This is a genomic window from Bacillus pretiosus, assembly GCF_051294775.1.
GTDB classification, from domain to species: domain Bacteria; phylum Bacillota; class Bacilli; order Bacillales; family Bacillaceae_G; genus Bacillus_A; species Bacillus_A wiedmannii.
The window spans coordinates 114,026-229,368 of the sequence record NZ_JBPPHF010000003.1 but is presented as its reverse complement, the minus strand read 5'-3'; the positions used below and the strand labels follow the sequence as shown (position 1 = coordinate 229,368).

General features: G+C 35.1%; 102 protein-coding genes and 6 pseudogenes (2 of these 108 running past the window's edge). 45 read left to right on the top strand and 63 right to left on the bottom strand.

Going from position 1 to position 115,343, the window contains the following annotated elements; genetic code table 11:
* Window positions 1-853, top strand: partial view of a DhaKLM operon coactivator DhaQ gene (dhaQ, locus tag ACSG5Z_RS17680; protein ID WP_435711863.1) — the 3' portion only. Its footprint begins 146 nt before the window's first position; only the last 853 of its 999 coding nucleotides appear in the window; its start codon lies off the left edge, out of view; it ends in the stop codon at window positions 851-853.
* Between the two features lie 107 nt (window positions 854-960).
* On the opposite strand, the gene ACSG5Z_RS17675 is transcribed toward dhaQ, so the two are convergent.
* From ACSG5Z_RS17675 to ACSG5Z_RS17665, 3 genes and pseudogenes are all read right to left on the bottom strand, one after another.
* Window positions 961-1,614 carry a DUF2306 domain-containing protein gene (locus ACSG5Z_RS17675; protein WP_435711862.1) on the bottom strand — a complete coding sequence of 218 codons (654 nt, stop codon included), beginning with the start codon at window positions 1,612-1,614 and terminating at the stop codon, window positions 961-963.
* Between the two features lie 148 nt (window positions 1,615-1,762).
* Window positions 1,763-2,017, bottom strand: a pseudogene (locus ACSG5Z_RS17670) (hypothetical protein); the annotation flags it as partial.
* A gap of 47 nt (window positions 2,018-2,064) precedes the next feature.
* Window positions 2,065-2,709, bottom strand: a complete 645-nt coding sequence (locus ACSG5Z_RS17665) for a VanZ family protein (protein WP_097890606.1) — start codon at window positions 2,707-2,709, stop codon at window positions 2,065-2,067.
* Between the two features lie 244 nt (window positions 2,710-2,953).
* On the opposite strand from ACSG5Z_RS17665, the pseudogene ACSG5Z_RS17660 reads away from it, so the two are divergent.
* The 4 genes and pseudogenes from ACSG5Z_RS17660 to ACSG5Z_RS17645 all read left to right on the top strand — a co-directional run.
* A pseudogene (locus ACSG5Z_RS17660) lies at window positions 2,954-3,055 on the top strand (TetR family transcriptional regulator); the annotation flags it as partial.
* A 194-nt stretch (window positions 3,056-3,249) separates the two neighbouring features.
* Complete coding sequence (locus ACSG5Z_RS17655) at window positions 3,250-3,561, top strand: ArsR/SmtB family transcription factor (protein ID WP_000433539.1); 312 nt, start codon at window positions 3,250-3,252, stop codon at window positions 3,559-3,561.
* Between the two features lie 288 nt (window positions 3,562-3,849).
* Window positions 3,850-5,025: an MFS transporter gene (locus ACSG5Z_RS17650; RefSeq protein ID WP_435711860.1), complete on the top strand. Its 1,176-nt coding sequence runs from the start codon at window positions 3,850-3,852 to the stop codon at window positions 5,023-5,025.
* Between the two features lie 594 nt (window positions 5,026-5,619).
* A complete protein-coding gene (locus ACSG5Z_RS17645) occupies window positions 5,620-5,724 on the top strand; it encodes a YjcZ family sporulation protein (protein ID WP_080492803.1) in 105 nt (34 codons plus the stop codon).
* Between the two features lie 105 nt (window positions 5,725-5,829).
* Here ACSG5Z_RS17645 and ACSG5Z_RS17640 read toward each other — a convergent pair whose 3' ends face one another.
* The 3 genes from ACSG5Z_RS17640 to ACSG5Z_RS17630 are packed head-to-tail and all read right to left on the bottom strand — an operon-like array spanning window position 5,830 to window position 7,259.
* Window positions 5,830-6,201, bottom strand: a complete 372-nt coding sequence (locus ACSG5Z_RS17640; protein ID WP_435711858.1) for an ATP synthase subunit I — start codon at window positions 6,199-6,201, stop codon at window positions 5,830-5,832.
* A 22-nt stretch (window positions 6,202-6,223) separates the two neighbouring features.
* Complete coding sequence (gene pssA / locus ACSG5Z_RS17635; RefSeq protein WP_435711857.1) at window positions 6,224-6,808, bottom strand: CDP-diacylglycerol--serine O-phosphatidyltransferase; 585 nt, start codon at window positions 6,806-6,808, stop codon at window positions 6,224-6,226.
* Window positions 6,801-7,259 carry a MarR family winged helix-turn-helix transcriptional regulator gene (locus ACSG5Z_RS17630; protein WP_098082430.1) on the bottom strand — a complete coding sequence of 153 codons (459 nt, stop codon included), beginning with the start codon at window positions 7,257-7,259 and terminating at the stop codon, window positions 6,801-6,803. The genes pssA and ACSG5Z_RS17630 overlap by 8 nt, the downstream gene beginning before the upstream one ends.
* 442 nt (window positions 7,260-7,701) lie before the next feature.
* On the opposite strand from ACSG5Z_RS17630, the gene ACSG5Z_RS17625 reads away from it, so the two are divergent.
* A complete protein-coding gene (locus ACSG5Z_RS17625; protein WP_435711856.1) occupies window positions 7,702-7,968 on the top strand; it encodes a YmzC family protein in 267 nt (88 codons plus the stop codon).
* A 143-nt stretch (window positions 7,969-8,111) separates the two neighbouring features.
* Window positions 8,112-8,222 carry a YjcZ family sporulation protein gene (locus ACSG5Z_RS17620; RefSeq protein WP_000505686.1) on the top strand — a complete coding sequence of 37 codons (111 nt, stop codon included), beginning with the start codon at window positions 8,112-8,114 and terminating at the stop codon, window positions 8,220-8,222.
* A gap of 119 nt (window positions 8,223-8,341) precedes the next feature.
* Here the strand turns inward: ACSG5Z_RS17620 and ACSG5Z_RS17615 are convergent, their stop codons facing one another.
* From ACSG5Z_RS17615 to ACSG5Z_RS17605, 3 genes are all read right to left on the bottom strand, one after another.
* A complete protein-coding gene (locus tag ACSG5Z_RS17615) occupies window positions 8,342-8,896 on the bottom strand; it encodes an HPP family protein (protein ID WP_435711854.1) in 555 nt (184 codons plus the stop codon).
* Window positions 8,897-9,014: 118 nt separating this feature from the next.
* Window positions 9,015-9,599, bottom strand: coding sequence for a CGNR zinc finger domain-containing protein (locus ACSG5Z_RS17610; RefSeq protein ID WP_087985704.1), 585 nt, complete (start codon window positions 9,597-9,599; stop codon window positions 9,015-9,017).
* Window positions 9,600-10,199: 600 nt separating this feature from the next.
* Window positions 10,200-11,027: a class I SAM-dependent methyltransferase gene (locus ACSG5Z_RS17605; RefSeq protein ID WP_435711853.1), complete on the bottom strand. Its 828-nt coding sequence runs from the start codon at window positions 11,025-11,027 to the stop codon at window positions 10,200-10,202.
* Window positions 11,028-11,877: 850 nt separating this feature from the next.
* Here ACSG5Z_RS17605 and ACSG5Z_RS17600 point away from each other — a divergent pair.
* Genes ACSG5Z_RS17600 through ACSG5Z_RS17590 form a run of 3 tightly spaced genes read left to right on the top strand, consistent with a single transcriptional unit; the run spans window position 11,878 to window position 13,262 of the window.
* Window positions 11,878-12,753 carry a WXG100 family type VII secretion target gene (locus ACSG5Z_RS17600; RefSeq protein ID WP_435711852.1) on the top strand — a complete coding sequence of 292 codons (876 nt, stop codon included), beginning with the start codon at window positions 11,878-11,880 and terminating at the stop codon, window positions 12,751-12,753.
* A gap of 23 nt (window positions 12,754-12,776) precedes the next feature.
* Window positions 12,777-12,992, top strand: coding sequence for a hypothetical protein (locus ACSG5Z_RS17595; protein WP_435711851.1), 216 nt, complete (start codon window positions 12,777-12,779; stop codon window positions 12,990-12,992).
* 12 nt (window positions 12,993-13,004) lie between these two features.
* On the top strand, window positions 13,005-13,262 hold the full coding sequence (locus tag ACSG5Z_RS17590; protein WP_199696117.1) for a DUF4176 domain-containing protein: 258 nt from the start codon (window positions 13,005-13,007) through the stop codon (window positions 13,260-13,262).
* A gap of 32 nt (window positions 13,263-13,294) precedes the next feature.
* On the opposite strand, the gene ACSG5Z_RS17585 is transcribed toward ACSG5Z_RS17590, so the two are convergent.
* Together ACSG5Z_RS17585 and ACSG5Z_RS17580 are read right to left on the bottom strand one after the other, a co-directional pair.
* On the bottom strand, window positions 13,295-14,077 hold the full coding sequence (locus ACSG5Z_RS17585) for a hypothetical protein (RefSeq protein WP_435711850.1): 783 nt from the start codon (window positions 14,075-14,077) through the stop codon (window positions 13,295-13,297).
* Between the two features lie 433 nt (window positions 14,078-14,510).
* The gene (locus ACSG5Z_RS17580; RefSeq protein WP_046957167.1) at window positions 14,511-14,756 is read right to left on the bottom strand and encodes a hypothetical protein; all 246 of its coding nucleotides are present in this window, start codon (window positions 14,754-14,756) and stop codon (window positions 14,511-14,513) included.
* 199 nt (window positions 14,757-14,955) lie between these two features.
* On the opposite strand from ACSG5Z_RS17580, the gene ACSG5Z_RS17575 reads away from it, so the two are divergent.
* From ACSG5Z_RS17575 to ACSG5Z_RS17555, 5 genes are all read left to right on the top strand, one after another.
* Window positions 14,956-15,081, top strand: coding sequence for a YjcZ family sporulation protein (locus tag ACSG5Z_RS17575; RefSeq protein WP_000540377.1), 126 nt, complete (start codon window positions 14,956-14,958; stop codon window positions 15,079-15,081).
* A gap of 165 nt (window positions 15,082-15,246) precedes the next feature.
* Entirely contained in the window at window positions 15,247-15,588 is a 342-nt protein-coding gene (locus ACSG5Z_RS17570; RefSeq protein ID WP_435711849.1) for a PadR family transcriptional regulator, read from the top strand.
* Window positions 15,581-16,063, top strand: coding sequence for a hypothetical protein (locus tag ACSG5Z_RS17565; protein WP_435711848.1), 483 nt, complete (start codon window positions 15,581-15,583; stop codon window positions 16,061-16,063). Before ACSG5Z_RS17570 ends, ACSG5Z_RS17565 begins: the two co-directional genes overlap by 8 nt.
* Entirely contained in the window at window positions 16,060-16,587 is a 528-nt protein-coding gene (locus ACSG5Z_RS17560; RefSeq protein WP_435711847.1) for a permease, read from the top strand. The genes ACSG5Z_RS17565 and ACSG5Z_RS17560 overlap by 4 nt, the downstream gene beginning before the upstream one ends.
* 226 nt (window positions 16,588-16,813) lie before the next feature.
* A complete protein-coding gene (locus ACSG5Z_RS17555) occupies window positions 16,814-17,014 on the top strand; it encodes a hypothetical protein (protein WP_157349494.1) in 201 nt (66 codons plus the stop codon).
* A gap of 187 nt (window positions 17,015-17,201) precedes the next feature.
* On the opposite strand, the gene ACSG5Z_RS17550 is transcribed toward ACSG5Z_RS17555, so the two are convergent.
* A complete protein-coding gene (locus tag ACSG5Z_RS17550) occupies window positions 17,202-18,677 on the bottom strand; it encodes an MDR family MFS transporter (protein ID WP_262751434.1) in 1,476 nt (491 codons plus the stop codon).
* Window positions 18,678-18,819: 142 nt separating this feature from the next.
* On the opposite strand from ACSG5Z_RS17550, the gene ACSG5Z_RS17545 reads away from it, so the two are divergent.
* On the top strand, window positions 18,820-19,395 hold the full coding sequence (locus tag ACSG5Z_RS17545; RefSeq protein ID WP_098587219.1) for a TetR/AcrR family transcriptional regulator: 576 nt from the start codon (window positions 18,820-18,822) through the stop codon (window positions 19,393-19,395).
* A gap of 176 nt (window positions 19,396-19,571) precedes the next feature.
* On the opposite strand, the gene ACSG5Z_RS17540 is transcribed toward ACSG5Z_RS17545, so the two are convergent.
* The 3 genes from ACSG5Z_RS17540 to ACSG5Z_RS17530 form a co-directional block, all read right to left on the bottom strand.
* Window positions 19,572-19,724 (bottom strand): hypothetical protein, encoded by a 153-nt coding sequence (locus tag ACSG5Z_RS17540; protein WP_000394757.1) that lies wholly within the window; start codon window positions 19,722-19,724, stop codon window positions 19,572-19,574.
* A gap of 226 nt (window positions 19,725-19,950) precedes the next feature.
* On the bottom strand, window positions 19,951-21,381 hold the full coding sequence (locus ACSG5Z_RS17535; protein WP_435711846.1) for a YfcC family protein: 1,431 nt from the start codon (window positions 21,379-21,381) through the stop codon (window positions 19,951-19,953).
* A 152-nt stretch (window positions 21,382-21,533) separates the two neighbouring features.
* The gene (locus ACSG5Z_RS17530; RefSeq protein ID WP_137013735.1) at window positions 21,534-22,292 is read right to left on the bottom strand and encodes a gamma-glutamyl-gamma-aminobutyrate hydrolase family protein; all 759 of its coding nucleotides are present in this window, start codon (window positions 22,290-22,292) and stop codon (window positions 21,534-21,536) included.
* A gap of 327 nt (window positions 22,293-22,619) precedes the next feature.
* Between ACSG5Z_RS17530 and ACSG5Z_RS17525 the strand changes: the two genes are divergently transcribed.
* A complete protein-coding gene (locus ACSG5Z_RS17525) occupies window positions 22,620-24,653 on the top strand; it encodes a sigma 54-interacting transcriptional regulator (RefSeq protein ID WP_435711845.1) in 2,034 nt (677 codons plus the stop codon).
* Window positions 24,654-24,944: 291 nt separating this feature from the next.
* Complete coding sequence (locus tag ACSG5Z_RS17520; protein WP_435711844.1) at window positions 24,945-25,832, top strand: DMT family transporter; 888 nt, start codon at window positions 24,945-24,947, stop codon at window positions 25,830-25,832.
* Between the two features lie 171 nt (window positions 25,833-26,003).
* On the opposite strand, the gene ACSG5Z_RS17515 is transcribed toward ACSG5Z_RS17520, so the two are convergent.
* On the bottom strand, window positions 26,004-26,771 hold the full coding sequence (locus ACSG5Z_RS17515) for a TSUP family transporter (protein WP_435711843.1): 768 nt from the start codon (window positions 26,769-26,771) through the stop codon (window positions 26,004-26,006).
* Window positions 26,772-26,880: 109 nt separating this feature from the next.
* Here ACSG5Z_RS17515 and ACSG5Z_RS17510 point away from each other — a divergent pair, with 109 nt between their 5' ends.
* The gene (locus ACSG5Z_RS17510) at window positions 26,881-27,666 is read left to right on the top strand and encodes a TrmB family transcriptional regulator (protein ID WP_435711842.1); all 786 of its coding nucleotides are present in this window, start codon (window positions 26,881-26,883) and stop codon (window positions 27,664-27,666) included.
* A gap of 91 nt (window positions 27,667-27,757) precedes the next feature.
* Here ACSG5Z_RS17510 and dnaB read toward each other — a convergent pair whose 3' ends face one another.
* From dnaB to ACSG5Z_RS17480, 6 genes and pseudogenes are all read right to left on the bottom strand, one after another.
* Window positions 27,758-29,044, bottom strand: a complete 1,287-nt coding sequence (gene dnaB, locus ACSG5Z_RS17505) for a replicative DNA helicase (protein WP_435711841.1) — start codon at window positions 29,042-29,044, stop codon at window positions 27,758-27,760.
* On the bottom strand, window positions 29,041-29,901 hold the full coding sequence (locus tag ACSG5Z_RS17500) for a DnaD domain-containing protein (RefSeq protein WP_029437667.1): 861 nt from the start codon (window positions 29,899-29,901) through the stop codon (window positions 29,041-29,043). Before ACSG5Z_RS17500 ends, dnaB begins: the two co-directional genes overlap by 4 nt.
* A gap of 197 nt (window positions 29,902-30,098) precedes the next feature.
* The gene (locus ACSG5Z_RS17495; RefSeq protein WP_435711840.1) at window positions 30,099-30,425 is read right to left on the bottom strand and encodes a nucleoside triphosphate pyrophosphohydrolase; all 327 of its coding nucleotides are present in this window, start codon (window positions 30,423-30,425) and stop codon (window positions 30,099-30,101) included.
* Window positions 30,426-30,478: 53 nt separating this feature from the next.
* A complete protein-coding gene (locus ACSG5Z_RS17490) occupies window positions 30,479-31,222 on the bottom strand; it encodes a MerR family transcriptional regulator (protein WP_435711839.1) in 744 nt (247 codons plus the stop codon).
* Window positions 31,223-31,230: 8 nt separating this feature from the next.
* A pseudogene (locus tag ACSG5Z_RS17485) lies at window positions 31,231-31,480 on the bottom strand (hypothetical protein).
* 3 nt (window positions 31,481-31,483) lie between these two features.
* Window positions 31,484-31,822, bottom strand: a complete 339-nt coding sequence (locus tag ACSG5Z_RS17480; protein WP_098189557.1) for a magnetosome magnetite crystal formation protein family — start codon at window positions 31,820-31,822, stop codon at window positions 31,484-31,486.
* Between the two features lie 190 nt (window positions 31,823-32,012).
* On the opposite strand from ACSG5Z_RS17480, the gene dndB reads away from it, so the two are divergent.
* The 8 genes from dndB (at window position 32,013) to ACSG5Z_RS17440 (ending at window position 40,975) form a co-directional block, all read left to right on the top strand.
* Window positions 32,013-33,107 carry a DNA sulfur modification protein DndB gene (gene dndB / locus ACSG5Z_RS17475; protein ID WP_097994018.1) on the top strand — a complete coding sequence of 365 codons (1,095 nt, stop codon included), beginning with the start codon at window positions 32,013-32,015 and terminating at the stop codon, window positions 33,105-33,107.
* 2 nt (window positions 33,108-33,109) lie between these two features.
* Window positions 33,110-34,678, top strand: a complete 1,569-nt coding sequence (gene dndC, locus ACSG5Z_RS17470) for a DNA phosphorothioation system sulfurtransferase DndC (protein WP_098048620.1) — start codon at window positions 33,110-33,112, stop codon at window positions 34,676-34,678.
* 15 nt (window positions 34,679-34,693) lie between these two features.
* The gene (dndD, locus tag ACSG5Z_RS17465; protein ID WP_098048621.1) at window positions 34,694-36,685 is read left to right on the top strand and encodes a DNA sulfur modification protein DndD; all 1,992 of its coding nucleotides are present in this window, start codon (window positions 34,694-34,696) and stop codon (window positions 36,683-36,685) included.
* Window positions 36,682-37,062, top strand: coding sequence for a DNA sulfur modification protein DndE (dndE, locus tag ACSG5Z_RS17460; protein ID WP_435711838.1), 381 nt, complete (start codon window positions 36,682-36,684; stop codon window positions 37,060-37,062). The genes dndD (ACSG5Z_RS17465) and dndE overlap by 4 nt, the downstream gene beginning before the upstream one ends.
* 5 nt (window positions 37,063-37,067) lie before the next feature.
* Window positions 37,068-38,189 (top strand): cysteine desulfurase DndA, encoded by a 1,122-nt coding sequence (gene dndA, locus ACSG5Z_RS17455; RefSeq protein ID WP_435711837.1) that lies wholly within the window; start codon window positions 37,068-37,070, stop codon window positions 38,187-38,189.
* Between the two features lie 196 nt (window positions 38,190-38,385).
* Window positions 38,386-38,565, top strand: a complete 180-nt coding sequence (locus tag ACSG5Z_RS17450) for a DNA modification system-associated small protein (RefSeq protein ID WP_001037503.1) — start codon at window positions 38,386-38,388, stop codon at window positions 38,563-38,565.
* Window positions 38,566-38,583: 18 nt separating this feature from the next.
* Window positions 38,584-40,599, top strand: coding sequence for a DNA sulfur modification protein DndD (gene dndD, locus ACSG5Z_RS17445; RefSeq protein WP_435711836.1), 2,016 nt, complete (start codon window positions 38,584-38,586; stop codon window positions 40,597-40,599).
* Window positions 40,600-40,603: 4 nt separating this feature from the next.
* Window positions 40,604-40,975 (top strand): hypothetical protein, encoded by a 372-nt coding sequence (locus ACSG5Z_RS17440; RefSeq protein ID WP_098048625.1) that lies wholly within the window; start codon window positions 40,604-40,606, stop codon window positions 40,973-40,975.
* A gap of 26 nt (window positions 40,976-41,001) precedes the next feature.
* Here the strand turns inward: ACSG5Z_RS17440 and dptH are convergent, their stop codons facing one another.
* The 8 genes and pseudogenes from dptH to ACSG5Z_RS17400 all read right to left on the bottom strand — a co-directional run bounded on the left by dptH (window position 41,002) and on the right by ACSG5Z_RS17400 (window position 55,016).
* Window positions 41,002-46,176 carry a DNA phosphorothioation-dependent restriction protein DptH gene (gene dptH, locus ACSG5Z_RS17435; RefSeq protein ID WP_435711835.1) on the bottom strand — a complete coding sequence of 1,725 codons (5,175 nt, stop codon included), beginning with the start codon at window positions 46,174-46,176 and terminating at the stop codon, window positions 41,002-41,004.
* Complete coding sequence (gene dptG, locus ACSG5Z_RS17430) at window positions 46,157-47,551, bottom strand: DNA phosphorothioation-dependent restriction protein DptG (RefSeq protein WP_435711834.1); 1,395 nt, start codon at window positions 47,549-47,551, stop codon at window positions 46,157-46,159. The genes dptH and dptG overlap by 20 nt, the downstream gene beginning before the upstream one ends.
* 6 nt (window positions 47,552-47,557) lie before the next feature.
* The gene (gene dptF / locus ACSG5Z_RS17425) at window positions 47,558-49,831 is read right to left on the bottom strand and encodes a DNA phosphorothioation-dependent restriction protein DptF (RefSeq protein WP_435711833.1); all 2,274 of its coding nucleotides are present in this window, start codon (window positions 49,829-49,831) and stop codon (window positions 47,558-47,560) included.
* 234 nt (window positions 49,832-50,065) lie between these two features.
* Complete coding sequence (locus ACSG5Z_RS17420; RefSeq protein ID WP_435711832.1) at window positions 50,066-51,013, bottom strand: helix-turn-helix transcriptional regulator; 948 nt, start codon at window positions 51,011-51,013, stop codon at window positions 50,066-50,068.
* A gap of 90 nt (window positions 51,014-51,103) precedes the next feature.
* Window positions 51,104-51,520, bottom strand: a pseudogene (locus tag ACSG5Z_RS17415) (hypothetical protein).
* Between the two features lie 241 nt (window positions 51,521-51,761).
* Window positions 51,762-52,733 (bottom strand): tripartite tricarboxylate transporter substrate binding protein, encoded by a 972-nt coding sequence (locus ACSG5Z_RS17410; RefSeq protein ID WP_435711831.1) that lies wholly within the window; start codon window positions 52,731-52,733, stop codon window positions 51,762-51,764.
* Window positions 52,730-53,407 (bottom strand): response regulator, encoded by a 678-nt coding sequence (locus tag ACSG5Z_RS17405; RefSeq protein WP_087965756.1) that lies wholly within the window; start codon window positions 53,405-53,407, stop codon window positions 52,730-52,732. The genes ACSG5Z_RS17410 and ACSG5Z_RS17405 overlap by 4 nt, the downstream gene beginning before the upstream one ends.
* 19 nt (window positions 53,408-53,426) lie before the next feature.
* A complete protein-coding gene (locus ACSG5Z_RS17400; protein WP_435711830.1) occupies window positions 53,427-55,016 on the bottom strand; it encodes an ATP-binding protein in 1,590 nt (529 codons plus the stop codon).
* A 226-nt stretch (window positions 55,017-55,242) separates the two neighbouring features.
* Here ACSG5Z_RS17400 and ACSG5Z_RS17395 point away from each other — a divergent pair, with 226 nt between their 5' ends.
* Both ACSG5Z_RS17395 and blaIII read left to right on the top strand, forming a co-directional pair.
* On the top strand, window positions 55,243-56,565 hold the full coding sequence (locus ACSG5Z_RS17395; RefSeq protein WP_435711829.1) for an MFS transporter: 1,323 nt from the start codon (window positions 55,243-55,245) through the stop codon (window positions 56,563-56,565).
* 536 nt (window positions 56,566-57,101) lie between these two features.
* The gene (gene blaIII / locus ACSG5Z_RS17390; protein WP_435711828.1) at window positions 57,102-58,049 is read left to right on the top strand and encodes a class A beta-lactamase BlaIII; all 948 of its coding nucleotides are present in this window, start codon (window positions 57,102-57,104) and stop codon (window positions 58,047-58,049) included.
* A 217-nt stretch (window positions 58,050-58,266) separates the two neighbouring features.
* Here blaIII and ACSG5Z_RS17385 read toward each other — a convergent pair whose 3' ends face one another.
* The 7 genes and pseudogenes from ACSG5Z_RS17385 to ACSG5Z_RS17355 all read right to left on the bottom strand — a co-directional run bounded on the left by ACSG5Z_RS17385 (window position 58,267) and on the right by ACSG5Z_RS17355 (window position 64,351).
* Window positions 58,267-58,425, bottom strand: coding sequence for a hypothetical protein (locus ACSG5Z_RS17385; RefSeq protein WP_000548948.1), 159 nt, complete (start codon window positions 58,423-58,425; stop codon window positions 58,267-58,269).
* 598 nt (window positions 58,426-59,023) lie between these two features.
* The gene (locus ACSG5Z_RS17380) at window positions 59,024-59,428 is read right to left on the bottom strand and encodes an alpha-ketoglutarate permease (RefSeq protein WP_435711827.1); all 405 of its coding nucleotides are present in this window, start codon (window positions 59,426-59,428) and stop codon (window positions 59,024-59,026) included.
* 634 nt (window positions 59,429-60,062) lie between these two features.
* Window positions 60,063-61,034, bottom strand: a complete 972-nt coding sequence (locus ACSG5Z_RS17375; RefSeq protein ID WP_435711826.1) for an ABC transporter ATP-binding protein — start codon at window positions 61,032-61,034, stop codon at window positions 60,063-60,065.
* Window positions 61,027-61,311: pseudogene (locus tag ACSG5Z_RS17370) on the bottom strand (oligopeptide/dipeptide ABC transporter ATP-binding protein); the annotation flags it as partial. The gene ACSG5Z_RS17375 and the pseudogene ACSG5Z_RS17370, both read right to left, overlap by 8 nt.
* Before the next feature lie 352 nt (window positions 61,312-61,663).
* On the bottom strand, window positions 61,664-62,641 hold the full coding sequence (locus tag ACSG5Z_RS17365; protein ID WP_435711825.1) for an ornithine cyclodeaminase family protein: 978 nt from the start codon (window positions 62,639-62,641) through the stop codon (window positions 61,664-61,666).
* 19 nt (window positions 62,642-62,660) lie between these two features.
* Entirely contained in the window at window positions 62,661-63,713 is a 1,053-nt protein-coding gene (locus ACSG5Z_RS17360; protein WP_435711824.1) for a proline racemase family protein, read from the bottom strand.
* A 176-nt stretch (window positions 63,714-63,889) separates the two neighbouring features.
* Entirely contained in the window at window positions 63,890-64,351 is a 462-nt protein-coding gene (locus ACSG5Z_RS17355) for a VOC family protein (protein WP_137013312.1), read from the bottom strand.
* A gap of 147 nt (window positions 64,352-64,498) precedes the next feature.
* Here ACSG5Z_RS17355 and ACSG5Z_RS17350 point away from each other — a divergent pair.
* Window positions 64,499-64,684 (top strand): annotated as a pseudogene (locus ACSG5Z_RS17350) (YflJ family protein); the annotation flags it as partial.
* Between the two features lie 142 nt (window positions 64,685-64,826).
* On the opposite strand, the gene ACSG5Z_RS17345 reads toward ACSG5Z_RS17350, so the two are convergent.
* The 3 genes from ACSG5Z_RS17345 to ACSG5Z_RS17335 form a co-directional block, all read right to left on the bottom strand.
* Window positions 64,827-65,780, bottom strand: a complete 954-nt coding sequence (locus tag ACSG5Z_RS17345) for a TRM11 family SAM-dependent methyltransferase (protein ID WP_157349468.1) — start codon at window positions 65,778-65,780, stop codon at window positions 64,827-64,829.
* A gap of 150 nt (window positions 65,781-65,930) precedes the next feature.
* The gene (locus ACSG5Z_RS17340; protein ID WP_435711823.1) at window positions 65,931-67,520 is read right to left on the bottom strand and encodes an N-acetylmuramoyl-L-alanine amidase; all 1,590 of its coding nucleotides are present in this window, start codon (window positions 67,518-67,520) and stop codon (window positions 65,931-65,933) included.
* A 240-nt stretch (window positions 67,521-67,760) separates the two neighbouring features.
* Window positions 67,761-68,810: a M42 family metallopeptidase gene (locus tag ACSG5Z_RS17335; RefSeq protein ID WP_137013316.1), complete on the bottom strand. Its 1,050-nt coding sequence runs from the start codon at window positions 68,808-68,810 to the stop codon at window positions 67,761-67,763.
* 126 nt (window positions 68,811-68,936) lie between these two features.
* On the opposite strand from ACSG5Z_RS17335, the gene ACSG5Z_RS17330 reads away from it, so the two are divergent.
* A complete protein-coding gene (locus ACSG5Z_RS17330; protein WP_435711822.1) occupies window positions 68,937-69,116 on the top strand; it encodes a hypothetical protein in 180 nt (59 codons plus the stop codon).
* A 21-nt stretch (window positions 69,117-69,137) separates the two neighbouring features.
* On the opposite strand, the gene ACSG5Z_RS17325 is transcribed toward ACSG5Z_RS17330, so the two are convergent.
* The 3 genes from ACSG5Z_RS17325 to ACSG5Z_RS17315 all read right to left on the bottom strand — a co-directional run bounded on the left by ACSG5Z_RS17325 (window position 69,138) and on the right by ACSG5Z_RS17315 (window position 70,701).
* Complete coding sequence (locus ACSG5Z_RS17325) at window positions 69,138-69,464, bottom strand: nucleoside triphosphate pyrophosphohydrolase (RefSeq protein WP_087985736.1); 327 nt, start codon at window positions 69,462-69,464, stop codon at window positions 69,138-69,140.
* 17 nt (window positions 69,465-69,481) lie between these two features.
* Complete coding sequence (locus ACSG5Z_RS17320) at window positions 69,482-69,799, bottom strand: YjcN family protein (protein ID WP_435711821.1); 318 nt, start codon at window positions 69,797-69,799, stop codon at window positions 69,482-69,484.
* 113 nt (window positions 69,800-69,912) lie between these two features.
* Window positions 69,913-70,701, bottom strand: coding sequence for an enoyl-CoA hydratase (locus tag ACSG5Z_RS17315; protein WP_088608471.1), 789 nt, complete (start codon window positions 70,699-70,701; stop codon window positions 69,913-69,915).
* 308 nt (window positions 70,702-71,009) lie between these two features.
* On the opposite strand from ACSG5Z_RS17315, the gene ACSG5Z_RS17310 reads away from it, so the two are divergent.
* On the top strand, window positions 71,010-72,389 hold the full coding sequence (locus ACSG5Z_RS17310) for an O-antigen ligase family protein (protein WP_435711820.1): 1,380 nt from the start codon (window positions 71,010-71,012) through the stop codon (window positions 72,387-72,389).
* A 36-nt stretch (window positions 72,390-72,425) separates the two neighbouring features.
* Here the strand turns inward: ACSG5Z_RS17310 and ACSG5Z_RS17305 are convergent, their stop codons facing one another.
* Window positions 72,426-72,734, bottom strand: a complete 309-nt coding sequence (locus tag ACSG5Z_RS17305) for a putative quinol monooxygenase (RefSeq protein WP_435711819.1) — start codon at window positions 72,732-72,734, stop codon at window positions 72,426-72,428.
* 240 nt (window positions 72,735-72,974) lie between these two features.
* Here ACSG5Z_RS17305 and ACSG5Z_RS17300 point away from each other — a divergent pair, with 240 nt between their 5' ends.
* Together ACSG5Z_RS17300 and patB1 are read left to right on the top strand one after the other, a co-directional pair.
* Entirely contained in the window at window positions 72,975-74,390 is a 1,416-nt protein-coding gene (locus ACSG5Z_RS17300) for an MBOAT family O-acyltransferase (protein ID WP_435711818.1), read from the top strand.
* Window positions 74,391-74,414: 24 nt separating this feature from the next.
* Window positions 74,415-75,605: a secondary cell wall polysaccharide O-acetyltransferase PatB1 gene (gene patB1, locus ACSG5Z_RS17295; RefSeq protein WP_435711817.1), complete on the top strand. Its 1,191-nt coding sequence runs from the start codon at window positions 74,415-74,417 to the stop codon at window positions 75,603-75,605.
* A 95-nt stretch (window positions 75,606-75,700) separates the two neighbouring features.
* Here the strand turns inward: patB1 and ACSG5Z_RS17290 are convergent, their stop codons facing one another.
* The 4 genes from ACSG5Z_RS17290 to ACSG5Z_RS17275 form a co-directional block, all read right to left on the bottom strand.
* Window positions 75,701-78,292, bottom strand: a complete 2,592-nt coding sequence (locus ACSG5Z_RS17290; RefSeq protein ID WP_435711816.1) for an S-layer homology domain-containing protein — start codon at window positions 78,290-78,292, stop codon at window positions 75,701-75,703.
* A gap of 726 nt (window positions 78,293-79,018) precedes the next feature.
* On the bottom strand, window positions 79,019-81,454 hold the full coding sequence (locus ACSG5Z_RS17285) for an S-layer homology domain-containing protein (protein WP_435711815.1): 2,436 nt from the start codon (window positions 81,452-81,454) through the stop codon (window positions 79,019-79,021).
* A 684-nt stretch (window positions 81,455-82,138) separates the two neighbouring features.
* Entirely contained in the window at window positions 82,139-83,236 is a 1,098-nt protein-coding gene (gene csaB, locus ACSG5Z_RS17280) for a polysaccharide pyruvyl transferase CsaB (RefSeq protein ID WP_088062132.1), read from the bottom strand.
* Between the two features lie 141 nt (window positions 83,237-83,377).
* Window positions 83,378-84,898: a putative polysaccharide biosynthesis protein gene (locus ACSG5Z_RS17275; protein ID WP_087985744.1), complete on the bottom strand. Its 1,521-nt coding sequence runs from the start codon at window positions 84,896-84,898 to the stop codon at window positions 83,378-83,380.
* A 282-nt stretch (window positions 84,899-85,180) separates the two neighbouring features.
* Here ACSG5Z_RS17275 and secA2 point away from each other — a divergent pair, with 282 nt between their 5' ends.
* Complete coding sequence (gene secA2, locus ACSG5Z_RS17270) at window positions 85,181-87,547, top strand: accessory Sec system translocase SecA2 (RefSeq protein ID WP_087985745.1); 2,367 nt, start codon at window positions 85,181-85,183, stop codon at window positions 87,545-87,547.
* A 14-nt stretch (window positions 87,548-87,561) separates the two neighbouring features.
* Window positions 87,562-88,443, top strand: a complete 882-nt coding sequence (locus ACSG5Z_RS17265; protein ID WP_087985746.1) for an accessory Sec system S-layer assembly protein — start codon at window positions 87,562-87,564, stop codon at window positions 88,441-88,443.
* A 115-nt stretch (window positions 88,444-88,558) separates the two neighbouring features.
* Here the strand turns inward: ACSG5Z_RS17265 and ACSG5Z_RS17260 are convergent, their stop codons facing one another.
* Together ACSG5Z_RS17260 and ACSG5Z_RS17255 are read right to left on the bottom strand one after the other, a co-directional pair.
* Entirely contained in the window at window positions 88,559-88,930 is a 372-nt protein-coding gene (locus ACSG5Z_RS17260; RefSeq protein ID WP_435711814.1) for a hypothetical protein, read from the bottom strand.
* 197 nt (window positions 88,931-89,127) lie between these two features.
* Entirely contained in the window at window positions 89,128-90,606 is a 1,479-nt protein-coding gene (locus ACSG5Z_RS17255) for a SulP family inorganic anion transporter (RefSeq protein WP_435711813.1), read from the bottom strand.
* Between the two features lie 187 nt (window positions 90,607-90,793).
* On the opposite strand from ACSG5Z_RS17255, the gene ACSG5Z_RS17250 reads away from it, so the two are divergent.
* Complete coding sequence (locus tag ACSG5Z_RS17250) at window positions 90,794-91,258, top strand: hypothetical protein (protein WP_000955011.1); 465 nt, start codon at window positions 90,794-90,796, stop codon at window positions 91,256-91,258.
* 149 nt (window positions 91,259-91,407) lie between these two features.
* On the opposite strand, the gene ACSG5Z_RS17245 is transcribed toward ACSG5Z_RS17250, so the two are convergent.
* Complete coding sequence (locus tag ACSG5Z_RS17245; protein WP_001177692.1) at window positions 91,408-91,542, bottom strand: hypothetical protein; 135 nt, start codon at window positions 91,540-91,542, stop codon at window positions 91,408-91,410.
* 208 nt (window positions 91,543-91,750) lie between these two features.
* On the opposite strand from ACSG5Z_RS17245, the gene ACSG5Z_RS17240 reads away from it, so the two are divergent.
* Complete coding sequence (locus ACSG5Z_RS17240) at window positions 91,751-91,948, top strand: hypothetical protein (protein ID WP_001098286.1); 198 nt, start codon at window positions 91,751-91,753, stop codon at window positions 91,946-91,948.
* 579 nt (window positions 91,949-92,527) lie between these two features.
* Here ACSG5Z_RS17240 and ACSG5Z_RS17235 read toward each other — a convergent pair.
* The gene (locus ACSG5Z_RS17235) at window positions 92,528-94,084 is read right to left on the bottom strand and encodes a fatty acid--CoA ligase (protein ID WP_435711812.1); all 1,557 of its coding nucleotides are present in this window, start codon (window positions 94,082-94,084) and stop codon (window positions 92,528-92,530) included.
* Window positions 94,085-94,288: 204 nt separating this feature from the next.
* Window positions 94,289-95,779 carry a coproporphyrinogen III oxidase gene (locus ACSG5Z_RS17230; RefSeq protein ID WP_002007015.1) on the bottom strand — a complete coding sequence of 497 codons (1,491 nt, stop codon included), beginning with the start codon at window positions 95,777-95,779 and terminating at the stop codon, window positions 94,289-94,291.
* A 259-nt stretch (window positions 95,780-96,038) separates the two neighbouring features.
* Between ACSG5Z_RS17230 and ACSG5Z_RS17225 the strand changes: the two genes are divergently transcribed.
* Window positions 96,039-97,778: an S-layer homology domain-containing protein gene (locus ACSG5Z_RS17225; RefSeq protein WP_098082470.1), complete on the top strand. Its 1,740-nt coding sequence runs from the start codon at window positions 96,039-96,041 to the stop codon at window positions 97,776-97,778.
* Window positions 97,779-97,834: 56 nt separating this feature from the next.
* On the opposite strand, the gene ACSG5Z_RS17220 is transcribed toward ACSG5Z_RS17225, so the two are convergent.
* On the bottom strand, window positions 97,835-101,734 hold the full coding sequence (locus ACSG5Z_RS17220) for an MSCRAMM family protein (RefSeq protein ID WP_435711811.1): 3,900 nt from the start codon (window positions 101,732-101,734) through the stop codon (window positions 97,835-97,837).
* Between the two features lie 393 nt (window positions 101,735-102,127).
* Window positions 102,128-103,000 (bottom strand): Cof-type HAD-IIB family hydrolase, encoded by an 873-nt coding sequence (locus ACSG5Z_RS17215; protein ID WP_087979580.1) that lies wholly within the window; start codon window positions 102,998-103,000, stop codon window positions 102,128-102,130.
* Window positions 103,001-103,134: 134 nt separating this feature from the next.
* Here ACSG5Z_RS17215 and ACSG5Z_RS17210 point away from each other — a divergent pair, with 134 nt between their 5' ends.
* Window positions 103,135-103,752 (top strand): DNA-3-methyladenine glycosylase, encoded by a 618-nt coding sequence (locus ACSG5Z_RS17210; protein WP_088608462.1) that lies wholly within the window; start codon window positions 103,135-103,137, stop codon window positions 103,750-103,752.
* Between the two features lie 62 nt (window positions 103,753-103,814).
* Here ACSG5Z_RS17210 and alsD read toward each other — a convergent pair whose 3' ends face one another.
* Both alsD and alsS read right to left on the bottom strand, forming a co-directional pair.
* Window positions 103,815-104,573 carry an alpha-acetolactate decarboxylase gene (alsD, locus tag ACSG5Z_RS17205; protein WP_435711810.1) on the bottom strand — a complete coding sequence of 253 codons (759 nt, stop codon included), beginning with the start codon at window positions 104,571-104,573 and terminating at the stop codon, window positions 103,815-103,817.
* A gap of 16 nt (window positions 104,574-104,589) precedes the next feature.
* A complete protein-coding gene (gene alsS / locus ACSG5Z_RS17200) occupies window positions 104,590-106,278 on the bottom strand; it encodes an acetolactate synthase AlsS (protein ID WP_087985754.1) in 1,689 nt (562 codons plus the stop codon).
* Window positions 106,279-106,677: 399 nt separating this feature from the next.
* Here alsS and ACSG5Z_RS17195 point away from each other — a divergent pair, with 399 nt between their 5' ends.
* Together ACSG5Z_RS17195 and ACSG5Z_RS17190 are read left to right on the top strand one after the other, a co-directional pair.
* The gene (locus tag ACSG5Z_RS17195) at window positions 106,678-107,235 is read left to right on the top strand and encodes a DUF1700 domain-containing protein (protein WP_088062111.1); all 558 of its coding nucleotides are present in this window, start codon (window positions 106,678-106,680) and stop codon (window positions 107,233-107,235) included.
* A gap of 24 nt (window positions 107,236-107,259) precedes the next feature.
* Window positions 107,260-107,856 (top strand): NDxxF motif lipoprotein, encoded by a 597-nt coding sequence (locus ACSG5Z_RS17190; RefSeq protein WP_435711809.1) that lies wholly within the window; start codon window positions 107,260-107,262, stop codon window positions 107,854-107,856.
* Between the two features lie 42 nt (window positions 107,857-107,898).
* Here ACSG5Z_RS17190 and ACSG5Z_RS17185 read toward each other — a convergent pair whose 3' ends face one another.
* Together ACSG5Z_RS17185 and ACSG5Z_RS17180 are read right to left on the bottom strand one after the other, a co-directional pair.
* Window positions 107,899-108,255 carry a YlbF/YmcA family competence regulator gene (locus tag ACSG5Z_RS17185; RefSeq protein ID WP_087985757.1) on the bottom strand — a complete coding sequence of 119 codons (357 nt, stop codon included), beginning with the start codon at window positions 108,253-108,255 and terminating at the stop codon, window positions 107,899-107,901.
* 142 nt (window positions 108,256-108,397) lie between these two features.
* A complete protein-coding gene (locus ACSG5Z_RS17180) occupies window positions 108,398-109,534 on the bottom strand; it encodes a DUF445 domain-containing protein (RefSeq protein ID WP_137012803.1) in 1,137 nt (378 codons plus the stop codon).
* A 134-nt stretch (window positions 109,535-109,668) separates the two neighbouring features.
* Here ACSG5Z_RS17180 and ACSG5Z_RS17175 point away from each other — a divergent pair, with 134 nt between their 5' ends.
* Together ACSG5Z_RS17175 and ACSG5Z_RS17170 are read left to right on the top strand one after the other, a co-directional pair.
* A complete protein-coding gene (locus ACSG5Z_RS17175; protein ID WP_087985759.1) occupies window positions 109,669-110,721 on the top strand; it encodes a YheC/YheD family endospore coat-associated protein in 1,053 nt (350 codons plus the stop codon).
* 20 nt (window positions 110,722-110,741) lie between these two features.
* A complete protein-coding gene (locus tag ACSG5Z_RS17170; RefSeq protein ID WP_098150418.1) occupies window positions 110,742-112,202 on the top strand; it encodes a YheC/YheD family endospore coat-associated protein in 1,461 nt (486 codons plus the stop codon).
* A 16-nt stretch (window positions 112,203-112,218) separates the two neighbouring features.
* On the opposite strand, the gene ACSG5Z_RS17165 is transcribed toward ACSG5Z_RS17170, so the two are convergent.
* On the bottom strand, window positions 112,219-112,464 hold the full coding sequence (locus tag ACSG5Z_RS17165; protein WP_046956678.1) for a hypothetical protein: 246 nt from the start codon (window positions 112,462-112,464) through the stop codon (window positions 112,219-112,221).
* A gap of 439 nt (window positions 112,465-112,903) precedes the next feature.
* Here ACSG5Z_RS17165 and sasP point away from each other — a divergent pair, with 439 nt between their 5' ends.
* On the top strand, window positions 112,904-113,107 hold the full coding sequence (gene sasP / locus ACSG5Z_RS17160) for a small acid-soluble spore protein, SasP family (RefSeq protein ID WP_000013339.1): 204 nt from the start codon (window positions 112,904-112,906) through the stop codon (window positions 113,105-113,107).
* A 51-nt stretch (window positions 113,108-113,158) separates the two neighbouring features.
* On the opposite strand, the gene ACSG5Z_RS17155 is transcribed toward sasP, so the two are convergent.
* The 3 genes in view from ACSG5Z_RS17155 to ACSG5Z_RS17145 are tightly spaced (at most 28 nt apart) and all read right to left on the bottom strand, a layout consistent with a single transcriptional unit that may run on beyond the window.
* Entirely contained in the window at window positions 113,159-113,893 is a 735-nt protein-coding gene (locus ACSG5Z_RS17155; protein ID WP_000623593.1) for an amino acid ABC transporter ATP-binding protein, read from the bottom strand.
* A 28-nt stretch (window positions 113,894-113,921) separates the two neighbouring features.
* A complete protein-coding gene (locus tag ACSG5Z_RS17150) occupies window positions 113,922-114,620 on the bottom strand; it encodes an amino acid ABC transporter permease (protein WP_033657688.1) in 699 nt (232 codons plus the stop codon).
* Window positions 114,607-115,343: the 3' portion of an amino acid ABC transporter substrate-binding protein gene (locus ACSG5Z_RS17145; protein WP_000732834.1), read on the bottom strand. It continues 61 nt past the right edge of the window; 737 of the gene's 798 nt are visible here — the last part of the coding sequence; the start codon falls outside the window, past its right edge; the stop codon is at window positions 114,607-114,609. Before ACSG5Z_RS17145 ends, ACSG5Z_RS17150 begins: the two co-directional genes overlap by 14 nt.

Sequence of the window (115,343 nt, the reverse complement as noted above, 5' to 3'; positions counted from 1 at the left end):
TATCATAAGCGGCGGTGGTAGCGGACATGAACCTGCTGATATTGGTTATGTAGGAAAAGGTATGCTTACGGCGGCAGTAAACGGCAGTATTTTCACTCCGCCTACAGTGGAACAAATTATTGCGGCAACTCGCCTCATGCCAAAAAATAAAAGTATTTTATTCATCATCAAAAACTTTAAAGATGACGTAGCAAATTTTCTAGCGGCAGAACAAATCGCAAAAGAAGAAGGAAGACAAATTGACCACATTATCGTAAATGATGACGTTTCAATTGAAGATGATGCTTCTTTTAATAAAAGAAGACGCGGCGTCGCTGGTACTGTTTTCGTTCAAAAAATACTTGGTGCGGCCGCTCTTGAAGACCATTCTTTAGAAGAATTAACAATGCTTGGGCAATCTATCATCAAAAACTTACACACATTAGGAGTCGCACTTTCACCTACAAACGATCCAGTGAAAGGAAAAGCTTCATTCACATTAAACGAAGATGAAGTCTTTTATGGCGTTGGTATCCATGGTGAAAAAGGATACCGTAAAGAAGCACTATCCTCTTCTGAAATATTAGCGATCGAACTAATGAATAAATTAAAAAGCATTTACCGCTGGAGAAAAGGCGACAACTTCGCTATTCTCATTAACGGATTAGGCGCAACCCCACTAATGGAGCAATACATTTTCGCAAATGACATTCGCCGTTTATGTGAGCTGGAAGGATTACATGTGAAGTTCGCAAAGGTTGGTACATTGCTGACTTCTTTAGATATGAAAGGTGTTTCGCTGAGTTTGCTTAAGGTGGCGGATTCGGATTGGGTGAAGTGGTTGAAGGAAAATACGGAAACTGCTAGTTGGTAATACAAATAGGATGGCTTCAATGGGCCATCCTATTTTTGTACGTAATTCAGCTATTAAAAAATTCAATTACTGAAGAATTCTGCCCTCAATATTACAGCAAATTTACATTAAAAATGTAAATCCTCATTTCCTTCGTATTTTCCTTTACTAAGTCTTTTTCTTATGAATAATTCTGCAACAATTAAATTGGGTACCCACGCTAACCAAGCAATAATAGCGTAACTAAGTTCAAACCGCTCTATTCCAAATAGAACGATAAACAACGGTAGCCAAATTCTTAATGTAACTGCTCCAAAGGTTAAAGAATAATTTCTAATCATCCAATTCCGATGGTCTTTAATTTTTTTATTCTTAACTCTATGTAACGCTTGATATGCTGATGTTAGCCAAAATACGGATAACAAACCGAAACCTAGCTTCGCTACCAATCCTCCCGTAGCATAAAAGGATAGATATAGTCCAGAAACGCCTCCTAATAATATACCAACCATATAGATTCTCCCAACTATTCGATGACGGTTGATATTCCTTTCTCTAAATTTAGTGGATAATGTAAAAGGACCTATTACTAATGCTACTATACTAGTTGTAATATGTATAAATAGCATCATATACCAGAACGCACTTAATTTAGATCCAAACATAAGCTTCGCTTTTACAAGCCCTGTTTGAAATCCATCCATAATAAAATATTGGACAACAACATAACCAGATACTAAAAGAGCAAAAAAAGTAAATACAAACCAAATTTTCCTGTTCAAATTTTAGTGCCTCCTTATTACATTAAGGAATTAGATTATTCATTACTGTTCATTCTAGGGAAAAATAGAAAAGCCTTCTTCATACATAAAAACCCTCACGTATATCGTTCTATACTTGAGGGTTTACTCATCTATCCCTTCTCATCTCTCATTTTCTTACATCAATAGTCAGCTCATCTGTAATCTGCTCAAGATGGAAAAATCTTTTTATATAATGGGTATCAGACCATTTCTCTTCCCCACCAATAATAAATAATTCTTGCGCATCATACATAAATGAAAAACTTGGATAGAAACTGTCAGCCTTTATTTCAATCTCACCAGTACGATTACTGATCATCTTACAGTCTGCTGAATAGCTTAATAACGTATAGAGAGAATCTTGTGCTGATTGGAAGAAATACTAGAATCATTGTATAAACGTGATAGCACAAGAGCATAATCACCTCACTAAAGGATGACAGGTCTTCCAAATAAAGCTGGATGATAAATTAACATCGCACCTACAAATGAACAAACTAAACAAAAAACAGCCTCGTATTTTATGACTAAAGAAGAGTTCGTATCAAGCTTTTTTCCCTCTCTTTTACATATCATTTTAAACATTTTAAATAAAACTCTATATATTACATACCCAATAATCGCCCCGAGGGTATTCGTAAATAAATCATCAATGTCTGTAATTCTATTATTTAGTAATTGATTTAACTCAATTGCCAATGAAAAAAAGAATCCTGCACATACGGTGTTTTTCATTTTTCTAAACTGTGGCCAAATAGTCGGTAATAAAAAACCGAACGGCATAAACAGTACAATGTTCAAAAGATACGTAGTACTACCTGCCGTATCAAATAGAGTCAAGTTAATTTGACTGACACGAATCCACTTTTCATATCTACTTATATCCCATACAGTCGCGATTTGAGTCACCTTATACACTAGCGAAAGGTAGAACAGAAAAACATATACCCATAAAAAATGCCGAATAGATATATTTCCTTTCGCTTTAAAATAACATCCAATTTGAAACACAATACAAAAAATAATAGTAAAAAAATAAGTATACAAATAACTCATCAAAACTCCTGTATGCATGTAGAATCCCCTAACTTTACATTTTCATCTATAACTTTATCGTTTTTAATATCCTTCTTGATGTAACTCATTTATAGGATAGGAAAAACTTTTAAAATAAAAAGTGGGGTAAACATAAAGTTTTTCTTAAATCTTCAGTTAGGTTTTATTATTACTCTTCTTAGGAATCCGCCATTGATAGCTAGGCAACAACATGCTTAAACCTAACAATATTATCATTTTTGCACGTAATCCTCGTAGTACTTTAACCGATGAAGCATATATAAAATCATGTGAATCGTTTGTTCAGTTAACACATGAAATTAAGAAATATATGACGTACTATAATCACGCTTGCTATCAATAGAATTTAAAGAAGATGACTCCTGTTTGCATACAGAAATCATCTTTTTTAGGTTGCCTAACTTTTTTTAGAATGTCCTTTACAAAGGGTACAGATCAAGAGTACCTTATTCCTATTCAAAGGGATCAACTATGCCTTCTTCCCTTAAAATTACTAAAACCCATTTACAAATCTATAAAAGTAGATATAATATCCTTATGGAACCTTTATTAATTTATAAAGCATTGTCAAATGAAACACGATGTCAAATTTTATCATGGTTGAAAAATCCAGAAAACCATTTCGATGAAAAACCTTATCTAGAACAAGACCTTAACTTTCAAGTTGGAGTATGTGTAGGAGATATCCAGCTTAAAACTGGCTTAGCCCAATCGGTTATTTCTAGTTATTTATTAACTATGAAAAAAGCAGGATTACTAGAGTCTGACCGAATTGGAAAATGGACCTACTATCGTCGAAACGAAAAAACAATACGAGAGTTTTCTGAATACGTCCAAAACGAATTATAAAATGAAAGCTAATAATCAATCAGCATACTAATTGATTATTAGCTTTCACACATTCTGCTTTTTTACAGGTATCCAATTACTTTTTTTATAAATTGCACTGCCTATAAAAGCAAGAAACATCGAAAGGAGAAATTTTTTTGATATATCATATCTAGTTATTTAGATATCTGTTATTGTATTTCAAATTACATACTCCTGATAATATTGGCATCCAATCATGCTTATAATAATGCTTCTTTGTTAATGAATTTACTTTCAAAATACTGATACGAATGGAGAGTTTTATAAATGAAAAAAGTAAATCCTTTACTTATTCTGACACTCGCAATAGGTGTGTTCGGAATTATTACTACCGAGATGGGTATTGTCGGCGTATTACCACAAATCACTGAAAAATTCGGAATTTCAACTACACAAGCTGGATTTTTAGTAAGCATATTTGCACTAGTTGTTGCTATTTCTGGTCCGTTTTTAATTCTGCTCGTCTCTAGTATTAATCGCAAAATAATTTTATTAACAGCAATTTTCATATTTGTTATTTCAAATTTAATCTACGCTTATACAACGCAATTTGAAATCATGCTTATTTTTCGTATTTTACCGGCAGCGCTTCATCCACTCTTCTTTTCAATCGCTCTTGTAACAGCTGCTAAACTTGTCCCTCCAGAAAAGAGCGGTCAAGCAGTTACAAAAGTTTTCATGGGAATTACTGTTGGCTTTGCTTTAGGTGTACCACTAACCTCTTACCTTGCAGACCAATTTTCACTCGAAATTGCTTTCTTATTCGGAGCATTCGTTAACACTGTTGCATTCATTGGAATACTACTCCTACTCCCTTCTATGCCTGTTAAAGAAAAAATGTCTTTCGGCAAACAAATTCGTATACTCGGCAAACCAGGATTATGGTTAAATATTTTAACCGTCACATTCCTTTTTGCAGCCATGTTTTCCGTATACAGCTACTTCGCTGAGTACCTTGCAAAAGTAACTTCCATGAATGGATCTCTCATCAGTATCATGCTATTCATATTTGGCATAGTTATGATTTTAGGTAATCATTTATTTGGTGGTCTCCTACAAAAAAGCATAATAAACACTGTAATATCATTCCCTATTCTATATTCTATTGTTTACATATTGGTTTATTATTTAGGTTCCTACCTTGTTCCCATGATTTTTATAGTATTCGTTTGGGGAATCGTACATGCTGGTGGGTTAATTGTTGGTCAAACATGGTTAATAAGTGAAGCTAAAGAAGCACCTGAATTTGGTAATAGTCTATTCGTTTCGTTCTCAAATCTCGGAATTACTTTAGGAACCACTATTGGAGGCTGGTTCATTTCAAACTTAGGTATTCACCAACTTATTTGGAGCGGATTTATATTCACACTACTCTCATTTCTATTAATTATAATAAAACTAAAATTTTTCAATTCTAATAGCCAGGCTGCATTATCAAGCTAGTACATTTTCAGTTCCAAATTCGATAAAAAACATTATAAATTCTTCTTATAAGATTTTATTAACTAAAAAGTATAATGCTCAGAGCCTTTAGCCATAATTACGACTAAAGGCTTTTTTGTATATAAAAATAATTCTAAAAGGAGCTAATTTTATGGAACATAATCAAAATGGAGTACTTGCTTTAATTGTTTTGTTTTTAGGATTAGTGTTTTTTGTTAGTGGAATGGTTTATCATTTATAGGGTTCTTTTTAATAGTATGATTGTAATCACTCATAAAAACCCTCCAGTATATCGTTCCTTTATTAATTTCAACGTTTAGACAGATACATAATTCCAAAACTAAAACGTTTATTGCAATTATCGATATGGAACATTTCCAAAAACAACTTAACATGGTAAAATAATATTCGGACGGGAGTCCAATATTATTAAAATTAAGATGGTTCAAGTCGGAGGAAGGCACCTTAGGGTGTCTTTTCTTTATTTTCAAAAGGACCTGCTCAATTATTGTGTAAAAAACATAAAGTAAGTTGAATCCATTAAAATACATGAGTGACCCCTTGTTTTCCCCTCTTATTAAAGGAGGAACTATTATGGGATTTGGTGGTAGTTGTAGTAGTGGTTGTGGCAGCGGCTTTGCTTTACTAGTTGTATTGTTTATTTTATTGATCATTGTTGGAGCTTCTTGCTTCTGCTAAAAAACTATCGGAAAAGACACTCTTATATGGGTGTCTTTTCTTTGTAATAAAAAGCTTTCTATAAAGGAAGGTTTTCACATCCAAATTAGTGATTTACACAGCACTTTATTCCTTCTCATCCCTCATACTGTAATACCCCAAATTAATAATAACCAAGAAATACCCACCCATAATTCCAGCAGCAAATGTCCACATGTACTCACGATGTTCAATTTCATACATAATAATCGCGCCGAGTATTGCGGCTGCGAACCGATTTATCATTCCAAGCATCGGTGCTTTTTCTTTTTTTACAATGCTATTTCCGAACTTTTCGATACGCCTTCCTAAAATCCAGGCGCAGTACATACATACTAAAAGGCCAATGCTTATCCCTACAAACTGGGCTCGAAAAGGTGTCATCAGCCATCCCAATAACATCACGCCTAGCAAACAATATATTTGTATGTTGAATGACCTTAATGCCATACGAATCATGTTATGCTCCTTATCTTTCCTATTAATCCCATCTTTCGGACTTCAAGCTTTCCGATATATCCTTTTTAAAATGGGGGAATTTGATTTTGCTCACCATTAAATAAGCGAGTACGCATGTGCCAAATGCCACGGAAACTGGGTTATTTAGGAGGCATAAAATAAGAAGACACATTGCCGCAAATGGAATGGGCATTCCGATAAATGTTGGGAGTTTGCTTTGTTGTGTATTAAATCTAGCAAGCCGCAGCATTCCGCAAATACTATACGCGAGTGCACATATCATCCCAATAGACTGCAAATCTTTTAAAGCGACACTATAGGCAAGAATAGATGGTGCCACACCGAAGGTAACTAAATCCGCAAATGAGTCTAACTCTCCGCCAATTTCCGAAACAGCATCAAGTTTCCGAGCAACCATGCCATCAAACAGATCAAATACCATCCCTGTAATAATGAACATAACTGCACCATACATATCGTGAACGAAAACAGCGTGAATAGCCAAAAGCCCGCATACAAAATTTGCTATCGTAATCATATTTGGTATGTAACTCATCACACTCTTCCCCTCCTTTCTACTAATTGCTTCATCTTCATTCTCACTCATTAGACTGAAGATCCTTCTGTTTTTCTTCCAATATCACTTTATTTATTTTCGTTAACGTATCAGTCATTTGCTGCAAAGCTTCGATATCAATTTTCGAGAAATACTTCTCGATTAATACATCATCTAACTTCGACAATTGCTCCATATACTTACTACCGTTTGGACCGAGTGTAAGGAAATACTCCCTTTTATTATTCGGATTAACTTGCTTTGAAATCATCTGTTGCTTTTCCAATTTCGATAAAACTTGGCTCACAGCACTTTTCGTTATATTAAACGTACTCGCAATGTTATTTGCTGTTGTGTTTTCATTTAAATTGATATGAAATAGCATGCTCTCTTGCTGCCCAGTAAGACCGAACTCATCCTTTAAATCTTGAAATAGTAAAATGTAGAGTTCCGTGTAGGCTCGATTCATTTCATTAATTACTTCTTTATATGATCTCGTCATAGCGTTCTTCCTCCAATTATGCTGCTCTTTCATCTTATCTGATAGTTTAGTTCACTTAACTAAACTATATTATACCTTTATGTTTGTGTAAAGGGAAATGTAGTTCAGTACTTTCCTATAGTACTGAATACAGTATGCTATTTTATCTTTTTTACTGCTTTTAATTGGTCAAATTGCTATCTCTCTGGCACATTACATCCGTAATTTCTAATAAATAAACATATTCATTTCAAAAATTCCATATAGACCCAGTAATGGTTAAAATGTTATAATGAAACTACCCTACATAGTTACTCATATTCAAACTGAGGAACTAGCGTCTTATTAAGCAATGCGCATAACTCAAATAAAAAAGACACTTTACAGTGTCTTTTTTATTTTTTTTCATAAGAATTATCTCTTTTATAAACAAAATCTACTCAACAACAAAGGAGAATATCGAATGGAGAATACTGTATCGAGAGAACTACGTAACATACGTATATGCTTTATCATCTTGATCATTGTCATTGCGTTTTGGGATCGTGAGAAAACTGTGGAAATCACTGACCACGGTAGCGATCCTATCGTAAACACGAGCAATATGACCCCAGTTGGCGATAATACATTTGCCTATAAAGACGAATCTAATCAAATTAAAATATTTAAATTTAACCCAGATACAAATGAAATAAAACTAATAAAAGAGTTTTATGCTAGCGAATATTAATTACATAAAGGCATCTTAAGGTGTCTTTTTTTATTTTCAAAAGGACCTGCTCACGTTTATGCGTCAAAACATAAAGTAAATAGAATCCGTTAAAAAACACGAGTGACCCTTTGTTTTCCCCTCTTATTAAAGGAGGAACTATTATGGGATTTGGTGGTAGTTGCGGCGGAAGCTGCGGTTTTTCTGGAGGATTTGCTTTATTAGTTGTATTGTTTATTTTATTGATCATTGTTGGAGCTTCTTGCTTCTGCTAAACAAACTATCGGAAAAGACACTCTTATACGGGTGTCTTTTCTTTGTAAACTAAAATGTATGTGAAATGAAAACATAGTAAAAATGGGATACTTACTCAAATTGTTTTTCACCTTATAAACTATATCCAGAAAGTTGGATAGCTCCTTTTACTACTCATATTATTAATAAATAAAGCAATAACTACAATAACAAGGGAACCGACTAAAACCGGTGTTACTAAATAACTCCAACTGTATGCTCCTAAAATAACGACAATGGGATCAGCCCCTGCCGGAGGATGCGTTGTTCTTGTTAACATCATAATAGCAATCGACATACCAACTGCTAAAGCAATTGTCCAATATTCATCCCCAAACAAATGATATATTGATAGACCAATGAAAGTTGAAATCAAATGTCCTCCGATAATATTACGCGGCTGAGATAGCGGTGCATTCCAAACTCCAAACGCTAATACACAACTCGCTCCAAATGGAGCCATTAGTAATTCTGTAGAAGTTATACTCGTTAAATATGTTAAGGTGAGAATCGTTAAAAATCCCCCCAATAATCCCGTTAAAGAGTCCTTTATATTTACTTGTAATGGACTTCTTCCTTTCCCTTTCATTTTTGCAAAATATCGTACACTTATTGGTTGATCCTCTTTCTGCTTAGCTGCTGTTATATTACTCATCATTCTCCTCCTTTATTTACCAATAATTATATTCCGAACAAACTAACCAGTCAATATCAATTTTAGAGGTTAGTTTAAAAATGCAGAAAAAAAGAATCAACTGTTATAAGTTGATTCCCTAAACTTCTTCAGACTTTCGAACCTGAAATTTTGCTACCTTTTTTCGGTTCCCACATATTTTCATAGAACACCATTTTCGCTTTCCACTTTTATCTATAAATAATAAAACACAGTCAGGGTTTGAACACCTTTTAAGAGAAATAAGCTCATTTGATGCTATTAACGTTAAAGCATCAAATGCAATTAACGATACAAGTACATCCTCAATTTTTCCAACTGGAATAGGTACTAAACTCTGTTCAATAACTTTATATGTAAATGGTGCCTTCTCAATTTGTTTTTCTAAATACGTAATAAAATCATCAGAAATTTCGTGCTGATCGGCAATTGCCTCAAACTGTTTTCTCAGTAATTCTCTTAGCTCTAGTATGCTAGATGTAACTTGATTCATTCGCTCTTGAATTCCTATAAGTGGTTTTTCGTCCGAAAAAGGAAGATTAACCTTTATTACATGTAGCCATTCTAATACATCTTCATCTGTTATTAATAAATCATAACGTTGTCCACGCCTAACTAACTCTGTATTCACTAAATCTAATGAGAGATTTCCAGATATAAGCGGGAATTGTTTTCTTTCCTGCATGTACTCATCACCTACTCTTTAAACAATCATATTCCAAATTAATACAGAAGTGCAACTTTTTTATAAACTACAAAGTATGAAGACCAAAGCCTTTAGCCATAATTATGACTAAAGGCTTTTTGTATATAACTTAAAAAGGAGCTGACTGTATGGAACATAATAAAAACGGGATGCTTGCTTTAATCGTTCTGTTTGTAGGACTAGCTTTTTTTGTTTTCGGTATGGTTTATCATTTATGGGGCTCCGTTTAAAACAAAAATGAATCGCATCGTTAGAAACGTTCTCAAACAACTCTATCCCCACCTACAATTTGTGAATAGTCCTTGAGATAATCTCCTTACATACTACATGTTGTAAAATGATAATAAAGTTATTAAATTTTAAAGGCTCAAACAAGCATAACCCCGTTCTAAATTTAGGACGAGGTTATGCTTGTTTAATTTTTAAAGTAAAATATTTACTACACTAAAAAATATAATAATAAAGCCATTTAAAAATCTAAGTTTTATCCAACAATAGCTGCCGTTTGTTGAAAAGAAAAAATATTGCTTTTTGAAAAAATTTATAACATATATTTCTTTCTCTTTGTTCAATTTAACCTTATTTTTCTAACAATAAGGCTATGGTTTGACTTCCTCCGTTGCCAGTTTCACCAGAAACATCATCGTAAATTTCTTTTACAGTAAACCCTACAGCAGTTACCTCTTTGATGAATAATTCTTTTGTGAAAAATTGATACCAAATGTTGTAAGTTTCTATTTTATCATCGGTTACCACTGTTGTTTGTTCTAATGTTACTCTATCAGGATATTTGAGATTTCTACCGATAGCTAAATAGCAATCCTTTGACCAGAAACCACCATTTTCATTCATACTCCAATATTGTTCTTCCTTGAACTGATCAAATTTATTTTGAGAGAAAACATCCAATAACAACTTTCCACCATTCTTCAGACTGTTCCAAATGTTAAAAAGTAATTTACTACGATTTTCAGGCGCAAGAGCACCATAATCACAATATATCAATAGGGCCAAGTCATAGATATTTGAATCATTTAATTCCAAATAATTTTTATAGCGATATTCAATATCATAATCTAACTTTTTTGCTTGTTCTTTAGCATAACGAATTGAGTTTTCAGAGAAGTCTATCCCTGTTACTGTATAACCTTTTCTAGCTAATCGCTCACTATAAAGACCTGGACCACAACCTAAGTCTAGTACTTTTTGATAAGATTTTTTGGGAGCTATTTGTTGGATAAAATCAATAGATTTATCAATAAACTGAAAACTCCTACTAGCTCCTTCAGTATCAGGACTTAAATGAGCTTCTAATAATTTTTTAGCAATATAAGGATCTTGCCAAAAAACATTATCAGTTTGTTCAAATCGTGAAGGTACCTGCAATTGGTTTAATAAATTATTCATAAAAACTTCCTCCTAAAAATTTTCAAACACAAAAAACCGCAGAGCTTTACTCTGCGGTTAAAAAAGAGAACAAGTCCGTAGAGTAAAAAAATCAAATGGGCATACCGAATAAACACATAAAAATGCGTATTTCAGTTTGCTTCAAATTGATTTATTTACTCTTTTCCAGTCATAACAAAGTTCACGAAAACCAAACTTCTGCTATGCCGAACTTCTTCACCTATCCTTTTAGTGTTTGTATAAATATAACAGACCATAAACTACGAGGTCAACTACTAGTTTAACCCATTATTCAAGGATATGGCACGATTGTTGAATAGAATGACTTGCATTTTTAAAAAGCTTTTTTCACTTTTTACATGTAGAGTTTTTTATGAATAGATACCTATTAAATAAAGAATGAGAAATGTATATTCAATTCTATAAAAATAGTGTGCTACTCCAATTGGTCTTGTTTCAAAAACAGATGCTACCAGTTCATCGTCTATACTAAATTATCATTTGTAATGGAGAAGCAAAATAAAACTGAGCATGTGAATTGAATTTCTCTGTGATGTTCAGTTTAAAAAATATGTTAGACTGAACAACGGTAGCTTCATTAGATTTTCCTCTTGTTACATTCTTAATGTAACAAGATAAAGATGTATATTAGTGAATAATTTTGATCTTGTAACAAAATTTAATCTCAGTCGGAAGTTCAACTGCTAATTTTGCTGGTTACAAAGCAGACGATTGATAGACGAAACTAGCTTAATTGAATCCTTATTTTATTCAAAAATCAATATCATAACAATATATAGATTCTGAAAATTGATTATGTTATTATTTTTCTATCAAGGGAGGATTAAACATGTTACTAAATGAAATAAAAGTTCCGCCTGAAGAACTTGAAAGAATTTCAAAAAATTTTCACCATGCAGGCATAGAGGCAAAAATGAAACATGAGAATCTCAAAAAAGATATTGATATGCTATATAACAGTTGGTATGGATTATCATCGCAACACTTTTTTATAGCTTTCAACCTTTCAAGAGGCATACTTGATACATACGTAGACAAGCTAGAATATATTGAAAAAAAGCTTGCGCAAATTGCCGAAAAATTTAGGAATACAGATGAAAGTTATATATTTGAAGAGAGTTCTAATCTATTAAAAACTAGTAAAGATTATATAGAAAGTGGATTGTATGGGGATACCTTAACATATGAAGTAACTGGAGAAATCCCCAAAAATTTTGACTCAATACCCTCTAAACTCCTAGCAGGAGAGCAAATTGGTGGTGAAGCCAAAGGAGCTGTAGTAGATTCTGGATATAAGTTTTTGGATGAAAGTACACTTCATGAAAAATTGGTAAGTGGCGAAGCAAAATTAGCTGTGGAACAGGGAAAATTTGAAGCTTCTGCCGATGCATCCCTCATTGATTTTTCATATGATAGCGAGCAAGGGCGTGTAAGTACAGAATTTTTACATGGTGAAGCTAAAGCAGAAATTGGTGCTGGTGGAGGAGAAATAGCAGCAAAAATAGATGGAGCTAAAGTAGAAGGTGAATTCAAAATACCTATATGGGGAAACTGGGAAATCACTGTTGGTGGTGATGCCTCTTACGGTAGTTTAGGTATCGCAGCTGGAGGAAAAGTAAGCAATTCCGGCGGAGAAGCACACGGAAGCCTAGGTGTAGGTCCTTTTGGATTAGGATTTAAGTTAGGCGTAAATAAACACAATTAATGTAAAAAAGGGGTACTTTCACAATGTCATTTGAGACTATAAAAAAAATTTTTATCGGTTTTGGAACATTAATTTGTATAATCAATATCATTTCTATTTCATTTTTATCTAATTTAAATATTGGTTCAAAAATTAAAAATATAGCTTTTGTATTAATTTTATTCCTTATCATTTGGTTTATTCTTTATAAAGTAATTGCATTTATTTATAAAAAATATGAAATTCGTAAAAAATACTAAGGGAGATATGTCATGGAGAATACAAAAGAATTCCTTCCAATTGGAACTGTTATTACAATTTATGGACTAGAACAAAAGGTTATGATTTATGGAAGAAAACAACAACAATCTAACGAAAAAAAAATTTGGGATTATGTTGGTTGCCTTTACCCTTATGGTAACCTTTCAAAAGATTATAATGTTTTTTTTGATTATATACAAATTGAAGAAATTTTATTTACTGGATATGAGAATGAAGAAGAACTTTCCTTACGAAAAGAACTCATATGAATTTTTAAAGAGGATGCAAAGATGCATCCTCTTTAATTTATCTTCCGTCCGAAAAATGTAAAAACAAAAACATCTTTTGTCCATTTTCCTTTCCCATACATATAAAATACAAATCCACTAATACTAGTTAGTATAAGAAGCACAACGAAATATATCCAATTTTTGTTATTACCATTCTTTAAGCTATCTATAATTTGCTCCTTAGTATTTCCCATATAAACAAATTTTCCGTATCTACTAGGTAATTCTTTTATTACCTTTCCCTCTACTGATCCAAGTACAACTACATTTTCTTTATTTTCTACTGCTCTAAATGAATAAAAACTTTTTCTTCCATCTGCTAACTTTGTAGTATTCACCTGAATATCATTTATTCTTGTTGAAATTACATTCTGACTATTTAATTCCATAAATGGAGTTTCAAGAGACACATTTTCTTTATTTATTAATTTTAATTCTTTATTTCCAATATGTATTGGTTCATTATAAAAAGCTGTTACTTGGCCGTTACTCCATAACGAACGATTTGGTGCAGAAGTCTGTGTATAATATGTCGTTTTTTTCTTTTGAATTCGATTCACTACCGCATACCCATCAGCAAGTAGCGTTTCATCCCCTGTTACATGTTCAGAATATACCTCTCCCCTTACAAAGTATATACCGTTTTTAACCTCTTTATCGCTTGAAATCATCTGTACATCACCGAGTTCATTCCAGACTAAAAAACTATTTAAACTCTTATACCCATAAAAAACAAATACCATTAATAAAATTGTAAACAATGCCCCTATTTTAATTGTTGCCTTTTTATTCACTGGTTGTTATACCCCCATATGCTACGAATACTTTTATCTTAATTATAATTAGAGATATTATTGATGTACATATATTAATCTTTTTTCCCTAAGCTAACTTTGTTACCTTCTATTTAAGTAAACGTCAAGTAACGCTGAATCTACACACTTATTTGTATTTTGCTCTTCCATTTCAGCCAATAATAAAGCTGGTGAAGCGTTAAGTTCTGTTTTCCGCACCGGACAACTAAAATATATACAACTTAATATCATATAATTCGTATATATGCAATATTACATAAAAATATTTACTATTACATGCTATACTAAAACAGGAGTCGACAATCGTTATTTTCTTCTTATTTTTAAAGCAATATGGATATACCTTCTTAACTCATTTGGATTGTACAAGTAAAAGAAGACATCTTACTAGATGTCTTCTTTTCTTATATTTTTATGAATTCCTTTGAGCAGATGCTCTCCAAGCACGAAAAGATGTTGGGTGTCCAGAATGAGCTCTTTGCTTTGCAGCAGCAACAGCTGGTTTTTCTTCAATAGTCGTTGGTTTCTCTTCCACAATCGCTGATTTTTCTTCAAGAGTAGTCACAGCAGTTTGTATTTTTTCCAACTGCTCTTTTAAAGCTTGCTGTTCAATCTTTAAATCCGTAAGTAATCGTAAAATCATTTCAGAATTGGCCATAAAGATCCTCCTTCCCCCAATACACAGAATAAAATACAATATGTCATCAGCATAATACCCGTGACAAAATAAGGTCGTCAATTCTTATAAAATCTAAGTATCTTTTATTTTTCAAAAGGACCTGCTCAAGTTTATCCGTAAAAACATAAAGTAAATTAAATCCATTAATTAAATGGTCTTTATGGAAGGAGGAGTTAATATGGGATATGGCGGTAGTTGTGGTGGAGGCTGTGGTTTCGGCGGCGGATTCGCTTTACTTGTTGTGCTCTTTATCTTATTAATCATCGTAGGAGCTAGTTGTTGGGGCGGCGGATTCGGCTGCTAAGGAGAGGCACTCTTGAGAGTGTCTTTTTTTTATGTTTTTAGATGTACAGCCCCTTCGCATTCGCACATTTTAAAATTGACATAGCACTTCACGCACCATATACTGTTAACAACAGTATACTGTCATTAACAGTATTAATCCTAATTCATTCTAGGAGGTCTATTCATGAAACATACAGGAAGACATACAGGTGCATTTCTTTTGCTATTTCTAGCTGAGGGGGATAACTATGGCGGGCAATTATTGCAAAAGTGCGAAGAAGAACTTCCAGTCAATCCAATCGATAGTGCCATTTTATATCGTACGCTAAAAAAATTAGAAAACGAAGGTGCAATTGAATCTTACGTAAGTACAGATCATCAAGACAAACCGAGAAAGATGTACAAAATTACGCCTGCTGGAAAGGAACAATTGGCAGAGTTTCAAATGGATATTGCAGAAAAAATGAAGAACTTATCCTTTTTCATAGACAAATATAAGGAATTAAAGGATTCCGACCATGATTAATGGCGTGATCCTTTACACTTTAGCCATTATTCTTACGGGGATTTCTTTTATGAAGGACCGGACAAAAACGAAAAAAGCTCTATGTAAGTCATGGAAAATGTTTCGCAATCTTCTACCTGCGATGCTCTCCATCATGCTCTTCGTTGGCTTATCGCTTTCTATATTAACACCGTCTTTCATCTCTTCTATTATTGGGGAGCAATCTGGATTGTTAGGTATTATTTATTCAGCAATACTCGGATCCGTTGCACTTATTCCAAGCTTCGTCGTATTCCCACTTGGTAATACGTTAGTACAACACGGTGCAGGCCTTCCTCAAGTTGCGGCACTTATGTCTACACTCATGTCAGTAGGAATTACAACATTACCGATGGAACAAAAAATATTCGGACGAAGCTTTGCTTACGCACGTAATGCATCTGCATTACTCATGTCACTCCTATTCTCCTACATCATTTGGGTGGTGATGGTATGAAGGAACTAAAAAGATATCGCTTCTTTTTCATTTTATTACTGGGACTGATTGTATTAACTTTTATAAATCAATCTTTAGGATGGAGCGCATTACAATTAACAGGAAATAGCATTTTAGATATGTTGTTTCTCCTTCCCCCTGTCCTAATATTTGTAGGATTACTTGATCAATGGGTGAAGAAAGAAACGCTCATGAAATACATGGGCGAAAAATCCGGCATATACGGAATCTTATTCTCTCTATTATTAGGTGGCATTGCAGCTGGTCCTCTCTACGTTGCCTTCCCAATTGCAGCACTCCTATTAAAAAAAGGCGCAAGTATTCGGTACATCGTCTTTTTCTTAGGCGTTTGGACAACTGCGAAATTGCCAATTCTCGTGTATGAATTCTCTTCATTTGGAGCTACTTTTACACTCATTCATATTGGTTTCGGGCTAGTATTCTTTTATGTAATGGGGCTTATTTTTGAGAGGTTTTATGATCAGGGACAGTTGCTTCGGTATGATGTTACGGAGGAGATGTAGGAGTAACAAACATTGGATAACAGACGCTGAAAATCGAACTGTCATTGAAGCATCTTTAATTACTACTACTTAAAAGGAGCTGTCCCACGAGTCATTTTTTGACTATGTGACACCTCCTTTTTATTTTAGAAACATTACCATAACCTTAATTCGACACAGTATAATAAATGTATAATACAAAAATTTCCATGTTCTTGTTTTGTAATATTTTTTGGAGATGATTATCTTGAGTAAAAACGTGAATTTATTTCTTCAAATAGGAATTGGAATTATCATTATGATCGCACCTATTATCATCATAGGATTAATGTATGATGGATCGACAGCTATGGGCAATTTATTAGTTGCCGAATTTATAATGAGAATACTTTCCCTTATTATCGGCCTTTTAGTCATTAGCAAAGCTTTACATCGTTATGCCCAATAGTTATTCATCCTCAAAAAGGATAGCCATTGAACATACCATATTTATACAAATAAACTAACGATTATATTGTGTCCTCCATTGAGATTACACCGACCATTCTTCTGTATTAAAATATCCAAGACAAATGTTACGAAAGAAATATAAAAAAGACACCTTTCCTAGAAAAGATGTCTTTTTTATTTGAACCTTAATTCTCGTTCTGTAAAACCCTCGCTGCCTTGACTCCCTCTTTCTCTTCTTTTAAAAACAGTGATACGATACATGCAACAATGATAAAGACTAACCCTAGTGCAAATGCACCTTGGAATCCAGATGTTAAACCATTTAACTTCTCTACTGGATCCATTGGATTTGCGGAGCTTTCCATATACTGAGTTGTTCCTGAAGACATTTTCGAAATAAAGATAGCCGTACCAATTGCGCCAGCTACTTGTTGCAGTGTATTAAACAACGCTGTTCCGTGCGGGTATAAATCTGGTGTTAACTGATTTAAGCCGTATGTTTGTGCCGTCATAACAAACATGAGTCCAACCATTAATACGCTATGCATAACAATAATTTGTACCATTGATGTATCAGGAGTAATGCCTTTAAATAAGAACATTGCTATCCCTACTAATACAATGCCGGGAACGATAATAACTTTCGGACTAAATTTATCAAATAGTTTACCTGCGATTGGTCCCATGATGGCGCTAATAACACTTCCCGGAAGCATGATGATTCCTGATTTAAAGGCTGTGACAAGTAAAACTGTTTGCAGGAACATCGGTAATAACGTCATCGTTGAAAATAACGACATCATCACAATGACAATTAATCCAACTGATAATGTAAACATCGGAACTTTAAATGCGCGTAATTCTAAAATTGGATTCTCAATTTTCAATTGTCGAAAGACAAAAATACATAATGAGATAAGCCCAACAATTAAAGTGCCATACACTTTTGCATCGGACCATCCTAAGTCACCTGATGCACTAAAGCTATACACAAGTCCGCCAAATCCTAGTGTCGATAAAAGGATTGATGGATAATCTACTTTTGGCCTTGTTAACTCTGAAACATTTTGAATGTACTTCATTCCAATCATAATGGAAATGATCACGACAGGAATAACAATATAGAATAACCAGCGCCAATTTAGTGAGTCTACGATTACTCCAGATAATGTAGGGCCAATTGCTGGAGCTGCCATCATTACAAGTGCGATTAATCCCATTGTTGCACCACGTTTTTCAGGCGGACAAATAATTAAAATCGTATTCATTAATAACGGTGAAATTAACCCTGTCGCTACCGCTTGGACGATACGGCCGACTAATAAAACGGAAAATGTCGGCGCAAATCCCGCAATTAATGTACCAGCTAAAAACGTGACCATAGCGATTAAAAACATTTGCCTCGTTGTGAGCCATTGCTGAAGTAACGCTGTAATCGGGACTAAAACACCAACTACTAACATGTAAGCTGTAGAAAGCCATTGAATCGTTGAAGCTGTTACGCCAAATTCTTTCATTAATACGGTTAACGCATTACCAAGTAACGTTTCGTTTAATAATGCAACCATTGCCCCTAGAAGTAATGCAATTAAAATGGGGGTATGTTTCAAATTAGAAGTATCAACTTTGCCACTTGCAGGGCTCTTAGTTGTCATATTCATGTACAAATTCTCCTCCTGTTTCTTGCTAAAAAAACTTTAAATATACCTAAACACATGTAATATAATATACATATGTAGATTAAAAAGGGAGAATCAATTTTCAGCCACTGTATATTTAATCTACAAAAAAGGAGAATTGTAGATGAACGATAATGAAAAACAACTTGATTTACGCATTAGACGTACACATAAATTACTGTGGGATTCCTTATTTGAATTAATGACGCAATCAAAACAGAAATATAGTACGATCACGATTAACCAAATATGTGACCGCGCGATGGTACACCGAACAACCTTTTATAAACACTTCGAAGATAAAGATGCTTTATTAGCATTTGGATTTAAACGATACAGCAAGATGATTGCGGGAATACCCGTTTCAGATCGATTAAGTAAACCATTTCAAGTGATGGAACAATTTCTACACCATGAAGAAATCGGTAAAATATTAGAGACGCAAATGTCTGATGAACAATTCATTAACCGGACACAGTATTTAAGTCACGAAACGAGAAAACAAGAAATAGAAGCGTTACATCAACTGCGCAAAAATCATACGATGCCAAACGATTTAATCATTGAATTTTATTCAGGGGCAATCACCTCATTAAGCGCATGGTGGTTTAAAAATGAAAGAAGCGTTTCTGCGGCTGAAATGGATAGGTACCTCCACCAACTTATTAACCGGGATATTTTTCAGTTTGAAGAGGAATAAGACTACACCTTTTCAATCATGCAATCAAATTGACCACAAAATAGGAATATGATATATTTTCCGTAGAATACTATATAAGTATGACATCAAATAAAATGGCATATAATAAAAAGAAGAGATGCGCTAACATCTCTTCCTTAACTGCTACCGTATAGGGTGGTGGTTATTACACGTTACTATTTTTTACGAAACCCACCCTTTTGCTTCCTACGGCGCGGAGTGGGTTTTTTGTTGTCCTTACCCAGAAGTTGCTTCCGCAAAAAATACGCTGAAACTTCACGTACAGTCGCTTTTACAAATTCTTTTACAAGGTCAAACAAAAACTCCATATTATCACCCCCTTTCCTTCCAAATGGAAAGAAGGGATAACCACCCACCCTCACAATATGCAGTTACATATATTTTATCAAATGATTGTAAAGATATTATGTAAACCAAACAAATGAAATTTTACATAGAAAAAAAGCCCTTCTAAACCGGGCTTTTCTATCACCATTATTTAGCGATCTTCTTCAAATCCGAACTTTCTATAATTGAAAGCATATCCACCTTTTATTAAGACGGACCATAACCAATAAGATGAGCAATTATAACTGCTATTAAACCGATTGAGTATTCAATTAGAATTAAAGGAAGAATCCACCTTGCCCACCTTGTCCATGAAATTCCTGCAATTGCTAATCCAGCCATTAGCGTACCACCCGTCGGAAAAATAATATTTCCAATACCATCCGCGAATGAAAAGGATAATACGGCTGTTTGGCGTGTAATGTCCAATAAATCTGCAAGTGGCGCCATGATAGGCATTGTCAACATCGCATGACCACTACCTGATGCTAAAATAAAATGAATCGCTACTTGGAAGTTGTACATTCCAACAACACTTAAAAAAGGAGATACATGTTTCATTTCTTCCGATACTTGATACAGTAGCGGGTCTATAATATGCCCTTGATTCAATACAACTAAAATAGCGCGTGATACACCAATGATTAAAGCGCCGCCAATTAAAGATGCCGATCCTTGTGTAAAAGATTCTACAGTATCATCAAGAGATATCTTGCCAAGAATTGCAATGATTATAGTTAAAATAATAAATAAGGCTGCAATTTCTTTTATATACCACTCGTACTTAATAACACCGAATACAAGTATAATATAATTGATTAAAAAGGCCGTTAATATCCATTTATGTCTTTTTGTTAACTCTACTTTCGCTGTTAGTAAGCTGTCTTGCTTGTTTGTATCGAATTTTCCGTAAATTCCAACCGAAGGATCCCTCTTTACTTTCATAGCATGACGATAGACGAATGTAACCGCAATTACATATATGACTACGAATAAAACGAGGCGGAACCCCATCCCCGAATACATAGGAAGACCCGCTATCCCTTGCGCAAGCCCAACTGTAAACGGATTCATAATTGCCGTTGTAAATCCAACAGACGCTCCTACTAGTACCATCGCAGTTCCTGTTATCGTATCAAATCCAACCGCAAGAGCTAGCGGGATGAATAGAGGTACATACACTAAAGCTTCCTCCGCCATTCCCATTAATGACCCGCCAAGCGCAAAGAACAGCATGATAATAGGAATCATTAACTTTTCACGGTTAGCAAGTTTTTTTGCCATCGTTGAAACAAGAGCCTCAACCGTACCGGATGCCTTTAATACACCAAAAAAACCTCCAATAATAAGAATAAAAAAGATAATATTAGCAGCTTCTACCATCCCTGTAGGAATAGATTTTACCGTATCAAAAAATCCAAGTGGCGTTGATTCAATCCATTTAAATGAATTTGGATCTACTGTTGTATACCCATTTTTTTCAATCTGCTCATATTTTCCGGCTGGCAATATATGTGTAATAACCGCCGCAATAACTAACAAGACAAGTAACATTGCAAATACGTTTATTTTCCATTCTTTTTTTTCCTTTTTTTCTTCTGGCTCAAATGAAACTGCCTTTTGTGATACTTGACTCATATACCAATCCCCTTTGCAATAGAGTGAAACTTTAATCATTGGGGGTTTCATTCATCCCCCAATGATTATTACTTTTACAAGCAGCCAGCAGTCTGGTTTCCCCACTACCATGACGTACCAAGCTATCCACCAATTCTTTTATTTATAACACGCTATGATTTAACTACCTTTTTACTAATTTCATTTACAAATTGGTTAAATAAACGTTGCTGTAGAGCATCCTTTTCCGACATCATTTCTGGATGCCATTGAACCGCTGCTACATAACGATGAGCCTTCGATTCAATAGCCTCTATTACACCATCAAAGGACCATGCGCTCGCCTCAAAATCTTTCCCTAATGTTTTCACTGCTTGATGGTGAAAAGAATTAACCATTAAAGATTTTTGGCCAATAGCCTCATAAATTTTCCCCTCTTCCAGAAGATCTACAGAATGAGAGCCTTGCCATTTACGGAACTGTTCTCGAACATGGAAATATTCTGGCCCCATCTCGTGCTCTAAGTCTTGATAAAGAGATCCACCAGCTGCAACATTTAACACCTGTAATCCTCGGCAAATTCCTAAAATAGGAATATCTTTTTCTAAAGCCTGCTTTGCCAGATTTAATTCAAAATTATCTCGTTCTTCCTCTACAGTACCTATATATGATTTTGGAGTATCACCGTAATAAACTGGATTGATGTCCGCGCCACCAGCCAATAACAATCCATCTAATTGATTAAGTGTGAACTCAATTTGATCAACTTCCTCAATTGGAAGTAGAACAACCGTTGCACCTGCCCTTTGAAGGGAACGGATGTAGTCATAAGAAAAGAGAGCCATATCTTGACCTGGTAACCCTCGCAAGCCCTCCTTCCCTATTTCACTATGATCAACATAATACCCAGTAACACCAATTAGTGGTTTCATTTTCTCTCACCTCATAATTTAAATGGTTTCGTTGTCTTTCTCTGCTGAAATTGTATACTCTTAACCTCCCTTTTCTAACAAGTGGTAAAGAATTAAATATGTAAATTACGACTCTACTCATTTCACTATTTCTTTACACACCATTGATATAAGCAAATATCATGCCAACATTAAATTCCGAACGATTATTTGCACATATTTAAATATTTTGTCACTTTATCGGTGTTTGCTGTGTTGAAATGTATTATAATTGGTTATTAATTGGTTACGTAATAACCAATTAATAACCAACTTTAGACCAATTACATTCAACTAATGAGGTGCTCTATGAACAAATTTGAAACCAACCACATTGTATTGATCACCGTTTTAAAAGAAACACGAAAAGCCCTACATCAACAACTAACGGAGATGGTAGGTGATCTCATAGATATCGAAAGTTTTTCTGTAGAAGAAAGCATTCCAAAAGTATTTCATTCTACATTAATTGTGTTACCTAATACATTTACGATAGAAACGGTGAAAGACTTTATTGGGGAAAACTGCGAAGTAATAATAGCAAAACGAACATTAAATTATGAAAACGTGGACCAGCTTTTATTTTTACCAGAAGGCACACAAGCTCTATATGTGAATGATAATCATGAAACAGTATACGAATCAATTGAAACGATGCGTCAATTGGGGCTGAACCACATTGAATATGTCCCATACTATCCTGGAAAAACGAATATACAAATGATCAAGCTTGCAATTACACCTGGCGAACTTGAAATTATCCCTGACTTCGTAGAAAAAGTAATTAATATCGGTCATAGATTAATAGATATTACGACAATCATGTCCATCCTAGATCGATTTCATTTAATGGAGGAATCAGGTAACCACGTTTCTGAAAGATACTATCGAAAAATAGTAGATTTAACAAAGAATCTAGCTAAAGCTCATCGACAACTTCATCAAGTTATTGATGGTGTTGGTGATGGCATACTAGCTATTGATTATGAAGGAAGAATTATTGTCTTTAATGAATTTCTGGAAAACATGCTGAAAATAAAAAGTAAAAACGCTATCGGTCATCCGATTGATGCCATTATTGATAATATTGATTTAGTAAACTTCATCCTTTCAAATAAGCAACAAGAAAGCGGAATATTTGTTGTAAACGGCTTAGATGTAATAGTGGAACGTCTACATATAAATGATCAATCAATTATTGTTACTTTTAGAAATGCCCTTAAGACCATCGGATTTGAACGGAAATTGAGAAAAGAATTTGTCAAAAAAGGTTATGTAGCAAAATACAACTTCCATAATATCGTTGGCATTAGTTCTACGATTCAAGACACGAAACAAATTGCCAAAAGGTTAGCTAAGACGGATTTAACTGTATTAATTGAAGGTGAAAGTGGTACCGGAAAAGAGTTGTTTGCAAGTGCTATTCACAATGCTTCCAAGCGAAATAGCGGCCCTTTTCTTGCTGTTAACTTCAGTGCTTTATCGGATGATTTAGTCGAGAGTGAATTATTTGGTTATGAAGACGGAGCGTTTACCGGAGCAAAAAAGGGCGGGAAAATGGGATTATTTGAGCAAGCAAATGGTGGCACCATTTTTTTAGATGAGATTGGAGATATTAGCCTGAAACTTCAAGCACGACTACTTCGAGTATTGCAGGAAAAAGAAATCATGCGTGTTGGTGGAAGCCAAATTATCCCGATAGACGTAAGGATTATTGCAGCAACCAATAAGGATCTACTGAAAATGATTCAAGAAAATATGTTTAGAGAAGACTTATACCATCGGCTTAAAGTACTCTTTATACACCTTCCCGAATTAAGGGCGCGCCGAAATGACATTGAATTATTAGCTAAACATTTTGTTGCGCTATCGGACCCTAAAGTTAAAATCGAGCAAGAATTAATTGAAGAACTTCAAGGATATCCATGGTACGGAAATGTAAGAGAACTTAAAAATACGATAGATTACATGCTGGCTGTCCGTACCGGAAACCAAATAACAAAAAATGATTTACCTAATCAACATTACTTTCAAAAGCCTCCACATAAGAAAACAAATAGCGACCAAGCCGAGAGTATAACACCCTTTTCTTCAAGTTCAAACGCTCTTGATCAAGAATCACTTTTCATCCTTACCCTTATCATAAATTATGAAGACAAAGGAAAAGCAATCGGAAGAAGAATTATTTCTGAAAAGAGCCAAGAAGTCGAAATAAACTTATCTGAAGCACAAGTGAGACACCGATTGAACTTCCTGAAGATGAAAGGTTATGTGCAAATAAAAAGAGGTAGAGCAGGGATTCATTTAACAAGAAAAGGATTGGAGATTGTACGTAATCTTTAGTCAAGGTTCGGGTTTTTAGATATATAGAGGCTGTTTTATAAACAGCCTCTTTTTTTAATGGAATAAAACGTCGATAAATTTAAGTTACAAATATTCAGAATTAATATTAAAATATAGAATGGGGATAGGGGTATGGGATTATAAAGTGAAACTTTAATCAGCCCTCACCAATCGGGCATTTACGGGCAGTTGATCTCCCACCTAACTTCTTTGCTCCAGCCGAATTTTGAGGTGGGAGTCTTACTGCCCACAAATAGCGGGGTAAAATTTATACATAACGAGGGAATAGAAATGAAACTACAATTAAAAGCGGATTTAGGGCTACTACTAGTTACATTCTTTTGGGGTGCATCCATCTTACTTACAAAGGTTGGACTTGAAGGCATTGAAGAATATAATTTAATCGCATTACGATTTATTATCGCCTTTCTTTTATCAGGTTTAATATTTTACAAACATTTATTCAAAATCGATTTTAAAACTGTAAAATATGCATTTATACTCGCTTCTGTTTTATTTATCGTTTACATTTTCGCGACATTCGGTACAAAGTATACGAGTGTTTCTAATGCTGGTTTCTTACTATGTCTCACAGTCATCTTCATTCCGATATTATCAGCTATATTTTTAAAACACATTCCTGAAAAGAAAGTGATCGTAGGAATCTTTTTAACGATAATAGGAATCAGCTTATTAACATTAACGAGCGAATTCAAGATCGGTAACGGCGATATATTTTGCATACTGTCAGCCTTATTTTATGCGATTCATGTCATCATCACTGGCAGTGTAACAAAACATGTAAACTCCATTGCACTTGGAGTCATACAACTCGGTTTCGTCGGCCTATTTAGTCTTATGTTTTCATTCATTATCGAAACGCCAAGACTGCCTAGCACAACCAACTCATGGCTAATCATCCTAGCCTTAAGCATATTCTGTACCGCAGTCGCTTTCATCGTGCAAGTAATCGCCCAGCAATACACGACGCCTACACATACCGGACTTATCTTTTCATTAGAACCTGTCTTTTCCGCAGGCTTCGCTTTCGTTTTCACAGGTGAAACGCTCACAGGAAAAGGGCACTTAGGCGCGACACTTATATTAATAAGTGTGTTGATTGCTGAGGTGGATTTTAAGGGATTGTTGAGGCTTAATTATAAGAGGAATATAGAGTAAACATTTCACTATAATCAATAAACATACCCCAGAAAAATATGAGTTTATATTATTTTCATCCTCTTACCTTAATTTTTTTAGATGCTACCCTCGAATAAGGTAGCATCTAAAATATGTTACAAAGAATTATTATATTTATGTAACCTGCATAGTTAACCTTTTCTACATTACTTACTGCACATAGTCATACAGATTTTTCGCTAACAATAAACAAGTTACTGTAATGAAAAGGGCGCGAACATACCCGCTTCCTTTTTTTATAGCAAATTTGGAGCCAACAATCCCTCCAGCAATTTGAGCAATCCCCATTATAAAACCATACGCATAGTTTACTTGCCCTACATACATAAATATTAACAATGCACCAACATTACTTCCTAAATTAAGAAACTTCGCATTACCTGCTGCTTTTAAAAAATCATACCCAATAAATAAAAGAGCAAACATTAAAAACGAACCTGTGCCAGGCCCTAGAAATCCATCATAAAAACCAATTGCAAAAATAAAAAAGGTAAAAATAATGACGTGTCGACCAGATAATTTCTTATGAGTAGAAATACTACCCCAATCCTTTTTAAATATTGTATAAATAGCGACTGCACCGAGCATAATCAGCATCAATGGCTTCAGTACTTCTGGGTTCATTAAATGAACGGTCCATGCACCTACTATAGAGCCTATAAAAGTGATTGGAAATAATTTTAAAGCCGATTTCAAATCAAGATTACCAGAACGATAAAACACAATATTACTAGTTGCACTCCCCATTGTTGATGCTAGTTTATTCGTGGCTACTGCACTTGCTGGATTCAGCCCTGTAAATAATAAAGCTGGTAAGGCAATGAGTCCACCACCGCCTACAACTGAATCAATAAATGCAGCCACAAACCCAAAAACAATCAAAATAATTAATATAGATGGGTCTAAATACAAATCCATACTAGTAGCCTCCCCTTTAGTCACTATTGTAATAGTAACTATCAATTTGCTAAATGTAAAGAGTTATTGTAACGTTGAAATATAAAAGCAAACATCGGAGGACGAAAAAGTGGACTACATAGTACAACAGCTTAAAAAAATGGGTTTTAATGAATATGAAGCTAAATCTTATGTATCTCTTGTTAAACAGGGGCCTGCTACAGCCTACCAAGTGAGTAAGGATTCAGGTGTCCCAAGAGCACGAATTTATGAGATTTTAGGTAACCTTGTAGAAAAAGGAATGGTCATGAAAGAAGAAATAAATGACACCACTCGCTATTCACCTCTACCTGTTGAAATCTTTTTACAGAAAGCTCAATCAGAATGGCAGTCTACTTATGAAGGAATCAGTGATTCATTAAAAAAACTCGAAACTTCCGAGGAAAAAACGGATAATCGAGTGATTACTTTAAAAGACAACAAAACAATCATTAGCTATTGTCAGGCACTAATAAAAAAAGCAGAACAACGTATTGTCATTTCAATGTGGGATGAAATGTATGAAGCGTTAAAAGAGGAACTATGTGAGGTAGCTGATAAAGTTTCAGTACAAGGTATTACCTTACATGTTGAAAATCCAATTAAAAATCTAGAAGCTCATCGTATCACACCTTATACAGAAACCCTCTCTACAGAACATTGGTTTATTTTATCGATAGATTCCAAAGAGATGATTTATGGACCATCAATTGAAGAGCGTAATATTGCTTTTTATACAGATGATCCCGTTCATATATACTTACTAGAGGATTATGTGTGGCACGATGTTTTAGTAAATCGACTTGTCCGACGTAGCCAAGATGATTTGCAGCAATGGATCACGGCAGAGAGAAACTCCTTCTTTATGGGGAAATAAGGAGTATATTAAAAGAATCAAAAAATAAAGCATAAGTTAATGAAATGAAAAACTTATGCTTTATTTGCAAAGTCATACTCAAGTCTTTCAACTATTTCCCCTCCACAAACCGCCCAAACTCCTTCAAGAATCTCAATTTAAAACTCCCCACAGGCCCATTCCGATGCTTCGCCACATGAATCTCCGTCATCTCTTTCTGCATCGTTTCCTTATCGTAATAATCTTCGCGATACATAAGCATAATCACATCCGCATCTTGCTCAATTTGTCCCGTCTCTCTTAAATCAGATAAAAGAGGGCGCTTATCTTGACGCGACTCTACTGAACGAGACAATTGTGACAACGCCACTACACAAACATTTAAATCACGTGCTAATAACTTAAGCTTACGAGAAATTTCACTAATCTCTTGAAATCGATTGCCTTTATGCTTCGGATCGCCCGTAATAAGCTGCAAATAATCTACAATAACTAAAAGCTTTTTATCACCATGCTTCCTCTTTAACTTACGAGTTTGCATCCAAATATCTTGCACCGTAACACCTGCATGATCGTAAATTTCAAGTGGTAGTTCACCAATCTCCGCAAATGCCTGACTCACCTTTTCCCAGTCCTCTATCGCAAAACGATGCTTCGGATTCTTCAGCCTACCCCCTGACACTCCGCCTACGCAAGACGCCATCCTTTTTAACAATTGCTTACTACTCATCTCTAACGAAAACAATCCAACCGTTGCTCCAAACTTCGCCGCATGCAGTCCCACATTTAACGCAAACGCAGTCTTCCCCATAGAAGGACGCGCACCAAGAACGACAAAATCACCTTCCTGCAATCCGCACGTCATTTTATTTAGCGATGTATAACCAGTCTCAATACCAGTAATCTCTTTCGCATCTTGATGAAGCTCTTCATATAAATCAACTAACGCATCCTTCAAGTCAAACTCACATACACAGTCCTTTTCCTCTAACTCACAAAGTGCCGTAATCGTCTCACCAATAATTTTCTCATTCTTCTCCGCAATAAGACGCTCCCCCATCTTGTGCCCGAGAACACCCGCCTGATACATTTTCCAGGCACCTCGAACAAGCCCCTCATAATAAGAGAAGTTAGCAGTTGTCGGCACACCATCCATTAACCCTATAAAATACTCCATTCCCCCGATCCCCTCTAAAAACTTCGGATCTACCCTAGAAATGAACGTCACAAGATCAATCGGTTGCCCCTCTTCTTCCATTTTTCGCATTAACTGAAATATAGACTTATGCACCGACAGCGAAAAGTACTGCTCCGTCAAACGGCACTCCTTAATAAGCTCTCCATCAAGTAATAGAGAACCTAACACCGTCTTTTCTGCCTCCACATTTTGAATACTCATGGACGCCACCCGCGCTCCGCTAAAAAGCGCTGCAACTCTTCCTCTGACGGCGCATTCTTCTCCCACTCCTCACATCTCGCCAAAAACTCCTCCGTCTCCCCCGTACTAACAGACGAATCCTTCTTTCTAAAGCTCGCCGTATCCGCCTCAACCTCAGAAACTTTCGTAAATCCTTTCCCGTGCCACCCTCTCAAAATCCCCTTCACATAAGCAACCGTCCGCTTATTATTCTCAAACGCAATTTGAAGAGCCTTTAGCACAAGCTCTTCTGACAAATCTTCCATCCACGCACTCAGTTCCTCCACAGTATGCGGAGACAAACTACCAAAATGTTGCTCATAAAAAGAAAAAACGCGACTCCCCGTCTCTTCCTCTATAACCTCTTCTTCCTCTGTCTCCTCACAAACTGGCTCAACATCATCCACAGCCAAATCACTCGGCATACCGAAATGCGCTAAAAGCATCGGAACATTCAGCTCCTCCTCTACGCACTTCTGAAGAAACATATGTACAAACTCCTTATTCTTCACACCCTTAAGCTCACGAAGAACGCACTTCTCCACATTCGTATTCGTCACAGGATTATAACGAAGCCAATTTAAAACGAATAACTCTCTCGTATCCGCATCATAAAGAATCTTCCCATAATCAATGAAGCGCTGCACAAGCTTATCAACAGTCTCCCGATTATAACCCGTCTCCATCTCAGCTAACCGCTTCGGAAAAGGAAAAATCCCACACTGCGTCGTCTTCGAACAAGTCAGCAAATACACATAAAAATACCGCTCCTCCGGCGTCAAATCCAAAACAAAGTCATCCTGCCAAAAATTCACCTGCACAGTACGATACACCGCCATCCCAATTCCTCCCGTCCTAATTCAAAAATGAAAATTTCCTCTTTGTACTATATATAGGAAGGAGGGGTGGGTTTTTGGCGTGTTATTTCAAAATTTTTTTCGACTCCTACTACGGTGTTTGTTGGTGTTTTTGTTTTGTTATGTTTTTTCTTAGTGATTTATTACTTGGTAGGGGCTTGCAAGGGGCTTATGAGGGGCTAGTTATCGGTTACTTCGATTAGGAAGACTCGATTTGAAAAGTCGCCTCGTTCTTCTACTTTCTTTTTTCGGATGTTGTTTATTTCTTCTAGTGTTGTGCCTTCGTGTTCGGCTAGGGCGTTTATTATTTCTAGTAGGTCGGATAGTTCTTCGAGTTTATGTTCTTTTGTGTCTGCTTCTAGATATTCGGTTAGTTCTTCTTGTGTTTTTTTGCAGAGTTCTTTTATGTATTCTTCTTCGGGTAGGATTCTAGTTGTGGGTGTTTTTCCGTTGGATTTTATTATTTGCGGAATTTTGTTTCGGATTAGTTTGTTGTAGGTTGGCATGTGGGTTTTCCTCCGTTTGTTTTTTCTTCTATTATAATGGAAAAGCAGTTTAACTAGTTGTTAAACTGCTTCATTGCTTCTTTTATATAGTTTTCTTCTTTGGTTGTGAAGAGGGTTGGTAATTCCGATAGTGGGAGATTTGATTGATTAATTATATCCTCTATATCACTTGGAGGTGTATCAAGATAGTTCATTACCTCTTCTATTAAATTGAAAAATCCCTTCACAGTAACTTGAACGTCATGATGACTCGGATCCTTCTCTTCTTCCTTATACTTTTTCAACTTCCCTATCATATCCATAAATCGCCGATCAAACTCTTCTTTTAATTCCTTATTATTATAAAAAGCTTGAACACCATCCTTCGAAAAATGTTCCTCTAACCATTCCTTATTTTCTTTCTCCCATATAAAAGTTTGCAAAAACGAAGAAAACAAAGCGACATCCACTCGTTCTTCCTTTTGAAACCTCTTCTTCATCTCATCCATATGCGAAAGTACCTTCGCAATTCTTTCTTGCTCTGCCAAAAGCACCTCTCTTTGAAAATTCATTTGTCTTAAAAATTCTTTAGTTTCAATATCACGCTGCAATATAATATTTTGAATTTCCCCAAGCGAAAAACCGAGATGCTTAAACGATTGAATTTGCTGCAGCACATACAAATCATCTTTTGTATATAACCGATGCCCGCCCTCAGTATAATCGCTTGGCTTTAATAAATTAATCTTGTCATAATAACGAAGCGTCCGCACCGTAACATCCCCAACACTTGCAAACTCACTAATCATCCACGCCATATCATCACCTACTCCGCTAACTTCTCTTTTACATACTGAAGCATACGAGAAAAACTCATCTCATTCTTTCTACAATATTGAAACAAACCTACAACAAGTAACAAAAAAGGAGCATTCCCTCTATAACGATTTTCATACTCACTAATACCATCATAAAAGTACTCATACTTTCTTTTTTGTAAAACGATATATCGCAATAAACAACACTGCAATCGTAATAAAAATTTGCTTCCCCTTTATCTTCACTTCTTGTTTCATTATCTATTCTCCTTCCACTACATACTTATCTTCTTTAAATAACGGAATTCGAATGAAATAACGATATGGTTCGTCGCGTATTACTTTCCAAGCAACAATGATCACTTGAACGACCTCAAAGGCAAATACGATCCAAAACAAAACATCACTAATACGCGAACTAATATTAAATAGAAGAAAGATTAACAAATGAAAATTGAACGCCTTCCGGCAATGGTATTTGTACACTTCATTTTTACGTGCCAGTGTGATGTACATGAGTAGTGGCGAAAAGATTCCTATTGCGGCTGAGAGTAGTAGCATGATGATGGTGTTTCTTTTTTCTTTTTTGGTGGTTTTCATGAGCGGTTTGCTCCCACCCCCTTTTTGATTTGTCTTCTTTAGGTTAGGGGGTGACGTTGGGTGAGGTGCAAGCACCATTAATGGAAAATATTAAATTCCATATAATCGAGTTACTATTCTTGCCGAACACTTGTATCTATTTTATAATAAAAAATATAAATTACGTACGTAAAGATTGGAGATGTAATGAATGGATTATGGTTTTAGCTATAACTTCCCCGCTTTACGTGGAAAGCAAGGTGGTAAAGAGTACTTTGTTGTCATGTGCCCTTTACGCTTAATCCCTAAAATATTTCTATTTGACGAGGAAGAAATCCCTGCTGAACATCGTGCGCAAAGGATATTAAATAAAATTAGAATCCCAGAAATCACAAATTATATCATTGAGAATCAAAATGATTATGTTTTTTCATCCCTAACAGCATCTATAGATGGTGATATTGAATTCCAGCCATTTAGTTCCGATCAGTCGTTTCAAGATTTAGGACAACTTCGTATCTCTCTGGATTCTAAGTTCCTGATTAATGACGGACAACACCGAAGAGCAGCTATTGAAGAAGCGATTAAACTTTCACCAGAGTTAGGACACGAAACAATTTCAGTTGTGTTCTATCATGATCAAGGTTTAAGAAATTCCCAACAAATTTTCTCAGATCTTAATCGACACGCAGTTAATACAACTTCATCTATCGGTATTTTATATGATCATAGGGATAAGTTAGCATTAGTTACAAAAGAAATTGTAGAGGAAAACAATTTATTAGTTAGGTATACAGATAAAGAAAAAGTAAACCTATCAAAGAATTCACCAAAGATTCTAGCGCTCAATCATATTTTCAATACAAACCTTCGACTGCTAGGAAAAACAAAAGGTGACCTAATTACAGAAAATGAAGAACAATTCTTAAAAGAATTCTGGAACATTCTTTGTGATACAATAGTCGAATGGAATTTAGTTTACAAAAAAGAACTAAGCCCCCGTGAACTCCGAATGAACTATATTGTTGGACATGGAGTATTTATTGAATCTGTCGGCTTAATCGGAAGATATGCTTTTGAAAACTATCCACATGATTGGAAAAAATACATTTCTCTACTATCCAATATCGATTATAGTCGTTCTAATACTTCGGATTGGCTAGGACGAGCTTTCAATACAAATGGTCGCATACAAAAGACAAAAGAAACAGTCACGTTAACCGCAAACAAACTAAAAGAAAAATTAGGTCTTCCTTTGACAGAAGGAGAACAAAAGATAGAAGAGAAATTCCAGTTAGGAGCATGATAATGTTAAATAATCTCATTACTGATTTAATAAATAATAAAAATGATTTTGTCTCTGATGCAAAAGAGCATATAAAAAAAGTTTATCGTGCTGACGACCGCCCTTGGGTTGTTGGTTATAGTGGTGGAAAAGATTCCACAGTTGTCGTTCAGCTTGTTTTTGAAGCTTTAAGCGAATTACCTACAGAACAATTACACAAGAAAGTATACGTAATCTCATCCGATACACTTGTAGAAACACCGCTAATTATTCAGTCTATCAATGTTACTTTACATCGAATCCAAGAAGAAGCTTTAAAACGTGATCTTCCTATCGAAACACATAAAGTAAAACCAAAATATGAACAATCATTTTGGGCTAATATTATCGGAAAAGGCTATCCATCACCAAACCAACAATTCCGCTGGTGTACTGACCGCTTAAAAATTGAGCCTGCAAATGCGTTTGTAATGGACAAAGTTTCTACGTTTGGTGAAGTAATTATGGTCCTTGGCGTACGTGAAAATGAAAGTGCTACTCGTGATAACGTTCTTAAGTCCCATACTGTTGAAGGTAAAGATTTAATGCGCCATTCGACCCTAACAAATGCATATGTTTTTGCACCGATTAGACAGTTTAGTTTAAATAACGTCTGGGACTACTTACTAGAAAACCCGTCTCCTTGGGGGAACGATAACCATGAATTAAATAAGCTTTATCAAGATTCAAGTAGTGGTGAATGTCCTCTTGTTGTAGATAAAACCACTAAAGATAGTGCTGGTTCATGTGGAAACAGTCGCTTTGGTTGTTGGGTATGTACAGTAGTAAATGAAGATAAAGCATTAAACGGCTTCATTCTTAGTGGATCAGATTGGATGAAACCTTTATTAGAATTCAGAAATTGGTTAGCTGGAATTCGTGATGATAGAACATTTCGTATGAAATACCGTAAAGGTGGTCAAATTTACTTTAATCCACTAAAAACTGAAGTAAAAGATGAGACTGAATACGTAATCATTCCGAAAAAATCTAGTCGCCCTAAACAAATGATTAAATTAGAAGAATTTACAATTTTAGAAAGGGATGAACTAAAATCTTATTTAGCAATAAACAAAATTGATTTAAGTTCTCCTGAGGATCCAAAAATTTTAGTAAAGCTTGATGATAATCAAATCGGACAGCTTGGTTTAGGTCCCTTTACACTGAACGCACGAAAAGAGATTTTACGCAGACTTCTTATTGTCCAAAGAGATTTACAACATCCTGAAGAAGAGGATTTTGAATTAATTAAAGAAGAAGAATTACGTGTTATTCGTCGTTACTGGTTAGAAAATGGTGATTGGGAAGATTCTTTGCCTAGCATTTTTAAAGAGGTAATGGGATACGACCTAAATTGGGAGTATGATGATCGTCCTTTATTTGATAATGAACAAATTACAGATTTAGAATCATTATGTAGCAAACACAACGTAGACTTTAAAGCACTAAAAAAACTGATATCACTTGAAAAAGATTTTTCCGGTTATAAAGTTCGTCGTGGATTAATGAACGAAATTGAAAAAGTACTAAAGCAAGACTACTTACATTTGTAGGGTGAGGTTAAATTTATGTTAATTGAACAACTAGAATTAGAAAACATCGGAGCTTATACGGAAAGAAATACCTTCGATCTGTCTATCTCCTCCCCAAAAAAGAAAGTAATTTTAATAGGTGGAGAAAATGGTGCTGGAAAAACAACATTTTTAAATTCCATCAAATTAGGATTATTTGGTTGTTTTGGTTATGGATATAAGACAGAGAATAATGATTACTATAAGCGCGTCCATGGATATTTAAATGCTTCTGCTCGTAAAGATGAGACAAATCCTTTTAGTATTACAATTACCTTTAGTGAAGTAGAAAATTACAAACGCTATGTTTATACATTCAAAAGATCTTGGAACATTTTAAACAGCGCCATAAAAGAAAAATTCACTGTAAAAAAAGATGGTCATTATTTAAATGATGCTGAAAAAGATATTTTCGAATCAAGACTGAGAGAAAATTTCCCGCCTAAATTATTTGATCTATGCTTATTTGATGGCGAAGAAATTTCAAAAATAATAAATGAAAATAAATTATCCTCTTATTTAAAAGAATTATCTACTGTTATATTCAACTTAGATTTATTCCGAAATTTAGAAGGAGATTTAACTAATTATTTACAACAAGAAATTGATCAAAAACATCTTTCTTCTATAGAAAGTGAAATCATTACTCTTCAGCGTCAAGAAAAAGAACAATCTTTAAACATTAAAGTTCTCGAAGGCGCAATCAAAGCCGCTCAACAACAAATAGAAGAATCAAAAGAATCTTATTCTTTACTGAAAAAAGATTTTGAAACACACGGTGGTTTAATTAAAGAAGAACGTGAAACATTAAATAGACAAGTCTTAGAAATTGAGGCACATAGAAAAGCTAATTCTGAAAAGGTCCGAGAATTTATTCAAACTCTTTTACCTTTCTATCTAAACAAAAACTTGTTACTAGCTACTAAAAACCAATTACAAAATGAAGAAAAACTATCATTAGCAAACCAATTAACTTCAGAGCTAACTGAGGAACGTACTCTTGAATTGGCTAAAAGTTTACCTGGAGTCTCATCTCCTAATGATTTAGCAGCGGAATTAAGAAAACAAATTTTCAATATTATTAAACCTAATGATGCAGATGTTGAATATATCCATAGGGTTTCACCAACACAACGCACACAATTTGAAATAGCGGCACAGCAAGTTGAAAAAGAATCTCATGACACATATATTCAATTGCTTCAAGAAAATAGAGAAAGCTTACTTCAAGCACAAGAGTTAAGAAAGAAAATTTCTACTAATGATTCTACAAATGAGTTTACACGAATGTTAGAAAATATGACTCAAACACAAGAGAAGATCTTTAAGTTGGAAAAAGAAGTAGAAGAAAACTTGAATATTTTAGTAACACGCCAAGAAACTTTAACAGCACTAAAAAATACAATTGATTCAAAACATCATATTGTACAACAAAGCAATAAGACGAGAAATACATTCTTAATTGCCCAAAGCATTATGAAATTAAGTACAGAGTTTCAAATGTTACAACATCAAAAGAAACTACAACAAGTACAAATCGAGGCTACAAAAATGCTGAATAAACTAATGCGTAAACATCAATATATTTCTTCTTTACGCATTGATTCTAGCACTTTTGAAGTAACTTTATTTGATAATAATCGCGACCATGTGGCGAAAGAGACATTATCAGCAGGTGAGAAAGAAATTCTCTTACTATCATTAATTTGGGCAATGTTCAAATGTTCTGGTCGTCGTGTTCCATTTATATTCGATACACTTCTAGGCCGTCTGGATCAAACACATAAACATAATATTTTAGTAGATTTCATCCCTGCATGTGGTGAACAAGTCTTAATCTTGTCAACCAACTCTGAAGTTGATGAAAAACATTATAATTTACTGAAAAACTTTGTATCCCATGGATATTTATTAGAATTTGATACAGACCTACGAAAAGTGAATGTTACAGATCAATATTTCAACTTTAATAAGGAGCAAGCAAAATGAACTACCGTTTAAAAATATCCAAAAGAGTATCAGATAAGCTAAAAGAATTACAAGCTCCTACTAATTTAACGCCAAATATTTTAGCTCGTTTAGCAGTTGGATTATCTTTAACTGATCCAACTTCACCTAAGATTTCAATTGATAAAGAAGCAGGCGGATTAGAAATCAATCGCCACACATTAACTGGAGAATATGATTTTATTTATAAATGTTTAATCACTCAACATGCGGGACGTGAAGTGTCTGATACTGAGTACTTCCCTACCCTATTCCACGCTCACTTAGAACGTGGAATTAACTTATTAGACAGCGAATATAAACATGCTGGAAACAACGAGAAATTCACAATTAACTTGCTAAAATACAGTAAGGAGTGATTCCTATGCTTTATCTTGATAATAGTGCCACAACACAACTATTACCTGAAGTTAAAGAAGCAATGTTACCCTATTTACTTGAAGAATTCGGAAATCCTTCAAGTAAATATTATGGATTAGCCCAAAATGCTAAAGAAGCTGTCGAAACAGCAAGAAAACATGTAGCTCAATTATTAGGCTGTGAAACTGATGAAGTAATTTTTACTAGTGGTGCTACTGAAAGTAATAACTTTATTTTGAAAGGCATCACTCATTATCATAAAGATAAAGGCAATCACATTATTACTTCTAAGGTAGAACATCCTTCTATTATAGAAACTTGTAAATTTTTAGAAGAAATTGGCTATACGGTCACATATCTTGATGTAGATCGACACGGCAGAATCAATTTGGAAGAACTAACTAAAGCTATTCAAAAAGAAAAAACTCTTCTCGTTTCAATTATGTGGGGTAACAACGAACTTGGTTCTCTAAACCAAATAAACGAGATCGCAAAAATCTGTAAAGAGAATGAAATATTCTTCCATACAGATGCTACACAAGTAGTTGGAAAAGTGCAATTCTCTCTTTCAGATATAGACGGTATAAACTTTTTATCCTGCTCTTCTCATAAGTTTCATGGTCCAAAAGGTGTTGGGGTAACCATAATAGGTAAAGATAACTTAGGATTACCAATCCAAATTACTCCTCTACTTCACGGTGGCGGACAAGAACGTGATATACGCAGTGGCACACTACCCGTCCATAATATTGTTGGAATGGGAAAAGCTGCAGAAATCGCATATATTAATTTGGAACAAAACATCTATAAATTAGAGCAGCTAGAGAATAAATTAACTAATATTCTAAAAAATAAATTCCAAAATCATATTGAATTTAATAATGATAGCCAAGATAAAATACCTGGAATTTTAAGCATCATATTTAAAGGCGTAAATAACGAAACACTTGTAAGGACTCTTTCTCCAGTCGCTGCTGTTTCTACTGGATCAGCTTGTAGCTCAAGTAAACCAAGTCATGTATTACAAGCTATCGGATTATCTATGGATGATCTACGCTCTACTATTAGATTTTCACTTTCTTCTACTACTAGTTTAGAAGAGTTGGATGTTTTTAATAATCTATAAAGAAAACAGAGAGGAATATTCCTTTCTGTTTTCTTTATTTCCTTACTAACTACTAATTTAGTAATTTTGCACCCCCGTTAATAGCTCCTCTCTACTCAAAATCACAACTTTCTCTATTTTTAAACACCCATTAAAATATGGTAATATTATATATAAGATATCCTTATACTTCACGCTCATATTAAAGGTGGTAAAAATGAATAAATTAAAAGAACAAGAGCTAGAATTACTAGCAAAAATTTGTAAAGAAAATGACCTATCAACAAAACTAGCATATGACTTATTACGTTCTGCTGAAAAATTTTCATATGAAAACACAAGTGAAAATCATAGAAAAAAAGATTACCTAGATTTAATTGATTTTTATGCAAAATAAAGTAAAGGTGACTACATAATGTTATTTAAAAAACTTATTTTTGATAATTATAAAACGTATTATGGGCATCAAGAAGTTGACTTCTATATCCCAAAAGAGGTACGTGAAGAAGGCGAAAAAAACATTATTTTATTAGGCGGCCTAAATGGAGCTGGAAAGACTACAATTTTAAAAGCAATTTTATATGTTTTATTCGGAAAAAGAGGGTTCTCACCTGCCGAACATAAGCGTGTATTTTCTAATGTTATTAACAATACCTTCTTCGATGAAGGTGGAAGAGATTGTTCTGTAACTCTTGCTATTGAAACGGATAAAAATGAAGAATGGACTCTTAAAGTTAAATGGGGATTTGATCACAACAAAAGATTAATTAGTGAAAAACGTGATTTAACTGTGAAAAAGCCTGGTGCAATGATTGGTAAAACTGTACGTATTGATAATATAGATACTTTTAATCGCTTTATGGATAAAATGATTCCATATCATGCTGCACCATTCTTCATTTTTGATGGTGAAGAAATTAAAGACATCATTTTACGACAAAATAGTGAGGAAATGAAAGAAGCTATTCACAAAATTACTGGGATGGAAACCTATAAATTATTACTATCTGACCTCTCTTCTATTAAAACTGGCATAGAGAAGAATTTAGCAAAAGCGGTTGATCAAAACAAACTAAAAAGTTTAGATGCTAATTTAAAAGAATACGAAGAGCAAATCCAACATCTAGAAAAACGAAAAGAATTTATCTCTTCTGAACGAAAGAAATTAGATGATCTAATCAATGAAGTAAAAAAAGAACGTAATGAAAAAATTACAACTAATTCTAAATCAAGAGAGGTTGTTGTAAAAAAACAATCTGCTCTAGAAACTGAATTACGTTTAGCAAAAGAGACATTTGAAAACTATTTTAATAACAATGCTGTGAATATCATTTTAAAGGAAAAAACTAAAAAGCTGCAGGAACAATTAAAATCAGAATATAATATTCGTCAGAAGAAAATAATACAATATGCTTCTTTAATGCCTTATGAAAAATTTATGGATGAATTACTAAACCAACCATTCACTCCTCCCCTTTCAAATGAGCAATTAAATCAACTTAAAGAAATTGGGAGAGAAATTTGGGTTAAAGAAAATAATATTGAAAAAGATATACCTAAAAATCACATAGATATTCACGACATTTCAAATAAAGACTATAACTACCTTGTAAATCTCCCTGCTAGAAATAATAGTTATGTTATAGATTTAATAAATAAAGTTGAAAAACTGAACCTTGAATTAGAGGCATTAGAGATTGAAATTAGAAATGCACCTGAAACAGTTGATATTAGTGAAGAAAATGAAAAGATTGATATCCTAACAAAAAAATTAGGAGAACTTAACTTAAAATATAAATCAATTATTGCTAAGTTAAATAAAATTAAAGAACAAAGAACAACCGCTGTAAACCAGCTAACTCGCCTTTCTGATCAAGGTGCCGATTATGATGCTCTAAACAAACGATTAATTTATGTCAAAAAGTTGATTCATATCATGAATTCATATGTACATGAAATGACTAAATTGAAAGCAAGCTTTATTCGCGAAGAGTTTTCTTCAATGTTAAGTCGATTATTCCGTAAACAAGATGAATTTGGAAAAATTGAATTCGATATTTCAACGTATACAGTGCGATTGTACAACGATCGTAATCAAGAAATTAGTATTCAAGATCGATCTGCTGGTGAAATGCAAATGATTTCCTCGTCACTAATTTGGGCCCTAACAAAAGCCTCTGATTTAGCTCTTCCTATGGTAATCGATACACCACTAGGACGTTTGGATAGTTATCATCGAAATCATTTAATTAATCATTACTACAAAGAGCTTAGCGAGCAAGTAATTATCTTATCTACAGATACAGAAATTACCCAGGACTATATTAATTTCATGCAAGAGCATTCATATAAGCAATATATGCTTGATTATGACCAATCAAAGAAATATACAGTTATTCGCGATGGATATTTTGATTTTATAAAGGTGTGATATTATGGCAAATAGAAGAATGAACCTCTCAGGAACAGGTAAAGAAACGCTTGACCTACTCTGTGAAGTACTTGAGATTGATCGACCACAAGGTATAAAAATAGCATTAGCAAAAGGAATTGCTAACGCTACAGGAAAAATAAATGATGACTTTAAAGATGGAAAAAACAAATGGACAATCCCAGATAATATAATTAAAGATAAAGAGTTTTTACTCTTTAAACATTTAATTATTAATGAAATGCAAGTTGCTTTAAATGAAGATGAACTCACGCAAAGCATGCTCCTTTATATAGAATACGGGCTAAAGATCGTCAAACAAGAAATAGACAATTTATCTTCATTAGAGGACTATCGTATTATTGTATTAAATTAAAAAGGAACCACTAAAGTGGTTCCTTTTTAATTTCGTTCAGATAAAGATATAATATCAACCACCGTTACAGTTGGTTGAGACAATTCACCATTTACTTGTAACACAGGGCCATGTACAATACATTGACCTTTTTTCAATGTTGAAAGTCTATTTTCCCATTCTTTTTTCTCTGAAGAATCGTTAGATAGACTAGTGGCAATTGTAGAAATCTCTTGTTCTGGTGGCGCAAAATAAACCTTCTGTGAGGCATTTTGTAGCCTTGCTAATTCATCAGTAGCCAATTGAGATTTTAAAAATTGAGTTGCATACCATGCAGACCATCCAAATTTACGTCCTTCTTGTAAAATTCGTGCAGAAGGTGACTTTTCCGTATGATCAAGGTTTTGTGCTTCATCCATTATGACAGGCATTGGATTATTTTTATTTCCAAACCTTACAGAATAATTCCAAAGGTCCCATAAAATAAATTCTGTAATCATTAATTGAACATCTCGAGGGTATCCAGTCAACTGAATAATAAAAATCTCACCATTACTATCTACAATATCTTTCCAATTTATTGTGTTTTCATGACTAAATGGATTACGATCGATAAGGGGTCTTATTTGAGATAAAGCCGTCTTAGCATAGCTAGAACCATCTTCTTCTAAACATTCTCTAAGCTTTATTAAGCCCATATCTTCTCCGTATTTATCTAATCCATTAAGAGTACCTTCATAAATTGCATTTAATTGCTGCACACCTAACGTGCTATATACAGCAGAAAATACACTCTTAATTCTTTCAGCAACATCCGTATTAGATTCTGGAAGTGTAATCCCTCCAATATCTCTTTCATTCTTTTGAAATGGATTGATTGGGAGTTGCTCACTATATACAATCTTTTGTTTTAACTTTGTACCCATTGCTTGTACAAATTCATCTTCTAATTGATTTGGTAAAAATCCTTCTGTATAGTCAATAACAATACTTGGAATGCCTTGCTTCGATTTTTCTAATAATAAGCATTGCATGAAATATGTCTTACCTTGTCCGGATTTACCAGATATCAGCAAATGTCTATTGGCCAATCCTTTATTACCATATTCCCAATAAATCTTTCTATTCGAGTTTTCTGCCTTCCCAATTAGAATTCGGGATTCTTCTAATTTTTGGGGCTGTCTTTCTTTTGTTTCTTCAAGGACTTCTATTGTATTTTCGCTTTCTTCTTCAGTAACCTCATTAGAATCGATAGTTTCAGGTTGTTCTTCTACCTCTACATCAATCACTAATTCGTTTTCTTCTGAGCTTGTACTTTCTTCTTTACTATATATACCTTTATATTTATAAGAAAGTAATTCTTTCTTAATCAAATCGCCTTCTGTTTCTTGAATCCAATTCTTCATATCTTCCATTGGTTGTATAAGACCACTATATCCATCAAACTCCGGAAGATTTAACAACGTAATTCCTTCTTCCAATTTAGCACTTCTATGATAAGCGTCTCGCTGGAATGATAATATAGCTCCTTCACCAATTGATGATTCTATTCCATTTGAAATTTCAAATTGATCTTTCAGCAGTTTCTCAACCACTACATTATTCAATTCATAATTTTTCTCTTCCCAAAATCCACTTTTAAATATTTTATTAGCATTAGAAATATAAAGTTGAGCAAAGAAATTACGATAAAAACGACTAGCAAAAGAATCTGTTGTTAATTCATCACTGATTAATTTTTTCGTATGTTTAACTTGTTTTCTTGCCTTTTCTAGTACATCGTTTTTGTTAGCACCGATTTTCACTTCAACAGGATAAAAATGCATCATTACATCATTCTCTACTTGTTCCAAACCTATTAACAGCAAATCATCGCTATGAACGCCTTTTTTTCCTAAGTTTTTAGTTGTAAATATACCGTCTGCTTTCTTTAAATTAACAGTACCGGCTACCCTTAAAACTTCTTCCAAAGAAATCGGCACCCATAAAATATCACGATGTTCGAAGTAAGCTAAAGAGAACTTTATAGCAGAAATGATACTCAACTTTTCTCTAGAGTAATGGCCCTTACTGCCAATAATACGAAGTAACCATTCACCATTAAAAGTGTTAAATGCTTTAATAGTACTTTCTACATTTTCTTTTTTACTTGCCACTTGCTTCTCTTTTAAAAATTCTTCAATAACAAAATGATATTGCTGCGATTTGTCCGTTACAGTAATGGCATCATATCTACTTGAAGATGAATATTGATCGCTATAATGAATAACAACTAGATTTTGCTCATAATCATTGAAGAACTCCAGATCAAAACTCGGATCCACAAACGTTACCCAATAGGAAGATTTAAAAATAGCTTCTAGAGTTTTTTCATCCGCACTCGTTGTTCTAGAGAAAATCGCTTCACCTTTTCGATACGTATTATTTCCACCATTATGAAGGTTTGCGCATAATTCATTAAAATAATACGTTGTTTGTGTTAAAAGATTCCCTTCCTCTACAGCATATGCTTTAACACCGAAACCACTCTTATAGTTTTCATTACTCTTCATTGAAGGTACTGTAGTGTATAACCCATCAATTGCTAAACCTGATAACATTTCATCCATAGATTGTAACGCATATCGCTCTTGCGCTTGCATTTTATAGAAAGAAATATGAGCATATTTATATTCTTCTCCTATTTCTTTTTTATAATAAAATAGCTTTTCACGAATAAACCGCAATATATCCTGAGGTTCATGCTGCTGTTTTGCGCCTAAATTAGTATTAAACTTCGTTTGAAACTCTTCTACTGATTCAATTCTTGAGAAATTATCAAATGCACTGTCCTGTCCTTCTTCTTTATAAAGAGTCACTTCAACAGCTTTTAAACCTTCAGGCCCTTTAGATCTAATTCTTTCAAGCATCCAATTTAAAATACCTCTAAACGTTTCATGATCGTTTTCAATGTTAATTAGATTAATTTGTAACGGTGCTTTAGAGTACTCACTAAATAAATAACCAAAATGCCCTTCAAATTGCTGGATTTTATCCTCAATTACTTTTGCTAAATATTGATTTGCATCCGATACTGACACTTGGTTAACTGGTTTAAAGTCCATCCACTCTAATGCGATATTCTGATTATCTGGTCTATACAATTGATCTTTATCATTATAAATATATGGAACTAATCCATCTGGATTTAATCTTTGTAAAATACTATTATCTACCTCTTCATTTGAAAGTAAATTATTTATTTTTAATTGAAAAGCGACCATAACTGGATGGAATGGTGTAAATTTAATTACATTATTCCCCGTCACTGTCCCTAACTTAAATAAATCTCGTCCGCGTTTGCCAGCCTCATGTCCATCTTCAAAACTTTTAATCTCTTGTATAAAAACATTCAAATATTCTTCTGCTCTTTTAACTAACTCGTCACTGTAATAACATAAGCTTGGTATACCTTTTTTACTTTTAAAGTAAGTTAAAAATCTACTATAAGCTTCTCGTAGTTCATCACTAATAGATACCTCTTCTGGGACTAATGCATCAGATTCTACTACTGCAGACTTAAACCCATTTTCAATCCACTGATACTCCCAGTCGAATAAGTTTTTATATTCCGGGCTTAAATAAAATTCTCTGTTTCCGAAACGCAAACGATTATTTATCCATTCAAAATCTCTTTGCTGCTCACGCTTTAATTTCCAAATTCGCTCTCCATTAATCGGGGTAGATTCTGGCAACTCATTTTTCAATATAATTGGAATGACCACTTCATTCCTAAGTACACGAATATTCATTGTCATTTCTTCTGCATCATTAAAAGCTTCAGATTGAGGTAAAATAACCAGCTGATCATCAAAATCAAAATCAACAATACTATTTTCTTCATATACCTCTATTATTTGTTTGTTATCCCCTTGTCCAAATGTAAGCTCTTCTTCTCCATATTTTAACTCAATCAGACTCTTATTAGGAGCAATTGAATACTTCGTTTTAAATGATTCTAGAATATTTGATTCTACTGGTAATACAACAATAAATAATTCTGCCCCTAAAGTAGACTTTTTATCATGCTTATATGCCACTCTAGCAAATGTTGGCTTATTACTTGCGACTCTAATAGCCACATTAAGATTTATTCTTCCGACAGTCACCTCTACATTTTCTTGAAAAGCCTTAGGGACTACCACAAATTTATTCGATAAGCTTTTAACATCGCCACCCTTAATTAGAAATGCAGCATTGATATTAATTTCCGCTTTGCCTTCCGAATTAAATATAATTATATGCCTTTTTCTTTCACCTGCCGCAGTCTCTTTTTGCGGTTTATCCCAAAATTCTAGTCCTTCCTTAATTGATAAGTTTTTCAAAGAAATTGATACCTGCCGCTGGCGATTTAAGTAATCTTCGTAAAACTTATAAACAGTAGCAAACTTCATCTTCTTCCACTCTTCATGGTTTAGCTGATTAGCACCTTCTGGAGAGAACTTTTTTTCTAATTCTTCTACTCCTAATCCAAAATCATGTATTTTTCTAACATATTCGTAAAGTTCCCTGTTTTTACTTAAACGTTCTTTTTGTTTATTACCTTTGAAAGTAGACAGATCTTCGTCTTTAAACATAGAAAATTTTTGATAGTCATGATCCTCTATCGTACCTTTTGCAAGAACAGAAAAAATCTCTTCAAATTCAAAGAAAGTTACTTGTTGATAAACTAGTTCTCGCTTGATCATATTCATATTTTCAATAAGAATACTGCGAGCAGTCTTATCAAGTGTGCTACTCTCAATCTCTTGCTTTAATCCCTTTACTATAGAATTAGGGTGCAACGGCATTCCATCCTTTTGAAGATCACTGCTTCCTCCCTGAATTGAATCCAATTGCTCTGAAACTATACTCAATAAAGCTGTATCTTTCCATACACCTTTTTGTTCACCAACTTGATTTCGCAAAGTAACTAAGAAATCTGGTTTAACATTTGCATTTGTATAAGCAATAACAAGTTGAACATTTTTTATTTCAACTGAAAATGTTTTATACGGTTCGCCTTTTTCATGCTTATAAACGAATTGTTTAACATTTTCCTGCTTTTTTAATGCTTCTACTAAATTTTCTACATCCTCTACTTTATCCAACTGTAAATAAAATCTATCCCCGGCTTTTACTGAGCGATTTTTAAAATCACCCAATAACAACTCACATATATAATTATAAAATTCGTTTGACATACTGTGCATCACCACTATCACTTTTTTTGTCTAAAATATTATGCGAATCAAATAGTTCAATAATTAACTTACGAGAGTGGTTATCAAAAGCTACACCCCGTTTAGAAAATTCCTCAAATAAACAATTCAACGGCATTCTCTCTTCTTTAACACATACAGCAGTTAAAAGTAATAACATTTCATGGCTCATATTAAAAACAGCCCCGATACTACCTCTATTTTTTAAAAAGACACCTGCACCTAGATCTTCAACATTTGCTCCAAAATCATCACAAATCTTTGTACTCATTCCCTCTTTTAAACACTTAAACAATGTATTAAAAGCCTGTGATAAATTCTGAGGTTCTTCTTTCTGTGTCACATTATCTTTCCACACTTCTATTGCACTATATTTAGCAATCCACTCTTTAATATCTAGTAGAAATTGTTCTGCAATATCTTCTCCTTTTTCATTCATCAATTCTTTAAGTTCGGTATAGGTCATAAATCTTAATTTCTTATCTTGATCAGTATCTTGCAACTCGTGGCAACTAAGTTGAGACATTGTATGTAAATGTACAAATAAATCAGATGCTTTCGTCTTAATTCTTTTATAACCCTCTATTTCATCTGCTGCTTTTCTCCTTTTGTTAATGGATTCCCACTCTAAAGCATAATATAACGGTGTTGCTTCGGAATAGTTAGCTACATCAAACTGACCAAATTTCACAACCAATTGACATAAATACGTGAAAGTATAGAAATGTGTAAGCAACACAAATGACTTCAAGAAGTAATCTTTATATTTACTTAAAAATAATAAATCCTCTTGATATAAAGTTGCTATATCTCCCATTAAAACCTGGTATTCCATAATTTCTTCCTTAGTGGAAACCTCTAAATTACTTAATATTAACTCCGTTAAAATATCCTCCGACTCTTTGTTGTTAAATATAAAACTAACACTATTTCTGTCAGAAATTAGTATATCTTTTATAAATTGAGAGTATTGAGACAAGCCTTTCCCCTCTGATTTTGGCATGTAATTAAATAAATATGGATGAATTGGTCTAATTTTATTGTCATGACCAAATAAATATTGTTTTAAAAAACGCTCTAAATCATATGCAGCCTCTTCTTCATATTCTATCTTTTTCATAACCTGATCAACTAAAGACGAGGAAGAAAACAACATTTCTGACCTAGTATCTTTTTGGTCTATTAATTGCAAACAACAAATATTCCTAACATATTCTCCCATAGTCTCATTAAAATTTCCACGGATTGCGGTTCCTTTTGAATTGAACGGGAATATGTCAACAACATTTCCAACATGATGTCTTTTATACTTATGTAATAACTCTTCCAGAACATTTATCTTTAATATTGTCTTCATTATTAACTACTCCTTTTCAAATACAAAAGCATCAAACTCATCATAATCATCTCGAGTTAGTTTATAAAAACGACCATCGTTTGGAAAATGGATTAATAACTCCGTCTTTTTCTCACCAAATCTCATAATTTTCTCAACAAACTCTGTAAATTTAATTGCGTCTTCTTCATCTTTCTTATTAGGACAATAACCTTGACGAACCTTTACTAACAAGCAATATAACTGATAGTCAATTTCCAATAGAATACTCTCCTGCCTATTCCCATTATGATAAGCCAATAAGATCGATGCCTTAAAGGACTCCAATACATCTTTTGGATTTGACTTCAGGTGATCAGTTAAAGGTTTTAAATTAAGCAATTGGGCTAATCTATACCTGTTATTTGATTTATTCAAATAAATATAACCTTTTTTAGGGCTTCCCTTCCACTTAAATAGAGCATCTTTTATTTCTTCATAAAACAGTTTAATTTCTTTTTTATTTCCTGAGTTAAAATCAAACAATTTTTTCACATATTTATGATACGTATCATCTTCTATTTTTCGAGAGAAATTCTCATCCATTAAATATGCCGTTCGAATAACAGTCTCTGAGAATTCAATAAAAGATGATCCTTCTATTTTTTCCTCAACTATAAAAGGAGAAAACCAAACCCTTGCCCTTTCTGATGGCACGCAACGATTTAATATAGTATCCCATTGATTTAAGGTACTGAAATCAATGATAATTTGATCAATATAAGAAGATCTTCTATGCACCGGATCTAATCCATGTAAAGATTTTAAGATAGGAGATCGCTCTTTTCTTTTGAACATTAGATTAGGAACTGCATGTTCTAACACTTCAAACTCTGGAAGCTCCTGCATTACTTCCAGATTGTCTGGAATAATAATATCAGCAACAAAATTTAAAAAGGCACGCGCAGATATAACTAATTTAAATTTCACTACCGTTTGAATAATTAAATTAATAATTTGCTTTTGTACATGGGCCTCTTGAATAAATTCGTAATTTTCATGAATCATTGTACGAACATTATTTTTCATATCCTCTTGATATGCCAAATAAAAAGGGTTATTTTCTTCCTGACTAAATACTTTATTTAATAGTGTTAAAAAGAAGTTTGATTGTGGTCCTTTTTCTGTTAATTCATATGAGTGATAATCTCCAAAACTAATTAGATCAAAATAGTCCTCACTATAACAAGTCGTAATATTTGTTGAAAACAGTCCACTTTTTCCAACAAATTCATTTAGAGCTGTATAAGTAAACTCCTGATGCTCTAATGTAATAAAGTTATGAAGAACTCCCATATTAATCGCTAAAATAACTTTTTTATTTGACTGACCAATCAATTGATCTGAGAAACCTTGGAGTATTTCTTCTAAAGTCTCCATTGCATTTTTATTAGGAGAAAAACTCTCTGTAGCATCATTAAAAATTTCATAGCCTTCTAGTAATTCTTGCTTATTTTCATTTAAATAAGCCAATAAATGAGATTTACCATCCCCAACACTACCACAAAGAAGAATTAAGCTAGACGAATTAAGTTCCTTATTTTTTATCAAAATACGCTCTAAATCAGTTTGAATTTTTCTCTCTACATGCATATACTTTTTAAATTGACTAAATGCATTTGCGTTTTCAATTGCCTCTTGAGATGAATCTTGTAATCTTTTTAGTTCTCTTAATAAATAACTTTCTCCCTCAGGAAGATCTTTACAAAGGACACTCTCCTCCTCTAAATTTTCATTAGTCATTTCTTCTTGTTTATTCTCTTCCCTATGAGTAGCACCCATTAACTGCATGAATTGCGCTTTCACCATTTCTTGTATGTCTGCTTTATGACTTTGTACCGGTCTTGGATGCTCATATGCAGGTATTTTCAATTGTTCTGGTGAATATACCTCATATAACCAAACAGCAATACTATGCATAACTTTATGCAATTTAAAAGCTGCAGTAATATCATTAAATGAACCATCATGCGCCGCCTTATTTCCTGTTAAACGAACTGTATCAAAATCTCTTTGTACTTCCGCTGTTATATAACCTTCTTTTGCAAGATAGGAAATTTTATCATAAAGAGAAGAAATATATGGTACCTTTATTTCTTCTTGGGTGAACACCTCATTCAATATTGCTTCAGCAAATAACCTACCTTTCACAATTGCACTTGCTGGGTCTTCATATATTAATTCTTCCATCTTTTTTGCATTAACCGCTGCAACTTGATTAATATGCTCTATAAAACTTAAAAAATATTTTTCCTCAGACATATTTACTATCCCTCACGCCATCTCATTAGTATTTTAATAGTATTTTATCATATTCTTTTACAATTAATTAACAATCGTTTGCGAATTACATTAATTATCCAAATATACGACCATACGACCAATTACTATCTATATCTTATAAATGTATATATAAATTTTAATATGCATTCATAGTAACATACAAACTGGCAATCATAACGTCACTTTTAATTTTAATTCGTATATTCTATTCATTTATAATGAACCATACATCTCCAACAACTTCCTACCCTCCTCAACAACCTCTTCCCTCAAGCCCCTAGGTTCCATCACCCTAACCGAAGCACCCATACCTAAAATCCATTTCTTAATCGATTCTTTCCCGCTCATCGTTGCGCGGAAGAGGATGCTGCCATCATCATTATGTTCTATCTTTTGATTCTCTCCCCAAATGGATTCTGGTACGGATACGGCGAATGGTGGATAGATGAGTAATTCTACTTCTAATGGTTCTTTCATAATGCCGAATTTCGGAAACTCTTCTCGGATATCGAAATTGTCGGGTATTTTATATGTATCATACAAAGTTTTAATATCTTTTATTCGAGATAGTTTAAACATACGTTTTTCTTTTTTATCATTGCACAGGGCTAAGCAATAAAAGAATTCGTTGTAGTGCACAAAGCCGTATGGATCAATAATTCGTTCGGATCTTTCACCAGACCGTTTCTCATACTGTATTTTCACCTTACTTCTTGTAAATAGCGCTTCTTGTAGTTGTACATATTTTTGATTTTCATCCGAAAATGCATAATTCGGCTTCGATCTTTGCACAAAATATATATGACGGTCTTTATTCGTTTCCACTTTCCGAACGGCATTCAATTTATCTAACGCTACTTGTGCGTCCTTTGCATAAATATCATTGCCTTTTGAAACTAGTTTTTGAATAGAGAATGTTAATGCATCTAGCTCTTGTGGAGACATATTTTTAATAGGAAATAACGATGTATTTGAAAGAGAATAACCACCGTACCTGCCTTTCGTTGTCTCTATTTTTATACCTGCCATTTCAATATCATCACGATAAATACGGACCATCCGCTCTTTCACTTCTAACAACTCTGCCAATTCACTAATCCTCATTTTTCCTCTCGCATGCAGAAGTTCAATCATGTATAGGCAATTACTTAATTTACTCATATAATTCCTCGTTTCTATTCATCCATCCTCATTCAAGTATAAAAGAATAGAATCATCTTTTAAATTGTTTCTATATATTCCCTTATAATATTAATACAACACCCCAAAATGCACACTAGCACACCTCTGACATAAATCATCTTCAAAAAGATATTCCGGTAAAATTTTTTCACCACAAAACTTACACTGCTGATACTGCCTCTTTCTAAAATCAGCCACCATAATAATACTCTCTTGAATTTCTACCGCTTTCTCACTGTTACTTAGCTCATCTAGATGTTCCCATTACAATATATGGTGCGTAAATTTTGTCATATCTGGTCTACATGGACTGTTCCATACTATTCTATAAAACCCTATTTCTAATCCCATCTCTCCCGCGCGAATAAACATGTTCGGATCAAAATCCAGCCCTCGTACTGCGAATTCGACATTTATTTCTTTCAACTCGCAAAGCTCCAATTGTTTTGATATAAATTGTTGTATCTGTGTTTTTGCTAATTTCATTATTGATAAATCTCCTATACATATATTATTTTTGTATTTTAATAAAATTTGTAGCAATAATGCCTTTCATAACTTGTTATTACAAATTTTAACTTGAAATCCAGTACTATTTACGTCACATATACCATTACTTACAAATAAACCACTAAAAGGGAATTAGTTACTAATTTTAACCATCCCCTCTCACAAATAATTTTCACTATATATAAAAGAAAAACCATACGTCATACCGTATGATTTACTAATTCCTATCATTCCCCACTAACTCCCCATACTCCTGACTACTCTGCTCAAGAAATATCCGACTCTCCCCACTATCCTTATAATAAGAATTCCACCCCCGCTCCCTCAAAATCCCCTTCCAACTATCACTCTCCACCATCCTCTTAATAACACCATCCCAATAAGCAATCTCTTCCTCCGTCATATCTTTTGGGCCCATAATTCCTTTCCAGTGCTGGAAGATGACGTTGATTCCTTGTTCTTTCCATGTTGGGATTTCTGGTAGTCGATCTAGTCGTTTTGGTGCGGATACGGCTAGTATTTTTATTTTGCCGGTTTTGTATTGTTTTTCGGCTTCGGATAGGGTCATGGTTGCGGCGCCTATTTGTTTGTTCGTTAGGGCGTTTATGATTTTTTCTTTGTTTTCGTAGACGAAGAATTGTAGTTCGGCAGGGTTTATGCCGAAGGCTTTGCTTACTTGTACGAAGGATAGGTGATCGTCGTTTCCTAGGCCGGGGGCAACGCCGATTTTGAAGTTTTTCTTGTCTTGTTTGAGTTGTTCCATTAGTTGCTTTGCGTTTTCTATGTTTGATTCTTTTGATACGACAACGACTTCCCAGTCTGATGCGAGTGTTGCGAGCGGGGTGAAGTCTTTATATGTTAGTTTACTGTGGCCTAATAGGTTGTTCGTTATGAGTAAGCTTGAGTTAATCGCCAGTACGTGACCGCCTTTTTGTTTCGCATATTTCCATCCGACATCACCGCTGCCACCTACTTTGTTTGTGACAGTGATTGGTTTTGTAAAGATTTTTTCTTCTGTTAGTGTTTTTTGCATCGCTCGCGCTGTTAAGTCCCATCCGGCTCCTTGAACGTTCGGCGCAACGATTTCTACTTCTTCTATGTTTACTGTATTCGTTTGAGTTTTTTCCGAAGAACAACCCGCTATTACTCCTGTCATGATCCATATACATAGTAATAATCGGTTTTTCATAGTCCTCGTCCTATTCGGTACTTTCGTTCTGGTCGTCCGATAATGCCGTATGTGTACTCTACTGTGCATTCGTTTGTCGCTACTAAATATTCCAAGTATCTTCTTGCGGTTGTTCTGGAAGCACCCATTTGTTCTCCCATTTCTTCTATTGTAATGCCCTCTTCGAATCCTTTTATAATCCCTTTCACTTTTTGCAGTGTTAACGGATCAACGCCTGTCGGTAAGTTTTTTATGTCTTGTGTTTGTGAAATGCCGAAGAAGTTATCGATAAGCGCTTGATTCACTTCATTGTTACTATGTAATAATTGCTTCTTTCTTTTATAGTCTTCAATTGTGCGAACGAATTTTTCTAGCGTGACCGGTTTTATAAGGTAGTTGCTTACGCCGTTTCGAATTGCTTTTTCTAGCATATGGTTTTCATTTGCCGCTGTAACCATAATGACGTCAACGTTTGGAAAGTCAGCATGGATTTTCGGTAATAAGTCTGTGCCGATTCCGTCTGGTAAATAATTATCTAATAGAAGCAAATCGATTTCTTCCTTTTGTAGTAATTCCATCGTTTCTTTCGCGTTCAATGCTTTTCCAATCACTTTTACGTCCTTTATTTTTAATAAAAACTCTTCCTGAATTTGTGCGACGCGGAAATCATCTTCTGCAATTGCAACCTTCAACATATGCCCATCCCCCTGTTTGTCATGTACTTTCTCTCAATGCTTTCGGAAGGTAAATTGTAAAAATCGCTCCCCCATTTTTCTCGTTTTGAATCTCAATTGTTCCCTCTAGTAGATCTACCATTTCTTTCACGTTTGCTAGTCCGTAACCACGATCATTTCCTTTCGTTGAAAACCCTTTTTGAAAAATAGTCGTCATTTTTTCTGCCGGTATTCCTGCTCCACTATCTATTACTTCAAATACAATGTCATGTCCAATATCCGTAACGAAGAAAGAAACACTCTTCTCCTCTTGCCCACTCACCGCATCAAACGCATTGTCGATTATGTTTCCAAGGATCGTAATAAGGTGCGACACCTTTATATGGTCTGGTAACGGATGAAGCGCACTATCTCCTTCAATATGAAAATCAATTTTCTTCTCAGATGCTGTTCCGATTTTCCCTAATAAAATAGCTTGTACTTTCGCATCATGAATTTGATGGAATAAAATATGGTTTTGGCTTTGATGAATGTTAGATTCTTGCTGAATAAATTCAATCGCTTCCTTGTAATGTCCTAGCTGAAGTAATCCCGATAAGACGAAAAGTTTATTTGTGAATTCATGTGTTTGAGCGCGTAAGTCCTCCGAATACTTTCTTACCTCAGATATTGTATTCACTAAGTTTTGCAGTTCTGTTTTATCTCTAAAACTACATACAACGCCTACCGTACTGTTATTTTCGAGTATCGGCGTCCTATTTAAAATAAACACTTTATCTTGAAACGCGATTTCTTGATCGTTTTCTAGCACTCTTTCCATATTAAATTCTGGTAAAACTTTTGATATGTGCTGCTGCATATAATCACCATTCACATGTAACATCTCTTCTGCCGACGTGTTCATCATCGTAATAAAACCGTTTTGATCAATAGCGATAATTCCTTCTTTTATAGATAGTAGTATCGCACTTCGTTCCCGATATAGCGCTGCGATTTCATTCGGTTCCAAACCGAGTGTATCTTTACGAATGCTGCGTGCTAAAAGAATGCCCCCAACAATCCCGGCTAATAATACCGCTAAGGAAAAGAGTATAATTTCTTTCGTTCTGCTCAGTATGTTAGATTCAATACCTTTTATTAAAAACTCTACTGTCACAACACCTACGACTTGATCGTAGTCTCCGTTATGAACAATAATGGGCGCCTTTGCCATTAAAGCAGGACCACTTTCACCATTTCCTTCGAGCGTATAATAGCCACCAAAAGTGAGTGCTTCATAGTTATATGGATTGTTACTCTTTGTACCAATTAACTCCGAATTAGAATGGGAATACATAACCCCAAAGCGATCTTCTATAATGACATAATCTGCGTCAGCTTGCTCCCGAACTTGTTCTGCAATGGATTGGATCGTACTTTTATACTCGTTATTTTGAAAAGCATCTTTTATAGCAGGCATAAAAGAAAGCGACTTCGCTGTTTGCAGTGCTAGCTGCTCCACTTGGCGTTTCGTATCAACGGACTGAATGTAAACAAATATTCCTGCTAATAGGAGAACGACAAATAAAATTAACGTAATAATTAAGCTTACTATTTTCGTTTGTAATGACACTTTACGTGATTTCTTCATACTTCATATCCTTTGATAAAATATTCAAAACTATCAATCTCCTTTTTCTATTATTATGACAAAACTAATAATGAAGCAACTATAAAAACTCTCCATGTACATAAAGTACAAAAAGAATAAAATTGTCATAATATTGAGATTTAATTCTGCAGACAGTACAATTCAACTATAATGAACACGCTTTCATAATTATTATTTTTATTTATAAGCACGAGGAGGAATGATTATGGCTCAAGCAAAATCTAATCGAGTAGCCGGCAATATTTTCAAAGGTTCCGTCGGCAATTTAATTGAATGGTACGACTGGTACGTTTACTCTGCTTTCGCTGTTTACTTTTCAGCAGAGTTCTTTCCTAATGGAGATCCGACGAGCCAATTACTGAACACAGCGGCTATTTTCGCAGTTGGTTTTTTAATGCGCCCTATCGGAAGTTTATTAATGGGACGCTATGCGGATCGGCACGGACGCCGGGCAGCATTAACGCTTTCAATTACGGTTATGGCCGGTGGTTCTTTAATTATCGCCTGTACACCTAGTTACGAAAGCATCGGTATTATGGCACCAATTATTTTAGTTCTTGCCCGTTTACTGCAAGGATTATCACTCGGCGGAGAGTACGGAACTTCTGCAACGTATTTATCTGAAATGGCTAGTAGTGGACGCCGTGGCTTTTATTCAAGTTTCCAATATGTAACGCTCGTTGCTGGGCAAATGGTTGCGTTAGGCGTTCAAATTATTCTTCAGCAATTACTAAGCGAACCGGATATGAAAGCTTGGGGCTGGCGTATTCCATTCATTATTGGAGCGATGGGCGCAGTAGCTGTATTATGGCTTCGCCGTACGATGGATGAGTCGGAGCAATTCGCAAACATAAAATCACAAAAACGCGAAAGCGCAGGAACCGTTCGCGCACTTATGAAACACCCGAAAGCAGTATTAACAGTAGTCGGCCTAACACTAGGAGGCACTGTCGCATTTTATACGTACACAACATATTTACAAAAGTTCATGGTAAACACAGTCGGTCTTCCGAAAGAAGTTGTAAGCTGGATTAACTTTGTCGCACTACTTATCTTCGTCGTACTTCAGCCAATTGCAGGGTTATTATCTGATAAAATTGGACGCCGCCCACTATTAATGGCATTCGGTATTCTCGGAACGTTACTAACAGCACCAATCTTCTTCTTTATGGAAAAAACGACAGAACCAATCGTAGCATTTTTACTCATGATGGTCGGTCTCATTATCGTTACTGGTTACACATCGATTAACGCAATTGTAAAAGCAGAACTCTTCCCAACTGAAATTCGCGCACTAGGCGTAGGTTTACCATATGCACTAACAGTTGCGATATTTGGCGGAACAGCAGAATTCATCGCTTTATGGCTAAAGAGTATCGAAATGGAATCACTCTTCTACTTCTACGTAGCTGGATGTATCGCAATCAGCTTTATTACGTATTGGCGTATGGATGAGTCATCGAAAACTTCGCAGATTGAGGCAGAGCTTGGTGGTGGGGATAAATTAGTTAATAATAAATCTAGTTAAAATTATGTATTCTATGTTCTTCGTTTACCTGAACTCGATTTGCTTTATCTAAAAAAGCATAATTCATTCATATATAATTTAAAAACCTCTACTTATATGTAGAGGTTTTTGTATGACGAAAAAACACGTAGTTTCATTGTTATTTTACAAACCCAAAATTCTCCCTCCTCTTAAAGTGGAACAAATTTATTACTTAGAGTGTCTAATAAGTGTATTTCTAATATTAGTTGTCCAGATTGGATACAACATATCCCGTTTGACATCTATTTTTATGTATTACAAAAAAATGAAAGGACTTATTATTCCCAAAAGCAAAAAATATGTATTGTAATACTTTCACAGGTGAACCATTACAAGTGGAAACAAAAAAGAAACAGCCCAAACCGTGACTTATCAATCATATAAACGTTTTGGATATCCTTTAACCTGTGAAAATTTAGCTGCAGTAGTATTGTTACCCTATGCCATCTTTAATTGCATTGGTATTTAGAATACCTAGACAAAATCCATATATTCTTGAAAGAGGTTGAAAATTTATGTTCGTTTTAAACAAGTTCTTTAACATTTTACATTACAAAAAGATTGTGCCTGTAGTATTACTTTCATGTGTATCACTTATAGGATGTTCCAATAGTAACACTCAATCTGAACCACCTAAACAAACGAATCAAGCTAATCAAATTAAACAAGAAAATACAGGTAACCAATCTTTCGCTAAACTTGAAAAAGAATATGATGCTAAGCTTGGTATTTATGCACTGGACACAGGTACAAATCAAACTGTTGCTTATCATTCAGATGATCGTTTTGCATTTGCATCTACATCTAAATCATTAGCTGTGGGCGCTCTTTTACGCAAGAACTCATTAGAAGCTCTTGATCAAAGGATTACGTATACTCATGAAGATCTTTCTAATTATAATCCAATTACTGAAAAGCATGTTGATACAGGACTGACGTTAAAAGAACTTGCAGATGCTTCTGTTCGATATAGTGACAGCACAGCACATAATTTGATTCTTAAACAGTTAGGGGGGCCCTCTGAATTTGAAAAAATCTTGAGAGAAATGGGAGATACTGTTACTACTTCAGAACGATTTGAACCTGAATTAAATGAAGTGCATCCAGGAGAAACACATGATACCAGCACACCAGAAGCGATAGCTAAGACACTTCAATCATTTACATTAGGAACTGCACTTCCAATAGAAAAACGTGAACTATTAGTAGATTGGATGAAGAGAAATACAACTGGAGATAAATTGATTCGTGCGGGCGTACCAAAAGGATGGGAAGTAGCTGATAAAACAGGCGCGGGATCTTACGGAACAAGAAATGATATCGCAATTATTTGGCCACCAAATAAAAAGCCGATTATTCTTGCTATACTTTCTAATCATGATAAAGAAGATGCTAAATACGATGATAAACTTATTGCAGACGCAACCAAGGTCGTGTTAAATACCTTAAAAGCTACGGAATAAATGATAATAGGTTAAAAGTTTTCTATTTTAGGCGGGTGTTTTCATCAACTAAAAATTTAATAGTGTCCCAAAAACGAAATTTGGTGCTAACTTGTAATAAAAAGCTCATTTTTATTGTTTGGGGATAAATGATTCTTTAAGCTTGATGGCAATTTGGTGCTATCCCTAAAACATCTGGACTGTAATAGCCAACTAAAAAATGCAAACAAAAAGACCTTTAATCAGTCGTTTTGTTTGCATTTCCTTTTTCTAAAACTACAGAAAAGATAAGTACTATAGTTAACACCATAATAAACCTTACTTCACTTCCATCACTTACAAAAAATGAATACAAAGTATACATTAAAATTAATATTCCATAAATAATTTTGTGCAATATACTCCCTCCTTTTTGCCGTATATATTTTAGTCTAAAAATTTAATTCAAGCCCTATATCAAAATGAAAATAAAAAGCACCTGTGATATACACAAAGTACTTTTCTCTTGTTAATTTATTTATTTCACTATATTTATCTATTTTCTTTTTATAACTCAAACTTCTTTGAATCGTACTTTTCTAGAATTTGCTACAATTCATTTTGTTCATATGGAATATGCTTATCTGTCTGTACATCTTCAACATTTGCTCCACCTGCTAATACTCTCCTGTACATAAAAGAGTGCCCTGTTAATACTATTGTAATCATTTTGTATTGCCCTCCTTTTGTTTGATTACTTGTATCATAAAACAAGTATCTGAAGTTGATATGTAGTCTATCTAGAGTGTATGTAAATTTAGAAAATCTCTAATAAAATGTTTGTATTGTAACGTTACCACCAAAACTATTGCCCTAAACACCATGATTTGAAGAGATAGGCCCCATGTTCTAGTCTCAATTCCTCCTACTGTTCTATATTCAGTAGAACTAGTTAATTCCTATAATATAAAAAGAGCACCACTTTTTGGATGCTCTTCGTTATAACTATATATTATTTAATTTCCTTCTTTTGCTGGTACCATTTTTCCTTCTTGAGAACCTGTACCTTCTGTTCTTTCAACAGTTTTTGCATGTTCTGGTTTTTCAGGGGCTCCCATTTCAAATCCAGGCTGAGAATCTGTACCTTCTTTTGTTGGTACCATTTTTCCTTCTTGAGAACCTGTACCTTCTGTTCTTTCAACAGTTTTTGCGTCTCCTTTAGGAGTTGCTGGCACTGCATCTTTAGGTAAATCAAAGTTTTGTGAGAAAGACGTTGTTCCATCTGCACTTTGTGTAATTACTTGATTTGAACTATTTTCATTTGACTTTAAATTGTCCATTTTCGCATCATCTGCACCTACTGCACCCCCCGCTACCAATCCTGTACTTAAAAGTGCTCCTGCTAATAATGTTTTAATCATTTTTCATTACCTCCTGTTTATTTGTAATATTCATCAAAAAAGTATCTAGAGTTAATGTTTTAGTCATTATCTTTATCTACTTGCTTTTTGATTACATTTAGCATAAGACAAGAATCTATAGTTGATATGGACTGTATCTGGAGATTATGTAAAGAAAAATAGATGATCAATTGTATATCCTAATGAATGCTTAGACAAGATTGAAACTTTATATGAGTTTGAACAATTGAATTCCCCTTTGTTTTTGGGTGTGAGGTTTTTAGCTGGAGTGGAGTGAGGGACTAACCTTTTCTAATTTGAAAGCAAACTTTTTATTATTAGTTTACATTCAAAACACTGTAAATAAAGATGTTAAAAATCCGTGAACAAAACACCACATCAGAAGTATGGAAGGGAATTAAATATAATCCTCCCCTGTCTTTATGCATTGAGATAGAAAAAATTATAAATATAGACTTAAATATTTTTTTGAAAGGATATTATTTAACAAACATAAAAAAGAGCTACAGCTGTATGAGAACCTTAGCTCTTTTTTATGTTTATTGTTTATTATATAAATTGTTTAACGTTACAAGCCATACCAGTTATCATATTACCAACTGAAATACCACCAGGTTCCCCAGATGCTCTCCTTCTAAAACAAATGACAAGCCACCTCATGCCCCTTCTCAATCTCAACCATCTTCGGTACTTCCTGCGCGCATTTTTCAGTGGCGAATTTGCAGCGCGTTCTGAATTTGCAGCCGGATGGTGAGTTTAGCGGGCTTGGTACTTCGCCTTGCAGGATGATCCGTTCTTTGCCTGTGCTTGTTGGATCTGGTTCTGGCATGGATGAGAGTAGTGCTTGTGTGTATGGATGTGCCGGTTTTGTGTATAGGTCTTCGCTGTCGGCAATTTCTACTATGTTTCCTAGGTACATGACTCCGATTCTGTCTGATATGTGCCGTACCATTGATAGGTCATGTGCGATGAATAAGTATGTGACACCTGTTTCTTCTTGGATGTCTTGCAGCATGTTTACGACTTGTGCTTGGACTGAGACATCTCGTGCTGAGATTGGTTCGTCACATAGGATAAAATCTGGTTTTACAGATAGTGCGCGCGCGATGCTGATGCGCTGTCTTTGTCCTCCGCTAAATTCGTGTGGATAGCGATATAAGTGTTCTTCTTTTAATCCTACCTTTTTCAGAAGGTCTAATATGATTTCTTTTTGTTCTTCTTTTTCGTAAGAGCCGTGAATGTTCATTGGCTCACTAATAATTTGGAATACGTTCATCGACGGATTTAATGATGCGTATGGATCTTGGAAAATGATTTGCATTCGTTTTCTATATTCTTTTAGTGCACTTTCCTTTAAACTTGCGATGTCTTTTCTGTCGAATAAGATGTTCCCTGAAGTGACATCGTGTAAACGAATGATGCTTCTTCCTGTCGTTGATTTTCCGCAGCCCGATTCTCCTACTAATCCGAATGTTTCACCCTTTTTAATTGTGAAGCTTAAGTCATCGACTGCTTTTAATTGCTCTGTTTTTCTGCCGAATAGTCCCTTTTTAATAGGAAAATACTTTTTTAAGTTTCGAACTTCAATTAAGTTTTCTTCATGCATGTAAATCACCTACTGTCTTATCGTTTAACCAGCACATAGAACGTCTTTCGTTTCCAATTTCAAAATATGGCGGACGTTCTTTTTCACAAATGTCCATCGCATGCGGGCAACGCTCTGCGAATGGGCAACCTTTTGGCGGGTTTAATAAGTTTGGCGTTACACCTTGAATTGGCGCGAGTCTTTCTTTTACGCCGTTCAATATTTTCGGCAAGGAGTTTAATAGCCCTTTCGTATATGGATGATTCGGTGATTGGAAAATATCAAATACAGGTCCTTCTTACATGATTCTTTCTTGTGAATTGTTTCTATATTTTATATTAATAGAGTTTGTTATTCAAAGTTAAGACCATAACACTCAAAATAGGAAAACAAAAATGAAAAAGGCTACTTTGATACCAAGTAGTCAATGTGTCCTATCAGAAAGGTGTTGTAACCTACAAAGAAATTAATTTATATGCTGATCAACTTGTCTTCAAACTGAAAGATGGAAAAATTGAAACATACTTCTCGTTAAAATCTTGTATGCATAATAAATGGATAAAAAGTTAGAAAATCTATAGGATAAGCCTTCTGCTTGCCCGCAACCGTACCACGCCCAAAAACAAAAAAGACCACCAAAAGGCAGTCCCTCAAAACTCAATCCTATTCCCAACCCCATTCTCCACCGCTTTCTCATACAAATACTTCGCAACAATAATGTCTACCACCGCCAAACCAACTGATTTGAAAATGGTAATCTCTTCATCGTTCTCTCTACCAGCTTTTTCTCCACTAATGATTTGGCCGAGTTCGGCATGGATGTTGCTTGCTTCAAATAAACCTTCTTGTATCGGAACTTGAAGATCACCCGTTTCTTCTAATGCTGCTTCTTTTGATTCGACTACTACTTTGTTTGCGCCCGCGATGGCGTGGGATGGTAGTTCTTGCATGTTCGGTTTGAATGAGCCGACGGCGTTTACGTGGACGCCTTTTTGTAGTTTTTCTGAGAAGACTGGTGTGGATGCGTTCGTAGTTGTGACGATGATGTCTGCTTCGCTTATTGCTTCATTTGCATTTGTGTGAACATATGCAGGTTTATTGAATCTCTCTTGTATATATTGCGAGAATGCATACGCTTTTTCTTCTGTTCGATTGTATAAAATGACTTTTTCGATAGCTCTTACCGCAAATACAGCTTCAGCAATTCCCTTCGCCTGTTCACCCGTCCCGATGATGCATAAAGTTTTTGCATTATGTCGAGCTAAATGTTTTGTCGCTACTCCAGATAGGGCGCCTGTTCGAATCATTGTTAAGTAGGATCCTTCTAAAAGCGCCAGCGGTTCTCCCGTTTGAAAGTCTGATAGCATCACAATCCCGTTTATCGTTTTCTTTCCTATCTTTTTGTTCTCGGGGACTACTGTTACTACTTTTAAGCCAAGTGCCTCAAGTCCTTCCGCTACTGAAGGCATAATTAATGCCGTATTTTTCTCGTTCGCAAATGGTAATGAGCCGCGAATTGGTGTGATCGTTCTTTCTGCGGAAAACTCTTGTAAAGCAAGCGCCGCGTATTCAATGACTTCGTTCATATTTACTAAGTTTCGTTGTTCGTTCGCGCTTATGACTAGCATATCTTTCCACCTCCTCCTCTTATCCTAACAAAAATCCCCGATTCAAATCATCTCTCGGGTCTACAACGAACTGATGAAATCCTGTAATAAAGGCATTCCCCGTTACTTTCGGAACGACAGCTTCATATGTATCTGCCGCTGTTACCGACAACACTTCCCCCTCGAATTTCCCGTCAGTAATGCATTCGTGGACGAAAATTTCTCCCTTTTGTAAGGCATCTCTTTCAAAAAGAGTTGCGATTCTTGCGGAAGTTCCTGTGCCGCAAGGAGAACGGTCTACTTGCCCGTCAGCGAAGATTGTTACATTTCGTAAAGTTGCGCCTTCCCCTTTCGGATCATCTGAGAAAATAACGCCATATATTCCTTTTAATCCTTCTTCAAGTGGATGTTTTACTTCCATTTGGCTCTCGATATAGTGCTTAATTTTACCGCCCCACGTTTGAATAGCAGATAAGTCTTTGAAATCGACTTTCAAACCAAATTCTTTACTATCTACTACCGCATAAAAAGCTCCGCCAAACGCGATATCTACTTGAAATTCATAGTTATCTATTTTAATAGGAACATCTTTTTTATATACAAATGAAGGAACGTTTTCAAATGATACAGACTCTACTTCGCTCCCGTTATATGTTGCATACGCAATGACTTCCCCGGCAGGGCTATCAATAATGAACTTTTGTTTCTCACCTGTCACTTCAAACATACCAGTTTCAATTCCGACTGTAATAACAGCAATAATGCCATGACCACACATCGTACTCCAGCCTTCATTGTGCATAAATAATACACCAAAGTCAGCATGAGCACTTGCAGGTGGAGTAATGATACAACCGTACATACCGTGATGTCCTCTCGGTTCATACATAAGAACTTTGCGAAGATGGTCCAAATGCTCCATACAGTACGCGCGTCTTTCTAGCTGCGTTTCCCCTTTTATTTCTGGCACACCGCCTGTAATAATTCGAAGCGGTTCCCCAGCTACGTGAGCATCAATTGTCGTGTACACTTTACTAACCTTCATTTCTATCTCTCCCCTATATGTTGATACTATTTTTATTGCAAATATCATGCCAACGCATAGGGTATAAATTTGTATACATTGTGTAAAAAAGCATACACTACTGTCTATTTTTTTATACAGTAGACAGTGAGTGATTATTAAACAAAAAAGCCATAACGTCACTGCTTGAGCAAAGTTATGGTTCCTTTTTAAATTATTTTGAGGGGTTTGAGCCAAAACCAAATTTATATTTCGCTCGGCAGTTTTTCCCACTCACTTAAATGCATAACATCTTGTTTTACGTTTTTCTTTTCAGGAAGTAAGCATAGAAACTCTAAAGAATTACCGTCCGGATCATAAAAATAAAGATTGGCAGTAGGTGTCCATGTCTGAACCATAGGCTCAGACGGTTCAAGACCGAAAGCAGCTCTTGGTTTTATTCCTTTATTAAGAAGCCATTCTCTTGCATGAATGATTTCTTCATAGTTTACCTTAAATGCAAAGTGACTTGTATGAAATGCTTCTTCTGATACCTCCCAAATGCCCAGCATTTGTTCCTTCTTATTATCTTTATCAAACCAAAAGAATGCTACACGTCTTTCTTCAATTGTGCGAGCATGAAATAATCCAAGTTTCGTATAAAACTCTTTTGCTACTTCTAAATTTCTTGTTTTAACATGTGTTTCATATAAAGTACCTGGAAACAAAGCATATTCCCCCTTTATATTTTTAGAAATTCTTACTATAAAGCCTATTTTAATAACCTAGAAATAGAAGTAATATCATATTCCCCTTACATGTTTTTTCAATTTTGTTGCCCTAATGCTGAATAAAAAAGAAAATTCTCTCACCCCGCCACATATACTGTTCAAAAGCAAAAAGGAAGTGATCCAATGTATTACGGAACGAAAGGCTGGTACGTAGCTGAATTAAAAAAATTAGGCGTACGCTATCTTGAAGGACGAAAACTAGAAAGTTACCGCGGGCACGTCTTACGCAATTTATTACTTGCACAACAAGAGAAATTAAAAGAACAGTAATATACTAATTTAACGATATCGGCGATTCGACATAGGATATCGACTTACCGACAAATCCCCCTAATTCATCTATCTACACTACCAACCAATCACACATCAATATCAAACAAAAAAGGTCACCCAAACGGGTGACCTTCCTTTCTTATTCACAAACAAGAATTTGTCTAGTAAATGATCCTTTTCTTGTAATACAGCGATCTGCAATTTCAAATCCTGCTTCATGAATCATGTCGTCCATTGTTTCCATCGTGACAACGACTACCTTTTTAGCGATGCGGCGCGCACTTGAAAGAATGGAGAACTGGTCTTCTGGTGTTGCATGCGTAAATAAGTCGTACGGCATATCGATAATTGCAACGTCGTAGTTCTCAGTAATTTCCTCAATTGGACCTATTGTTACTGTCCCTTCAAATCCGAAATGTGCGATGTTTTTTCTCGTTCCAAGAACTACAAGTGGATTTATATCTCTACCAACGATGTTAATTCCCATAGAAAGTGCTTCTACTACTACTGTTCCAATACCGCAGCACGGGTCAATTGCTCGTACTCCATCTGGATTTGGTACAGCGATATTTGCAACTGATCTCGCAACACGTGTGCTAAGAGATGTCGAATAACTATGCGGTTTTTTTATGTGATGATACCAAACTGGCTCACTTTCTACATAGTGTCCGAAGTACCAGCGTCCTCCAAGAGGAACAATCCCGAATACACGCTCTGGATTACGAACATCTGCTTCTCCTTCAATATGCATACCGAGGTCGCGTTCAATGAGACGTCTTTCCCCATATTCAATTTTATTTTCTTTGCCAAGATCATTGATTTTAACGAAGATAACTTTAAATGACGCCCCCGCCAAATCAATTTGTTCTACTTGTTTTAAAATGCTTTCTAAGTCGTCTCCCTCGTACATAACCTCAACGCGCTCTTTAATAAATGCACTTCTACTCGGCTCAATTTTGACATTACTTTTCAAAATATTAACGTGAGACTCCATTCCAAAGAACGAGCGCATTTCCAAATAACATAAAGCACGCTCCTCCTCACGAAATGCATACGTATATATACATGCAGGTGTTGTACTATGATTACTCAATCTATTATCATCCTTTATCGTTTAAAATTATTATGATTACAATTATTCGAATATCTTTTTTACGTAAAATTAAATGATATCACATGCTGGAAATAAAGAGAAAGGTTAATAAATAAAAGAGACTGCCTATTGGCAATCTCTTTTAATTTATTAACGGAAAGAAGATACGTTATTACCCTTCGCTTCGTAATAATCTAAAATACCTTGATAAATCGCTTCCGCTGCAGCTTGTCTCTGTTTTGGTGTAGCAATTTTATCTGCATCACTTTTATTATCTACAAATGCTAATTCTGTTAATACAGCTGGCATTGTATTTTCTCTAGTTACGTATAAGTCTTGATGTTTTATACCACGATCTTTTGTTCCAAGTGCTGCTACAAGACGGTCTTGAATTTTTTGTGCTAATAACTTACTGTCTTCTACATGCGGATTTGTTACTTTTGCTCTTGCTGACTGATAATATAATGTTTCTGTACCTTGTCCATTTTTATATTGAGAGCCATTAGCATGGATACTTACAAAAATATCTCCATTATGTTCCTGTGCAAACTCTACTCGCTTTTTCAATGAATCTGTTGAGTCTACTCCTGGACGTGTATTATCTGTACGAGTGAACATAACAGTAAATGGTGCTCTTTGCTCAAATATTTTCTTTAATCGTAATGATACATCTAATACAGTTTCACTTTCTTTCTCGTAATAACCAGGATTACCTGAGTCAATTCCACCATGACCTGGATCAATAATAATCGCTTTACCTTCTAAGAAGTTCTCTTGTTTTACTGGGTTTAATTGATTTTTATCAACCCACTGGAATCCAGCGCCTACGCGGATACGAATCCAGCTGCCACTCTCCTCCATAATCGTTACTGTTTGTGCATTATATGTACCTAGCACTTGAGAACTATGTGAAGCTGTTTCATATGCAGTAAAGTCTTGGTTAATTGTTTCTGTTTTTTCTTGTAGAGGTGTCCACTTCTCACCTTTACTTGTTACAATTTTCAACCAGCCGTCTGCTCTTTGCTCTTTCACTTCAACCATTTGTGGCTTATGCTGAACGTCAGTAATACCAGATGATAATGATGGTTGATGATATGTAATAAAGTTTCTGTTCATATACATTCTTTTTGATGTATTTGTTTTATTTTTATCAGCCATCGCAATGAACTGAGCTGCTTCTGCACGAGTTACAGTTCCTTCAGGATTCCAGCCATTTCCCGTACCATTAGAAATCTCTAAGGCTACTAAAATATTAGCTTGTTTCTTACCCCAATGAGGTTCCAAATCTTTAAACTGTGTTGGAAGTTCTCCAATAATTTTCTTATCTAATGAGTACGCTTGTACTAACATAGATGCCATAGATGCACGGTTCATTTTATTGAATGGATTAAATTTACCAGTACCATCTCCATTAATTACACCTGCTTTTTCCACTGCAGCAATGTACGGTGCTGCCCAATGGCTTTGTGCGTCTTTAAAAGATGGTTTTGCTTTTGGATCAATCGGTAAACCAAGAACGACTGCTATGATTTTTGCAGCTGATCCTCTATCTACTGCTTCAGATGGAGAAAACGTTCCATCTGGCTTTCCATCAAGCGCTTTTTTTTCTACTAAATAATTAACTGATTCTTGCGCCCATGTAGGAACATCCGAAAACTTCTTCGCTGCTGCGAAACTACTTACTGGAGACGATAATAAACTTGCGGCTAAAATACCTGCCGCGACTGCACGATACTTCATAAAAAATAATACTCCTCTCGACAATCACTTTTTAATAACGCGTAATCTTAATATATAAATTTCAATAAATCCGAACAAAAAAAATTAATGCGCCTCTATCATTTTATAATACTCGAATTATGTAGTAAACCTACTTTCTTAATATTGTAAAATAAAATATAATTAATTTACTTTTTGTTAAATAAAGTCGATTTCTCTGCAAACAAAAAATAGGCCACTAAAGGTAGCCTATTTCTTTTCTTATTCTGCAATCATCTCTGATAATACATATGCATAAACAAGTGCTTCTGTATGAGCAATCGAACTTTCATGTGTACGCTCAAACGCATGAGAAGAATCAATACCCGCTCCAATTAATGCATGTTTCACATCAAATCCAGCGCGAATCGCAGCTGATGCATCCGATCCATAGTACGGATAAATATCTACTTTATATTCAATATGATTCGTTTTCGCAAGCTCTACTAAATGTTTACGCAGTGCATAATGATACGGACCACTAGAGTCTTTTGCACAAATAGATACAGTATACTCGTCAGATGCTTGTCCATCACCTAGCGCTCCCATATCAACTGCTAAATATTCAACCGTTTCTTCTGGAATGTTAGAGTTACCACCGTATCCAATCTCTTCATTATTAGAAATTAAGAAATGAGTTGTATATGGTAATGTTATGTTTTCATCTTGTAATCTCTTAATTAATTTTAATAGAATCGCAACACTTACTTTGTCATCTAAATGACGTGATTTTATGTATCCACTCTCTGTAATTTGAACGCGCGGGTCAAATGAAACGAAGTCTCCTACTTCAATTCCTAATTCGCGTACTTCATCAGCTGAAAATACACGCTCATCAATACGAACTTCAATATTTTTCTCATCGCGTTTCGCTTCACCTGCATCTTTATATACATGCACAGATGTTTGATGCATTAAAATCGTTCCTGTATACGTCTTACCGCTTGATGTTTCAATTTCGCAATATTCTCCTTCTACAGAGTTCCAGCGAAATCCGCCAATCATAGAAAGACTCAGACGACCGTCAGGCTTAATTTCTTTCACCATCGCACCTAACGTATCAACGTGTGCCGTTAATAAACGGTGCTGTGCATCATTTTTCCCTTTTACCGTTAAAATGAGAGCGCCTTTATTGTTACGCTTCGTTTCTACATTCCACTCACTTACATAGTTTTCAATAAAACGAATGATTTTCTCTGTATTTCCAGATGGACTTGGAATAGAGACAAGCTCCTTAATAAGTTCCATCGTTTCTTTCGCATGATGTGCCATTGTCGTTCCCTCCTCATTTTCTCTATTATTTAGTATACCGAATTTACTATAAATCCTCTACTCATATAGCTTAATTTTCTAAATTGCGGTAAAATTCTTTTTAGTATACAAAAGGAGTTATAAAATATGAATATATCAAAAAAATATATACACATTGCACTCATTTGGTTTTTAGCATCATTATTTTGTTTACAAGTTTCTTATGCAGTTCACACTACTACTTCTATTACAATTGGCTGGGTATTAACAGTTATCTTCTTCATTATTAGTTTAATTGCAACAAAAAAGCATAACGTTACTCACTAACGCTATGCTTCCCCTACGAAACTATTCTTCTGAAACATCCAACAAATAAATGCCTCTTTCAAATCCACCGCGCTCTATTTCTTTTTTCTTACGAAGACGTTCTACATCTTCAATTGTTGCACCTTCTGCACGCGCTAATGAAATGATCACTTCCAGTGCATCCGCAAGAGAATCTAGCGCATGTTCACGCTCTTTCATAGAAGCAAATTCACGAATTTCTTCCGTTCCAATTTTCGCTAAAGCTTGTATGTATGCTTGTCCTGTTAATTTTTGTGCTGTATATGTTTTTCCAGACCTTAAAATCTTCTCTGGAACACGATCTCTTACTAACTTGTTATATGCTGACATCATTCATCCTCCTATGTTTAATAACATCCGAGCTCTGCTTTATAGAAAAAACATTTTTTCTTCACGCACGCACTAAGCATATCAATTCCTGATCCATGTGCCCTTACGTGAGGAAAGAAATAGTGCTCTAATTCTTCTTCCTTACCATATAGAGTTTGGTACTCAGCTGGAATTGCTTCTTTTTTCACATCTTTTTCTTTCGTCACTTCGCCAGAAAACGCAACGCTTGGATGTCCTTCAAAAAACAACGCAGTTCGCACAGCCATAGATGGTGTACTATGCAAAGTATAATATGCTATTACAATCATGCCGATAACACCAATAATTTTCTTCATATATTACTCCTAAAAAAAAAGTGCTAACACAATTATACTAAAATGTGTTAGCACTTTCTCCCCTTTACCTTAAATTAACCGGCAGTAAAACTACTATTAATTCAAATTTCACTTTATTCCCCTTTAAATGCAGGCAAACGTTTTTCTAAAAATGCAGCAATGCCTTCTTTATGATCCGCTGTTTGTCTCATCGCATATTGGCCGCGCTTTTCAAGTTGCAATGTTTGTTCTAAATTGGAGCGATTTACTTCACATAAAATTTGCTTCGTTTGAATCATCGCTTTGATCGGCTTTTGTGACCATTCACTAATTTTTTGCTTCACAGCCGTTTGGAAATCCTCACTGATTACTTCATCAATTAAACCGATATCAAGCGCTTCTGTTGCTGATAATTTCTTTCCTTCCCAAATAATTTGCTTCGTCATATTTTCACCGACACGCTTTTGAAGGAAGAAATGGCCTCCACCATCTGGAATTAAAGCGATTCCAATAAAGTTCATCGCAATAATGGATGATATATCTGCCATCACATAGTCAGCTGTTAACGCAATACTTAACCCAAGACCAGCAGTTGGTCCATGAATCGCACTAATAACAAGCTTCGGCATCGTATATAAAGTTACAACAACTTCAGAAATGGTATTCATAATGCCATCAAACTTGCTTTCATCATTACTTGAAAGCATCGATTTAATATCTCCACCCGCAGAAAAACCACGACCACTTCCGCATAACACAACAATGTGTGCAGAACTCTCCGCTACTTCTTTCAATTTTTGTAATAACTCTTTTAATGTTGGCTCATCTAATGCATTTAACACCTCTGGGCGATTGACCATAACCGTTGCAACGTGCCCTTCATATTTCACAACGACAGATTCTGTTTTACTTGTTACTTCCATTATATATACCCCTCTTTTCTACATAAAGATTATACTTATATAATTATAGAAAGGTGGTGAAAAACCCTTCTTTTTTCTCAATTTTCCGTCTAATAATCTCGTAATTTGTATATGACCTTGTATAAAACATACAATTCCGTTGAAAAATATAGAAATTAAAGTCGGTTTATCACCTCTCTTCATCTATTTACCATTACAATGAAATGGTGTATTCTTAAGTCTGATATAAAAATTAAATATAGAAATTCATTCTCCTTCCTATTTATATAGAGGTTCTGAAATAAAGGAATGAAGAAATGGAGGAACATATGGTTACTAAGTTCAAACAGACGGATAACTACTTCCCGCATTTCCTACTGCTATTCATTGTGTTTCAACCAATTTTAGATTTGTTAACGTCTTTTTCAATCTATGTATTACACATGAGCGCAACAGTCGGAATCGTAGTCCGTTTCGCCTTTATGCTTCTTGCATTAGGTTATCTACTTCTTCATCATAAACAACAAGGCGCGAAAAAGTATATTCTTTATTTATGTCTATTTGGCATTGTACTCGCAATTGGCCTTGTGAATAATTTAATGGTCAAATCTCCAGTTTCATTTGGAGAAGAAGTGAAATTTATTTTGAAAAGTGTATATCCAATAGTACTACTGTTTGGATATATTATCGCACTAAAAGAATTAAAAAATAGCGACTACGCGTTTCATAAAATCATTACGTATTTCTTATATGCAACGTTAATTTTAAGTATTTCAATCATCGCGGCTATGGCAACTGGTACAGATTTCCCAAGCTATCCGAACTCAAAGATCGGTTCAAGAGGATGGTTCTTTGCTGGAAATGATTTAAGTTCCATTTTTGCAATTATGTTCCCAATCGTTGTCTTATACTCAGTTCATAAAACAACTTCTTTCTCAAAATCGTATTACTGGATTCCAACTGTAGTTGCAATGTATGCAAGCATTATGATTGGAACGAAAGTAGGCTATGGTGCCATCGTTATTACACTTGGTATCGCCCTTTTCTTCTTATTCATTGAATATATGATACATCGTAAAAAAGAAGGAAAAGGATTCACATATCTTGTAAATACAGTTGTTGCTGCTGTCGTATTAGGAGGGTTACTCGTACTTACACCGCAAACTCCTATCGCAAAAAATATGACCATCCATTTACAAATATATGAATACAAAAAATCAGTACAAGAAGAAAAAGACCGAAAAGAAGGAAAAGTAGTTACAGAAGAAGAACATGAGCAAGGCGAACTAACAGACTCTGAAATGAAAAGTTTAATTTACAGTGATCGCGACAAGTTTTTAAAAGTATATAAACAATACTATAAAGAAGCACCACTATCTCAAAAACTATTTGGAATGGGGTACGCTGGTAACTATACAACGAAAATGAAGTTAGTCGAAATGGATTTCCACGACCTATTCTTCGCATTCGGAATTGTTGGCTTCCTTATGTACTTACTGCCACTTCTTTATTTCGGTATAAAAATATTCATTCGCTTGATCACAAACTTCAAGAAACTATTTAGCGTAAAACATATGCTACTAGCTAGCACACTCGTCTTATCGCTCGGTATCGGCTTTATGTCTGGACACGTATTAACAGCACCAGCCGTTAGCATTTTCTTTGTTGTGATACTCGCTTACTTAATTGTTGATTTAGAAATAGAATAGAAAAGAAGCAGCATCCAGATGGATGCTGCTTCTTTTCTATTCCAACCCTTTACCGCCTCTAGCATTCAAAGTGCTAATTCTTTCTGCTCCAGTAATCATTGGTTTTGCTCGCTTTATTAAATTTTGTGTAGACTCTAACGTTAAAGATGCTTTATGTGCTTCTTCATTACTCCATACTTCAAAAACATATACAGCATTTGGCTCGTCATCAGAAGTACTTACAATATATACCTCACAACTATGAAATACGTTCATCGATTCCGCAGCCTCTAGCAAAATATTCGTTAATTCTTCCCGATTACGTTCTTCCACAATAAACTTACCATACAATCCGAATTTACTCATTCTTCTCCCCCTAATTATGCCACTTCTCTTATCTCAAAATTAATAATTTCCATAAAAAAAACACTTAATGGCACACCTTTCTTATGTATGAAATGAGAAACTACTTATATAGAATAATTATTTTAATCAAATTATTAACATGATAAAATATTAAAGGCACTATTATATAAAAGAATATATAATAGATATGTCGGTTTTTTTTTGCACGAAATGTATTTCGAAAAAAGTGAGGAGAGTCCTTTGGTATTTAGTAGTTCGATTTTCTTATTTATCTTTTTACCTCTCGTATTATTTCTCTATTTTATAGTGCGTGCCGAGCTACGTAATTTCGTATTACTTGCATTTAGTTTAATTTTCTATGCATGGGGCGAACCGCGTTTCGTTCTTTTAATGCTCTTTTCCATCGTATTAAACTACTGCTTTGGCCTACTTGTGCATCATTATGATAAACGAAAAAATATGAAAGTCACATTTTTAGTTATGGCTGTGGTCGGAAATATTTTATTACTTTCTTATTTTAAATATATTTCATTTTTCACAGACATTTTAAACAAATCATTGCATTTATCTATTCATGTGGAACCTATTCCACTACCAATCGGAATTTCATTTTATACATTCCAAGCGATGTCCTATGTCATCGATATATACCGTAAAGATGGGGATGTTCAAAAAAATTCACTTAATTTAGCGCTATATATATCTATTTTCCCTCAGCTTATTGCCGGACCAATTGTTCGTTACAATATCGTCGCTGAGCAAATTAAAACGCGCATCCATTCTTTTGAACGATTCACAGAAGGTATTCAAATTTTCGTTCTCGGATTAGCAAAAAAAATATTAATCGCCAACCAAGTAGGATTTGTCGCCGATAAAATATTTGCCTTACCACCATCTGAAATAAGTGTTGGAACGGCATGGATCGGTATTATCGCCTACACTCTCCAAATTTATTTCGATTTCTCAGGGTACTCTGATATGGCAATCGGAATTGGAAAAATGTTCGGATTTGATTTCCCGAAAAACTTCAACTACCCGTACATCTCTAAATCTATTTCAGAGTTTTGGAGAAGATGGCATATTACACTTGGTTCTTGGTTCCGCGATTACATATATATCCCGCTCGGCGGAAACCGTGTTTCAAAACTAGCGAATTATCGTAACCTCTTCATCGTATGGGGATTAACTGGTTTATGGCACGGGGCGAGCTGGACATTTATCGCCTGGGGCTTATATTATGGCTTTATTATTTCAATTGAAAAAGCTGGATTCGAAAAAATATTAAACAAACTATGGAAACCGCTGCAACATACATACGTATTACTAATCGTTATGATCGGTTGGGTCTTCTTCCGAGCTGACAACTTCGCTTACTCGTTCCAATATTTAAAAGCGATGTTCGGCATAGGAGGACAATCTTTCATCGATGACAATACAATGTTATACGTACATGAATACATTATCGTATTTCTCATTGCCTTTATCGCAGCGACTCCAATTTTAAAACGAATGAAAAACATACTAGAACTTGCGCCAAAAACGTATATGTTCACGACGCAATTTGTACGTCCTATATTATTACTAACATTATTTATGATTTCGGTTATGTACTTGATTAACTCAACATATAATCCATTTATTTATTTCAGGTTTTAACTGATGTAGGAAGGAAAAGTTATTATGAAAAAATTGGGGAACCTCATCCTGTTTATCGGTTTTCTCACCATTATCTTTTCATTTGGCATATTATCGTTACTCAAAACAGACCGAGACATTTCACCAGTTGAAAATCGGCCGCTCGCTCAAAAACCAGCACTTACGAAAGAAGCTCTCCTAACTGGTAGCTTCTTTAAAGATTTTGAAACATACACAAATGATCAATTAATCGGACGAGATGAGCTTATTAAAAACTATACGATTGCCCAAATTAATATGGGCAAGTCTCTCATTAACGACATTATTTTAACTGATGATAAATGGCTCCTAAAAAACCCGGCGTGGACGACAAAATATAACGAAATTGACCAATCCATGCCTGCTATAAACGACTTATCTCAGTTTTTAAAAGAACAAAACGTCGAGTTTTACTTTGCTTTACCACCGTCAAAAACGAATGCATTATCATTTAAATTACCTTCTCATATTCACACTTATGCACAGGACAATTTAAATTACTTTCTAACAAAACTTCCAGCTGACGTAAAGCCAATAAAACTTATGGAACACTATAAACAGAACTATACGAACGAAGAAATACAGGACATGTATTTCAAAACAGATCATCATTGGAATATGGGCGGTGCCTTCTTAGGCTACCAATATATAATGAACACAATCGGGCAACAGTCTTCTATATATAAAGGAAAAGAAATAAAAAAAGAAGACTACACTCGTACATGTGCGCAAAATAAACATTTAGTCGGAAGCTTCAACAACCAACTATACCAACTCATCGATGCAACTGGGGAAAAATTGTGCTACTACACACCGAAAGGCGGTTTCAACTTCACAAGCGTTACCGCAAAAGATGTGAAAGGTACTGTTCATCAAAACTTAGATGACATATACGGCGTAGAAAAACAAAAAGATACAACATCATACGCAGGATATTACACGGACGACTATCCAGAAATCGTCACCGAAAATAACAATGCACCAAATGAAGTACGCGCCTTAGTCCTAAAAGACTCATTCGCAAACGCAATCGTGCCACACTTAGCACAAAGCTTCAAACACACATCTATCCTCGACCTGCGTCACTATCACGAAAAAGATGTATATCAATACATTAAAGACAACAATATTAACATGGTATTGTTCGTGTATAGTGATTCGAATTTGAGTGGGGATATGTTTAAGTTTAAGAAATAGAAAGAAGGCTCTTGTAAATGTACAAGAGCCTTCTTTCTATTAAAAAATCAGTGGGGATGAATCCCCACTGATTTTTTACTTCATCTATAATCGAATTATAGATTTGGGTTGTTAAGAACGTTAACGTGTACAGCTTGTGAACCGATTTCGCTTGTAATAACATTTTTATCTGTTAATACTTTGAATACTAATGTACCTTTGTCAGTGTACTTAGTAGTTAAAGTATCGTAAAGGTCTGCCTTGAAGTTTGGAAGTGTAGAATCACTTGTTTGAGATACTGTTACATCTCCAAGTTTTACATCGCCAGCGTTAAATACAGCATCGCCGTTTCTATCTAAGTAAAGTTTACCTTGCTCGTCACCAGATTTTACAACACGTACTTTATGTTGTGTTTCTTTCGTTAAGTTAATACCTTTTACGATATCATCAAGGTTACTCTTTTCAAGCTCTAATACAGTACCGATGTTGATTTTCTTCTCAACGAAGTTTTCTGTTTGAACTGGTTTGAAGTTTACAGATTTAATAGCGATTGTTTCTTGAACGATTTCAACTGTCGCTTTACCAGCAGTTGCACCATTTTTCGTTAAGTGGATATCAACTTTACCTGGTGCTTTACCTGTTACAACAACTTTATTTCCAACAATTTTAGCATCAGCTATATCTTTGTTTTTAGACTCAACTACATAACCCTCTAAGTTTTCAGGATCAGAGTATACGCGATCTGAAGTGTACTTAGATAATTGATATGCAACTGTGTCAGAAACATTTAGGTCAAGTTTCGTATCAGGTGATTGGCCGTATTGACCTACTTTAGATACAAGTTCAAAGTTTTTAAATGCAACGTTACCTTCTGTTACATTCACATATAATGAACCTAAAGTAGCTCCATTAGCATTTTGGAAGTGAACTGTACCTTCGCCTACTTCGTTACCTGTAACCGATACAGTTTTTGTACCGATTGAGCCAGCATCCGTTGTTACTACATCTAATCCACCTTCTGCAACTACACCTGTTTTTGGAAGAACTTCTTTAATTGCAGCTGAGTTAGCACCAAATGGATCGCCATATTGGTCAGTTGTTACGAATGTAACAGGTAATGTTTTATTTTGAACAACTTGTAATTTGTCTGGGTTAGCTTTTACTGATACTAATTTACGAGAATCAGTCGTTACTTTAAATTTAACATCTTTCGTTACGTCACCTACTTTAATAGTAAGTGTAGCTTCACCAGCAGCCTCAGCAGTAATATAGTTGTTTACTACAGAGATAATACCGTGGTTTGAAGATTTGATGCTAATTGATCCTGGATCAACTACTTTATCTTCTCCAGCAATTGTAGCAACTAATTTACTAAGAGATGCTTTTTCACCAACAACTAAAGTTTGGCTATTTAAAGCAAAGTCTTTACCAGCAAGCTTGCTGCCATAGTTTACAGCACCATCATTATCAGCATCTACCGCAAATACAACATTTTTAATTGCAGAAGCTGGTGTATCAAGGTTTTTCACTGTAATAATACCAGTGTTAGAAACTGTTAAACCACCGCGTTTTGTAACTTGTACTTCTACTTTGTAATCACCTTGCTTAATGCCAACAGCTAGTTTACCTGTAGTAGAAGTAGCTTCTCCACCTTCAAAGATGTTTGCTGATGTACCATCTAAGTTATTTGCTACAAATTTGACGTCATGATCTGCTAAGTTTAAGTACTCAACATCAGCGTTACCTTTTTCATCGTTTAATTTGAAAGCAACTGTTTGACCAGCACGATCATCGTCAAATGTAAGTTTTTCTACTGCTAATTTTTTAACTTCGTATACGAATTTCGTTACGAATGATTGATTTTTCACTTTTACAGTAAGATTTTTATTTGGAGCTACTTTACCACCAAGTGTTACAACTGCAGAATTACCGTCAGCACTTGCTTCAATCGCAACAGCTTTGTCTCCATCAAGAGTTACATCTTCAGCAGCAAGCTTATCTAAACCAGTACCTGTTAATGTTAATTTCGTTGGTTCAGAAATTTTCACATCAGTTACATATGCTTGTGCATTATCTTTTTTGCCATATTTTTTATCTGCTACTGCGATAAATTTAGCTGCTTCTGCACGAGATACAGATTTATTTGGCTCCCATTTGTTTCCGCCTGTTCCTTCAGAAAGTCCAAGATTGATTAGAATGTTTGCTTTTTCTTCACCCCAATGATCTAATAAATCTTCAAATTTTGTAACTAACTCGCCGTTAACTTTATCTTTTAAGTTATAAGCACCTACTATCATAGAAGCGAAAGAAGCACGGTCAATCTTTTTATCTGGAGAGAAGTTTTCTTTACCATCACCTCTAACAACACCCGCTTTTTCAACAGCTGCAATGTATTTAGAAGCCCAATGATTTTTAGCATCTTTGAAAGATGGTTGTGCACCCTCTTCAACTTTTAAACCTAATGTAATTGCCATAATTTTCGCAGCAGAAGCACGATCAATTTCTTCAGCTGGAGCGTATGTACCATCTGGCTTACCTTCGATTGCACCTTTATCTACTAAGTAATTGATAGAATCTAATCCCCAATGACCAGCTGGAACGTCTGGGAATGATTTTCCTGCTGCTGCTACTGGAGAAACAACACCTGCTACCATTGCTGCTGTCATTGTACCTGCGATTACTTTTTTGTAAGAGTTAGTCTTTGCCATTTTATAAATTTCCTCCTTCAGGAATATGCTACTAGTTTCATATCATATTAAATTTGAAAACTAGCTAGTTAGAAAAACCATAAAACAATAAAAGCACAAACAAAAATACTATAATGAAAAGTAGTTCATATAATAAAATGATACAAACCGTTAAATGTAAATATAAGGTTTAAATACCATTTCTTGAAACAAGTTCATCATACTATACAAAACTATTCGTTATCAAGAACTTTCTCAAAAGAAGATTCGACACATTCTGATAATTCAGTCTTTTTATTGTATTATTAGTATATTAATAATACTCAAATATAGAAATGAACAAACTGTTTTCCTATAAACCACTCTCACTGCGCTTCGTATATTTTTCATATCGAATACACAATTGGAATTATAGCACATATTTCCACTTCATCACTTAAATGTTTTTTACAATAAATACAATTTTCAGACTGCATTCGACTGAAATTATTGAATTTCGACATTTTATTCTTCTTTTCGAATGTTTTTTTAACAAAAAAAGGTGTGAATTTACAAATAATTTACATATCAATGAGATATTCTTCTATTTTCGAAAACGCTTTCGATTTGTTTCTCAATAAAACTATTCTTTTCAATCTCAAATGTACATGAAATAAGATCAAAATAAAAAGCCTATGATACTCATAGACTTTTGTCTATTTTCTCATAGGCTTTTATTAATCATTTCATGTATCGAATGATTTTAAATTAGTTTTTTGCTGCTTCTTTAATAGAAACATCTACTCGTACTGGCTTATCAAGCTCAACTTTTTGTGTTTGCTCACCTTTTTTAACAGTAAGTTCTTTTACAAAGATTGAAGTAGAACCTTTTGTACCAAACTTAGCAGTTTCTTCCTTTACAACATTTGTATCTGCAGAAACGAATTTCACGTCAGTTACAGTTGCACCCGCAGTTGTTGCTGGAACACCATCAACTGATAAGATATTTAGAAGTGCAGTTTTTAATTCGCTACCTTGAGCAACCTCATTAAGAGATGTGCTTGTGAAATCTACTGCTAATTTTTTAGCTGCAGGTGCTGTATCAACAACTTTGAATGAGTGAGTTGTGATTAGCTTACCGTCTGCTACTACAGTTGCTTTATATGTTTCACCAGCTTTTGCTTCATTTCCTACAGTAATTGTGCCAGTAGTATTATTTACAGCTACTTGACCTGGAGTTGCATCTACTACTTTACCATCTTTATCTGTAGTAGTAACTGTAATTGTAGCTGCTTCTTTCTCTTTTAAAACTAAACCATTAGCATCTACTGGAAGAACAGAAACTACCATTTCATTCTTTTTGTTTTCTTCAGTAACATATTTATCTAATTCAGTTTCTAATCCACGAACCTCAAATTTAGAGAATACGCCTGGAGCTTTTAATTCTAAAGTTAATGTAGATTTTACTTCTGTTTTACCAGATTTAGCTGTTAATTCTACAGTATATTTACCAGCCGCTTGGCCATTTGCATTTAAAACTAACTCTTTATTAGCATGAGTTGCTTTTAATTTTTGGTCTTGAACTGCTTTACCATCTTTATCAAGTACTTTCACTTCTACAGGAGCTGTGAACTCTTTGCCGTATTGATCTAAAACTGGAGCTTTTACAGCTAAGTCAGTTACATCATTTGTAGAAAGCACTAAATTAGTTTTTTCTAACTTAATCTCTTTTAATGCTTTTTGAGCGAAAGCTTCGATTTCAACTGTTTTTGAAACAAGCTCTTTACCATTTTCATCTTTAACAGTTACTTTTACTGGCGCTTTTCCTGCAGCTAGTACAGTCACTTTGCCAGTAGCTTTATCTACTACAGCTACCTCTGTATTTAATGACTCATATTCAGCTTGAACGTTTTTCACCACGTTATTGAATTGGTCTTTTAATTCTACCTGAACAGAAACGTTATCACCTTCATAAACTTTAGTGTTTTGTTTGAAATCTTTAGAAGTGAAATCAGCTTTATCTGCTGCTACTGTCCAATTAGAAATTGAAGCTACTGCAGTACCTTCAGCAGAAACTTTTACTTCTTTACTTTCAGCTACTACTTTACCGTCTTTTTTGTAAATAGCTTTTACAGTAGTTGAAGTACCTTTTTCTAACTTGATTTTACCATCTGTAATTTTAGCTGGAGATACAAATTCAATACCTGATGGTGAAACAACTTCAGTACCGTTTTCATCTTTAACTGTGTATTTTAGTTCGCTGTCTACGCCAGCTACAACTGTTTGGTTAGTCATTTCGATCGTTTTTGCTTCTAAAGAACCTACAGCTACTTCTGTTTTACCAACTTTGTTTACATCTACAGTGTAAGTTTGTTTAGCTGCTAAGTTGCTATATAATTCAACTGTAGCAGATTTTTTATCATCTGATAATTTTACATCTTTAACTAATACTTTATCGTTGTTAGCTTTGTTAGCTACTTTAACGTCTTCTTTAGTTAATTTTTCAACAGCTTTGCTGAATTTAACTTCTACTTTTTGAGTTGTAACTGCTTTAGCAGATTCAACTGTTACTGCTTCGTTACCGAACTCTTTGTCAGTCTTAGCAATGAATTTAGCAGCTTCTGCACGAGTTACAGATTTATCTGGCTCCCAACCATTACCAGTACCATTAGTGATACCTAAAGCAACTAAAATGTTAGCAGCTTTTTTACCCCAGTGCTTTTCTAAATCAGAGAATTTAGTTTCTAATTCTCCACTTACTTTGCTGTCTAATTTGTATGCTTTTACGATCATTGTTGCCATAGAAGCACGATTAATTTGGTTGTTTGGATTAAACTTACCAGTTTCATCCCCTTGAATTACACCAGCTTTTTCAACAGCTGCGATATATTTAGCAGCCCATGAATCTTGAGCATCTTTGAAAGTTGGTTTTGCACCATCTTTAACTTCTAAACCTAATGTAATTGCCATAATTTTCGCAGCAGAAGCACGGTCAATTGCTTCAGTTGGAGCGAATGTTCCGTCTGGCTTACCTTCGATTGCTTTTTTTGCTACTAAATAATCAATGTACTCTGCACTCCAAGAACCAGGTTGAACGTCTGGGAATGATTTTCCTGCTGCTGCTACTGGAGAAACAACACCTGCTACCATTGCTGCTGTCATTGTACCAGCGATTACTTTTTTGTAAGAGTTAGTCTTTGCCATTTTATATATTTCCTCCTTAGGAATGTAATACTAGTTCCATAAGTTTTTAAATAGATATTCTATTTATTTTTGAAACTAGTAGATATAAATGTGGTTAACGTATTCTTTGTACAGAATAATAGAATATCCTGTATTACGGAATCGTAAAGAAATCATACACCCTTTTCATCCAATTTAAAATCTCAAATTCGACAAAAAAGTGAATTTTCGAAATTCTGAACGATCATTTTTTCGACTTTTATTTTAAAACATCCAGATTATAAAATCAGAATATTTTAAATGAACGGAAAAACGCGTCAGAATTACATTTTCAACCATCTTCTTATAACCATTTACAACTATAACAGAAAAACGTTTCCAATTTCAATATTTAACTATGAAGATATTACGACATTAATCGACAGCTTATTTTTATATAATTCGACATTTTTATTACATTCTCATTCTTTAAAATTACCAAACCTATTTTCTTATAATTTACCAAATAAAACGCAAAATCCTAACATTCTCTATATAAGAATGTTAGGATTATCAAACATACATCTTATCTCTCAAACTTCTTTTTTATGAGCATACATGTAAAAGTATTTATACAATTCGACTTTTTTCTACAAATATTTATTTTCTTTCGGCATTTTATATTTTTCAACTAATAAAAAAAGAGGATGTCCTCTTAAATTAAGATTACATTCCCCTTTTTTCGAACTCTTTTGAATTCAAGTCACTTATGATGTAGCGAGACGCTGTTGAAATTTGTTCTCTCAATTCTTCTACTCTTTGTTCCAATGTTTCTTGTACATATTCTTTTTGTTCCAGTTGTTTCGTTGCCACGTTATACAAAGTTTCAGCCGTCCAGTCACCATCTACGTTTCCGATAATCGGCTGATTTACTTGTTGTAAAAATGAATCGATCTTTGGATCATATGAAATACCGACCATAGGAATATTAGCAACCGCTGATAATATAAGCGCATGAAGTCTCATACCTATTAGAAGCGAACATTCCGACAAAATTGAAATTTTCTCATGAATATCCAGCTTATACGGAAGCATATGAGCTTCTTCTCCCATTAAGTTAATAATATCGCGTGATGCATTTTGATCAAATGGTCCGTGCATTGGTACGAATAAAATATGGTATCCTTCACGCTTAAATTTTTTCAGCGTATCTGCTAGCTTCTTCATATAATCTTCTTTCGCGTCCCAATACCTCACACTAACTGCAATTACTTTCCCTTGAATCGAATGTTTTTGCAGCCAATCCGACTTCATTCCTTCTGGTTGACATGCCAATACTGGATCTGGAACTAGTTCGATCTCTTTCTTAATACCCATTTCTTTTAAATACAAAAATGAATCTTCATCACGAACTGATATATATGCCGCTTTTGATACTTGCCATTTCACTAATAAACGATTTTGTCTTTTCGTAATTGGACCAATTCCTTGCGCGTAAATATAATACGGCTTCTTCAAAAAACGAGCAATCCGCATAATACCTGTATAGTACAAAATGCTTTTAATACTCGTTTTATCTTGAAGGAGACTTCCCCCTCCGCTAATTAAACCGTTACTTCTCTTTATTTCCTTATAAATTGCTCTTATATCCCAGCGATTTACTGCCTCTACACCGTACATTTTTCTTGTATAGTCGGGGTCATTCGAAAGTACAACAAGCTCAAGAGTAGGATTCTCTTCATGTAGCGCTTTAATAATTGATTGCAAAATTGCTTCGTCCCCAACATTATAAAAACCATAATATCCTGATAAAACTAACCGCACTCTTAATCTCCTCCAACATTTCGCAATCAACTTTTTGTCATTCAACAAATTGCTATCAACTCTTTAATAAGAAAAGTTGGATAACTTCAAATTGATTTCTTTCACAAACATATACATAGCCACACTCATTTATAGACAAATTTACTTACTTAAAAATGGAATTTGCTTTTTGGATATCCAGTTCAGCTTTAATGCGCATATGCCATATATGAACAAGGCCACACAAAATGCTAAACCACTATACATCATTGCAATAAATCTAGAATCTACCACATTTATTACAGTAGATGTGAAATATAATCCTATACCTACTATACTAGATACTCCGATTACAGCAAAAAATCTCCCCATGCGAATTGAATAAGCCAATTCTTTTCGAATGTATATATAATTTACGATACAAATTATGATATATATGATCAGGGTACTATAAGCCGCACCAGTTATGCCAAATTGACTTACGAGTACTATATTTAATATGACTTTTACAAAACTCGCTCCAACAACTATCCACGCCGCTTGCTTAGAACGGTTAATTCCTTGCAAAATCCCTATTGATAATACCATAAGTGATGTGAAATACGAACTACCAATTAAAATAGCTAACATGCCGCTCCCTTTAGCATCTGTAAACAACCCAACATTTAACGGGACTGTAAGTGCCATGAGCCAGATTGTTATCGGCGTTGTTAAAACATGAGCAAGCTCATTTGTTCGTTCAATTGTGTGTTTTGCTAACGCTATATCTTTCTTTGTTAATGCAGCAGTTAACAACGGGATTAACGGAAATACCATCGCGCTTGCAAACACGACAATTAATTGTGTAAACGCAAAGCCACGACTATATATACCAAATTGTTCTTGAATCGTTGTAGTGGATTCATGCAACATATGTGGAATCGTTACAGAATCAACTAAATTTAACAACGGCATCGATAATGCTCCAATCGCAATTGGAATCGAAACCTGAAGTATCTTTTTTGCATTTTCTTTAAAGTCTTGCAGTGAATATGTATTACTTTTATAACGATATATACTTTTTACATACTTCAATCTCAAATAGATAAGTGACGTAATTACCCCAAGGCAAGAACCAATCATTGCGCCGCCTGTTACAACATCACTATCTTTATTCCAAGATACGAATAAGAATGCAATTGCTAACATAAAGAAAACACGAATGAACTGCTCAATCACTTGTGACACCCCGGTAGGAATCATATCTCCAAAACCTTGGAAATACCCTCGATATACCGCCATATATGGTGCGATTAATAAAGCAAACGAAGTGACAATTAATGGGAGTCTCGTATCTTGTCCACCAAGCATATTTGCAAACATACTTGATCCAATCATAATAACCGAAAATCCAAGCACTCCAAATATTACTCCAATAATAGATGCTGACGTAAATAGTTTGGCAATCCCGCCCTGGTCATTCTTCTCATGAAGTTCAGCGATTAACTGTGATATAGCTAGCGGTACTCCCGCTACTGATAAAGTTAAAGCTATCATATATACAGGAAAAACAAGACGGAAAATCCCAAGCACTTCATCTCCTGCTATATTTTGTAATGGGATTTGAAAAAAACTTCCCAACACTTTCGATAGAAACGTTGTAATCGTTAAAATCGCAGCGCCTTTCACAAACTTATTATTCATCTTCTAGCTCTTTTCTTTCAATATATAATTTAAATACTTATTACATCATAAAACGAGATAGCTATATTCTTCTCTTTTTTGAAAATTTTCACTTTATCTCATTTAGCTATCATACCAAATTTCTTATACATTGAATACTCTCTTTCTTTATGCCCTTCAAATGTAGCATGTGCAATAACACCTTATTTATATCCAGTTTTTTCTTCAATTTACTACTTCTACTTATTCCAGATAAACATGTGCTATAATGTAGCTATTGTCAGTAAGAGGAGTGTTTACAACATGCTGAATTCGGTAAAAAAGCTGTTAGGAGATTCTCAAAAGAGAAAACTAAAAAAATATGAACAACTTGTTCAAGACATTAATAATCTAGAAGCAAAACTATCTGATTTATCTGATGAAGAATTACGTCATAAAACTATTATATTTAAAAACATGCTACATGATGGAAAAACAGTGGATGATATAAAAGTAGAGGCGTTCGCTGTTGTACGTGAAGCAGCAAAGCGTGTACTTGGATTACGACACTACGATGTGCAGTTAATTGGTGGCCTTGTACTATTAGAAGGTAATATTGCAGAGATGCCAACTGGCGAAGGAAAAACATTAGTTTCTTCTCTTCCAACATACGTACGTGCTCTTGAAGGAAAAGGCGTTCACGTTATTACTGTAAATGACTATTTAGCAAAACGAGATAAAGAATTAATTGGCCAAGTTCATGAATTTCTAGGTTTAACGGTTGGATTGAATATTCCTCAAATCGATCCTACCGAAAAGAAACTTGCTTACGAAGCTGATATTACATATGGTATTGGAACAGAATTCGGCTTTGACTATCTACGTGATAATATGGCCTCTTCAAAAAATGAACAGGTACAACGTCCCTATCATTTTGCTATTATCGATGAGATTGATAGCGTTTTAATTGATGAAGCAAAGACGCCTCTTATTATCGCGGGTAAGAAATCAAGCAGCACTGATTTACACTATTTATGTGCAAAAGTTATTAAATCATTCCAGGATACTCTTCATTACACGTACGATGCAGAATCGAAATCTGCTAGTTTTACAGAAGACGGTATTACAAAAATAGAAGATTTATTTGATATCGATAACCTATATGATTTAGAACATCAAACTTTATATCATTATATGATCCAAGCATTACGAGCTCATGTCGCTTTCCAATGTGATGTTGACTATATTGTACATGATGAAAAAATTCTACTTGTAGATATTTTCACGGGCCGCGTTATGGATGGTCGCTCTTTAAGTGACGGTTTACACCAAGCTCTTGAAGCAAAAGAAGGTTTAGAAATCACTGACGAAAACCAAACGCAAGCATCCATTACAATTCAAAACTTCTTCCGTATGTATCCAGCATTATCTGGTATGACAGGTACAGCAAAAACGGAAGAAAAAGAATTTAACCGTGTATATAACATGGAAGTTATGCCAATTCCGACAAACCGTCCTATCATTCGTGAAGACAAAAATGACGTCGTGTACGTAACAGCCGATGCTAAATATAAAGCTGTACGTGAAGATGTTCTAAAGCACAATAAACAAGGACGCCCTATTTTAATTGGGACAATGTCTATTTTACAATCTGAAACCGTTGCGCGTTACTTAGATGAAGCGCATATTACATATCAATTATTGAATGCGAAAAGCGCAGAACAAGAGGCCGATTTAATTGCAACAGCTGGACAAAAAGGGCAAGTTACAATTGCGACGAATATGGCCGGACGAGGTACTGATATTATACTAGGTGAGGGTGTTCACGAACTTGGTGGATTACATGTAATCGGGACAGAACGCCATGAATCAAGACGCGTTGACAATCAGTTAAAAGGTCGTGCTGGTCGTCAAGGAGATCCAGGTAGTTCTCAGTTCTTCCTTTCTTTAGAAGATGAAATGTTAAAACGTTTCGCACATGAAGAAATGGAGAAATTAAATAAATCACTGAAGTCAGATGAAACAGGACTTATTCTAACTTCTAAAGTTCATGACTTCGTGAACCGTACACAATTAATTTGTGAAGGTAGCCATTTCTCAATGCGTGAGTACAATTTAAAGTTAGATGATGTAATAAATGACCAACGTAACGTTATTTATAAATTACGTAATAACTTGTTACAAGAAGATATAAATATGATTGAAATTATTATTCCAATGATTGATCATGCTGTAGAAGCCATTTCTAAGCAATATCTTTTGGAAGGTATGCTTCCAGAAGAATGGGATTTCGCTAGTTTAACAGCAAATATAAATGAAATTTTACCAGTAGAAAACATGCCATCACTATCAGCGAATAATGTACATTCACCGGAAGATTTACAATCCGTTTTGAAAGAAACATTATCTCTTTATAAAGAGCGCGTAAATGAGCTAAATAGCCATACTGATTTACAGCAGTCGCTACGATATGTTTCCCTTCATTTCCTAGATCAGAACTGGGTAAATCACTTAGATGCAATGACTCACTTAAAAGAAGGCATCGGGCTAAGACAATATCAACAAGAAGACCCTACTCGTCTTTATCAAAAAGAAGGCTTAGATATCTTTTTATACACATATGGTAATTTCGAAAAAGAAATGTGCCGCTATGTTGCAAGACATTTAGGTGTTCCTGAAAACGTACAATAACGAGGTGAAAGATTATGTTATCATTCCTAAAAAGAGCTAAGAAAAGCGGAAAAGATACGACTGTCTCTAGTAATCAATTATTCGGACAAGAAGAAACAAATACTGAAAATAAAACAGTAAAACCAACGCTTTACTTCCACCCTAGCTGGGGTGCAGTAGCACAAGAACAAAAATACATTTATCAATTTTTACATAAAGAACTAACACGTTTACAAGAATATCAAATTTCTTTATCTGGAATTGAGATTGAAAAACGTGATAATGGTTATGACGTAGCTGTATTTATTCGTAGCACTGTCCCGAAACCAATTTCTTTCGAAGAGGTTACATTAATCCTTCTAAATAAAGAGAAGAAACTATGTGCCCGCAAAACATTTAATCTTTCTGCATTAGGAGATATTCCTGCAAATGTAAATATGCCATTCATCTTTACATTTGAGCAAGAAACAATTACAGGTGCCGAATTATCGCAAACAGATTGGGAATTAGCGTTTGAACTTGAAAGTAAGCATGTATTAGATTTAGACCCATCTTGGGAAGCTCAGTTACCTGAAGCAAGCAAAGAAGCTTTACGTAATTTCGTAGACAATTTAACACCTCCAAATGATGGTGAAATTAACTTCCTAGGTCTGCAAGCTGCAAGAAAAGAAAACGGTGATTTACATACAACGCTTCTTATTCGTAACGGTTGCAAAGACGATATTCAACTAGAGCAACTTCCTCTTCATATTGAAGATGCATCAGGTGCAGTTGTCGTTAAAGGTGCTTTCACATTACCGAACCTTGAAATTAAAACGAACACTACAAAACCGTGGTCATTTGTCTTCCCTGCTTCATCTATATTAAAAGAAGATATGGATCTATCTTCTTGGAAAGCATTTGTACCACAAGACTAATAATAAAGAGAGGCTGCTTCCAAAGCTACCTCTCTTCTTCTTTTTCGTACAAAAAAGCCTGTTCAAAAAGATGGTCATCACACCTCCTTGGACAGGCTTATTCTTTATGTAAAATTTACTTCGTTACTAATAAACGTTCAATATGATATTCAGCTTCTAATTTGCACATTTCATCTGCATGGTTCACTTTATTTCTCTTTAATTGCTCCACTTGCTCTTCGGTCGGTTTTTCATTAATACACTCGTTAATTTTTTCATTCACTTTCATCGCTAATGCTTGATGGAAATCTGGATGTCCTTTCAACTCTTCGTCTACTTTATTAATCCAAGTTGATTTTGTGTATAAATACTGTTTCCACTGTTCAACAAATTGCTGCATATCAAATTTTTCTTCATGCCATTCAATTTCTTTCATATACTTCTCAAAAGAAACAACAATTGATCGCGTAATCCCGATCTTCACTCCATGTGGTAACTGTTTGTACATCAAATATTCCCTCCAGCTTACAGCTCTTTCTTCTGAATATAAAGGAATCTCAAAATTCATATACCTTCTTATAATAGCACATACCTAATCTAGAATGTTACTATACTGCTAAGATTAATAAATGTCAATAACATAAAAACATCACGATATAAAGATATTAAACACAATAAAAAACACCCTCATACGAGGGCATTTCCTTACATAGCACTAGCTTCTACAAACTGTAATTTATCTTTCTGCTCATTACTCGCCAGCGTTACTAACGTTTTTTCAATATGAGTAGGCACTTGTTCTAGCGTCACACTCACTCCTGACTTATCCGACTGCTCAATGAAATTAAATAACGCCATTGCGCCTGATACATCCATATAGCGCACATCTTTCATACGTAAAACAACCGGAGACTTTACGTCTTGTAAAGCATAAAAAATACGATCCACTGTTAAAAATGAAAGTGGGCCTTTAATTTTATATGTCGCGTCTTTTTCTTTTACAATAGAAGCTTTACGTTCTTTACATTTCACCATGTATATAATGAACGAAAGAATAATACCGAACGCAACAGCAATCATTAAATCGAACTTCACTGTGACAATCATCGTTACGAGCATAACAATGACATCACCTTTTGGTGCTACATGCATTTTCTTCATGCTTTCCCAATCAAACATTCCAATACCAGTTAAAATTAAAATACCTGATAATACAGCAAGCGGAATGTATTGTACGACCGATCCAAGTCCCATAATGAAAATAAATAATATAACACTATGCATACTTGCTGAAAGCGCCGTTTTACCACCGCTTCTTATATTAACGATAGACCGTACAGTCGCCCCTGCCCCTGCTAATCCGCCAAACAACCCGCTCATCATATTACCGATACCTTGTCCGACCAGTTCTTTATTACTTTTATGACGTGTACCTGTCACATTATCCATTACGACCGATGTTAACAACGAGTCAATCGATCCTAATAAAGCAATACTAAGCGCTGGTAAAATAAGTTCTGCAATCCCTGTTCCACTTAAAGATGGAATATGAAGCGTCGGCATCGCTTCTGGAATCGTCCCAATTTTTTCAATCACCTTATTTAATGACAAGTTTCCGATAATCGGTAACTTCACTGTAAGCCCTTCTAACGCAGAAGAAAATAAAGGAAGCAAAGCAGTTACACCGACTAATGCAACTAAACTAGACGGAATAGCCTTAATCCATTTTCCAGAAACAATCATTACAATAATCGTTAATACTACGAGTAGAAAACTATTTTGCACATGCTTTATTTCACCTAAAATAATAATCAATGCGATACCATTCATAAATCCTGAAACGACAGGATACGGAATGTATCGAACGTAAGAGCCAAGCTTACATACACCGAATAAAATTTGAAACACTCCCGCCATCATAAAGGCTATAAAACTCGCCTCTAATCCGTGCGTCGCAATAACTCCCGTTGCAATAACCGTAATCGGTCCAGTTGGCCCCGTTACCTGCCCAGGTGTACCACCAAATAACGCCGCAAATAAACCTGCAAAAATCGCACCATACAATCCGACTAGTGCTCCCTCAGATGTTCCCGTTGCAGCAATACCAAATGCAATGGCAAGTGGCAACGCAACAATCGCAACAGTAAAACCTGCTAAACATTCCTTTGCTATTTTTTGAAACATATAATAACCACCTTCACATTAAGTCCACGTTCCATTGTACACCTAAAAGAATATATTCGTTAGCCCACTTTTTACAGTATCGTGACGTAAACGCATTCAATTGTAAACTTCCGCCGCATCTTTGGAAACTATTATAACTATGTTATAATGAACAAATTAAATCTTTTATTATATATTTGGAGGCACTATGCTAACTTTTGAAGAAAAATTATCGATCATTGAATCTTTCCCTGAATTAGAAAGAAAGAACGTATCATTAAAACGCGTGAACTTTCACTTTGAAGAAAGTCGTTTAGATAAAAAGAACGTTGTTTATCACTTACATCCAAACGGAAACGGATTTGTATATGCAAGTGGTATCAAAGGTTATAAAACGGATGATAAAGGTATGGTTAACATCCGCGAATTTTCAGCAGATGAATTACGCTCAGTAATTGAGCAATCAATTGAACTATTATCTCAAGAAGAAATCGTAATTCCTGCAGAACCTGCGAAAGAAGAAGAATGGCAGAACGAAGACGGTCATATCCTTACTCTTATCTCAGAGGACGATATGTGGAACGTGTACGCTGGTGTAAACTTAGACGGTACATTCAACTCTTATCCAGAAGCTGCGGAATACCTTGATGAAGAAGGATTTTCACGTAAATAAAATTAGAAAGTGGGCATCCCAACATGACCATCAAACAATGTTGCGAACCCCATTTAATTCAACGATTTTGATAACAGTAAAAACCCCTCAAGCATTCGTATGCTTGAGGGGTTTTTACTTAAAAGGTAGAACAGCTAAAATTCCTTATATTAAGAACAAAGTGGAATTATTCCTAGACCAATTAATAGAGCTGCAGCAGCAGCTGGAATTGGTACAGGAATCTGGATACCTTCTACAAATAAGAAGTATTGACCACTTACTATTTTAAAACAAACTAATTGCATGGCTATTCCTCCCTTCTGTTAGATTAATACATTACATTAATTAATCTAGTTATTTATATAATTAAATAGTTTGTTTTCCAAAAAAGTTACTATGTTACAATCTCTCCAATCAAAGAAAGCATCTTAAAGTTTCTTTTTCGGCTATATAAACTCCTTCCTCACACTATCTCTAGTAATTTTCATAAAATGATTTAGAGGAGGATTAAAAATGAATACAACTGCTAGATTAGTAAATTGGAAAGAACATGGGGATATGATTATTTTGGAATGTGAATCAAATGGAAAGCGCTTCGAGATATCAACATATAAACAACGAATATATAATGCCCACCTTTTGTCAGATGACGTATATGTTCGTTTAGATTCATCTGATAATATAATTGGAATAGATATCTATAAGAAGTAAGAAAAGCCCTCTATTTTTTGTAGGCGGGCTTTACCTTTATTACAAAATACCAAAGTATACTCTCGTTTTCTCATGAAGTTTATGTAATTATACATATTCACAAAAAATAAACTAAATGAATATTACATGTAGTAAAATATAACTTGTGGACACGTTCTATAAAGCAGATTCTTTTAAAAGGCGTAACATATCAATCATTATAGGGGATGTGGCGTTACTCCGATACTGATCTCAGATCTCTTATATTTTGTGAACTAACAATCTAGTGTATATAGACGATTCTGTTTTATAGTATGTGTTTACACTTATAACAAAGGGGTAATACGGATAGATTCGTATGAAATGAAAATGGTTCAAGTCGGAGAGAGGCACCTTAGGGTGTCTTTTCTTTTGTACATTACATCCCTTTATTTCTTTCACATTGTTTCAAATGCACGAATTACTCTTCATTGCAAAGAAACGAGAATTAAGTGAAGATTGATTGATTTTCACTTAATTCTCCACCTCTACAAAAGAGCAAAGATATTGCTTACAGACAAACAGGCGAAAATCACATAGATATGAGGCATCCGACACTTTCTATTTTTTCGCGCCTTTCAAAGACTCTCTAAGCACAAACTTCTGCAATTTTCCACTCGCATTACGAGGAAGTTCATCCACAAATAAATAGTGACGTGGACGTTTATAATCTGCTAATTCATCACTTTCTTTACAATATATTTCCAAATCCTTTTCTGTAATCGCTTCATCTTTCTTTACAACAACAGCCACAACACGTTCTCCCCATAATTCATCTGGCTCACCAAGCACCGCAACATCTAATATACCAGGATGACTATGTAGAAAATCTTCAATTTCACGTGGATAAATATTAACGCCGCCACTAATCACCATATCATCCACGCGATCTGCGACGAATAAATAACCGTCTTTATCGAAGTAGCCTAAATCACCAGAATGATACCATCCTTTATACATCGATTTTGCATTTGCTTCTTCTCGGTTATGATAACCAGCCATCATAGTTGGGCCGCGCAAAATAATCTCCCCTACTTCATAAGGAGGTAATACATCATCTGGTTCTGCCGGTGCATCATCATTTGGTTTTACAATGCGGATTTCATGACTAAAGCACGGTGTTCCTGCTGAACCTGCTTTCGTAATTTGATCTTCTTCTACAAGAAACGCAACAACTGGTCCCATTTCTGTCATTCCGTATATTTGTACGAGATCAATATAAAGACGTTCTTTACATTCCTTCACTAATGCTGGAGCCATTGCCGCTCCTCCATATATACCAATCTTCATCGATGTTAAATCGTACTGCGTTAAATCTTTTTGCAGTAACATATTCCACATCGTCGGTGCTGCAAAAAATGTCGTAATCTTCTCTTCTTGAATCGTATGTAATACTCTATCCGTATCAAAGTGATGTAAAATAACATTCTTTCCACCAACTTGAATACGCGGAATGATTCCAGCATTTAACTCGCCGCAATGATATAAAGGCGCCACTACAAGCCCAGCACTATCTCTATTATATTTTAAGAAATACGTACAAATCATACTATGCTCAGCCATTTCACGATGGCGATGTAGCACGCCTTTCGGATGACCTGTCGTACCGCTCGTATATAGCATCGAACAATAATCCATTTCATCAATTTCGATATCTATTTTCTCAGAAGATGCCGCATTCACTTTTTCATGGTAGGAACTAGCAAAGGAAGGTGTATCGTCTTCTACATACCAAAAAGACGAATTTGGAAAATCTTGTTCAATGATAGCGACAGTTGATTCAACTGCTTTTTCAAAGACAACGACTTTGGAGGATGCGTCCTGGAGAATATAAGATACTTCTTTTGCTTTTAAGCGAAAATTAATCGGGTTAAAGATCGCACCAATTTTCGCACAAGCTAAGTAAACGTTTACAAATTCACGGCAATTATATAAGTAAACAGATACAGTATCTCCCTTTCTTATCCCTTCTTCTAATAGAGCTTGCGCCGTTTTATTTATTTGCTCATCCCACTGTTTATATGTCCAGCGAATATTTTTTTCCGGCTCTACTAACGCCTCTTTATTCGGATGCTTACCAACCGCTAAATCAAATATTCTCCCTATCGTCATGTACATGCCAACAATTTCCCCCTTTTCTCTTTCATAAATCTATCATTTCGTCCATAAGTAGACATTGTCCTCTAATGATTTGACTAATTTTTCTGATTATTATCGACATAGTTTTACAAACAGTGTGGTTTCTTGGTAAATGAAATTATAGCAACTTACTCACAACAATATAAAAAAGAGGCTGTTCCAAATGGAACAACCTCTTTCTTCTTATACAAATAGCTCTTCTAAAATTTTCAGTTTGTCTTCTGTATATTTTACGAAGCCATCGTTATATGATTTTGGATCTTTCGGATTTGCGAAGTGCGTAATTGCGCCTGTCTTCGGATGAACAAATTTACTTGATGCACCACAGCCAAGTCCGATAATCGATTGAACTTCTTCCATAATAACAATGTTATAAATACTTTCTTGCGTCGGCATTGCATAACCAACGTTCTCTAAGTTACCTAAAATATTCTTTTGACGATATAGGTAATATGGTACGTAATTATGCTTTTGCGTCCACTCTTCTGCTTCGTGCATCATCGCTGTAATTTCTTCGCGACCAGCTACTTTATATTTACGTTTGTTTTGCGTCATTTCAGAAGCACGTTTGAATGATAACGTATGAACTGTTAACGATTCTGGCATTAACTTTTCTGTTTCATCTAACGTATGCTTGAAAATATCTAGCCCTTCACCAGGAAGACCAATAATTAAGTCCATATTAATATTGTTCATTCCCATTTCACGAGCTAAGTGATACTTCTCAATTGTTTCTTCTACAGTATGATGACGTCCAATTGCTTTTAATGTCTCTTGATGGTATGACTGCGGATTAATACTAATACGGTCAATGTTCCATTTATTTAACACTTCTAGTTTTGCTGGCGTAATTGTATCTGGGCGACCTGCCTCAACTGTTACTTCACGCACATTTTTCACATCTGGGAACGCTTCATACATTTCTTCATACAGCATATCCATCTCTTCTGCTGTAATACTTGTCGGTGTACCGCCGCCGTAATAAATCGTCGTAACTGTTACACCTTTTTCTTTTAAAAACTTACCAATTTCACGAACTTCATAATGTAAACCACCTAAGAATGAATCAACAGAGCCTTGGCGTCCGTTAATTGCATACGCCGGGAATGTACAATATGCACATTTTGTTGGGCAGAATGGAATACCGATATAAATACTTACTTCCTCTTTCAAACGGTATAAATCCGGAACTACCGCTAATTGGCAATCCACAATACGCTGAAGAAGTTCAATTTTCTCTTCATGAATTAAATAGCTTTCACGAAGTTCTTGGTGTGCTTCTTCTTTTGACATACCACTTTGAAGCATTTTATGAAGAAGTTTTGTCGGACGAACTCCTGTTAAAATGCCCCAGCTTTGTTCAAGACCAGTTAACTGCTGAAGAACAGAAAGATATACATAAGAAACAACGTGCTTCACTTGCTTCATACGCTCTTTTTCATCTGTGAAAGCAGATAAATCTTTTGCGAATGTTTCTTCATACACATTTCCAGTAGCAACATCTGTTAAACGAGCAGATGCTTTCACATTCTCTTCAATGTGTATATCAACGATAAGATTTGCTTCCTCTTGTTCAAATCCAATCGTACTATCTTCAAAAAATAAGCCGCCAATATTTTGCAGCGGACGTAAAAAACGATCATCTTGTAACGTTTTAATTGAAATTAACAACATTATCACCTTTTCATTTGCAAACTCTCTTTAGTTTACTTGAAGGGCGTTTGTAGGTCAATACAGAAGGTTTTACCTTATTTATATATCCTATTTAAAACAAACTGAATATTGGTTTTTCACGAACTTTTCTTAGTTGTATAGACATTGTAATATACTCTTGTTACAATCTAGAACGTATTAGTACTTGCTACTAATTTAAATATATCCAAAGGAGGACTGTTAACACGACATATATACTATAACGTGTTAAAAAACAACTATGAAAAAAAGGTTTTACAACATTTTGGCACTAACTTTGGCATTACAAACATTTGTAGCACCTACTCATTCATTCGCAGAAAATATAGAGAAAACTGCGGAATTGTCTATTGATGAACAAGCGTTAAAAAGCATTGAAGAACATGCAAAACAGCATAGACATGACGAAGAAAACGACCTTGAAATCTCGGGTGAATATCTTCTCCACTTATCAACAAAACTTCCACTATACGATGCAAACGACTTAAAAACCAAAACAAATATTGAAATTGCTGAACCAGTAGTAAAGGCAACAAAGAAAAAAGGTAATACATATTACGTACAAACTACATCCGGTTCTGGTTGGGTTAATAAGGAAAATAATAGTTTAGAAGTACAAGAGATTCATAAACTTTCAAATCAAAAACTAATTGTGAAAGACGAAACATCAATATATTCATTCCCTTTCCAATCGTTTAAAGAAGAAACGACATTACAGCCACAAACAGTAGCTCCTACTGAACAAGCTGGAAATTGGTTTAAAATTCAACTGAACGGAACTGAGAAATGGATTTATGCTCCTTCAGCTACATTTGAAGGTACAAAAGCATCATTATTTGAAAAAACAGGTTCTATCGAAAAGAGAAGCGCAACTTTCTTCAAAACACCATCTAATTTGCCTACAAATAACGTTTATGGTGTTACATTTAAAGAAATGATCGTTCCAAAAGGGAATGAAAACATTCGTCCTGGCTACGCAATGGAACCGAAATACATTACAATTCATGAAACTGCTAATACAAGTAAAGGTGCTAACGCGTTAAATCATGCGAAGTACTTAGATAGCCAAGCACGCGGAAATACTGATCGTTCAGCATCTTGGCATTTTACAGTGGATGACAAAGAAATTTATCAACATCTTCCATTAAATGAAGTTGGTTGGCATGCTGGAAATAAGACAGGAAACTATGAATCTATCGGAATTGAAATTGCTGTGAATAGTGATGGAAATTATACGAAAGCAGTAGAAAATGCCCGAAAATTAGCTGCTTATTTAATGAACGAATTAAACATATCTCTAGATCACGTGCAAAAGCATCAATTTTGGAGCGGAAAAAACTGCCCTGCATTTATGATTCAACGCGGACAATGGGATGCTTTCTTAAAAGGCACGAACGCTTACTATAATGAACATCGTAAAGAGGTTATGCCACCGCCAGAAGTCCCTCATGAAAAAGACGACATTACAGGTGGTTGGTATGAACAAGACATTCGTCAATTAGCAGCTAGGAAAATCATGTTCGGTGATGGAAATGGTTCTTACTGGCCAAACCGCCTCGTAACACGAGCAGAGTTTGCAAATTTAATGTCGCGAGCTTTAAAATTACCGGCTGGAAACGCTAAATTTACAGACTTAAACGAAGCACATCCATCTTTAGTAGACGGAATTAATCGTGCAGCTAGCGCAGGTATCATTAATGGTCGTGGGAATAATAAATTTGATCCGACCGCTACAATAACACGTGATGAAGCTGTTATCATGATTGACCGTGCATTAGAATATAACTGGATTTATAGAAAAGAAGTGAAATTACCATTCACTGACCAAAATTTAGCATACGATAAGAAAGCATTACAAAATGTTTACGCATACGGCATCGTAAAAGGGAACGAGCGCAATGAATTCGTACCAAAAGGCACAGCAACACGTGCTGAATCAGCCGCATTTTTAAATCGAATGCTTAAGGTTATTGAAGCTTAAACAAAAAACTAAAAGGCATAAGAGATAACATTTCTCTTATGCCTTTTATAAAACTATTAGCTATTTTTAATCATAAATCTAAGACGTATCCCTAATAAAACAAGAGCAAAACCAACGAATGGAAGATAATTCATATCATGTCCTGTGGCTGGAAGGCGTTGTGCATGAGACGCACCTTGTCCTTTTTCTGGTGAGGTAGGTTGTTCTTTATCTACGTTTACCATTCCTTCACCCGGTTTCTCTGTCTCTTCACCTGGCTTTTCTGTTCCCTCACCTGGTTTCTCTGTTTCTTCACCTGGCTTTTCTGTTTCCTCACCCGGTTTCTCTGTCTCTTCACCTGGTTTTTCTGTCTCTTCACCTGGCTTTTCTGTTTCTTCACCTGGCTTTTCTGTTTCTTCACCTGGTTTTTCTGTCTCTTCGCCCGGCTTTTCTGTTTCTTCACCTGGCTTTTCTGTTTCTTCACCTGGTTTCTCTGTCTCTTCACCTGGTTTCTCTGTTTCTTCACCTGGCTTTTCTGTTTCTTCACCTGGTTTCTCTGTTTCACCTGGCTTTTCTGTTTCTTCACCTGGCTTTTCTGTTTCTTCACCTGGCTTTTCTGTCTCTTCACCTGGTTTCTCTGTCTCTTCACCTGGCTTTTCTGTTTCTTCACCTGGCTTTTCTGTTTCTTCACCTGGCTTTTCTGTTTCTTCACCTGGTTTCTCTGTTTCTTCCCCTGGCTTTTCTGGACCTTTTTCTGTCTCTTTTTCATTCAATACTTCTTGTTTCGCTACTTTATTAGCTACAACATTTACTTCTACTGTAACCTCTAACGCTTTGTAGCCTTCCGGCGCTTTCGTTTCTTCTAACGTATACTTTCCTGGCACTAAGTTTTCGAATTTCACAACGCCGGCTTTATTCGTTGTTTTCGCTTCTCCAACTACTTGACCAGTTTCATTCTTCAGCTTAAATTCTGCACCTTCTAGAACTTTTCCACTCTCTGCATCCTTTTTGATTACTTGTAAGCTTCCTAGTTCTTTTGCGTTTTCTACTTGTACTTGTACTACTTTGTTTGCTTCCACAACGACTTCAATTTCTTCTTTTAACAACTTATATCCTTGTGGTGCTTTCGTTTCTTTTAATGTGTATGTCCCTGGTTCTAATTTCTTAGAGGTTACTTTACCAGTTTTATCTGTTCGTAACGTCTCTACTTTTTTACCATCTTTGTACACTTCAAATTCTGCATCTGATAATACTTTCGCTTTATCTTCTGCATCCACTTTTACGATTTCAAATTGGCCAAGGCTCTTACTGTTCGTTACTTTTACATCAATAACTTTTTCACCATCAACTGTTACATGAATTACTTGTTTTGTTAACTCATAACCTTCTGGTGCTTTTGTTTCTTCTAACGTATATTCACCAGGCACTAGTCCGTCTACTTTAACGATTCCAGATTTATCTGTTGTAATTCCTTCTTTTACAACATTTCCTTTCACATCTTTCAATGTAAATTCTGCGCCTGCTAAACGTTTCGCTTTATCTTTATCATCCGTCTTAATAATTTGTAGAGAACCTAAGATTCTTTCGTTTTCCGCCTCTACTTTTACTACTTCTTTCTCGTTTTGTATTGTTACTTTCCATTCTTTATTTGAAAGCTTATAACCTTCTGGTGCTTTCATTTCTTTCACTGTATATTCACCTAATGGTAATTTGGGTGACATCACTTTTCCACTCTCATCTGTTTTCAGTTCCGCTACCTTTTTACCATCTTTATATACTGTAAATTCTGCACCTGATAATACTTTCGCTTTATCATTCGCATCTACTTTTACAATTTCAAATTGACCTGTTACTTTTTCATTCATAACTTCTTGTTTTACTACTTCATTTGCTACTACGTTTACTTCTACTGTTACTTCTACTGCTTTATAACCTTCCGGCGCTTTCATTTCTTCTAACGTATATTTCCCTGGTACTAAGTTTTCGAATTGTATTACACCGTCTTTATTCGTTGTTTTCGCTTCTCCAACTACTTGACCAGTTTCGTTCTTCAGTCTAAATTCTGCGCCTTCTAGAACTTTTCCACTCTCTGCATCCTTTTTGATTACTTGTAAGCTTCCTAGTTCTTTTGCGTTTTCTACTTGTACTTGTACTACTTTGTTTGCTTCCACAACGACTTCAATTTCTTCTTTTAATAATATATATCCTTGTGGCGCTTTCGTTTCTTTTAATGTGTATGTTCCTGGCTCTAATTTCTGAGAAATTACTTTACCTGTTTTATCTGTTCGTAACGTATCTACTTTTTTACCATCTTTATACACTTCAAATTCTGCATCTGATAATACTTTCGTTTTATCTTCCGCATCTACTTTCACAATTTCAAATTGACCTGTTACTTTTTCTGGGATCTTTTTATTCACCACATCTACAGTTACTACTTTATTAGCCTCTACATCAACAGAAACTGAACTAGATGATAATTCATATCCTTTCGGTGCTTCTACTTCTTTTAATGTATAGCTTCCAACTGGAAGTTGTTTCGATAAGGCTTCACCTTTATCATCTGTAACAATTGTTTCCACAACTTTACCATCTTTATCGATAACATCAAATTTTGCACCTGGTAAAAGTTGACCAGATTCACTATCTTTTTTCAATAATTTAAATTGGCCATTCTCTACTTTTTTCGTATTCTTCATAACAAGTTCAATTACGTTTGTATTATCAATTGTTACTTTTACTGGTGTATCAATTTTTATATATCCTTCTGGTGCACTAATTTCTTTTACAAAATAATCACCAAATGGTAAATCTTTAACTTCCGCAATACCCTTTTCGTTTGTTGTAACAGTAGCCACAACATTATTATCTTTGTCTATAACATCAAATTTTGCGTCTTTTAAAACAATGTTTTCATCGTTTTCATCAACTTTTTTAATTTGTAAATGTCCTTTTTCAGCTGCTGGCTTATTCCACTTTGGCCAGTTAAATTTAAAGTTATGGACCTCAAAGCCATCTCTTTGGTGTAATCCTCCAACATAGGCTTGTCCATTAATAGAACCGCCTTTTGTTTCTACAACTGCATTAGGCGCAAATACACTTCCTACTACACCATATCCTTTAGTTGTTATCTTTGTAGCATTAGGAAATACCCAAATTACCTTACTAGCTAACTCAGTAAAAGATGAATTAGGGTCGTATGCTTGAGATGTATTAATTAAATCCGTCGCCATCCCAGTATTTCTTGTATCATACAAAATTGCACCGCCACCAAAACTCACTTCTTCTGCATCTGAATAAATAACAATAAAGTCTTTATTCTCTACATTCGGAAGAAAAACGTCTTTTACATCAAATGCTTTCTTTCCCGTCTGGCCTGAAGAGACATAAATATTAGGGTTGTTTACATCTTCACCGATTCCAAAGCTCATATTAGGTTTTGGCTTATCAGTGTGTAGTTTACTTGCATCCCCAATTACACCATCAACGTCTTTTCTAAATTCTTTAAATTTCGCATCAATCTCCGCTTGCTCTTTATAAGAGATACGGTCATATGATGTTTTCATTGCGCCATCTGGGTCACCATCTTTTGTCATCGCCACTGTTCCATCTTGGATAATTACTTGTCCTGTTCCCGCTTTCGTAAATTGACCGCCTAGTAATAATGACGGATATCCTTCATCTACCCATGTCGCCCCAGCTAAATTATTCGCTCCAGTTGCAGCCGCTAAGACTGTATAACTTGATGCATTCATATTTTTTTGAACAGCCATCGCACCCTCAATATCCGCACTCGTTGCACTATGATCTCCAAAAATGATTGCATTGTAATAAGATACATCACCTAAACCTTTTAATTCTGTTGTAGCTGCCTCTGCTTTATACGGTAAATGGATTAAAAAATTCATACATACTAGTAACACAACTATAAAACTACTACTTAATTTTTTTATTTTTTGATTAAATGATTTCCTCAAAAAATTCATTCCCCCTTTTAAACTTCCTAAAACCAAACAAAAAAGCATCTTTCATATGTACCAAGCCTTACTCACAATAACTTAAAATCATCCATTTAAATAAAAACAAGAGACTCTACAACTGCTTAATAAAATTACTACAATTCATTTTTGAGATAATACGTGAACTAAACTATCATGCGGAAGTATTTTTTGCATATGGAGCTCAACAAAATTAATCTGAAGAATATTTCATGTGGTGTAACTATTTTGGCAACATCACCCACTTTACAACAGTTTTCTAAAGGATTCAAGTAAATTGTATAGATTCCAGACACAATTCACCTTCATGAAACGCTTTCATTCCTAAAATAAAATGAAAGAAAAACGTAGCCAAAAAGCTACGTTTTTCTTTCATCGTTTCGGTGTATTTTTATGATTCTTCAAAAACGGAAGCGGGAATTGCTTACGGAAATGTTCTTTAATCATATACTCTACACCGTTCTCACTATTTGAACGTGTAATCCAGTCTGCTGCTTGTTTTAACTCTACAGGCGAGTTCCCCATCGCTACACCAAGCCCTACATTTTCAATTACTTCTAGATCTTCTAAACTATCTCCAATCGCAACCATTTCGTTTAGCGAAATATTTAAATGCTCTCCAAGCAATTGTAATCCGCGTAATTTTGATACATTTTGCGGCAAAATTTCTATTCGTTTTGAATCACACTCAACATACTCTATATCTTGGAATGCTTTTCTTAATGTATTGAGCCCTCGTTCTTTTTCACCTTTACTTTGGAAAATCACATCAATTTTGGGCGCCGCTACTGGATGATCACGAAGCGCATCACCTAACGAGTCTACAAACTGAACCGGATAAAATAGCGGATCTGCGCTTGATAATACAGTACGTGCAATTAAGTTTGGTGTATTTCTCTCACGATTTCCGATTGAAAACCGTTCATGAGAAATACGGACGTTACAATCGAAGTGCTCTAACACTTGCACAATGTTAAACGTCTTCTCTTCCGATAATCTTCTTTGAACGTACGGCTTATCTAACGTTGCTGAAACGAAAGCACCACCGTGTGTCACTAGGATAGAATCTAATTTCAACGCCTTTGCAACTTTATGAGCGGACTGAAAATTACGGCTCGTAAATAATGTAACGTATACATCTTTTCTTTTCACAAATTCAATTGTTTCTCGTAATCCTTTTGCAATTTTTCCGTTGTTGTATAGTAGTGTCCCATCTATATTAAGAGCTAGTAAGCGATAAATCATGTCGCACTCCCCCTCTTCGCTGTTGTACTCTATCCATAATTTATGAAATAAATGTAGCAAATAGAACGAGTTAGAATTACTACTGAAAATTTGGTTTACTATATACATATACACTTAGCAAAGGAGATAGTACAATGCAGGCACCACCTTCCTTTTATGAAGGCGATACGTTAGAAGTCGCAAAAAAATTACTCGGACAGAAACTTGTACATATTGTAGACGGAGTAAAACGAAGCGGGATCATTGTAGAAGTAGAAGCATACAAAGGTCCCGATGATAAAGCAGCACATAGTTACGGAGGTAGACGAACGGACCGTACAGAAGTCATGTTTGGTGCACCGGGACATGCTTACGTATATTTGATTTATGGTATGTATCATTGTTTTAACGTCATTACAGCGCCAGTTGGCACCCCGCAAGGTGTTCTCATTCGAGCCCTTGAGCCAGTAGATGGAATCGAAGAAATAAAACTAGCACGCTACAACAAAAGCGACATTACAAAAGCGCAGTATAAAAATTTAACGAACGGCCCTGGCAAACTATGCCGTGCCCTCGGAATTACTTTAGAAGAACGAGGTGTATCCTTACAAAGTGATACATTACATATTGAACTCGTCCCAGAAGAAGAACACCTATCATCACAATATAAAATAACAGCAGGACCTCGTATTAACATCGACTATGCAGAAGAAGCTGTACATTATCCGTGGCGTTTTTATTATGAGGGACATCCGTTTGTTTCAAAGAAATAAACGATATCAATAAGGAATATTAATAAAAGAAGACTGTTCCATAATGGAACAGTCTCTCCTTTTTACTCCGAGCCTTCCGCAGTCGCAATATTATCCTCTAAGTTTTCTCTTGATAATTCAGCCGCCATAAAATCAGCTGTTTCTGGAAGTGCTAAATGCATATGAGCTTTTTGGCAAATTTGGATCGTACAGTTTTCAACAACATAATCAAAAACATGTCCGCCTCCGCTTCTTGCATCGTCAATGTAATGTAAGTGGAAACCAGCTACACCAATACCTTGCGCGTAATCTGGTGTCCAAAATCCAGCAAGCGTGCCTTCTGTATGTTTAAATGAAAAGATTGGTTGTGATTTCGTCACTTCAACGAGCGGTGTATACGGTTTTTCTTGTCTTGGAACAGTTCTCGTTCTTACTTCACGGAACGTACCGTCCATTCTAATAGCGTAAAATAAGTTTTTACTTGGCATTAATTCATGTAATACTGCCTCAACTTCTTCACGATTCATCGGACGCTCTACCGTATAACTCATTTCTTTTTCAAAAAACGTTACAGTCGCAAACGGTGTCGTTTCTTCCGGTTCTACTTTTTCTGCTGAACCGTCTGAACGTAAATGATAAAATTCGTTATCGAATGCAATCATTTCACCATCTAATTGATCAAATGTACCGATGCCGAAATCACCACGTTCTTTCAATTCCTCAAAGCTAATTACACCATCATATATACCATCTAATAGCGCAAGCATTGTAGATGTTTGATATACTTCATTACTCATTTTCGTTCTTTTTGCATCAATATCAATGAGTTGTGCAACAGTCATCTCAATCATGCCTCCATTAGTTTAATTGGTTTGGTAATAATTTTTCGCTTAATTTAATGTTGTCACGGTAGTCAATTGGAACATCAATAATGACAGGACCGTCTGCTGCTAATGCTTCTTTTAATACACCTTCTAATTCATCAGGCGTGTTAACACGAAGACCCTTTGCACCGAAACTTTCTGCATATTTCACAAGATCGACATCGCCAAACTCTGTAGCTGATGTTCTACCGTATTTCATCATTTGTTGGAACGCAACCATATCATATGTACCATCTCTCCATACAAGATGTACGATCGGTGCGTTTAAGCGTACCGCTGTTTCTAATTCCATCGAAGAGAATAAGAAACCACCATCACCTGACACGGAAACAACTTTCTTGCCCGGTTCAACTAAAGTAGCAGCAATTGCCCAAGGAAGTGCAACACCTAACGTTTGCATACCGTTACTAAATAATAATCTACGTGGTTCATAAGAACGGAAACATCTTGCCATCCAAATAGAATGTGAACCGATGTCACATGTAACGGTTGTATCGTCACTAATTAAAGAACGAAGTGTACGAATCACTTGAAGCGGATGCGTAACACCTTCTGAAGCACGGTTTGGAACTTCTGCTTGTTCTGATAATTTCGCACGTAATCGTTCTAACACTGCTTCTGATTTCGAACTTAATACAAGTTTCGGTAATTTTTCTGCAATGCTATTTACAGTTAAAGCGATATCGCCAATTAATTCGCGCTCTGGTTGGTAATCATGGTCGATATCTGCTTGATGGTCATCAAGATGGATAATCGTTCTGTCTCCAAGTTTATTCCAGAATTTCGGATCATACTCAATTGGGTCATAACCGATCGAAATAACAAGGTCTGCTTCTTCTAGTAAAATATCACCTGGTTGGTTACGGAATAATCCAACGCGGCCAAAGAAATGATCTTCTAACTCACGCGAAATTGCACCAGCTGCTTGATATGTTTCAACGACAGGAAGTTCTGTATCCGCAATTAATTCACGAACGGCTTTCGTCACTTCATTTGTGCTCGCTCTCATACCGAGTAAAATAACTGGTAATTTCGCCGATTTTATTTTTTCTACTACATATGTAATTTCATGTGTGGGAGCGATTCCAAGCTGTGGCTTAGAAAGCGCACCGATAGACTCTACAGTCGTTTCAGCTGTCATAACGTCTTGTGGCAGACTTACTAAAGTAGCTCCTGGATTAGTGGAAGTCGCACTTCGGAATGCATTTGATAGTGCTTCTGGCACATTATCAGGATGCTCTACTTCTACGCTATATTTTGTGATTGGTTCGAATAGTGCAGCATTATCCATAGATTGATGCGTACGTTTTAATCGATCCGTACGTGGAACTGCACCAGCTAAAGCAACAACGGGATCACTCTCCGCATTCGCAGTAACAAGACCTGTCGCTAAATTCGATGTCCCTGGTCCTGAAGTTACAAGACATACGCCCGGTTTCCCTGTTAATCTACCAATAGCAGCTGCCATAAATGCTGCGTTTTGTTCATGACGACAAACAATTAACTCTGGTCCTCTTTCTTGCAGTACATCAAATACAGAGTCAATCTTCGCTCCTGGAATACCGAAAACATGTGTAACACCTTGTTTAATTAAACAATCAACAACAAGATCTGCTCCTTTTGTTTTTGTCTTCACGTCGTTTGCTTTTACACCTGTACTCAAACTAATCATCCCTTTATTTCATAATGTGTGTAATAAAGATTTTTAATTTCACCTAGTTAATTAACGTGGTGAAGTATTATTTATCATTATATTACAAATGCATTATTTTTCCAACAATATGAATTTAACATTATTTTGACAACCGCAAAGGAATGCGCTTACAACCCTTTATTTATCCTAAAATAATATTTTTAAAACTTCTCTAAAAATGTACAAAAAACTTCCATCTTGTCACAGTATTAAAAACATAACAGTACCTTGCAAAGAACACTAGTAAATGATATATTTGTAAATATTGGAATACCCATTAATTGGAACACATTTTGTAATTCGTATCCCCCTTTCAAAATATAGCATTCTCAACTTTAATCCATCATTCTATAAAGGAAAGTGATTGTTATGAACAAAAATGAATTTTTGGAACAACTTAATTCTTCCCTGCGGAATATGCCTAATGCAGAAAAGAAAGATATTATTTCAGAGTATGAAACTCATTTTATCAGTGGTAAACAGGATGGGAAATGTGAAGAAGAAATTGCTAGAAAACTAGGAAACCCTAAAACGATCGCGAAAGAGCTTACTGTTTCCTATGCAATACATAACGCTGACAAGAAACGAAGCTTCAAAAATATGATAACCGCACTATTTTCTGTTATGAGCTTAAGTGTTTTAAACTTTACCTTTATCATTATCGCCTTTTTCGTACTACTCTTTTTATTACCGATTATTCTAGCACTTATCATTGCTACTCCACTATTAATCATCTCACCTATTTTATTAATAGGGTTAGGATTTTTTAAAGGGTTTCATCAAATCAGTTATTCCGATGTTTACAATGTGTTCATCGCTTTTTGCAGCGGTTTACTCATATCCGTCATATGTTATCAAATGATAAAACATCTATACGCAACTTTAGTAAAGTATTTGAAATGGAATATAGCTATTTTACAAAGATAATAATGAATATAAAAGGAGATTAAAATGAAGAAGTATACTTTATATCTACTCATGTTACTTACAATTTTATTGCTATCAGCTTGTTCAAACAGTGCACAACATAAGGAAGAAAACGCTGTGCAATCTATTAAAGATGTAACGATAAAAATTCCAGAAACTATATTCACTTCCTCAAAAAAGAATGAAACGATTAATGAAGATGAAATGAAACAAAATATAAAAACGTATTTAGATTATAGCGGAGAGTTATACGAAAACATCGTCCCACTTTCGTCAGCCATGTCTGACGAGGAAGTCACGGAATCCGATCGGGAGAAATTAAAACAACTAGTAGATTTAGCGCAACAAAACGATGCGAACTTCCATCATTTTATTAGTAACAATACGATCCCCGATGATTACAAAAAACCTTCGAAAGAAATGTATGAATTCGTTTCAGCGTCTACAGCACTTTCAGTGGAACTAGAGCAAGAATTAGACAAACTCGCTCAAGATGGTAACTTATTCAAAACTGATTTTTCTTTTACAAAACGCTTTGAGAAGGTTAATGGTAGGAAGCAAAAAGAAATTGAAAAGTTTTTGAAGGAGAAGAATATTGAGACTGAGTATTTCCACAAATAACAAACAAAAAAGACGCCCCTATCCGAGGGGCGTCTTCCTTCATTACGCTTGTTGTTGCGCGTTATATAATTCTTCAAGTGGCTTCATGATAATTTTGTTAACGTCAGTGATAACAAGGTTTAAACGTTGTTCAGTTTCCATTAACTTTGTGATTTTAGCATCTTGTTGAATGCGAGCTACAACTTCTTGTGCTTTTTGGTTATCTTCTTCAGTGATTTCTTGACCTTGCATCATTTTTTGTTGTAGGCCAAGTTGCATTGTGCGGAACTCATCGAATAAGTTCTTTGAATTTGCATCACCTTGTACTGCTGCGTAGCTTGCTTTTAATGTTTGGAAATCTTCGTTTTCAGCGATTGCTTTTTGTAATTCATATGCAACATCATGAATGTTTTTTGTCATTTTATTTTTCCTCCTTTAGAAGGCTAGCACTTGTCATGCGCACTGCCTTTTCAGTGCATTTACATACGCACCTCTTCTTACCATATCAAACTATGCAAGAGATGTGAAGAAATTTCACTTTTATTTCTATGTACTTACCTTATTATTTAAGGAACAACAGTAATAATCCTTGCACAATTCCAATCATACCGCCTAATAAGGCACCTAAATACGTAATCATTTTTAGTTCATTTTTTGTAATGGACAGCACTAAATCTTCTAGTCTCTCCGTTGAAAATGTAGAGACTTCTTGCTGGACAATTTCCGCCAAGTGGAGATTATTTAGTATACTTTCTACGTTTTCTGCTCCCCACTTCAAGCCTTTCGTTACTGCGCTTGGGACTACCTTTTCTATAATTGTTTCTCGAACCGGTTCACATACTTGCTGCACAGATTGATTTAAAAATTTACTCACTGTTTCCTCAACTTTAACTGCAGACAATATGGAGCTTACAATCATTTCTTTTTCTACAAACGTTTCTACTTCTTTTACATCTCTTCCTTTTAACTTTTCCCACTCTTTTTGCAGTACATCAGTTAAAAGCTGTTTCGTACCTTCTTGCCCTAAAAACTTAATGACTTCTGGTTGCACACGATCCACTACACTTACATTCCCTAAAAACATTCCGACTAAGTTAAGTAGCGTTCCCCTAGAAGCAAAGAAATCATCAATCATTTTTGAAAGACGTGCTTTCCCTTCTTCACTCTCAAAAAACTGAGTTGCTCGCCCTAAAATAAATACCGAAACATTTGGAATCGCATTCTCTATTTTCTCGTGAACAGAATGAGGTAAAGCTTGTTCCCATGTATATGTATAGTACTCTGCTAAAAATGCCTCTATTTTTTCTGTAATCACATGTTCGATTTTCCCGGTCGCCTCTTTTTCTACATGTACTAAATTCCATTTTTCTAACATTTGTCGTAACGACTGTTCATTCGTAATTACTTTATCCACTTCTACTTGTGTCCATTGAATTAAACCTTTTTGAAACTCTTCATTTGTTAATTTCTTTCCGATTCCTTCTGGCGTTAACAAATGTTCGACAACCATTTTCCCTAATTGAACAGCAAGTTCATCGCGGCGCTTCGGAATTAACCCTGGTGTAAATGGAACTTGAAATTTTCCAATATAAATAGGGCGATGAGGACGAAATAACATTTTTATCGCTAAATGATTTGTAAATCCTCCAATAATCGCTCCGAGCCCTGTCGTCGTTAACATACTTAACCATATATTCATTACAATCAACCTTTCGCTTCTCCAAAACTATAGCATATCATCATACGGACAAAAGTATAATGGTATAAAAACGTATTTGCAATATATAGCTTCGCCTATTGTGCCAACATTTTGTTAGTAAAGGAGTGATTTCGTTGGTTCTCGGTATTTTAACTTCTCACCCTCATTATGAGCAAACGTATTACACCGAAATCGCTAAACGCGCTCGGCTTTATCATAATGTCGTTGCCCAGTTTACGCCATTTGGTATTGATCCTAAAACAGACCTTGTCTCTGGTCTTATTTATGATACAGATACAGGAAAATGGAAAGAGCAAATATTCCCTATTCCTTCTTATATTTACGATCGTTCTTCTTTTAACGAGGAAACAGACTTCGACAAAGCAAAATCAATTATTCACTCATTACACAACCGTCCTACCACTACCTTTTTAAATAACACACTCATTGACTTAAGCGAACTTCATGATTTATTTCTCACGAATAAAAAATTATCTCCTTATATACCAAAATTTGAAATAGCAACGATACAAAACATTTTCAAACTGTTATTAAAAACAAAAGATATTATTATACGGCCTACTAACACACATTCCAATGAAAGTCTGTACCGGATCACTTATAAAAACAAAACGTTTCATATCGATACGATAAATGATGACTATCATACTTCTACTCCAATCAAACGGACAGATGAATTTATATCTTGGTACAAATCTAACATACGATCAGCACGTTACATCATTCATACAATGCTGCAACCACCAAATCAATTAACATACCCGCTCCATATTCGAACCATTTTGCAAAAAAATAAAGAACAGAAGTGGACTGCTATCGGCCAATTTATACAAAAAAGCTCATTTCCGAATCAACTTTTACTTTCGGCAACGGATGATTCCTCGCTGCATTCATTTTCAAAAATTAAATACGTACTATCTAGTACCGGTGTACAATTATTACAAGACGCTTTACATGACATTATCAATGAAGTGTTTCAAACATTAGATGAATCTTATTCTTCGTTATTCGAGCTAGAGCTTTCCACTATTATGGATCAAAAAGGGGCAATTTGGCTTATGTATGTCAACACGATTCCCCCGTACGAACATTACATTCGTCATAGTGATGCACTAGCCGAAAAAATATATCACGGACCACTAAAGTTTAGTCGCTTCACACCATAATGAAAGGAGGTAACACCATTTTGAAAGAGCACATATATACATTAAACATTTCAGATGAGCATCCAAATAGTATTACTTTACCTTACATTTTTTCCATTACACCACCAATTGCATCTCTTTCCTTCGGCGTACGCCATGTTGCAAGTGAAGAGGTGAAAATTCATTATTCCTTTACTCGCGAAATCATTATCGGAAAACAAATTGCAGAGAAACTTTTACTTCCTCATTCCACTACTATCCATGCATTCACGCAAAATGAAACCATTATTTTCGGACCATTAATCGGGATTTTCACAACTGGTTTTAACGATGACTCTTCTAATCCTTTAGGAAACCGTTCAACTTCTCTCAGCGAGTTACTAACGCCACCATTCACCTTGCGACCATTTGTATTTGTTTTTGGTGTGCAACATATAAACTGGGCAGACGAAACAATTGAAGGGTATTTCTTTCAAGAGGAACAGTGGATTAAGAAAAAAATCCCTTTACCGAATGTCATTTATGATCGATTACCAAATCGGAAAGCCGAAAATTATAAACCAATCGTAAGAGCAAAAAGAAAATTAGAGCATGACTATTCCATTCCGTGGTTTAACCCAGGTTTTTTCAATAAATGGGAAGTGCATCAACTTCTTATGAAAGATGAATCCATTACTCCCTTATTACCAAACACGGAAGCTTTTCAACATTTCGAACAAGTAGAACGCTTTCTTGGCACGTATAAATCTGTTTACATGAAACCGATACACGGTAGCTTCGGGAGAAACATTCATCAAATATTTTACTCTCAAACAGAGAATTGCTACTACTGTCGTTATCGCGAAAATGAAGAAAATAAACTAAGAAAGTACCAGTCATTAGAAACGCTTCTGAACCATGTGTTAAAAGGACATGATTTAAAAAAGTTTATCGTACAACAAGGTATTTCCTTACTTCGCTTCGATGGGCAACCTGTTGATTTTCGCATTCATACAAATAAAAATCATTTCGGCCAATGGATGGTCAGTGCAATCGTTGCAAAAATTGCTGGCAAAGGTAGCTTAACAACGCATGTAAATAGCGGTGGCGATACAAAATTACTGCAAGAACTTTTTCCAGATTCAACGAAACAAGTTCAAATTGAAAATAAATTAAAACATACAGCCTTACAAATCAGTTACGCGCTCGATGAGCAAGTAACCGGAAATATTGGAGAAATCGGTTTTGATATCGGTTTAGACACAGGGGAAAACCCGTGGCTCTTTGAAGCAAACTCTAAACCTGGGCGAACTGTATTCCAAGATGAAAAGTTAAAAGAACAAAGTGAACTGACGCGCCAATTATTTTACGAATATGCCATCTACTTAACTGAACATTCTTTACGCGATGCAAAAGAAAAAATGTCTCAAATAAAATCCGGAACTCCAACAAACACCGAACGTATCCCATCCCCTATGATTCACTCACAAATACAAAAACAAAAACTTCCACCTCATTCATAAGGTGGAAGTTTTCTATTTACACAAGTTTCACTACAACCTCTGTTTCCACGTTACATACTCCGCAATAAAAAATATGATTGCAGTATTCATTTGAATTATTATGTGTTAATCCATCTACTGCACTTAATAATTCTTGGTCCATATACGCACTATAATCGTCTATGTAATCTACAGTTTTTCCATAATCTTGGAGTATACCTTGGCAATTTTGACAAGAATATGTTTGTGATTCTAATGCGTTGCAAAGCGGGCAAATTCCCATCACGATTCCTCCATACGTTATCATTTACAAGCAGATTGAAGAGAGCATCTAGCCGTGCATAGGAGCGTCCTGTCCCCCCTACTTAAAATAGAACTATAAAGTTGCTACCGATTTAATTTTAGTAAGTCATAAATAAGAAGTTAATGATTTGCCCCACAATAGCGGGATACAAAAAGAAAAACATATTTCATATCGCTCTTAGTTTAGCCTTCTTTCTAAAAAATACAACGATTACTCTTATTTCATAATTTACGAAATCACTAATATTTTTTTACAAAATTTACAAATTATTATTTCGTATATCTTTCTAGGTAACATCCATACTATGAGTACAAACTTAATTACCGATGGATTAGCGCCAAACGGGGCGATAATCTGGTTCAAATCCAGCTAGTCCAACCAAAAAAAATTTTTATAACTCTAAGGAGGATATATTCCTATGGCAAACCAAAATTCTTCAAATCAATTAGTAGTACCAGGAGCAACAGCTGCAATCGACCAAATGAAGTACGAAATCGCTCAAGAATTTGGTGTACAATTAGGAGCAGATTCTACGGCTCGTGCTAACGGTTCTGTTGGTGGAGAAATTACAAAACGTCTAGTTGCAATGGCTGAGCAAAGCCTTGGCGGATTCCAAAAATAAATATATATGGCAAAAAGGTCTCAAGGCATATGCCTTGAGACCTTCCTTCATTTACTGCAACATTTGTAAAAACTTCTTCGTGCGTTCTTCTTTTGGATTTGTAAATACATCTTCTGGTGTACCTTGTTCGACAACGACACCGCCATCCATGAAAATAACGCGGTTCGCAATTTGATGCGCAAAACGCATTTCGTGCGTTACAATGACCATCGTCATGCCTTCTTTAGCAAGTTCTTTCATTACTTTCAGAACTTCTTGAACAAGTTCAGGATCAAGTGCTGACGTTGGCTCATCAAATAGTAACACTTCCGGCTCCATCGCAAGCGCGCGAGCAATTCCAACGCGCTGTTGTTGTCCGCCTGATAATTGGAACGGATATAAGTCTACTTTATCCGCAAGACCAACTTTTTCAAGGAAATAGTTTGCTTTTTTCTTCGCTTCTTCTTTCCCCATCTTTTTCACTGTAACGAGCCCTTCCATTACATTTTGAAGTGCTGTTAAATGAGGGAATAGATTATGGTGCTGGAATACCATACCTGTTTGCGTACGAAGATTGACAATATCTTTCTTCGATACTTTTTGAGAGAAGTCGAGCTCTTTATTACCGATGCGAATATTACCAGCGTTCGGCGTTTCTAACACGTTGAGACAACGTAAGAATGTCGTTTTACCAGATCCCGATGGCCCGATAATAACAACAACTTCCCCCTTCTCAACTGATAAATCTATATGCTTTAGTACGGTATTATCTCCGAAACTTTTTTGTAAATGTTGAATTGAAATCATAAAAACAAAAACTCCTTTTATGAAAGGGTTATTTTAGAGTGTAACGTTCTGAACGTTTTTCTAATATTTGTTGCACAATAGATAATAAGAAGCAAATTGCCCAATAAATTAGACCTGCTTCGAAATAAACAATTAAAAACTCATAGTTCATTGCCGCAATTTCCTGCGCTTTTCGGAACATTTCTGTTACTAAAATTAACGATGCTAATGAAGTATCCTTCACTAAACTAATAAATGTATTCGAAAGCGGCGGAATAGATACTCGCGTTGCCTGCGGTAAAATAACACGTTTTAATGCTTGCGGGTATGTCATCCCAATTGTGTAAGCTGCTTCCCACTGTCCTTTCGGGATTGAAAGGATAGAAGCACGAATAATTTCAGATGCATACGCACCAACATTTAACGAAAATCCAATAACTGCTGCTGTATATGGCTCAACTTCAATATTAAGAGTTGGAAGACCATAGAAAATAATAAATAACTGTACAAGAAGTGGCGTTCCGCGAATGATAGATACATAGATACGAGCAATCCATTGTAAAATACGACTACCTGAAATACGTGCAAGCGCTGTTAACGTCGCAAGTATAATCCCGATAATAAATGTAATAAGCGTTAATGGAATTGTCGTAAATACAGCTTCCTTCAGCATAGGCATGAAGGAAGACTGCATAATATCTATCCAAGTAGACAATCGATCTGAAACCAACGCACTACTTAGATACATTTTCACCGAACCATTTTTTCGCTATTTTATCGTACGTACCATCTTTTTTCATATCTTCTAACGCTTTATTTACTTCTTGTACTAGCTTGTCGCTACCTTTACGGAATAAGAATCCACTCTGTGACGCTTCTTTTTCTGTATCTACAATTTTAATTTTTGCATCTTTTTTCGTTTCTAAATAATTTAACACTGATAATTTATCATTAATTGTGAAATCAACGCGTCCAGTGTTTAATAATTCTGCAGCTTGGCTAAAGCCTTCTACATTCGTGATTTCTGCACCATTTTTCTTAGCAATATCTGCATAGTTACTTGTTAAAGATTGTGCTGCTTTTAATCCTTTTACATCAGCAAATGTAGCAGGTTTATCTTTATCCTTCGCAATAACTAATACCGCTGAAGATGAAACATATGGGCTAGAGAAGTCATATTTCTTTTGACGATCTTCACGAATACCAACTTCATTCGCAACCATGTCGAAACGTTTTGCATCTAGACCAGCAAGTAAGCTATCCCATTGTGTTTCTTTAAATACAGGTTTTACTCCTAAACGTTTTGCAACTTCTTCTGCTAATTCAACGTCAAATCCAGTTAATTTATTACTTGAATCGTGGAATGTGAACGGTGGATATGTACCTTCTGTTCCAATTACAAGTTCACCACTTTGTTTTATCTTTTGTAACGCATCTTGATTAGCTGTATCTTTTTTCTCTTCTTTACCGC

Coding starts and splice junctions, on each gene's coding strand:
- ACSG5Z_RS17665 (WP_097890606.1), bottom strand. CDS start 2,709: ATGCATACAGGAGTTTTGATGAGTTATTTGTATACTTATTTTTTTACT.
- ACSG5Z_RS17655 (WP_000433539.1), top strand. CDS start 3,250: ATGGAACCTTTATTAATTTATAAAGCATTGTCAAATGAAACACGATGT.
- ACSG5Z_RS17650 (WP_435711860.1), top strand. CDS start 3,850: ATGAAAAAAGTAAATCCTTTACTTATTCTGACACTCGCAATAGGTGTG.
- ACSG5Z_RS17645 (WP_080492803.1), top strand. CDS start 5,620: ATGGGATTTGGTGGTAGTTGTAGTAGTGGTTGTGGCAGCGGCTTTGCT.
- ACSG5Z_RS17640 (WP_435711858.1), bottom strand. CDS start 6,201: ATGATTCGTATGGCATTAAGGTCATTCAACATACAAATATATTGTTTG.
- pssA (WP_435711857.1), bottom strand. CDS start 6,808: ATGAGTGAGAATGAAGATGAAGCAATTAGTAGAAAGGAGGGGAAGAGT.
- ACSG5Z_RS17630 (WP_098082430.1), bottom strand. CDS start 7,259: ATGACGAGATCATATAAAGAAGTAATTAATGAAATGAATCGAGCCTAC.
- ACSG5Z_RS17625 (WP_435711856.1), top strand. CDS start 7,702: ATGGAGAATACTGTATCGAGAGAACTACGTAACATACGTATATGCTTT.
- ACSG5Z_RS17620 (WP_000505686.1), top strand. CDS start 8,112: ATGGGATTTGGTGGTAGTTGCGGCGGAAGCTGCGGTTTTTCTGGAGGA.
- ACSG5Z_RS17615 (WP_435711854.1), bottom strand. CDS start 8,896: ATGAGTAATATAACAGCAGCTAAGCAGAAAGAGGATCAACCAATAAGT.
- ACSG5Z_RS17610 (WP_087985704.1), bottom strand. CDS start 9,599: ATGCAGGAAAGAAAACAATTCCCGCTTATATCTGGAAATCTCTCATTA.
- ACSG5Z_RS17605 (WP_435711853.1), bottom strand. CDS start 11,027: ATGAATAATTTATTAAACCAATTGCAGGTACCTTCACGATTTGAACAA.
- ACSG5Z_RS17600 (WP_435711852.1), top strand. CDS start 11,878: ATGTTACTAAATGAAATAAAAGTTCCGCCTGAAGAACTTGAAAGAATT.
- ACSG5Z_RS17595 (WP_435711851.1), top strand. CDS start 12,777: ATGTCATTTGAGACTATAAAAAAAATTTTTATCGGTTTTGGAACATTA.
- ACSG5Z_RS17590 (WP_199696117.1), top strand. CDS start 13,005: ATGGAGAATACAAAAGAATTCCTTCCAATTGGAACTGTTATTACAATT.
- ACSG5Z_RS17580 (WP_046957167.1), bottom strand. CDS start 14,756: ATGGCCAATTCTGAAATGATTTTACGATTACTTACGGATTTAAAGATT.
- ACSG5Z_RS17575 (WP_000540377.1), top strand. CDS start 14,956: ATGGGATATGGCGGTAGTTGTGGTGGAGGCTGTGGTTTCGGCGGCGGA.
- ACSG5Z_RS17570 (WP_435711849.1), top strand. CDS start 15,247: ATGAAACATACAGGAAGACATACAGGTGCATTTCTTTTGCTATTTCTA.
- ACSG5Z_RS17565 (WP_435711848.1), top strand. CDS start 15,581: ATGATTAATGGCGTGATCCTTTACACTTTAGCCATTATTCTTACGGGG.
- ACSG5Z_RS17560 (WP_435711847.1), top strand. CDS start 16,060: ATGAAGGAACTAAAAAGATATCGCTTCTTTTTCATTTTATTACTGGGA.
- ACSG5Z_RS17550 (WP_262751434.1), bottom strand. CDS start 18,677: ATGAATATGACAACTAAGAGCCCTGCAAGTGGCAAAGTTGATACTTCT.
- ACSG5Z_RS17545 (WP_098587219.1), top strand. CDS start 18,820: ATGAACGATAATGAAAAACAACTTGATTTACGCATTAGACGTACACAT.
- ACSG5Z_RS17540 (WP_000394757.1), bottom strand. CDS start 19,724: ATGGAGTTTTTGTTTGACCTTGTAAAAGAATTTGTAAAAGCGACTGTA.
- ACSG5Z_RS17535 (WP_435711846.1), bottom strand. CDS start 21,381: ATGAGTCAAGTATCACAAAAGGCAGTTTCATTTGAGCCAGAAGAAAAA.
- ACSG5Z_RS17530 (WP_137013735.1), bottom strand. CDS start 22,292: ATGAAACCACTAATTGGTGTTACTGGGTATTATGTTGATCATAGTGAA.
- ACSG5Z_RS17525 (WP_435711845.1), top strand. CDS start 22,620: ATGAACAAATTTGAAACCAACCACATTGTATTGATCACCGTTTTAAAA.
- ACSG5Z_RS17520 (WP_435711844.1), top strand. CDS start 24,945: ATGAAACTACAATTAAAAGCGGATTTAGGGCTACTACTAGTTACATTC.
- ACSG5Z_RS17515 (WP_435711843.1), bottom strand. CDS start 26,771: ATGGATTTGTATTTAGACCCATCTATATTAATTATTTTGATTGTTTTT.
- dnaB (WP_435711841.1), bottom strand. CDS start 29,044: ATGAGTATTCAAAATGTGGAGGCAGAAAAGACGGTGTTAGGTTCTCTA.
- ACSG5Z_RS17500 (WP_029437667.1), bottom strand. CDS start 29,901: ATGGCGGTGTATCGTACTGTGCAGGTGAATTTTTGGCAGGATGACTTT.
- ACSG5Z_RS17495 (WP_435711840.1), bottom strand. CDS start 30,425: ATGCCAACCTACAACAAACTAATCCGAAACAAAATTCCGCAAATAATA.
- ACSG5Z_RS17490 (WP_435711839.1), bottom strand. CDS start 31,222: ATGGCGTGGATGATTAGTGAGTTTGCAAGTGTTGGGGATGTTACGGTG.
- ACSG5Z_RS17480 (WP_098189557.1), bottom strand. CDS start 31,822: ATGAAAACCACCAAAAAAGAAAAAAGAAACACCATCATCATGCTACTA.
- dndB (WP_097994018.1), top strand. CDS start 32,013: ATGGATTATGGTTTTAGCTATAACTTCCCCGCTTTACGTGGAAAGCAA.
- dndC (WP_098048620.1), top strand. CDS start 33,110: ATGTTAAATAATCTCATTACTGATTTAATAAATAATAAAAATGATTTT.
- dndD (WP_098048621.1), top strand. CDS start 34,694: ATGTTAATTGAACAACTAGAATTAGAAAACATCGGAGCTTATACGGAA.
- dndE (WP_435711838.1), top strand. CDS start 36,682: ATGAACTACCGTTTAAAAATATCCAAAAGAGTATCAGATAAGCTAAAA.
- dndA (WP_435711837.1), top strand. CDS start 37,068: ATGCTTTATCTTGATAATAGTGCCACAACACAACTATTACCTGAAGTT.
- ACSG5Z_RS17450 (WP_001037503.1), top strand. CDS start 38,386: ATGAATAAATTAAAAGAACAAGAGCTAGAATTACTAGCAAAAATTTGT.
- dndD (WP_435711836.1), top strand. CDS start 38,584: ATGTTATTTAAAAAACTTATTTTTGATAATTATAAAACGTATTATGGG.
- ACSG5Z_RS17440 (WP_098048625.1), top strand. CDS start 40,604: ATGGCAAATAGAAGAATGAACCTCTCAGGAACAGGTAAAGAAACGCTT.
- dptH (WP_435711835.1), bottom strand. CDS start 46,176: ATGTCAAACGAATTTTATAATTATATATGTGAGTTGTTATTGGGTGAT.
- dptG (WP_435711834.1), bottom strand. CDS start 47,551: ATGAAGACAATATTAAAGATAAATGTTCTGGAAGAGTTATTACATAAG.
- dptF (WP_435711833.1), bottom strand. CDS start 49,831: ATGTCTGAGGAAAAATATTTTTTAAGTTTTATAGAGCATATTAATCAA.
- ACSG5Z_RS17420 (WP_435711832.1), bottom strand. CDS start 51,013: ATGAGTAAATTAAGTAATTGCCTATACATGATTGAACTTCTGCATGCG.
- ACSG5Z_RS17410 (WP_435711831.1), bottom strand. CDS start 52,733: ATGAAAAACCGATTATTACTATGTATATGGATCATGACAGGAGTAATA.
- ACSG5Z_RS17405 (WP_087965756.1), bottom strand. CDS start 53,407: ATGTTGAAGGTTGCAATTGCAGAAGATGATTTCCGCGTCGCACAAATT.
- ACSG5Z_RS17400 (WP_435711830.1), bottom strand. CDS start 55,016: ATGAAGAAATCACGTAAAGTGTCATTACAAACGAAAATAGTAAGCTTA.
- ACSG5Z_RS17395 (WP_435711829.1), top strand. CDS start 55,243: ATGGCTCAAGCAAAATCTAATCGAGTAGCCGGCAATATTTTCAAAGGT.
- blaIII (WP_435711828.1), top strand. CDS start 57,102: ATGTTCGTTTTAAACAAGTTCTTTAACATTTTACATTACAAAAAGATT.
- ACSG5Z_RS17380 (WP_435711827.1), bottom strand. CDS start 59,428: ATGATTAAAACATTATTAGCAGGAGCACTTTTAAGTACAGGATTGGTA.
- ACSG5Z_RS17375 (WP_435711826.1), bottom strand. CDS start 61,034: ATGCATGAAGAAAACTTAATTGAAGTTCGAAACTTAAAAAAGTATTTT.
- ACSG5Z_RS17365 (WP_435711825.1), bottom strand. CDS start 62,641: ATGCTAGTCATAAGCGCGAACGAACAACGAAACTTAGTAAATATGAAC.
- ACSG5Z_RS17360 (WP_435711824.1), bottom strand. CDS start 63,713: ATGATATTTGCAATAAAAATAGTATCAACATATAGGGGAGAGATAGAA.
- ACSG5Z_RS17340 (WP_435711823.1), bottom strand. CDS start 67,520: ATGAAGTATCGTGCAGTCGCGGCAGGTATTTTAGCCGCAAGTTTATTA.
- ACSG5Z_RS17335 (WP_137013316.1), bottom strand. CDS start 68,810: ATGGCACATCATGCGAAAGAAACGATGGAACTTATTAAGGAGCTTGTC.
- ACSG5Z_RS17330 (WP_435711822.1), top strand. CDS start 68,937: ATGAATATATCAAAAAAATATATACACATTGCACTCATTTGGTTTTTA.
- ACSG5Z_RS17325 (WP_087985736.1), bottom strand. CDS start 69,464: ATGTCAGCATATAACAAGTTAGTAAGAGATCGTGTTCCAGAGAAGATT.
- ACSG5Z_RS17320 (WP_435711821.1), bottom strand. CDS start 69,799: ATGAAGAAAATTATTGGTGTTATCGGCATGATTGTAATAGCATATTAT.
- ACSG5Z_RS17315 (WP_088608471.1), bottom strand. CDS start 70,701: ATGGAAGTAACAAGTAAAACAGAATCTGTCGTTGTGAAATATGAAGGG.
- ACSG5Z_RS17310 (WP_435711820.1), top strand. CDS start 71,010: ATGGTTACTAAGTTCAAACAGACGGATAACTACTTCCCGCATTTCCTA.
- ACSG5Z_RS17305 (WP_435711819.1), bottom strand. CDS start 72,734: ATGAGTAAATTCGGATTGTATGGTAAGTTTATTGTGGAAGAACGTAAT.
- patB1 (WP_435711817.1), top strand. CDS start 74,415: ATGAAAAAATTGGGGAACCTCATCCTGTTTATCGGTTTTCTCACCATT.
- ACSG5Z_RS17290 (WP_435711816.1), bottom strand. CDS start 78,292: ATGGCAAAGACTAACTCTTACAAAAAAGTAATCGCAGGTACAATGACA.
- ACSG5Z_RS17285 (WP_435711815.1), bottom strand. CDS start 81,454: ATGGCAAAGACTAACTCTTACAAAAAAGTAATCGCTGGTACAATGACA.
- ACSG5Z_RS17275 (WP_087985744.1), bottom strand. CDS start 84,898: ATGAATAATAAGTTTGTGAAAGGCGCTGCGATTTTAACGATTACAACG.
- secA2 (WP_087985745.1), top strand. CDS start 85,181: ATGCTGAATTCGGTAAAAAAGCTGTTAGGAGATTCTCAAAAGAGAAAA.
- ACSG5Z_RS17265 (WP_087985746.1), top strand. CDS start 87,562: ATGTTATCATTCCTAAAAAGAGCTAAGAAAAGCGGAAAAGATACGACT.
- ACSG5Z_RS17260 (WP_435711814.1), bottom strand. CDS start 88,930: ATGTACAAACAGTTACCACATGGAGTGAAGATCGGGATTACGCGATCA.
- ACSG5Z_RS17255 (WP_435711813.1), bottom strand. CDS start 90,606: ATGTTTCAAAAAATAGCAAAGGAATGTTTAGCAGGTTTTACTGTTGCG.
- ACSG5Z_RS17250 (WP_000955011.1), top strand. CDS start 90,794: ATGCTAACTTTTGAAGAAAAATTATCGATCATTGAATCTTTCCCTGAA.
- ACSG5Z_RS17245 (WP_001177692.1), bottom strand. CDS start 91,542: ATGCAATTAGTTTGTTTTAAAATAGTAAGTGGTCAATACTTCTTATTT.
- ACSG5Z_RS17240 (WP_001098286.1), top strand. CDS start 91,751: ATGAATACAACTGCTAGATTAGTAAATTGGAAAGAACATGGGGATATG.
- ACSG5Z_RS17235 (WP_435711812.1), bottom strand. CDS start 94,084: ATGTACATGACGATAGGGAGAATATTTGATTTAGCGGTTGGTAAGCAT.
- ACSG5Z_RS17230 (WP_002007015.1), bottom strand. CDS start 95,779: ATGTTGTTAATTTCAATTAAAACGTTACAAGATGATCGTTTTTTACGT.
- ACSG5Z_RS17225 (WP_098082470.1), top strand. CDS start 96,039: ATGAAAAAAAGGTTTTACAACATTTTGGCACTAACTTTGGCATTACAA.
- ACSG5Z_RS17215 (WP_087979580.1), bottom strand. CDS start 103,000: ATGATTTATCGCTTACTAGCTCTTAATATAGATGGGACACTACTATAC.
- ACSG5Z_RS17210 (WP_088608462.1), top strand. CDS start 103,135: ATGCAGGCACCACCTTCCTTTTATGAAGGCGATACGTTAGAAGTCGCA.
- alsD (WP_435711810.1), bottom strand. CDS start 104,573: ATGACTGTTGCACAACTCATTGATATTGATGCAAAAAGAACGAAAATG.
- ACSG5Z_RS17195 (WP_088062111.1), top strand. CDS start 106,678: ATGAACAAAAATGAATTTTTGGAACAACTTAATTCTTCCCTGCGGAAT.
- ACSG5Z_RS17190 (WP_435711809.1), top strand. CDS start 107,260: ATGAAGAAGTATACTTTATATCTACTCATGTTACTTACAATTTTATTG.
- ACSG5Z_RS17185 (WP_087985757.1), bottom strand. CDS start 108,255: ATGACAAAAAACATTCATGATGTTGCATATGAATTACAAAAAGCAATC.
- ACSG5Z_RS17180 (WP_137012803.1), bottom strand. CDS start 109,534: ATGAATATATGGTTAAGTATGTTAACGACGACAGGGCTCGGAGCGATT.
- ACSG5Z_RS17165 (WP_046956678.1), bottom strand. CDS start 112,464: ATGGGAATTTGCCCGCTTTGCAACGCATTAGAATCACAAACATATTCT.
- sasP (WP_000013339.1), top strand. CDS start 112,904: ATGGCAAACCAAAATTCTTCAAATCAATTAGTAGTACCAGGAGCAACA.
- ACSG5Z_RS17155 (WP_000623593.1), bottom strand. CDS start 113,893: ATGATTTCAATTCAACATTTACAAAAAAGTTTCGGAGATAATACCGTA.
- ACSG5Z_RS17150 (WP_033657688.1), bottom strand. CDS start 114,620: ATGTATCTAAGTAGTGCGTTGGTTTCAGATCGATTGTCTACTTGGATA.